The sequence below is a fragment of the Streptomonospora mangrovi genome, assembly GCF_027604915.1.
GTDB lineage: Bacteria > Actinomycetota > Actinomycetes > Streptosporangiales > Streptosporangiaceae > Streptomonospora > Streptomonospora mangrovi.
In genome coordinates this window covers 114987-224443 of sequence record NZ_JAJAQC010000008.1, presented here as the reverse complement: position 1 = coordinate 224443, position 109457 = coordinate 114987, and the positions used below count along the sequence as shown (strand labels likewise).

Here is a 109457-nt window from a genome sequence, read left to right as displayed (position 1 = left end):
GCCGCCCGCGCTTTCAGGCGGCCGCCGCCTGGGCCGCGCGGCGCCGGCGGCGCTCCCCCAGGAGCGTGGCGCCCAGCGCGGCCAGCGCCACGGCCGACCCCCCGGTCATGGCCACGGCCATGGCCGGCCCGTCGTTGCCCAGCACCCCCACCAGCGGGGCGATGAGCGCGCCCAGGCCGAACTGCGCGGCGCCCAGCAGCGCCGCCGCCGTGCCCGCCGCCTCGCCGTGGCGCGACAGCGCCAGCGCGGGCGCGTTGGGCAGCACGAACCCGACCGCCGCCAGCACGAACCACAGCGGGACGATGAACCCGGCCATGCCGCCGGCCCCGCTGTAGGCGAAGGCGGTGAGCACCGCGCCGAACGCGGTGGCCGCCACCAGCGCGTACAGCACGATCTGGCGGGCGGTGAAGCGGTTCAGCAGCACGACGTTGAACTGCGAGGCGCCGATGATGGCGACCGCGCCGACACCGAAGGCGATGCCGAACTCCTGCTGGTTGAGGCCGTACTGCTCCTGGAGCACGAACGCCGAGCCCGAGACGTAGGCGAACAGCGCCGACATGCCCAGCGCGGCCACCAGCGCCATCACCAGGAACTCCCGGTCGGTCAGCAGCGCGCCGTAGGTGCGCAGGACCGGACGGATCTCCCCGGCGCGCCGCCGCTCGGGCGGCAGGGTCTCGCGCAGCGCCAGCACCGCCACCAGGAGCAGCAGCACGCCCAGCGCGGCCAGCGCCGCGAAGACGCCGCGCCAGGACCCCACGAGCAGGACGGCGCTGCCCAGCGACGGCGCCAGGATCGGTGCGGCGCCCATGACCAGCATCAGCCGCGACAGCGCGGTGGCGGCCGAGCGGCCGGAGAACAGGTCGCGCACCACCGCCATGGCCACGACCATCGCGGCGGCGGCGCCCGCGCCCTGCACGATGCGCAGCGCGCCCAGCACCGCGACGTTGGGCGCGAGCATGATCAGCAGCGAGGACGCGATGTGCAGCACGGTCCCGGCGATCAGCGGGACGCGGCGGCCCAGGCTGTCCGACAGCGGACCGACCACGAGCTGGCCCAGGCCGAGCCCGAGCAGGGTGCCGGTGAGGGTGAGCTGCACCGCCGAGGAGGAGGCGCCGATGTCCTCGCCGATGGCGGGCAGCGCCGGAAGGTACAGGTCGATGGTCAGGGGGCCGAGGGCCACCAGCGCGCCGAGCACGAGGATGACGCGCAGCTTCTCCACGCCGGTCGGCTCAGCGGGAGAGGAGGTGGCGGGAGTGGAGGAGGTGGAGGGTGCTGGGGGTGTGGGTGGGGAACCGGTGGTGGACGCGTTGGTAACCGCCACTTCGCGGACCGGCCTTTCCGTGTGTGCAGCAAGGGTGCGTGGAACAGGAACCGCCGCCGCGTCCGGCGCAGGGGACGGGCGGGGACGACGGCGTGTTCAGCACGGCCGGGTGCGGATGTGTTCCCCGTTCGACGGTGTGACGCCGCCAACAGCAGCCCAGCGCGAAGTTCCCGCCCCGTAGGGTCAGCGACCGCAGGGCGGGACATCACCTGGTCACACAGCGGCAATCCGCAGGAAACCCGCGCCCCGCGCAGCGGGGACGCGGGTGGACGCCCGGACACTCAGCTCCGGCGGACGCGCACCACGCCCTCGCGGACCTCGCTCTCCAGCACCGGCTGCGCGGCGGTGGCCGGTCCCGACACCACCGCGCCGTCGGTCAGCCGGAAGGTGCTGCCGTGCCACGGGCACGTGATGCAGGCGGAACCGGTCCCGGCCTCGCCCTCGGCCGCCGACAGCTCGCCCTCCGACAGCGGGCCGCCCAGGTGGGCGCAGGTGTCGGCCAGGACGTGCACCCGCTCGCCGCTGCGCACCACCACCAGGCCGATGTCGCCGATGCGCGCGTGCACCGGGGTGTCCTCGGCGAAGTCGGCCGCCTGGCCGATCTCCTGCCAGTCCTCGGGCAGCCGGTCCACCACGTGGTCGGCGTGGGTGGCCCCGCCCGCCAGGTGGTAGGCGATGTGGCCGCCCAGCATGCCGCCCGCGCCCACCGCGCCCATCCCGAACACGGCCAGCGCCTTGCCCAGCCCGGTGCGCCCGCTCGCCCGCGCCAGCGCCGAGGCGGCGAACAGGGCCGCGCCCGCGCCGTTGGCGGCGGCGTGCACGACACCGGTGCGCTGGTGCCGCTCGTGCTGCTGGGACCAGTCCACCGCGCCGGCGACGGCCGCCGGCAGCGCCGCCGCCAGGCCCACCCCCACCAGCAGCCGCGCGGCGCGCTCGGTGCCGGGGAACAGGTCCAGGACGACCGCCGACGCCCAGGCGCCGATGGGCACCTGGACCAGGATCGGGTGGGCGGGGTGGCCCATCGGGACGCCGTGCAGCAGGTCGCGCAGCCGCCCGGGCGGGATGCGGTCCACGATGGGCTTGAGCCGGCCGACCAAGGGGTCCAGTTCCTCGGCGGCCTCGATGCGGTGCATGGTCGTGACGATTCCCATGCGGCGGTGGCTACCCGCGCTCGGGGCACCGAACCACCGCCGCGGCCCGCACGGCGCGCCGAACCGCCGCCGGCCTCCCACGGGACTCCGCATTCCCGCCGGCTCCCCCGCTTCCTCCCCGCTCCCCCGCGCCCGCCCGCACCCGTCCACCCGGGCGCCGCGCGGGCATGGACGCCGTCTTCGCGGGTAGCCCGGCCGGATGTCCGGCCACTCGACCCGAATCCGACCGAAGAGGAGGCTCGCATGGCTCAGCCGACGTTCATCGAGGTGCAGAAGGCGCTGTCGGGGGTGGGCTACCCGTCCTCGCGCGACGACCTCGTCCAGCACGCGCGGCAGAACAAGGCCGGCGACGAGGTCGTGGACGCGCTGCGCAACCTGCCCAAGCAGAACTACGGCGGCCCCGACGAGGTCAGCCGCGACATCGCCGACGTCAGCGGGGAGTCCTCCGGCTGACGCGCCCGCGCGCCGCCGCCCGCCGGCGGTGGCGCGCCGCGCGGCCGGGGCGACCGGCCGCGCCCGACCGACCCGCAGCACCTGACGAAGTGGAGGGAGCCGGCCGTGACCAACCCACCCGCCCAGCAGCAGCCCCATCCCGGTGAGACCGGGCCGATGGACCCCCAGCCCCGCGACGAGATGCGCGACTACGTCGGCCGCGGCCTGCTGGAGGGCAAGACCGCGCTCATCACCGGCGGCGACTCCGGTATCGGGCGCGCGGTGTCGGTGGCCTTCGCCAAGGAGGGCGCCGACGTCGCCGTGGGCTACCTCAGCGAGGACGCCGACGCCGAGCACACCGCCGAACTGGTCCGCCGCGAGGGCCGCCGCTGCGAACTCATCCGCGGCGACGTCGCCGACGAGGGCCACTGCACCGCCCTGGTCGAGCGCACCGTGCGCGAACTGGGCGAGATCGACGTGCTGGTGGCCCACGCCGCCACGCAGGCGCCGGTGGACGACTTCGCCGAGCTGACCACCGAGCAGCTGCGCCGCACCTACGACGTCAACGTATTCGGCGTCTTCTGGACGCTGCGCGCGGCCGCGCCGCACCTGGCCGCCGACGCGTCGGTCATCGTCACCGGCTCCATCAACGGCCTGCGCGGCAACAAGTCGCTGATCGACTACGCCACCAGCAAGGCGGCGGTGATGAACCTGGTGCACTCGCTGGCGCAGCACTACATGAAGGACGGCATCCGGGTGAACTGCGTGGCCCCCGGCCCGGTGTGGACGCCGCTGATCCCCGCGACGCTGGACGCCGACTCCGTCGAGGGCTTCGGCAAGCAGGCGCCGATGGGGCGCGCGGCCCAGCCCGACGAGATCGCCCCCTCCTACGTCTTCTTCGCCAGCAACAAGCTGTCGTCCTACTACACCGACGAGGTGCTGGCCCCCACCGGCGGGGAGATCCAGCCGGGCTGAGCGGCCGCGCACCGCCGACCGAGGACCGAGAACGGCAGGACAGGAGAGGGAACCGACATGGCACAGACCGACGCCCGGGGCACCGACCTCATCGACGTCATCATCGCCGACCACCGCGCGGTCGAGGCGGTGTTCACCGAACTGGAGCAGGGGGCGCCCGACCCCGAGCACCGCAAGCGGCTGGCCGACCACGTGATCACCGAGCTGGTGCGCCACTCGGTCGCCGAGGAGCAGCACATGTACCCGGCGGCGCGGCGGGTGCTGCCCGACGGCGAGGGGATCGTCGACCACGAACTGGAGGAGCACGCCGAGGCCGAGCAGGTCATGAAGGACCTGGCGGACTGCCCGGCGACCGACCCCCGGTTCGAGGAGCTGCTGGGCACGCTGATGTCCGACATCCGCCACCACATCAGCGACGAGGAGGAGGACCTGCTGCCCCGGCTGCGCCAGGCGTGCTCGCGGGAGGAGCTGGCGGAGCTGGGCGCCAAGGTGCTCAAGGCCAAGGAGTCCGCGCCCACCCGGCCGCACCCGCACGCGCCCGACACCCCGCCCGCCAACCGGATCCTGGACCCCGGCGCGGGCCTGATCGACCGCATGCGCGACGCGCTGGCGGGCCGCTCGCACTAGCGCGGCGGCGCGGCGCGGCCGCCACCGCGCCGGGACCCGATCAGGCGGGCACGCGAGCGGCGGCCCTCCCCCGCATCCGGGAAGGGCCGCCGCTCGCGTGCGTCAGGGACTCGGGCCTCGGCCTGGCACCTCGGCCTCGCCCCTCAGCCGCGCGCCTCCGGGCGGGGCATCTCGGCCTCCGGGCGCGGGCGCGGCACCTGGTTGAACCGCCGGCTGGCGGTGTCGTTGAGGCGGGTCAGCAGCCGCAGCACCGGGCCGGTGCGCTCGCGCGCCTGCTCGCCGGTCTCCAACTCCGTGCCCGCCGCCCCCGGCAGCACCGCCCCGGTGGCGCGCAGCGCCGTCTGGACGAGCCCGGGGGCGACCCCCTTGGCCGCCATCGCGACCCGCGCCGCCGGGGTCAGCACGATGTAGCGCCGCCCCTGGCGCATCCCGCGCACGATGGCGCGCGCCGCGCGCTCGGCGTCCATGGACAGCACCGGCAGTCCCGACAGCAGCGCGAACCAGGCGTACTCCGCACCCGGGCGGCTGATGAACTCCGCGCCCACGTGGGAGCCGGTGCGCATCAGGCCGGGAACCACGGTGGTGAAGCGCACGTCGCCGGGGGTCTCGGCGTCCATGCCCTCGGCCAGCGCGGCCTCGGCGAACTTGCCCACGGAGTAGGGCAGCAGGTGCGGCACGCTGACCTTGGCGCCGATCGAGGTGACGGTGACGACGTTGCCGGAGCGCTCGCGCAGCTCGGGCAGGAACGCGCGGGTCAGCCGGTAGGGCGCCCAGAACATCAGGTCCAGCGCCTCGGCGAGGTCCTCCTCGCTCAGCGCCGCGATCGGCCCCACCCGGATGACCCCCGCGTTGTTGACGAGGATGTCCAGCGGGCCGAACTCGCCGCTGACGCGCGCGGTCAGCGCCGCGATCTCGGCCTCCACGCGCAGGTCGCAGGCCAGCCCGTGGGCGTCGATCCCGCGTCCGCGCAGGTCGTCCACTGCGGTGTCCAGTTCGTCGCCGCTGCGGGCGCACACCAGCACCCGGCACCCGGCGGCGCCCAGTTCGCGCGCGATGAGCAGGCCCAGGCCGCGCGACCCGCCGGTGACCAGGGCGGTGCGCCCCGTGAGGTCGGCGGGACGGGGCAGCGCCCGCCACGCCGTCGCGGCCGCCGCCGCGGTTGCGGCCGCCGCGGCGGCCGTGGTCCAGCGCATGTGTCCTCCACTGTGTTCGTGCACGGGGCCGGCGCTTGTGTCCGCGCGCCGGGGCGCGGGGCGCCGGCAGGGCCGGCGGGACCGGCGGGGTGCGGCGGCCCCGCGCGGGGGCCGCGCGCCGCCCGCCGCGCTAGGCGGCCTGGGGCCGCAGCACCACCTTGACCGCGCCGTCCCGCTTGTGCTGGAACATGTCGTATGCCTCGGCGGCGCGGTCCAGCGGCAGCACGTGGGTGGTGAAGTCGTCCACCCCGAGCGGGTCGGAGTCGGGGTCGGTGAGCAGCGGCAGGATGTCGTCGGTCCAGCGCCGCACGTGCGCCTGGCCCATCCGGATCGTCACGCCCTTGTCGAAGAGGTCCATCATCGGCAGGGGGTCGGCCTGGCCGCCGTAGACGCCGCTGATGGACACCGTGCCGCAGCGGCGCACCACGTCGAAGGCCAGGTTCAGCGCCGAGAGCCGGTCCACCCCGGCGCGCTGCATCAGCCGCTCCGACACCGCGTCGGGCAGCAGCCGCGCCGCCGTCTGGGCGGCCTTGCCCACGGGCGCGCCGTGCGCCTCCAGCCCCACGGCGTCGATCACCGAGTGCGGGCCGCGCCCCTCGGTGCGGTCGCGGATCACCGCCGCCGGGTCGTCCTCGGCGTCGCCGTCGACCACGCTGACCCCGTAGCGCTCGGCCATGGCCAGCCGCTCGGGCACCCGGTCGACGCCGAACACCTGCCCGGCGCCCAGGTGCAGGGCGATGCGGGCGCACATCTGCCCGATGGGTCCGAGCCCGATCACCGCCACCGATCCGCCGGGCGGGATGTCGGCGTAGGCCACCGCCTGCCAGGCGGTGGGCAGCACGTCGGAGAGGAACAGGAACCGCGTGTCCGGCGGCCCCTCGGGCACCCGGATCGGGCCGAAGTGGGCCTGGGGCACACGCAGGTACTCCGCCTGCCCGCCGGGCACGTGCCCGTAGAGCTTGGTGTAGCCGAACAGGGCGGCGCCCTTGCCGTACTCGCGGACCTGGGTGGTCTCGCACTGGGCGTAGTAGCGGTCCCGGCACATGGCGCAGTGGCCGCAGGAGATGTTGAACGGCATCACCACGCGGTCGCCGGGGCCGATGCCGGTGACCTCGGGCCCCACCTCGCGCACCACGCCCATCGCCTCGTGGCCGAGGATGTCGCCGGGCTCCATGAACGTGCCCAGGGGCGAGTACAGGTGCAGGTCGGAGCCGCAGACGGCGGTCGAGGTCACCTCGACGATGGCGTCGGTCGGCTCGCGGATCGCGGGGTCGGGGACCTCGCTGGTCCGGACGTCCTCGACGCCCTGCCACGTCACCGCTCGCATGGGTCCTCCCCTCGTCGTCGGTGGGTGTCCACTGGCCCGGGGCGCGGCGCTGAAACCCGGCGGCGCGCCCGGCGCCGCGCACGCGGCCGGAACAAACGGGATGAACAGCGCTGTTGCCTCAAGGTGGGCCCGCGGCCGTCTCCGGCCCGGCCCGCACCGCCCGCGCGCCCCGGCGCGCGCCGCGCCGCTCCCGTCCGCCAACGAAAGGCCGCACGCCGTGTCCGTCCCCGTATCCCTGCTCGACCTGGCGCCCATCAACGAGGGCATGACCGCACGCGACAGCTTCGAGGCCAGCGCGGCCGTGGCCCGCAGCGCCGACGACCTGGGCTACCGGCGGATCTGGTACGCCGAGCACCACAACATGGCCACCATCGCGTCCTCGGCCACCAGCGTGCTGATCGCCCACATCGCCACCCTCACCCGCCGCATCCGCCTGGGCGCGGGCGGGGTGATGCTGCCCAACCACGCGCCGCTGACCATCGCCGAGCAGTTCGGCACCCTGGCCACGCTGCACCCCGACCGCATCGACCTGGGGCTGGGCCGCGCGCCCGGCAGCGACCAGAACACGATGCGGGCGCTGCGCCGCGACCCCGCCTCGGCCGACACCTTCCCCCAGGACGTGCTGGAACTCCAGGGCTACCTCACGGGCGAGTCCCGGATCCCCGGCGTGGACGCGATCCCGGGCAAGGGCACCAACGTGCCGCTGTACATCCTGGGGTCGTCCCTGTTCGGCGCCCGGCTCGCGGCGGCGCTGGGGCTGCCCTACTCCTTCGCGTCCCACTTCGCGCCGGCCGCGCTCCAGGACGCCGTGGCCCTCTACCGGCGGGAGTTCAGCCCCTCCGACCAGCTCGACGCGCCCTATGTGATCGCCGGCGTCAACGCCACCGCCGCCGACACCACCGAGCAGGCCAAGGAGCAGGCGCACCTCGCGCGGCGGCGCATGGCCGCCCAACTGCTGGCACGCGGGCGCACCCTCACCCCCGAGGAGGCCGACGCCGCCCTCGACTCCCCGGCGGGGCGGCAGGTCATGCAGATGGCGCAGTACTCGGCGGTGGGCGACCCCGGCGAGGTGCGCGCCTACCTCGACTGGTTCGCCGGGCACGCCGGCGCCGACGAGCTGATCGTCGCGCCGCAGGCGGGGACGTTGGAAGGCCGGCTGCGCACCGTGGAACTCGTGGCCCAGGCGATGGAGACGGCCGCCGCCTGACGCCCGCCCGGGTCCGGCGTTTTCGCAGGTCAGGCAAATGTGAACGTATGACTCGCGTTTGCCTTTTGCGGGTCGGACGGGTCAGAGTTGAGGCACTCCCGACCCGATCCGACCCCTGGCCTGAAGGGGTCCGCCGCCGCATGCGCGCGTCGGCGCCACCCCCGCGAGAGGACCCGCATGACCCACCCGGCCCCCGCCTCCCCCGATACCGAGGTCAGTACGTTGGGCGGCGCCCCCGTCACGGCGCCGCCGATCGTCATCCGCGGCGCGCGGGTGCACAACCTCAAGGACGTCTCCGTCGAGATCCCCAAGAACCGGATCGTCGTGTTCACCGGCGTCTCCGGCTCGGGCAAGTCCTCGCTGGTGTTCGGCACCGTGGCCCAGGAGGCCCAGCGCCAGCTCAACGACACCTACCCGGCGTTCGTGCGCGGGTTCCTGCCCAAGTACGAGAAGCCCGAGGCCGACCACGTCGACAACCTGTCGGCGGCGATCGTGGTCGACCAGAAGCCGGTGGGCGGCAACTCCCGCTCCACCGTGGGCACCGTCACCGACATCCACCCCCAACTGCGGGTGCTGTTCTCGCGCATGGGCGAGCCCTCGGCCGGGATGTCCTCGGCCTACTCCTTCAACACCCCCGCCGGGGCCTGCCCCGAGTGCCAGGGCCTGGGCCGCAAGGTGGGGCTGGACCCCGACACGTTCTTCGACCTGTCCCGCTCCCTCAACGACGGCGGGGTGCGGTTCCGGATGTTCGAGGGCGGCATTGCGGGCAGCATGTGGACGGCGGTGCTCGACGGCGACAAGCCCCTGGGGGAGTTCACCGAGGAGGAGTGGCGCACGCTGCTCCACGGTGGCCGCGACAAGACGCTGAAGGTCCCGGTCGAGACCGGCAGCGGCACCTACAACATGACCTACGAGGGGATCGCCGACCGCTTCGAGCGCCTCTACCTCAAGCGCGACATCTCCGGCATGAGCAAGCGCAGCCGCGAGGCGGTGCAGGCGGTGATCCGCGAGGGGCGGTGCCCGGCGTGCGACGGTGCCCGGCTGGCGCCGGCGGCGCTGGCCTCGCGCATCGACGGCCGCAACATCGCCGACTGGACCGCGATGGAGCTGGACGACCTCATCGGGGTGCTGGAGGAGATCGACCACCCCCAGGGCACTCCCATCGCGCGCTCGGCCGCCGCCGCGCTGCGCCGGCTCAGCGACATCGGCCTGGGCTACCTCAGCCTGGACCGCGAAACCACCACTCTGTCGGGCGGCGAGGCCCAGCGGCTGAAGATGGTGCGCTACCTGGGGTCGTCCCTGGTGGGCATGACCTACGTCTTCGACGAGCCCAGCACCGGCCTGCACCCCCACGACGTGGGCCGGCTCAACCGGCTGCTGAAGGCGCTGCGCGACCGGGGCAACACGGTGCTGGTGGTCGAGCACGACCGCGACGTCATCGGGATCGCCGACCACGTCGTGGACATGGGTCCGCTGGCGGGCTCCCACGGCGGGCAGGTGGTGTACTCCGGGCCGCCCGAGGGGCTGCGCACGAGTGACACCCTGACCGGGCGGTGCCTGCGGCGGGCCACCGGGCTCAAGGACGCGGTGCGCGAGCCGCGCGGCTGGCTGCGCGTGGACAACGCCCGGCGGCACAACCTCAAGGACGTGTCGGTGGCGGTGCCCACGGGCGTGCTGACGGTGTTCACGGGGGTGGCGGGCTCGGGCAAGAGCACCCTGGTCACCGACGTGTTCGCCGCCGCCCACCCCGAGGCGGTGCTGATCGGGCAGCAGGCCATCACCGCCTCCAGCCGCTCCACCCCGGCGTCGTTCCTGGGGATCATGGACCCGCTGCGCAAGAGCTTCGCCGACGCCAACCGGGTGGACCCGGGCATGTTCAGCTTCAACTCCAAGGGCGCCTGCGCCGCCTGCGGCGGGCGCGGCGAGATCACCGCCGAGATGTCGTTCATGGACCCGGTGACCATGGTCTGCGAGGCGTGCGAGGGGCGGCGCTACGACAACGCGGTGCTGGCCTACCGGCTGCGCGGGCACACCATCGCCGAGGTCATGGCGATGACCGCGGAGGAGGCCGCGGGGTTCCTCACGGAGCAGAAGATCGCGGCGCAGTTGCGCCACCTGGTCGAGGTGGGGCTGGGCTACCTGACGCTGGGCCAGGAGCTGAGCAGCCTGTCGGGGGGCGAGCGGCGGCGGCTGAAGCTGGCCACCCACCTGACCAAGCGCGGCGGCCTCTACATCATCGACGAGCCCACCAACGGCCTGCACATGGCCGACGTCGACACCCTGCTGGCCCTGCTGGACCGGCTGGTGGACGCGCGCAACACCGTGGTGGTGATCGAGCACGACCTGGACGTGGTCAAGCACGCCGACTGGGTGATCGACCTCGGCCCGCACGGCGGCAAGGACGGCGGCCGCATCATGTTCGAGGGCACCCCCCACGACCTGGTCGAGGACGAGCACTCCCTGACGGCCCGCCACCTGCGCGCCGACCTGGCGGCGGCGGAGTAGCACCGCCCGCCGGTCCGGGGTGGGGGCCGCACAGCGGCGCCCCCGCCCCGGACCGGCGACGCCCCGAGGCGGGCCGGGCAGCCCCCGCACGTCCTGCCGGCGATCCGGGGCGGGCGGCGCCTTCAGGCGAGCAGCGCGCCGGTGCAGCCGTGCGCCGTCCACAGGTGCTTGCCCGACCCCATCGATCGAATGTATGTTCGATCCAGTCGTTCGGGCGGCGGCAGCGGCCGCCGGCTGAACGCGCGGCCGCCGGGACCGCTCACGGCACGCCGGCCCCCCGGTGCGCACCCGGCGGCCGCGCCCCCAGCACAATGGTCGCCATGGCCACCACCCGACACCCCCGGCTGGAGATCGAGTACTGCACCCAGTGCCGCTGGCTGCTGCGCGCGGCCTGGACGGCGCAGGAACTGCTGACGACCTTCCGCACCGAACTCGGCGAGGTCGCGCTGATCCCGGGCACGGGCGGGGTCTTCGAGGTCCGCCTGGACCAGGAGCGGCTGTGGTCGCGCGCTGAGGACGGCGGGTTCCCCGACCTCGCCGCGCTCAAGCGCGCGGTCCGCGACCGCGTCGCACCCGACCGGTCGCTGGGCCACTCCGAGGGGCGCCGCGAGTAGCTCCCGCCCGGCGGGCGGCGGGGGCCGGGCGGCGCCGCGCGTCCGGCCACGGCCCGGCGCCCGGCCTGCGCGGCGGCGCCGGGGTGTGCTTGAATCAGCCCAGCGCACGCCTTGCACCGCGCCGCCGCGGGGAACACCGGTCACCGTTCCCGCCCGCCCGTTCGACCACCGCTTGTCAGCCCGACAGCCCGTCAGCTCGTCAGCCCACGGCCGGAGCCGCGATCACCCGGCGGCCGGCGCGCGGCCCGCTCTCGCCTACAGGGGCGCCATGGTCAGGAACACGGTCCGGCGGCTGTTCGCCGCGTTCGTCCTCATCGCGATCGGCTGGGCGGCGGCCATGCTCGTGATCGGCTCCGACGGGCTGCTCAGCGACCTCGCCCTGCGGCTGCTCCCGCTGGGCTGCGTGCGGGCGTTCGCCAGCTACCCCGCCCAGTACGACTGCCAGGACATCGGCTTCGTCGGCGTCTTCGCGTTCTGGGGGCTGGCGGCCTCGGCGCTGACCCTGCTGGTGTGCGCGGTGGCCACCTGGAACGGGCGGTCCGCCGATCCCCGGCGCGAGGCGGCCCGGCCCGACCCCGACGACTGACCCCGCGCCGCCGGGAAAACCGGTGGCCGCGCCGCGCCGGCGGGTGCAGGGTGGTGGCCGCACCTCCCTCCTCCCCCGCCAGGAGCCGCCGATGACGCACGCCACCGACGAGGCCGCCCGCATCGCCGAGCAGGGCACGATCCTGCGCTGCCAGGTGGGCTCGGGCCTGCACGGGATCACGGTCGGCGCGCAGCACGACCGCGACGAGATGGGCGTCTGCGTGGAGCCGCCGGAGTACGTGATCGGGCCGCGCTCCTTCGAGCAGTACGTCCACCGCACCCGCCCCGAGGGCGAGCGCTCGCGGCCCGGCGACCTCGACCTCACCGTGTACTCCCTGCGCAAGTGGCTGCGGCTGGCCCTGGAGGGCAACCCCACCGTGCTGCTGCCGCTGTTCGCGCCCGAGCACGAACTGGTCGCGGTCACCGGCCTGGGCCGCGAACTGCGCGCCTCGGCCGACCGCGTCGTGTCGCGCCGAGCCGGGCAGCGGGCCCTGGGCTACCTGACCGCCCAGCGCGACCAACTGCTGGGCCGGCGCGGCGGGCGCACCAACCGCCCCGAACTGGCGGAGGTCCACGGCTTCGACACCAAGTACGCCTACCACATGGTGCGGCTGGGCGTGCAGGGCGTGGAGCTGATGGAGACCGGCCGGGTGACGCTGCCGATGCCCGAGCCGTGGGGGTCGTGGCTGCGGGCCCTGCGCCGGGGCGCCCACACCCGCGACGAGGCCCTGGCGGTGACCGCCGACCTGGAGGAGCGCCTGCGCACGCTGGCGGCCACCGGCCCGCTGCCGCCCGAGCCCGACACCGCGTGGGCGGAGTCCTGGCTGGTGGACGCCTACCAGCGGACCTGGCGGGCGGCGGCGCCGGTGTGACCGCCGGGGCCGCCTGGGGCGGGCGGCCCCGGGCCGTCCCGGCCGGCCCCGGGCGGCCGCAGGTGGACGCGGTTGCCGCCATCGCCCGGGGGAGCTGCGGCCCCGCGCCGGGACGGTGTGTCGCGGCCCACTAGAGTCTCCCCATGCCCAGGACTGGAACACGTTTCACACGGTGGGTCGTCGGCGTTCTCTGCGTCGTGGCGGTCCTGGCCCTGCTCGCCGCCGGGGCCGGCCTGTGGTCGGTGCGGCGCGCCTTCCCCCAGACCGAGGGCGAACTGGCGCTGCCCGCGCTCACCGGCGAGGCCACCGTGTACCGCGACGGGCGCGGCGTGCCGCACGTCTACGCCGCCACCGCCGAGGACCTCTTCCGGGCGCAGGGGTTCGTGCACGCCCAGGACCGGTTCTGGCAGATGCACTTCAACCGCATGACCACCGCCGGGCGGCTGGCCGAGCTGTTCGGTCCCGACCAGGTGGGCACCGACGTCTACCTGCGCACCATGGGCTGGCGGCGCGTCGCCGCGCAGGAGTACGACCTGCTGGAGCCCGCCACCCGCGCCTACCTCGACGCCTACGCCGAGGGTGTCAACGCCTACCTGGGCCAGCGCGGCGGCGGCGAACTGGGGTTGGAGTTCACCGTGCTGGGCGTGCTCAGCCCCGACCACGAGGTCGAGCCCTGGACCGCCGTGGACAGCCTGGCCTGGCTCAAGGCCATGGCCTGGGACCTGCGCGGCAACATGGCCGAGGAGATCGAGCGGGCCGGCCTGGTGGCCGACGGCCTGACCCGCGAGCAGGTGGAGGAGTTGTACCCCGCCTATCCCGAGGAGGAGCACGCGCCGATCGTGCCCGGCGGGCAGGTGCGCGACGGCGCCTTCACCTTAGACCCCGAACCCGAGCCCGAGGCGGACCCGGGCGACGGGGGCGACACCGCGCTCCCGCCGGCCGGCGCCGCCCCGGCGCTGGCGGAGGTGGGCGCGGACCTCGCGGCCGTCCCGCCTCTGCTGGGTCCGCAGTCCTCCGGCCTGGGCTCCAACTCCTGGGTGGTCTCGGGCGAGCACACCGCCTCAGGTCTGCCGCTGCTGGCCAACGACCCCCACCTCGGGGCGCAGATGCCCTCGGTGTGGCACCAGACCGGGCTGCACTGCACCGAGGTGACCGACGCCTGCCCCTTCGACGTCACCGGGTTCGGCTTCGCCGGCCTGCCCGGCGTGGTCATCGGGCACAACGCCGACATCGCGTGGGGGTTCACCAACCTGGGACCCGACGTCGCCGACCTCTACCTGGAGCGGATCGAGGGCGACGCCGCCGTGGTGGACGGCGAGCGCGAGCCCCTGGAGACCCGCGAGGAGGTGGTGCGGGTGGCCGGCGGCACCGACGTCGCCTTCACCGTCCGCTCCACCCGCCACGGGCCGCTGCTGTCGGACGCGGCCAGCGCGCTGGACCTGCGCGAGATCGGCGAGGCCCCGCCGGTGGACGCCGAGGGCCGGCCCGCCGAGGAGGCCGCCGACGCGCCCGAGGGCGGCTACGGGGTGGCGCTGAGCTGGACCGCGCTGGAGCCGGGCACCACGGCCGACGCGATCTTCGCGATGAACGCCGCGACCGACCTCGCGTCCTTCCGCGAGGCCGCCCGGTCCTTCGCCGTGCCCGCGCAGAACCTGGTCTACGCCGACACCGAGGGCACCATCGCCTACCAGGCGCCGGGGCGCATCCCGGTGCGCGGCGCCGGGGACGGCCGCTGGCCCGCGCCCGGCTGGGACTCCGACCACGACTGGACGGGCTACCTCGACTTCGAGGAACTGCCCGCCGCGACCAACCCGCAGTCGGGGTTCATCGTCACCGCCAACCAGGCCGCAGTGGGGGCGGACTACCCCCACCTGCTCACCGCCGACTGGGACTACGGCTACCGCTCCGAGCGGATCCGCACCCTGCTCGCCGACGCCGTGGAGCGCGGCGGGCTCACGGTCGCCGACATGGGCGAGATCCAACTGGACAACGAGAACAGCGGCGCCCGCGCGATCGTCCCCTACCTGCTCGACGCACCGGCCGAGGGCACCGCCGCCAAGGGGCGGCGGCTGCTGGCCGACTGGGACTTCCAGCAGGACACCGACTCCGCCGCGGCGGCCTTCTACAACGCGGTGTGGCACCACCTGCTCGACCTCACCTTCGACGAGCTCGGCAGCGGCTACCCCATGGACGGCGGCTCGCGCGGCTGGCTGGTGGTGAGCCGGCTGCTGGCGGACCCGGACTCGCCGTGGTGGCAGGGCACGGTGGCCGACGGCCGCGACGCGGTGCTGGCGGAGGCGATGGAGCGCGCCGCCGAGGAGCTGACCCAGACGCTGGGCGACGACCCGAGCGCGTGGCGGTGGGGCGACCTGCACACCCTCACGGCCGGCCACCCGTCGCTGGGGTCCTCGGGCATCGCCCCGCTGGAGTGGGCGTTCAACGGCTCCACCGTGGAGGCGGGCGGCGGCACCAGCGTCGTCAACGCCACCGGCTGGGACACGCAGGAGGGCTACGAGGTCACGGCGGTCCCGTCGATGCGGATGACCGTGGACCTCGCCGACTTCGACCGCTCCCGCTGGATCGACCTCACCGGCCCGTCCGGTCACGCCTTCCACCCCCACCACCAGAACCAGACCCCGCTGTGGGCCGCCGGTAAGACCATCCCCATGCCCTTCACCCGCCCGGCGGTGGAGGAGGCGGCGGAGGATGTGCTGACCCTGCGCTGAGGCGGCGAGGGCACCGAAGCCAAGCGGGGGTCCGGGCTCGCGGCCACCGGTCAGCGGGGCGGATGGCCACGGCAGAGACGAGGGCACCAAAGCCGAGCGCGGCCCAGGACCCCCGACCACCGGCCCTCGGGTCAGTTGGTTGAGGTGGCGACGGGTCGGGGCGGCCGCGCTGCCCGCGCAGTGGGGCTCCATGACCTGGGAACTGCTTGGGATGGCTCGTTGGAGGGGTCGGGTGAATCGAATCCGCACCTCCACGCGGCTCGGCGCCGCACGCGAACCGATCCGCTCAATCCCGCGAGCACGCTTGGTCACCACCCCCCACTCCCCCCACTTCGCCCGTCCCACGCCCCCGCCGCCGCCGGATTCTCGTGACCTGGGACTCTCGCGCGCATGATCGTCAGGGGCTACCATGTCCGCCGATCTTCGGCCCCCCAAGCCCGATCGCACCCAGGCACACCCCTCCCCACCGACCGCCACTCTCCGCGACTACCGGATCACTGGATACGCGCCCATGAGCCCCAGCCACGGCCCCGACCAGCCGCCGCCCCCCACCGGCTGCCCCCTCCACGACAACGCCGTCCCCCTCCCCGACTTCGCCGCCGACGACGTCGACCCCGCCGACTACCTGGAAGGGCTGCGCGCCACCCACGGCGCCCTGGCGCCCGTGGACTTCGAGGACGGCGTGGCGGCCTGGCTCGTGCTCGACTACTCCGCGCTCGCCGAGGTCCTCAAGGACCCGCACCGCTTCCCCCGCGCCTCGAACCACTGGCGCGAGCAGACCGAGGGCCGCTTCGGTCCCGACAAGTCCTCCTACACCCTCTTCAGCGACCGGGGCGGCCTCAACGCCCTGTGCCTGGACGGCGAGGAGCACCGCCGCCGCCGGGCCGCCATCAAGTGGGCGCTGGACTCCCTCGGCGGCGCCCGCGTGCGCGTGGACGCCGCGCAGCTCGCCGACACCGCCGTCAACGGCTTCTGCACCGCCGGGCAGGCCGACATCGTCACCGACTTCGCCGCCGTCGTGCCCGCGCTCATGCTCAACCGGTGGTTCGGCATGACCCAGGACGAGTTCGGCTACCTGGTCGAGTGCATGGCCCGGCAGTGGGAGGTCGACGCCGACTCCACCGCGGCCCAGCAGCGGCTCGTCGAGCACGGCGCCCGCATCGCCGAGGCCAAGCGCGCCGCCCTCAAGGCCGGCGAGATCGGACCCGGCCACGACCTGGTGGCGGCCCTGGTGTCGGCGCCGCAGAACCTCTCCGACATGGAGATCGCCTTCGACCTCGAACTGCTAATCGCCGCCTCGGTCGACCCCGTCAAGAACCTCATCGCCAGCACCGTGCACCTGCTGCTGACCGACCGCGCCATCGCCACCGAGGTGGCCGGCGCGCGGGTGAGCGTGTCCGACGCGGTGGACCGGGTGCTGTGGACCGACCCGCCCATCGCCACCCTGCCCGGCCGCTTCCCCACCACCGACGTCGTCATCGAGGGCCGCTCCGTCCGCGCCGGAGAGGGGCTGGTCCCCTGCTACCTGGCGGCCAACCGCGACCCCAAGCTGGGCGCCCAGACCCTGGGCTCGGGCAACCAGTCCTACCTGTCCTTCGGCGCGGGCGCGCACGCCTGCCCCGCGCGCGGGCTGGGGATCGGCGCGGTCGCCGCCGCCGTCGAGACGCTGCGCCGCCGCCTGCCCGACCTGCGGCTGGCCGTCCCCGCCGCCGACATCCGCCCGCTGCCCACGGTCTACCGGCGCGGGCCCCGGAGCCTGCCCGTCGCCTTCACCCCCGCACCCGTCCAGGAGACCGCCACCGGAGGAGCCCCGTGGAACCCGTCGAACTCCCCGTCCGGCTCGACCCCCGCGCGGGCGACGTCCACGGGCAGGCCCGACTCCTCCGTGGAATCGGCCCCCTTGTCCCGGTTCGTCTCCCGGGTGATGTCGTTGTTTGGGCGGTGACCCGGCACGCCGAACTCCAGGAGATCCTCACCTCCCGCGACTTCTCCCGGTCCAGCCGGAACTGGCGGGCGCTGCGCGACGGCGAGGTGCCCGACGACTGGCCCATGATGAGCAACGTCCTGCTCCAGAACATGCTCACCGCAGACGGCGCCGACCACCGGCGCATGCGGTCGCTGGTCTCGCGCGCCTTCACCCCGCGCCGCGTCGCCGACCTGCGCCCGCGCGTGGACGCGATCGTGGCCGACCTGCTGGCCGGCCTGGACGCCGCCGGCGGGCGGGCCGACCTGCGCGCGGCGTTCGCGTTCCCGCTGCCCATGCGGGTGCTGGCCGAGCTGTTCGGGATCGCCGAGGAGGACCGCCCGCGCCTGGTCGGCCTGGTGCGCCGCGGTTTCGGCTCCAGTGTCATGACCCCCGAGGAGGGCGCCGGGTTCTACGAGGAGATCCACGAGGTGCTGGGCGCCCTCATCGAGGAGCGCCGCGCGGCCCCCGCCGACGACCTCGCCAGCGCGCTGATCGCCGCGCGCGACGGCGGCGACCGCCTCAGCGACACCGAACTGGTCGACATGCTGTTCCTGTTCCTGGCCGCCGGGTTCGAGACCACCGAGGGCGTGCTGGTCAACGCGGTGCGCGCGCTGCTTACCCACCCCATCTACCTGGAGTTCCTGGCCCACGGCGAGGTCACGTGGGAGGGGGTGGTCGAGGAGGTGCTGCGCTGGGACACCTCGTTGTTCACCCTGCCGTTCGCCTACGCGCTGCGCGACGTCGAGGTCGGCGGGTCCGCGCTGCGCGCCGGCGACGCGGTGCTGCTGTGCTACGGCGCGGCCGGGCGCGACGAGACCTGGCACGGCCCCGGCGCCGAGGAGTTCCGGCCCGAGCGCGAGCAGCGGCAGCACCTTGCGTTCGGCTGGGGGCCGCACCACTGCATGGGCGCGCCGCTGGCGCGGATGGAGGCGACGGTGGCCCTGCGGGAGCTGTTCACCGCGTTCCCCGACCTGCGTCTGGACGCCGACCCGGCCGACCTGCCGGCGGTGCCCTCGCTCATGGCCAACACCGCCGAGCGCCTGCCGGTGGTCTACACCACCCGCCCGGAGCGCGCCCGCCGCACCCGGGCCTCGCGCGAGCGCTGAGGGCGGGGGCGCCATAATCGGAGGCCGCACCCTGAAACGCGACACGAGGACGGCGCCGTGGCGGCATCGCTGGACGACCTCCACCGGGAACTGGTGGAGCTGACCCCGCTCGCGGGCGACCTCACCCCCGCCAACCTGGCGCTGCTCCAGGAGCGCCTGCCCCCGCTCACCGCGGCCCTGGGCGAGCACCTGGTCGCGCGGCGCGAGGGCGTCGCCCGGATGGCCGCGTTGGGGGCCAACCGCCTGCTGCCCGACGCCCTCTACCGGGACGGCGTCCGGGCGCTGCGTGCCAAGGACCACGGCCGCGCCGAGCACCTCCTGCTCCAGGCCACCGCCGAGCAGGTGGCGGCCGCCCTGCGGCTGATCGACTGGCGGGACGCGATGGAGCGGCCGGCGCTGGACAACGAGATCGCCGAGGCGGTGTCGCAGGGCTGGCAGTCGTGCTGGGAGCTGACCAAGGCGCAGCGCGGCAACGGCCGCTGGGAGGCGGCCGAGCAGGCGTTGGCGGCGGTGGCCGAGCGGGTCGCCACCGACGGCCGCTGGGAGGGCGTGCAACAGGACCTGAAGGCGGTGCGGGCAAAGCTCACCCAGGTGCGCCTCAGGGACGGCGGCCACCGGCTGCGCGCCGCGCTGCACTCCCTGCGGCGCGACGTCCGCCAGGCCGAACAGCCCGCGCCCACGATCACCGGGTACATCGCCGCCACCGGCGAGGCCCCCGGCCGCGTCCACACCCCCTTCTTCACCCACCGCAACTACGAGCGCCGCACCCGGGGGCGCTGACGGGCGCGGAGGCCGCGGTGATCGGCGCGGCACCTGCCGAAGGCCCCGCCCGAGTCGCGATCACTCCGCGGTGAACCTCGCGGGCTCATCCGTGGACAGGTGGTCCTGCACCACGATGGTCTTGGCCTCGGTCCCTTCGGGCACATCGAACGCCTCACTGCCGGGGTTGATCTGCTCCGGGAAGAACTGCGAATCGATGAGTTCGTGGCTGGAGTGCTCCCGGCCCTTCCCATCCACCAGTGTCACGTTGGTGGAGTCGAACGTGGCGGCTTGGTCCCCGATGTCCGTACATGACCGATCCTCCGATTATTACGAGGAGGTTGTACGTCTTCTTTCATCGTGCGCCCGGTGTTCCACACATGCGGGAAACCGCGCTTCTCCAAAGCGTAAAGAACCCACACGATCCACGGCGGAGTACTCAGGCCCCGCGTGCGGCCCGGGGACCGGGCAGGGACGGGGGCGGGGTTCGGCGGCCTGGGGAGAGGCCGGCGGCCACCGTGGTGCCTGCCTTGGCGACAGCCTTGAGGATACCGCGCGGAGGGGTGATCGGGCGGTGTCCGCCCAGGTAACCGCCTTCGTCCGGGTTGGCCGTGTCGGAGATTCGCGCGCGCTGGACCGCGTTCTTGAGGGCGTCGTGCGCCGACTCGAAGCGGTTCCGGTGGTCCCGCACGGCGTCGGCGACGGCCCGGCTGACGACATGCTCGCCCGAGGCGCGGTCGGCGTTGGCCCGCGCCCGCTCCAGAGCGGTCTCGACGTGGGCGCCCAACCCGTGCGGCAGCGCGTCCAGGGCCGCCCTCGCCGCGCGGGTGCGGGGGTCGCTCCGGGCGTCCTCCGCGGAGATCCGCTCGTTGACCTGGGCGAGCACCGTGTCGACAAGCGACCGGTACAGGACGAGCGCCCGCCGGCCCGCGCGGCGGATGGACCGTTCGCCTTCGACGGGTCCGGCGGCCTCCGACCGGTGCAAGGCCGCCTTGCCGAAGGTCCACGCCGTGTGGTGGTCGCCGGACTCCTTCAGGTGCTCGACCAGTTCCCGGGCCGCCTCAACGGTCTCGACGTGGCGCGGCCCGTGCGCCTGGGCCGTCATGGCGTGGATCTCGGTGCGCGCCGCCGTCATCTCGGTGTCCCAGCCGCCCGTGCCGGGGGTGGTCCGCAGGCGGGAGCCGACGAGGTCGTCGAAGGCGTCGGGGTTGTCCCGTTGGGCGGCCGGGACGGCGGACCGGACCTCCTTCAGCCCGGCGACCACGCCGTGGAGCACCCGCAGCCCGGAGGTGCGCGCCTCGGCGGCCTCGGTGTCCAGCCCGGCGTCGGTCAGGAACTGCTGGGCCGCCCGGTACTTGAGGGCGGCGCCGCCCAGGTGGCCGGCCTCCTCCAGCAGCGATCCGATACGCCGGGAGATGCGCCCGCGCTCCGCCAGGTGGTCGCGGCTCAGGGGGTCGTAGCGGGCCAGCCGCTCCGCCTCCACCGCCGCGGCGGCCAGCGGGTTGCGCTTGGCGACCTCGGCCGCGAGCGCGGCGAGGTCGGCGGGCACCAGGATGTCGTGGGTGCGCAGCCCCTTCTTGAGCCGGGTCTCGGTCCCGGCTTCGGGGCCGTGGGCCACCGACCGGCGTGAGCCGCTCCAGTGCCGGTGGGCCTCGGTGAGGATCGCGCGGGTGTCCAGCTCGGCGAAGGGCGGGCTCTTGCCGTCGCGGCGAGCGAATGCGTCCGTGTAGACCTGGGTGAACGCCTCCAGGTACGCCTGGGCGAACACCGCCAGGGAGCGGGCGTCGTGCGCCGCCTTGTCCGTGCCGTCGGCCATGGTGAGAGCCCTTCCGCTCGACCGGCCGCGCCCGGGCTCCGGCGCCGGTGCCGGTGGTGCCCGGCGATCTTACCGGCCCGCTCCGGCAGGCGCCACGGGCCGTGCCGCGGCGTCCGCCCGGGGTCGGGGGGCGGGGATCAGTAGCCGCCGGGGCGCCCCGGCGGCGGAGCCGCGCCCGCGCCGCGCACGGTGATCACCCGGGTGGCGACCGCCTTGTCGTGCAGCGCCTGCTGGTAGGGCTGGTCCCACAGCGGCCACAGCACGTCGATCAGCCAGCCCAGGCAGGTGACCGAGCCCAGGACGACGTGCACCAACTGGCGCCCGGCGGACAACCCCAGCGACGGCGGCTCGCCCGTCTTCATCGAGACGACCTTGATCCCGAACAGCCGCTTGCCCAGCGTGCGCCCGCTGCGGGCGTGGGGCAGCCAGAAGTAGCTGAACGCAAGGAAGGCGCCCACCGCGCCGCAGAAAAGCGTGGTGGGGATCCCGATCGCCGCCTCCTGCTCCTCGGGCAGGTTCTGGCCTTCGAGGATGTAGACGATCAGGCCCAGTCCGCCGTAGAAGCAGACCAAAAAGATCGGCAGCGCGATCAGGGTGTCGATGACGTAGGCGCCCACCCGCGCGATCCAGCTCGCCGGCGGCGGCCACACCGGGCCGGGCTCCGGCAGCGGCGGCGGCACCGGGCCCGGCGCGCCGTAGTCGCCGGGGAGGGGCGCCGCGTAGCCCCCCGGCGCCGGCGCGCCGTACGCCGGCGGCGCCGGGTACCCCGCGTGCGGCGCGGGGGCGGGGCCGGTGTAGGGCGGGCCGTAGGGCTGGGGGCTGTAGGGGTCGCTCATGGGGGCTGGTCCTCGGTGACGGGGGCGGGCTGCGGTCGGGGCCGGCGCGCGGGCCGCGGGACGGCGGGTCAATTCTGGCACAGCGCGTCCCAGTCGCGGCCCGTGCCGACCGGGCGACGGGGCCGCCCCGGTGCGGTGCGGGAAACGCGCGGGGGCGTTCGGACCCGCGAGAGTCCGAACGCCCCCGTGTGGCGCCTCGGTGCCGCCCTTTCCCCTCAGCCCGTCAGGCGTCGGGCCCGGGGTCGGGGTGGCGGGAGAGGTGGATGATCGCCGCGATCAGACCGCCCCAGACGATCACGATGGCGAGGACCATCATCACGATGGCTCCGACGGACATCAGCGCCCCCTCTCGGTTTCGCCGGCGGCGGCGGTCCCGGCCCCGGGGCCGTCCCCGTCTGCGTCGGCCGCCTCACTCGGCAGGTTCTTCCACGGGATCAGCGAGATCAGGATGCCCAGCACCAGGGCGGCGCCGGCCACGCCCCATCCCGCCGTGAGCAGGAACCACGTCGGGTAGTCCTCGTAGTTCTGCGCCAGCTCCGCGCGCAGGCTGTCGTACATCATGAAGCCGAGGACGACCGGCGTGATCACGCTCAGGGTGATGCGCCACCACCAGGTGAGCGCGACCACCGAGGTCTTGGCGGCGTGCGCCTCCAGCATGGGCAGGCGCCGCACCACCCAGGCCACGACGATGACCGACGCCAGGCCCGCCAGCACGATGCCGTACTGGTTGATGAAGTGGTCGGCGGCGTCGAGGAGGTAGATCCCCTGGTCGGTGGGGAACAGCGCGATCGACACGGCGGCGATCACCCCGCCCACCAGCAGCGCGGCGGGCACGCGGCGCATGCCCAAGCGGTCCTGGACCGCCGAGACCACGACCTGGACGATGCTGATCAGCGAGGTCAGGCCGGCGATCACCAGCGAGACGAAGAACAGCACGCCGAACAGCCCCGCGCCGAAGGGCAGGCTGGAGATGATCTGCGGGAAGGCGACGAACGCCAGGCCGATGCCGCTGGTGGCGACCTCGTCCACCGGGATCCCGCTGGCCACCGCCATGAAGCCGAGGGTGGCGAACACGCCGATGCCGGCCAGGATCTCAAAGGAGCTGTTGGCGAACCCGGCCACCATCGCCGACCCGGTGAGGTCGGAGCGGCGGCGCAGGTAGGACGCGTAGGTGATCATGATGCCGAACCCGATCGACAGCGAGAAGAAGATCTGGCCGTAGGCCGCGACCCACACGCTGCCGTCGGTGATGGCCGACCAGTCGGGCGCGAACAGCGCGTCCAGGCCCACCGCCGCGCCTTCGAGGAACAGCGCCTGCACCACCAGGATCGTGAACAGCACGGCAAGCAGCGGGATGAAGATGCGGTTGGCCCACTCGATGCCGCGCCGCACGCCCAGGACCATGACGATCAGGACGAGGACCCACACGCCCACCAGCGGCCACAGCACGCCGGGGACGTAGTTGGTGATGCCACCGGGGGCGGCGGCCACCTGGAGGAAGTCCTCGTAGAGGAACGCCTCGGGGTCATCGCCCCAGGTCTGCCTGAGGGAGAACCAGGCGTAGCACAGGCCCCACGCCACGATGGCCCCGTAGTACACCGCGATCACGAACGAGATGGCGACCTGCCACCAGCCCAGCGCCTCGGTGGGCCGCGACAGCCGGCGGAACGACGCCGGCGCCGAGCCGCGGAAGCGGTGCCCGATCGTGTATTCCATGATCAGCAGCGGGATGCCGGCGGTCAGCAGCGCCACGAGGTAGGGAACCAGGAACGCGCCGCCGCCGTTCTCATAGGCGATGTAGGGGAACCGCCAGATGTTGCCCAACCCCACAGCGGATCCGATCGCCGCGAGCAGGAAGCCCGTACGGGACCCCCACTGCTCGCGGTGCTCTTGTGCCATCTGAAGCTCCTGCCTTTCTGCGCCCGGAGACGGTCGGCAGCCGAAAACGGCCGATTAGCCGCGCCGCCACACGGATGCGGCGCGATCGGACACGTTAGCGGACTCTCCGCGCGCCGCGCGCCCCCACCTGCGGGGTTGCGGTGGTGCCCCGCCCCCTACCCCGCTCGGCGCGTTTGGCACAGACCGAAACGGGCGGGCGCGGCATCTCCGAAACCGTCGGTGAAACGGGAGCGGGGCGGTACCGAAACCCCCGCGAGAACGGAGGCCGGCGCGGTGTCGAGACCTACGCGACCGGGCGGCGGCACCACGTCCGGAACGTCGTCCGCGAGGCCGGCCGGCGCGAGCGGACACGGCGGGTACGCGCACCCGCCGCCCCGGGCGGGTCCTTCGCGGGTCCGGCCGGTATCCCCGGGCGCGGCTGAGGCGCCTGGCGCGAATCCGTCGGCATCTGGCAGTCCGGCCACTCCCCTGGTGGCGGGCCGCGCTCCTACGGTCGTGAGCGCACGGGGGCGCGAGCGCGCCCCGCCACCGCCGAAGGAGACCGGAACCCGCCATGCTGACCGTCGTCGCCCCGATCCTGATCGGGCTGGCCTACGCCGCCCTCAACTCCCTCATCGCCGAGCCGCACCGGCGGCGCTTCAACGCGGTGTTCGTCGCCGGCGCCGGGGCCGCCTACCTGAGCGGCGGGGGCTTCGGCCCCCTGGAGTTGGTCTTCACGGCCGTGGCGACCTACTGCGCCTACCGGGGCCTGGACTCCTGGGCGTGGATCGGGGTCGCCTGGCTGCTGCACACGGTGTGGGACGCGCTGCACCACCTCTACGGCAACCCGATCCTGCCGTTTGCGGAGCACTCCTCGCTGGGCTGCGCGATCTGCGACCCGGTCATCGCCCTGTGGTGCCTGGCCGGCGGCCCCTCGGTGGCCGACCTCGCCCGCTCGGCGGCGGCGCGGCTGCGCCGGGGCGGCACGGCGAACGCGGCCGGCGCAGATGGCACGGTCGACACTGTCGACGCGGATGACACGGCCGGCGCGGCGGCGCCGCAGGCCGGGGCCGCCCCCGGGACCGGGCGCCCCGCCGGCGCCGCCGGGTAGCCCGCCCCGCCCGGCGGTCTTCCACGGCCGCCCGCCTCAGCGCCCGGCCAGCGCCTGGACCACCGCCCGCTCCACGGGCGTGGGCTCGGCCGCGTCGAGGTCGAGTTCGCCGACGGGCAGCAGCGGCGGCTGGGCCAGGAACCGGGGCGCGCTGCCCCGGTGCGGCTGCGCGGCGTGCACCAGGAACGGGTGGCACAGGAAGACGTCGCCGGCCTCTCCGGTGGCGAGCGCCTCCGGCCGCCCCTCGCCGGCCGCGGCCGCCTCCCCGCACAGCTCGAACCACTCGCGGCCCTCCTCGCCGGCGTCGGCCAGCAGCGGGGGGACGTCGCGGTGGGAGCCGACCCGGATCCGGGTGGGCGCGTCGTCGGGGCCGGTGTCGGAGAAGAGGAACAGCATCAGCAGCGCCCGCCCGCGCGAGCGCAGGTTGACGCGGTACTCCCCCTGGGCGCCGCTGAACGAGGCGTCCAGGTGCCAGCCGTCGTCGCCGGGCGGCTCCTCGCTGGGGAAGCGCACCGGGAACGTGCCCAGCCCCAGCGGCGCGCGCCAGCGCCCCGCGCCCGCCAACCGGTCGTAGGCGGCGTGCAGCGCGGGCGTGTTCGCGGCCGCCACGAACGGGGCGCTGTGGTAGCCGCCCAGCCGCACCACGGGCCGGGTCCAGGTGGCGGGGTCGTCGGGGTCGCACCCGAGGTCGGCCCACAGCTCGGCCCGGCCGCGTTCGGCCAGGTCGCGGGGGAAGGCCCCGCGCACCGCGACGAACCCGTCCTCGACAAACGACGCGATCTCGCGCTCGGTCAGCACTGACCCTCCTCCTGGGGCGCCCGGCCCCCGCTCCACGGCCGTCGGACGCCGCCCACCCTCGCCAACCCCCGCAGCGGCCGCAACGGGTTTTCGCGGCAGAGGGGCGACCGGCGTGCCGCCGGCGCGGGAGGCAGGAGAGCGGGGCGCGGAAAACCGGAAACACCCCTTGCGGATCTTCTCTGCAAATAAGTAAGGTTGCTTCCCATTACCAAGGGTGACGAAGCACCAGCAGATCCGTCATCGTGCACACCGGGTCCGCGCCTCCAGCGGTTCGCCCCACCTGGCGCCGCCTCGGCTCGGGCCGGGTCCGCACCCGTCCAGCAGGGTGCCGGCTGTCCCGTGTCACCCCCGCTGCGGCCCCCGACCGCATGCGGGGCAACCGGCGCCCGGAACGGTCCTCATGAGCACAGCGACCCCCGCGACCCCCCGCCCCCTCCCCCGCCGCCGGCGGCGCGGACTGCGCGCCACCGCCCTGGCCTGCGCGGCGGTCACCGCCGCCGCCGGCCTGGTGGCCCTCGGCGCCCCCGCCGGAGCGGCCGCCGCCCCCGCCGCCCAGCCGGCGGCGTTCGACGCCGACTCCGCCGCCCTGGTGTGGGCCGACGAGTTCAACGCCCCCGCCGGCACCGCCCCCGACCCCGCCAAGTGGACCGTGGAGGTCAACGGCGACGGCGGCGGCAACCAGGAACTCCAGTACTACGCCGACTCCCGCGACAACCTCGCCCACGACGGCGCCGGCAACATGGTGATCACCGCCCGGCAGGGCAACCCCGCCGGGTACCAGTGCCACTACGGCCCCTGCCAGTACACCTCGGGCCGGATGAACACCTCCGGGAAGTTCACCCACGCCTACGGCCGGTTCGAGGCCCGCATCAAGATCCCCACCGGTCAGGGCATCTGGCCGGCGTTCTGGATGCTGGGCGACGACCTCGGCCAGGTCGGCTGGCCCAACAGCGGCGAAATCGACATCATGGAGAACGTCGGCCACGAGCCCGCCACGGTCCACGGGTCCCTGCACGGCCCCGGCTACTCCGGCGGCGGCGCGGTGACCGGCTCCTACCACCACCCCCAGGGCTGGGCGTTCACCGACACCTTCCACACCTTCGCCGTGGAGTGGCGCCCCGACGCCATCACCTGGTTCGTCGACGGGGTGGCCTACCAGACGTTCACCCCCGCCGACACCCGCGGCAACCCGTGGGTGTACGACCACCCGTTCTTCCTGATCCTCAACGTGGCCGTGGGCGGCCAGTGGCCCGGCGCGCCCGACGCGAGCACGCGGTTCCCCCAGGAGATGAAGATCGACTACGTGCGGGTCTACGACCTCGCCTGAGGCGCGCGCGGCCCGCCCCCCCCCCACCCCGCGGGGGCGGGGCGCGCGGCGGGCGGCCCCCCCCCGGGGGGGGGGGGGCGGGGGCCCCCCCCCCCCCGGGGGGGGGGGGGGGGCCCCCCGCGGCGGTAGGTCCTTATCTTCACCATCCGGTTAGGGTGTATCGTCTGGCGCGTGAGCACCCAGCCCCGGCGCACCAAGGCCGAGCAGTCGGCGGCCACCCGGCGGCGCCTGCTCGACGCCGCGTTCGAGGAGTTCCACCGGCACGGCCTCGCGGGCGGGCGGGTCGACCGCATCGCCGAGCGGGCCGGCGCCAACAAGCGGCTGATCTACATCTACTTCGGCGACAAGGACGGCCTCTTCGACGCCGTGGTGGCGCGCGACCTGGCGGCGCTGCTCGACGCCGTCCCCCTCACCCCCCACGACCTGCCCGGCTACGCCGCCGCGCTGTTCGACCACCTGCACGAGCGGCCCGCGCTGCTGCGGCTGCTGGCCTGGCGCAACCTGGAGCGCACCGCCGCCGGCCCGGCCGAGGAGGAGTCCTACGCCCGGGCGGTGGCCCGGATCGCCGCGGCCGCCGGAGACGACGGTGCCGGCGGCGCCTTCGCACCGGCCGACGTGCTCGCCTTCGTGCTGGCCCTGCTCCAGGCCTGGACCTCGGCCTCCCCCGCCCTGCGCCGCCTGGCCGGCACCGACGGCGACCCGGCCGTGCGCGAGCGGCGCCGCCGCGCGCTCCGCGAGGCGGTCGCCCGGCTCACCGCGCCCGGCTGACCCCAGGCGCGGTTCGCCCGTGGTCCGCCAGGAGGCGCCCGGGGTGCTCCCGCGCGACCGCGCGGCCAGGGCGGACACGGCGGCGCCCCCGGACCTCGGCCCGGGGGCGCCGCCCGCCTTCAGCCGGCCTGAGCCGGCGCCGGATCAGGCCCGGGGCGCGGGCGGCGGCCCCGCCGCCTCCTGCTCGGGCTCCTCTTCGGCGGCCGTCCGCCCGACGTCGCGGCGGACCGTCTTGGCCACCAGCGGCAGCGCCAGGGCCAGCGCCATCAGCACCCACAGCACCACGGTCAGCGGGCTGGAGACCAGGATCATCGGGTCCCCCTGCGACAGCGCCAGCGCCCGCCGCAGCTCCTGCTCCAGCAGCGGCCCCAGGATCAGCCCGACCACCGCCGGGGCGATCGGCACGTCGGCGGCGTGCATGAGCAGCGCCAGCAGGCCCAGCGCGTAGAGGATCAGCAGGTCGGCGGTGGTGCCGCCCGAGGCGAAGGTGCCCAGGGTGGCGAACACCAGCACCGCGGCGTAGATGGCGTAGGCCGGGATGGTCAGCAGCCGCGCCCACATCCGCACCAGCGGCAGGTTGAGCACCAGCAGCATCACGTTGCCGATGTAGAGGCTGGCGATCAGCGTCCACAGCAGCGGCCCCGACTCGCTGAACAGTTGCGGCCCCGGCTGGAGCCCGTAGGACTGGAACGCCGTGAGGATGACCGCGGCCGTGGCCGAGGTCGGCAGGCCGATGGTCAGCAGCGGCACCAGCACCCCGGCCGCCGCCGCGTTGTTGGCGGCCTCGGGGCCGGCCACGCCCTCGATCGCGCCGTGCCCGAACTCCTCGCGCCGCTTGGACAGCCGCTTCTCCACGCTGTAGCTGAGGAACGTGGGGACCTCGGCGCCGCCGGCGGGCAGGCTGCCGATCGGGAAGCCCAGGGCCGACCCGCGCAGCCACGCCGGCCAGGAGCGCCGCCAGTCCGAGCGCGACAGCACCGCGCGGTCGCGCACGGGCTCCACGGTCTCGCCGCCGGTGCCGTGCATGAGGCGGCTGAAGGTCTCGCCCAGCGCGAACAGCGCCACGACCACCACGACGACGTCGATGCCGTCCAGCAGCGAGGGCAGGCCGAAGGCCAGGCGGGCGTCGCCGCTCTGCTGGTCGATCCCCACCAGGCCGATGGTCACGCCGATGAGCAGGCTGGCCGCGCCGCGCAGGATGCTGCGGCCCAGCAGCGCGCTGACGGTGACGAACGCCAGCGCCATCAGCGCGACGTACTCGGGCGGGCCGAACCCGACCGCGAAGTCGGCGACCACGGGCGCCAGGAAGGTCAGCCCGACCGTGCCGATGGTGCCGGCCACGAAGCTGCCGATGGCCGCCGCCGCAAGCGCCGCCGCGCCGCGCCCGGCGCGGGCCATCTTGTTGCCCTCCAGCGCCGAGACCATCGACGCGCTCTCGCCGGGGGTGTTGAGCAGGATGGAGGTGGTGGAGCCGCCGTACATGCCGCCGTAGTAGATGCCGGCGAACATGATCAGCGACGCGGCGGGGTCCAGCCGGAAGGTGAGCGGCAGCAGCAGGGCCACCGTCAGCGCCGGGCCGATGCCCGGCAGGACGCCCACGGCCGTGCCGATGGTGACGCCCAGCAGCGCCCACAGCAGGTTGACCGGCGACAGCGCCGCGCCGAACCCGTCGATCAGGGCGGAGATCTCGGTCATTCAGAACCCCCAGGGGCCGCCGGGCAGGGACAGCCCGATCAGCACGTCGAAGAGCAGGAACAGCACGCCGGCCAGGGTCCAGCCGTAGGCGGCCGTGCGCCAGGGGTGCGGTGCGCCCAGCAGCAGGGCGGCGGCGGTGAACAGCAGCGCCGAGGACAGGGTGAACCCGGCGTAGGGCAGGACCACCGCGAAGACGACGAGCGCGCCCACCAGCGCGGCCAGCCGCAGGAACCGGCCCTTGAGTTCGGCGGCGGGCGCGCCGGCCGGCGCGGTGCGCAGCGCCGCCAGGGCGCGCACGGCCAGGGCGGCGCCCACGCCGATGAGCAGCACGCCCACGACCATGGGGAACCCGCCGGGGCCGACGAGGGCGGCGCCCACGCCGTCGCCCAGGCTCGCGGCGTCGGCGAGGACGACGACACCGAAGACGGCCATGAGCGCGCCGAGGGCGGCGGTGGCCTGGTGGCCGCGCCGGTCGGAGCCGCCGTCGAAGGGCGGCGGCGCGGGCGCGGCGGGCGGGCGGCCCGGCGCGCCGGCCGGCGGGGCGGCTGAGGGCTGGGCGGCGGGGTCCTGGGCGGCGCGCTCCCCGGCGGCGGGGTGCTGGGCGGCGCGGGGGTCGGGGGTGTCGGCGGTGGCGCTCATGTCAACCCGATCTGCTCAAGCACCTCTGCGGTGCGGTCGCGCTCCGACTCGATGAAGCTCTCGAACTCCGGCCCGGCCAAGGCGGCGTCCTCCCAGCCGCGCCGCTTGAGGGCGTCGCGCCAGGCGGGCGACTCGGCCATGGTCATCAGCAGCTCCTCCAGGCGGCGCTCCTCCTCTTCGGTGATGCCGGCGGGGGCGACCACGCCGCGCCAGTTGGACAGCTCGACGTCCACCCCCTCCTCCATGAGGGTGGGGACGTCGGGCAGGGCGGGCAGCCGCTCGGTGCTGGAGACCGCGATGGGGCGCAGCCGGCCGGCCTCGATCTGCGGCAGGATCTCGGAGACACCGGAGATGGCGGCGGTGGCGCGGCCGGAGAGGACGGTGGCCAGGGCCTCGCCGCCGCCGGCGTGGGCGATGTAGTTGACCTCGGCGGGGTCGGCGCCGATGTCCTGGGCGATGAGCCCGGCCAGGATCTGCTCGACGCCGCCGGCCGAGCCGCCCGCGACGGAGACCGCGCCGAGGTCCTCGCGCATGAGGTCGACCAGGTCGCCGGTGTCGCGCACGGGTGAGTCGTTGGGCACGACGATGATCTCGTAGTCGGTGGTGAGGCGGGCCAGCGGCGTGACGTCGTCCATGGTGACCGCCGATCCGCTGGTCTCGATCGCGCCGACCATGATGAGGCCGGTGACCATCAGCTCGGTGGGTTCGGCGGGGAGCTGGGCGTACTGGTTGAGGCCGATGGTGCCGCCGGCGCCGCCGACGTTGTAGACCTCGACGCGGCCGACCTGGTCGCGCAGCGCGGACTGCATCTCCCGGGCGGTCTGGTCCCAACCGCCGCCGGGGTCGGCGGGGGCCAGCAGGCGGAACTGCTCGCCCTGGGCGAAGCCGTGGGACTCCTCGTCGTCGGCGCCGGCCACGGCGGCCCCGGCCAGGAGCACGGTGACCACCGCGGCGGCGACGAAGGGGCCGGTGCGCAGGGCGGCCCTGCGCCAGGGCGGCCCCTCGGCGTCGGCGGAGGGGGGCTTGGGGTCTGTCATCGCGCGCCTCCTCGTCCACCCGTTACCGCTGGTGGACTTGTCGTGCTGTGGTGTGTTTGTCTGTATACAGTGAAATACAGCGGTGTTCAACACCACAGCGGGGGGTGTCCATGGTCACCGAGCCGCCCGCCGCTCGACAACCCGGCCCCCTCCAAGGCGCACCGGGCGGGGCGCGCGGGTGCGGGCGTACACGCGCGCGGGGACCCGCCCGAGGGCGGGTCCCCGCTTGCCGCCGGCCGCCGCGCCACGGCGGCGGCGCGCTCAGCGGGCGCCGGGGCCGGCGCCGGCCGAGACGATCCCCGGCAGCGAATCGCAGTCGTCCAGCGTGTAGGAGTAGGGCGGGTCGGCGACCGACCCGGCGGTCTCCAGCGGCCCGGAGTCGACCAGGACGTTGTCGCGGGCCTCCAGGCGGCCGGGGTCGGAGTCGCCGTAGCCCACGTGGGTGGGGTGCTCGACGTTCTTGAAGTAGTTGCACTCCACCAGCACGCCGGCGTCCATGGTGGAGGCGACACCGTAGGCCGAGACGTCGCGGTAGTAGTTGTTGTAGACGTGCACCGGGTCGCCGAAGCGCACGCGCGGGTGGCGCTGGTCGGAGCCGTCGAAGAAGTTGTGGTGGTAGGTCACCCGCAGGTGGCCCTGGTCGGCGGTGTGGTCGTCGTCGTGGCCGAGCAGCATCGACTTGCTGTGGTCGTAAATGTGGTTCCACGACACGGTGACGAAGTCGGACTCCCGCTTGACGTCGATCGCGCCGTCGTAGCCGTTGGTGAAGCTGTTGTGGTCGATCCAGACGTTGGTGGAGCCCCGCTGGACGTTGACGGCGTCGTCGTCCCATTCGGAGAACGCGATGTTCTGGATGATGACGTTGTGGGCCTCGGAGATGTTGAGCCCGCCGCCGGTGATCTCGGCGTCGGAGCCCAGACCCACCACGGTCTTGTCGCTGGTGACGTCGTTCATGCCCGACAGTTCGATGCTGCCGGCGACCTGGATGGTCAGCGGCTCGTCGCTCTCCATGGCCTCGACCAGGGCGTCGGCGTCGCTGACGGTGACGGTGGCGCCGCCTGCTCCGCCGGTGGTGCCGCCGTTCATGCTCGCCCAGCCCTCGGGCGAGCCCACGGCGTGGGCGGCGGCGGGGGACGCGACGGCGCCGGCGGCCAGCGTGGCGGCGCCCAGCGCCAGCGCCGCGCCGACCGCGAACCCGCGGCGGGCGCCCGGCGCGGTGCGTCCGCGCACAACGGAATTCGACATGGCGAAATGACCTCCTCGATATTCCGCCGCCGCGGTGCGGGCCGCCCAACCGGCCCGCCGGGGGACCGCGGCGGCGGATACCGGACCTGCGTGACGGCACCTTCACGCAGGTCCGAGGCAGCGGCGCGAAAACCGCCCCAGGGACCGGGGGCGGCCGGAGCGGGAAATGATCTCCTTCTTTCCGCTGCCTAGGAAAGCGCTTTCAATTGTTTGGAGATTATGTGGGCGCAAACGCGCTGTCAATACGCCATCACACACCGGCCGACCGGCCGGGCACGGCGCACGCGGGGGCGGACCGCGAGGGGGCGACCGAGCGGCGCCCCGTCGCGCGTCCGCGCCCACGGGCTCAGTCGGCCCGCCGCGCGCCGGCCGCCGCGGCTTCCGCCCGAGGGAACCACCGGTCCAGGTGGGCGCGCAGTGCGGCGGTGTCGCCCAGCGCGCCCACCACCGCGATATAGCCGTCGGGCCGCACCAGGGCGTAGCCCCCGGCGGTGAGCCCGAACCGGCGGTGTGCCTCCAGTGAGGGGTCGCGCCGGGCGCCGGGCAGGCCGTCGGTCTCCTCGGGCGCGGCCACCGCGACCTCCACGCCCGCGCGGGCCCCGGCCAGCGCGGTCAACTCCGCTGCCGCGGCGCGCACCCCGGCGTCGGCGGCGCCCGGGTACCCGGTGAACACCAGCAGCCGCGCCCCCGCGCCCACGGCGGGGCCGAACACCCCGGTGTAGGGCGCCCGCTCCCCGGGGCCGGGGCCGCCCGAGGGCGCCGCGCCGGCGTTGAGCGCCGAGTCGGGGTAGGCCACGTCCAGTTGCGCGACCGCCCGGACCAGCCGCCGCCGCACGGCCCCGCGCCCCAGCACGCGCGGCACGACCGCGCGGCGCACCATCGTGGTGACGGTGCCGTGCAGCAGGGTGAGCCGGGTGAAGCGAGTGGTGCCGGAGACCAGGCGGCGGGCCACGGCGCCGCGCTCCTGGCCGTAGGTGTCGAGCAGGTCGCGCGGTGCGCCGCCGCGGATGTGAGCGGCCAGCTTCCAGGCGAGGTTGACGGCGTCCTGGATGCCGGTGTTCATGCCCTGGGCGCCCACCGGGGAGTGGATGTGGGCGGCGTCGCCGGTGAGGAAGACCCGGCCGGCGGAGTGGCGGGCGCTCAGCCGCTGGTTGACGCGGAACCGAGCCGACCAGCCGAAGTCGGTGACGCGCGCGCCGGGCACGCCCAGCCGGTCGAGCTGGGCCTGCATCTCGGCGCGGGTCACCTCGCCGCCGGGGGCGGCGCCGGGCGGGTAGGCGATGACCATGCGGTAGCGGCCGTCGCGCAGCGGGAAGAAGGCGGCCAGCCGGCCCCGGTCGAGGAAGGCGAAGCCGTCGCCGGACCCCAGCCGCCAGTCGAGCCCGACGTCGGCGGTGGCGAAGTTCTCCTCCAGCGCGGTGCCCTCGAAGGGGGTGCCGAGCAGGCGGCGCACGGTGCTGTGGGCGCCGTCGGAGCCCGCGAGCCAGCCGGCGCGGACCGTCTCCGTGCCGCCGTCGGCGCGGCGCAGCACCGCCTCGACGTGCGCGCCGGTGTCGGCGAACTTCGTCAGCTCCACGCCGTGCTCGACCGTGACGCCCTCCTCGGCCAGGCGGTCGGCCAGGATCCGCTCCACCGCGCTCTGCGGCAGCATCAGCAGGTAGGGGTAGCCGCTGTCGATGAGGGAGAGGTCGACGTCGGCCACGGGCCGGCGCTCGCTGTAGACGTGCATGGCGGTCATCGGCAGTCCCTCGGCGACCATGCGGGGCACCACCCCGAGGTCCTCAAGAACCTCCAGGGTGCGGGCCTGCACACCCAGGGCCTTGGGCACCGGCGAGAGCGTCGGCGACTTCTCGACGACCCGCACGCGCACGCCGCGCCGGGCCAGTCCGGCGGCCAGGGCCAGGCCCGTGCCGCCGGCGCCGACGACGAGGACGTCGGTGTCGCAGTGCTCGCTCATGGGGAGTCCTTTCGTCGGGTCAGGCGGAGGGGCGGACGGCGGCGAGGAAGAGGTCGACGTGGGTCGGGATGTCCAGGCGGCCCAGGAGCCGGCTCTCGTCGGGGTCGGCCAGCAGGTGGTTCATGAGCAGGTGGATGAGCAGCGGCCCCATGAACAGGCGCGCGGCTGCGGCGGGGTCGGCCTCGGGCAGCGCGATGAGCCCGGCGCGCTCGGCGGCGCCCAGCAGGTCGGCGACCCGGGTGAGCGCGCGCACGGGCACTGCGGCCCGGAACAGCTCCCCGACCTCGGGCACGCGGTGGCGCTCGGCGATGACCATGCGTGCGAGGGCCAGGTAGTCGGGCCGGGTGAGCTGGGCCAGCAGCCGCTCGGCGAAGGCCGCCAGCAGCCCGCGCAACTCCTCCTCGGTCGCCGGCGCCGTGAACTCGCCCGCCGGCGCGGCGGCCGCGAGGGACCGCGCGATGTAGGACTCCAGCACGTCGCCGAGCAGTTCCTCCTTGCCCCGGTACCGGGAGTACAGCGTCTCCTTGGACACCCCGGCCTTCCTGGCCACCTCGGCGGTGGAGGTCCCCGCGTACCCGCGCTCCAGGAACAGCTCGATCGCCGCCGCCCGGATCTGCTCCCGCTTGGAATCGGTACCGGCCTCGCTCATGTCCCTCCTTCCCCAACCGTACCGAACGGTTCGGTACGGTACTGGCGAGTGTAGCCCTCGCGCCGGGAGGCGGCAAGGGCGGCGCGGCGGCCGGGACGGAAGCGGGAGGAGGCGGGGCGGGGCTCCGGGATCAGAAGGGGGCGACGGAGGCCGCCGGAGGCGCGGCGGTGGGCGGGGCGGGCGGGCCCGGGCGGCTCACCGGACCTCGACCACCTCGGCCTCCACGGGCAGCGGGTCCACCTGGACGAGGCTCGCCAGCGCCCGCGCCTCGTCGCCGGTGAACCGCCCCGACAGGACGGTGGCCGCGTCGGTGAGGCCGACGCCGCAGGCGGTCTCGGGCCCCACCTCCGGCGCGGAGACGACCTCCTCGTCCACCACGATGGCGACGCGGCGCCGGGCGTCGCCCGCCGGCCGGCACGCGGCCTCACCGGTCAGCCGGGCCCACGCCTCGCGGCCGCCGTCGGTGAAGGTGACGTTCACGGTCCACTGGCCGCTGCGCTCGTCCAGCGCGGCCTCGGCGGCGGCGACCTCGGCGTTGCCCAGCCGGGCCGGACCGAGGTGCAGGTCCTGGCCGGTGTCCGGCTCGGGCAGGGACAGCTCCGCGTCGGCGGGGTCGCCGGCCTGCGCCCCGGTCCCCACCACCGGCCGGAACGCCAGCACCCCGCGCCGCCCGAGCAGGTCCGCGGCGGCCTCGGAGTCGGCGCCCCGGGGCAACTCCACGGCGACCACACCTGGGTCGGCGGTCACGACCGGATCGCCCTCCCCCATCTCGCGCACGCGCTCCGCCAGGATCTCGGCCACCTCGGCGATCTCGTCCCGCGACGCCCCCGAGTCCACCCGCACGACCACGGTCTCCCCGCCCCCGGCCCGCCCGGGCCACAGCAGCCACACGGCCGCCCCGGCGGCGACCAGCACCAGCACCAGGGCCGGGACCGCGATCAGCAGCACCAGCCCCACACGGCTCCGCCTCGGGGTTGGAGCGGGAGCGGGAGGAGGAAAGGAGGAGGGCGCGGATGTCGGATCGAAGGGCTGCACGGGGGGCTCCCTTTCGGCGGCGGCCGGGCAGACCAAGTATCGCAGCGGGGTCCGGCCGCGCACCATTGCGTTCCGGCCCCACCAGCCGACGATCGCCGCAGACGCGAGGCGAGAGTCCGCACCGATACGGCCACCGCCCCGCCGGCCCCATGGAGTTGTCACCTCTCGGACAATTGCCCGTCGGCCCGGGCTGCCTGACGATTGCCTCAACCGCCGGTTCCAGGCGCGGAGGAGCCATGGCCTGGGTTCACGAAGGCGAACAAGCGGTCCGCCGCCTCCACGACCTCTCCCTCACCCTGGACGACCTCGCCCACGCCCTGGCGGCCGGGGACCGCGAGTCCCGCCGCTACCTGACCAAGCACGACCCGCCGAACATGCCGGGGCTCGCCCGATGGGCCGGAACGGTGCGGGGGTTGCGCGACCGCCTGGCACCTGCGGGGTGGGGGATCGACAACCCCGGGAACCTACCCGTGACCCTTTCTCCGGACCGTACCGTCGGCATTGTGGCGGTGACCGGCGACGAGCACACCGGTGTTCGGAGCTTCTCCTCTCCCAGCACCCGCCGACCACGAGGGATCGTGACTCTCAAGGCCATCGAACGGAACCGTGACCGCTACGAATCCCAACTTCCGCTCTTTTTCGCGGATGAGGTGATCGAAGGACCCGTCGCGGACGTGGCACACGGGGTCGGGGCCGGGACCCTGTGGATCCTCCTGTACAGGGAGGACGGGTACAAGATCTGGTCGGAACTGTCCCTGCCCTTGACAGTGCGCAAGGACGGCACGGTAAACCGCTGGCACGAGCGGATCCTGCTACCCGCCTACAGTCAGCCCGCACCAGGCGGCTAGAGCGGCAACCCGGCCGCAATCGGCGTGCGGGCCGTTGGCCGGCGGATCGGCTGGCGCCGGACGCGCTCAGCGGCCACTGGCGCGGGTGCCCGCGCAGGTGGGAGTGGGTAGGGCGGGCGGGGCTCGAACCCGCGACCCACGGATTATGAGTCCGCTGCTCTGACCAGCTGAGCTACCGCCCCGCCAGGGGGGCGGGACCCGGGGTCCCGCCGGTGGCCGCCCGGCCTGCGTGGGGCCGGGGACCTCGACATCCTAGCAGCACGGGGCATTGCGGACCTCGCGCCCGTCCGGGGGCGGGCGGACCGGTGGATCGGCCGGCGGGCGGAGGGCGCTCACGGGCGGGCGGCGTGGGACAGGAGATCGACCACCTGCGGGGCGGCGGTGGTCAGCGTGTAGGCGGGGTCCTCCAGGGATTCGGCGACCACCGCGTCGATGGCGCCGTTGATTACGAGGGCGAAGGTGCGCGGGTCGATGTCCGCGCGGTACTCCCCCGCCTCCTGCGCGCGGGACACGAGGTCGGCGAGAGGGCGCCAGCGCGCCTCCGACGTCGGGGCATCGGTGACGCCGATCCGCTCGCCCTGGCGCAGCGCCTCGGAGATGACGCGGCCGTGGCCCGGGTGCTCGGCCAGGTGGCCGATCATCGCCGTCACGTACGCCTCCACCGCCGCGCCGGGGCCGGGGGCGGCCTCCACCGCCGCCGCCACGCGGCCGACCAGGGCGTCCAGGACCGCGCGGTAGGCGGCCTCCACAACCGCGTTCTTGGTGGAGAAGTGGTAGAGCACCGCCGCCTTGGAGATCTCGGCGGCCTCGGCGATGCGGGCCAGGGAGGTGGCGGCGTGGCCGTGTTCGGCGATGAGCGCGACGGTCACCTCGATCAACTGCTCGCGGCGGGCGCGCTCGGTGATGGTGGGCCGCCGGGACTCGGCGGCGGGGCGGCGGGGCAGCTCGACTCCTCTTGCTGTGCTGACTCTGTGCTCTGCTCTGTGCTCTGCTGACTCTGTGCGCTGCTTGCCCCGCGGGCGGGGGCGCGGCCCGCGCGGGCGGGGACGGCGGTGACGCGCGGTCCCAGCGGGTCATGCCACCCGCGCGGCCCGCGCCCGGACGCTCGTCACTCGACCTCGTCCAGGAACGCGGCGACGTCCGCCGCGATCTCCTCGGGGTACTCGCCGTTGATGGCGTGGGAGGCATCAGGGTAGACCTTCACGCGGTCCTCCGGCAGCGCCCGGCGGGCGGTGGCCTCGGCCGTGGCGGGGTCGTGCATCACCGACTCCCCCGCGATGAGCACCATCACCGGCGGGCGCAGCCCGGCCAGCCGCTCTTCGGGGATCCGGCCCGGCTGGGGCAGCCGCAGCGCGTAGGTGCGCATGCCCGCCTCGATCAGCACGCCCACCGCTGAGTCGTCGGCCGGCGCGCCCCCGGCCGTGTAGGAGTTGAAGCTCTCCCGCCAACTCCGGGGCAGCCACGGGACCGCGGCCGGCACCGACCGCGCCACCGTCTCCAGCGGCATGCCGTCCAGCACGTACACCGGGTCGACCAGGGCCACGCCGCCGATCCCGGCGGGCTCGCGCATGGCGAGGTTCACCGCCGTCCACCCGCCGATGGACAGCCCCAGCAGGTGCACGCGCTCCTCCGGCAGGGCGCGCACGGCCTGGTGCAGCCAGCGCGCCTGGTCGGCGTCGCCGGTGATGGGCCGGTCCTGCACGCTCATGCCGGGTTCGCCCAGCAGGTCCATGGTGTAGACGTCGCGGTGGCGCAGGAGGGACGGCAGGTTGTCGGCCCACACCGGCGAGGCGGCGGCGCGGCCCGGCAGGAGCAGCAGCGGGTCGCCCTCGGCGGGGCCGTCGAAGTGGTAGGCGCGGACGATCCCGTAGTCGGTACGCAGGTCGTGCACGGTGTCGGGCTCGGGCAGCTCGGCCATGGCCGCGCGGTAGGCCGCCGCGAACTCGGTCTTGGCCGGCCCCGAGGTGAAGTGGCCGACCGGGGCGGGCTGGCGTACCACGAGGGCGGCGACCAGCACCGCGATCACGGCGAGGGCGGTGACGGCGACCGTGCGGGTCCGGGGGCGCCGCCGGCGCGGGCCGCGCCCGGGGGCCGGTGCCGCCCCAACGTTCGTGGCCTCCCGAGCACCCCGGCTGTTCCGGTTGTTCCGGTCGCTCCCGCTACCTCCGTTGTCCCGGCCGGCGCGGGCGTCGTGCTCGGGCGCATCCACCCGGTCGTCTGGACGGTGCGGGTTGCTGTCGGCCATGGCCCCTCCAACGGGTCGTCCCCCGAACGCGGCGGCCGCCCGGCCGATGGTCTCCGGCGAGTCGACTTACCGCTTGGTCAATAAACTAACCGAGTGGTAAGTCGGGGTCAAGCGGCGGCGCGCCGGCGGTCGATCGGCAAGGCGGCGAGGGTCGGCGACCGCCCGCGCGCCGAGGACGCCACCGCCGCGCGGGACCCCCCGCCGCGCGGGCATTCCGGCGGGTCCGCCGCGCCCGGCCGAGGCGGCGGGACTAGGGTTGGGGGTCGCGGCGCCGTTCACCTGCGCCTGCGGGGGCGCGCCGGCCTCGGGGTGGCCCGGGACGGGCGCGGGGCGGGGCGATAGCATCGCGGGTCGCACAATCGTCACCAGGAGAAGAAGGTCAATGGCCCAAGTACCTGTCAACGTCACCGTCACCGGCGCGGCCGGGCAGATCGGCTACGCGCTGCTGTTCCGCATCGCCTCGGGTCAGCTACTTGGCCCCGACACCCCCGTCAAGCTGCGGCTGCTGGAGATCCCCCAGGCTGTGAAGGCCGCCGAGGGCACCGCCATGGAGCTGGACGACTGCGCGTTCCCGCTGCTCAAGGGAATCGACATCTTCGACGACGCGCGCCAGGCGTTCGACGGGGTCAACATCGCGCTGCTGGTGGGCGCCCGCCCCCGCACCAAGGGCATGGAGCGCGGCGACCTGCTGGAGGCCAACGGCGGCATCTTCAAGCCGCAGGGCGAGGCCATCAACGCCGGCGCCGCCGACGACGTCCGCGTGCTCGTCGTGGGCAACCCCGCCAACACCAACGCCCTCATCGCCCAGGCGCACGCCCCCGACGTGCCCGCCGAGCGCTTCACGGCCATGACGCGCCTGGACCACAACCGCGCCCTCACCCAGCTCGCCAAGAAGCTCGGCGTCGAGGTCACCGAGATCAAGAAGATGACGATCTGGGGCAACCACTCGGCCACCCAGTACCCCGACATCTTCCACGCCGAGGTCAACGGCACCACCGGCGCCAAGGCCGTCAACGACGAGGCGTGGGTGCGCGACGAGTTCATCCCCACCGTCGCCAAGCGCGGCGCCGCCATCATCGAGGCGCGCGGCGCGTCCTCGGCCGCCTCGGCCGCCAACGCCGCCATCGACCACGTCCACGACTGGGTCAACGGCACCCCCGAGGGCGACTGGACCTCGGCGGCCATCCCCTCCGACGGCTCCTACGGCGTGCCCGAGGGCCTCATCTCCTCCTTCCCGGTGGTCTCGCGCGGCGGGCGCTGGGAGATCGTGCCGGACCTGGAGATCGACGCCTTCTCGCGCGAGCGCATCGACGCCTCGGTCCAGGAGCTGACCGAGGAGCGCGAGGCCGTCCGCAAGCTGGGCCTGATCTAGCGGCCGTCCACGGCCGTCCGACGACCGCTCGGCGGCCGGTCGGCGACCGCCCCGGCGGTCCGCGCCCGCACCGGCGCGGCCCGCCCGGGTTCCGGGCGCCGACCGGGTCCGTCCCGCACCGGACCCGGTCGGCGCCCCCGGCCGGGTCCGGAGCCGGAGTCCCTCACCCCCTCCGCCGTGTATCGGCGGGCCGAGGTCCGCGGCCTGCGGGCCGGGGCTGTGGACAAGTGGCCCGGGGAGTTGCGGGGAGCAGGCAGTATGGAATGCGTGAGTCTCATTGATCGTCTTCCCGCCCACCCCGAACCCGACTCCCTGTACGAGGCGTTCGCCTCGTGGGCCGAGGACCGCGGGCTCACGCTCTACCCCCACCAGGAGGAAGCCCTCATCGAGGTCGTCTCGGGGTCCAACGTCATCCTGAGCACCCCCACCGGCTCGGGCAAGAGCCTGGTGGCCGCCGGAGCGCTGTTCGCCGCCCTGGGCCGCGACGAGTGCGCGTTCTACACCGCGCCCATCAAGGCGCTGGTGTCGGAGAAGTTCTTCGAGCTGTGCGCCGTCTTCGGCCACGACAACGTCGGCATGATGACCGGCGACGCCAGCGTCAACGCCGACGCCCCCATCGTCTGCTGCACCGCCGAGGTCCTGGCCAACATCGCGCTGCGCGACGGCGCCGAGGCCGACATCGGCACCGTCGTCATGGACGAGTTCCACTTCTACGGCGACCCCGACCGCGGCTGGGCCTGGCAGGTGCCGCTGCTCGAACTCCCCCAGGTGCAGTTCCTGCTGATGTCGGCCACCCTGGGCGACGTCACCCGCTTCGAGGACGACCTCACCCGCCGCACCGGCCGCGCCACCACCGTGGTCTCCTCGGCCGAGCGCCCCGTGCCGCTGTACTACTCCTACCGCACCACCCCCCTGCACGAGACCCTTGAGGAGCTGCTGGAGACCCGCGAGGCGCCGGTCTACATCGTGCACTTCACCCAGGCGCAGGCGGTCGAGCGCGCGCAGTCGCTGACCAGCATCAACATGTGCTCCCGCGCCGAGAAGGACGCCATCGCCGCCGAGATCGGCCGGTTCCGCTTCACCACCCGCTTCGGCCGCAACCTCTCGCGCTACGTCCGCCACGGCATCGGCGTCCACCACGCGGGCATGCTGCCCAAGTACCGCCGCCTGGTCGAACGCCTGGCGCAGCGCGGCCTGCTCAAGGTCATCTGCGGCACCGACACCCTGGGCGTGGGGGTCAACGTCCCCATCCGCACGGTGCTGTTCACCGCCCTCAGCAAGTACGACGGCTCCCGGGTGCGGCGGCTGGGCGCGCGCGAGTTCCACCAGATCGCCGGGCGGGCCGGGCGGGCCGGGTTCGACACCGTCGGCAACGTGGTCGCGCAGGCGCCCGAGCACGTCATCGAGAACGAGAAAGCGCTGGCCAAGGCTGGCGACGACCCCAAGAAGCGGCGCAAGGTGGTGCGCAAGAAGGCGCCCGAGGGGTTCGTGAGCTGGGACCAGAGCACCTTCGAGAAGCTGATCGCGGCCGAGCCCGAGCCGCTCAAGTCGCGGTTCCGGGTCAGCAACGCCATGCTGCTGAGCGTCATCGCCCGCCCCGGCGACTGCTTCGCGGGCATGCGCCACCTGCTCACCGACAACCACGACGACCGCCCCACCCAGCGCCGCCACATCCGCGAGGCCATCGCCATCTACCGGTCGCTGATCGACGGCGGCATCGTGGAGCGGCTGGCCGAACCCGACTCCAACGGCCGCATCGCCCGGCTGACCGTCGACCTCCAGCCCGACTTCGCGCTGAACCAGCCGCTGTCCACCTTCGCCCTGGCGGCCCTGGAACTCCTCGACCCCGCCTCGCCCACCTACGCGCTGGACGTCCTCACGGTGGTGGAGTCCACGCTGGACGACCCCCGCCAGATCCTCGCCGCCCAGCTCAACAAGGCGCGGGGCGAGGCCGTGGCCCAGATGAAGGCCGACGGCATCGAGTACGACGAGCGCATGGAGCGGCTGGAGGAGGTCGACTACCCCAAGCCGCTGGAGGACCTGCTCGACCACGCCTACGAGGTCTACCGGCGCGGCCACCCGTGGGTCGGCGACCACCCGCTGCGGCCCAAGTCGGTGGCGCGCGACCTCTACGAGCGCGCCATGACGTTCTCCGACTACGTCGGCTTCTACGAGCTGGCGCGCTCCGAGGGGCTGGTGCTGCGCTACCTGGCGAGCGCCTACAAGGCGGTCAGCCAGACCGTGCCCGAGGACGCCAAGACCGAGGAGCTGCGCGACCTCATCGAATGGCTGGGCGAACTCGTCCGGCAGGTCGACTCCAGCCTGCTCGACGAGTGGGAGGAGCTGACCAACCCCAGTGCCGCCCGCGCCGGCGAGGGCGAGGCCGCCGAGGTCGAGGAGCGCGTCAAGCCGGTCACCGCCAATCACCGGGCCTTCCGGGTGCTGGTGCGCAACGCCATGTTCCGCCGGGTCGAGCTGGCGGCGCTGGGCCGCTACTCCGACCTGGGCGCGCTGGACGCCGAGGACGGCTGGGACGCCGAGGCGTGGGAGGAGGCCATGGACGCCTACTTCGCCGAGCACGACGACCTCGGCATCGGCCCCGACGCCCGTGGCCCCGCCATGCTCCAGATCTCCGAGAACCCCGAGGTGTGGGAGGTCCGCCAGGTCTTCGACGACCCGGCGGGCCACCGCGACTGGGGCATCACCGCCGAGGTCGACCTCGCGGCCTCCGACGAGGCGGGGCACGCGGTGGTGCGGGTGGTGGACGTCAACCGGCTGTAGCGCCGGGGGCCGGTGGTGGCCGGGGTTCCCGGGGCCGCTGAGGTACCGGGGCGGCTGAGGCGGTGTGCGGCTGAAGGTCAGCGCAGCAGGTGCTCGTTGACCTCGCGCGCGCGCAGGGCGAGGTCGGGCACCTCCACCACGGTGCGCCCGGCGAGGCGCAGCTCCTCGGCGCCCTCGCCGGTCACGAAGATCTCCGGCTCGCGCCAGGCGAACACCACGCGGGCGATGGGCGTGTCCAGGATGAGCCGCGTGCAGGAGCGCACCCGCGACGCGCGGCGGGTGCAGGGCTCCAGGGAGCTGTAGACGGTGGCGCCGACGAGCCGGGGGTCCTCGGGGTCGACGGCGCGCAGCGCCGCCTCCTCGGCGTGGTCGTGGGGGTGGTCGCGGCGGGAGTAGCCGTCGGTGACGACCGCCCCTCGGGCGTCCACCACGATCGCGCCGACCGAGAACGCCGTCTGCGAGGGCGGGCACTTCCACGACAGCGCGATGGCGCGCTCCAGCCACTCGCGGTCGGCGGCGGTGGCGTCGGGGCCGGTCCCCGGGACCGGGGCCGCCGCGGAGGGCGACGGGTTCACCGGTCGCTCCCGGCAGGCGAGGGGGACGCCGACTCGGGCGTGAGCGGCGCCTGTGGAAGGTAGCGCAGCACGGCCATGTCGCCCAGGGCCCGCGCCTCGGCGAGCCGCATGGGGCGGCGGGGGTGGTTGGCGAAGTCGCCCGCTCCCACGAAGCGCGGTGCGCCGGGGTCGCCCACGAAGAACGGGGCGATGGCCACGCGGACCTCGTCGGCCAGTCCGGCGGTGAGGAACCGGGTGTGCACGCCGGTGCCGCCCTCCACCAGGAGGCGGCCGACGCCGCGTTCGGCGAGGTCGGCGAGGATGCCAGCGAGGTCGCAGTCCGGCCCGGCGTCCACCACGGTGACGTCCGCCGCGGCCGCCGTCCCGGCGTCGGCGTCGGCGGGGGTGGGAGCGGTGGTCGACGCGGGGGCGGGCGTGGCGAACCGGCGGGCGGTCGCGGGATGGGCGGCGCTGGCCACGTACACCAGCTTGGCCGCGTCGCCGGTGGTGAAGACGCGTGCGGCCGGGTCCACGCTGCCGCGCTCGCTGAGGACGACCTTGACGATGTCGCCGGTCTTGCCCAGCGCCGACCGCCGCTCACGCCGCCGCGCCGACCGCACGAGCAGCCGGGGGTTGTCGCTGCGTATGGTCCCCGCGCCGACGAGGATCGCGTCGCACTCCGCGCGAAGCGCGTCGATCTCGTCGAAGTCGGCTTCCGAGGACAACCGCAGCCGCTCCGGGCTGGTGTCGTCGATGTACCCGTCGAGCGACATCGCCCAGCTCAGAATCGTGTACGGCAACGGTCGATCCGGCATGCCGCCAGCCTAGCGGCCACCCACGGCCCCGGCCCCGGGCGCGGTCGGGCGAGGGCGTTCTGCACCCGCCTATCCGCGTCCCCGCGGCCCTCGCCGCCCCGTCGCCATGCCGACCCTCCGCCTCCGCCGCGATGACCGCACGCCCCCGCCCCGAGCCCCGGTCCCAGTCCCCAAAAAAACCGGCGACCCGCCTTCGGCGGGCCGCCGCGATTCCGTATGCGCAAGCGAGATCCAGAGCGGAAGTCCAGAACAGACCTGAAGCGGATTTGTTTCCGTTCTTAGAACGGATACCGCTTGATCTCGCTCTGCATGGTCACCCACTGCGTCTCGGTGAACGCCTCCAGGTTGGCGCGGGTACCGCCGAAGCGGGCGCCCGTGCCCGACGCGCCCACGCCGCCGAAGGGGGCCACGGACTCGTCGTCCACCGTCTGGTCGTTGATGTGCACGATGCCGCTGGGGATCCGGTCGGCCAACTCCATGCCCCGCATGGGGTTGCCGGTGAGGATGCCCAGGGACAGCCCGTAGTCGCTGGCCGCCGCGATCTCCGCCGCCTCGTCCAGGGTCGAGAACCGGATGACCGGCGCCACCGGCCCGAACACCTCCTCGGAGTAGGCGGGGGTGTCGCGGGTGACCTTGTCCAGCACCGTGGGCCGGTAGAACTGCGCGTCGTAGGTGCCCCCGGCGCGCAGCTCCGCACCCGCCTCCACGCTGCGCGTGACCAGGTCGTGGATGCGGTCGCGCTGGCCGATGTCGATGATCGGCCCCAGCGCCGTGCCCTCCTGCTCGGGGTCGCCCACCGTCAGCGCCTCGGCCTTGGCCGCCAGCCGCTCCACGTAGGCGTCGGCCAGCGACTCGTGCACGATGTGCCGGCCGGTGGTCATGCAGATCTGCCCCTGGTGCAGGAACGACCCCCACGCGCCCACCGACGCCGCGCGGTCGACGTCGGCGTCCTCCAGCACGATCAGCGGGGAGTTGCCGCCCAGCTCCAGGTGCGCCCGCTTGAGGTGGCGGCCGGCGGCCTCGCCGACCTTGCGGCCCGCCGCCGTGGAGCCGGTGAAGGACACGACCCGCACGTGCCGGTCGGCCACCAGCGCCTCCCCCGCCTCGGCACCGCCGGGCAGCATCTGGAGCAGCCCCTCGGGCAGGCCGGCCTCGCGGAAGACCTCCGCGATCACCGCGCCGCCCGAGACCGCCGTGCGGGGGTCGGGCTTGAGCAGCACCGCGTTGCCCAGGGCCAGCGCGGGCGCCACCGAGCGCATGCCCAGGATCAGCGGGAAGTTGAACGGCGAGATCACGCCGACGACACCCACCGGCACCCGCCGGGCCAGGCTCAGCCGGGGCTGGGCGCTGCGCAGCACCTCGCCGGTGGGCTGGGAGGCGAGCGCGGCGCACTCGTAGGCCTCGGTCACGGCCAGGTGGACCTCGAAGCCCGCCTTGCCGCGCGCCGAGCCGGCCTCGCGCATCAGCCAGTCGGCGATCTCGTCGGCCTCCTCCTCGAACTTCGCGCCCGCCCGGCGCAGCACGGCGGCCCGCTCCTCGAACGAGGCCCGGGCCCAGTCCCGCTGGGCCTCGGCGGCGTTCTCGGCGGCCTCGGCGACGTCGGCGGCGTTGGCCACGCCGATCCGGCCCAGCTCCGAGCCGGTGGTGGGCGAGACGACGGGGGCGTCGCCGCCCTTGGCGGGGCGCCACCCGCCGGTGAAGACGTTGCCGCGCCACTCGCGGTCGTTGAGAAGGGTCATGTGCTGCTCCCGGGCGGTTGGGCGGGGCGCGCGGCGCGCGCCCCGGGTCAGTCGGCGGTGGCCGCGGCCTGCGGCCGGGCGGCGTTGCGGATCTCGGCGTAGATGTGGGAGCGAAGCTCGGCGAACCGGTGCTCGGCGCGGGTGCCGATCTGGTCGCGCTCCTCGGGCAGGTCCACGGTGACGTCGTCCTGGATGACCGTGGGCGAGGACGACATCACCAGCACCCGCTGGCCCAGGTAGACCGCCTCGTCGATGTCGTGGGTGACGAACAGGACGGTCATGTTGAACCGCTTCCACAGCACCCGGATGAGGTCTTCCAGGTCGGCGCGGGTCTGGGCGTCCACGGCCGCGAACGGCTCGTCCATCAGCAGCACGCGCGGCTCGTAGGCGATGGCCCGCGCGATGGCCACGCGCTGCTGCATGCCGCCGGAGAGCTGCCAGGGGTAGGCGCCGGCGAACTTGGTGAGGCCCACCGCCTCCAGCGCCTCGTCGGACAGCTCGCGGCGGCGGGCCGGCGCCAGCCGCTTCTCCTTCAGCGGCAGCTCGACGTTGTCGCGCACGCTCAGCCACGGGAACAGGCTGCGGCCGTACTCCTGGAACACCACCGCCATGTCCGGCGGCGGCCCGGCCACGCGCGTGCCGGCCAGCGTGACGGTGCCCGAGGTGGGCTGCATGAGCCCGGCGACGCACTTGAGCAGGGTCGTTTTGCCGCAGCCGGAGGGGCCGACCAGGCAGGCCAGCTCGCCGTCGCCGAGCGTGAAGGTGAGGTCGCGCAGGGCCTCGACGGAGCCGTGCTGGCCTGGGTAGATCTTCTTCAGTCCGGAGACGTCGAGCATGGGTGCCTTCTCGTGCGGAGCGGTGGATCGGGTCGGGGAGGGCGCCGGGGACGCGGCCATGGCGCTCACTCCCCCTTCGCCGCGGCGCGCACGCCGTGGTACCAGTTCAGGACGCGCCGCTCGACCAGGCCGAACAGCAGCGCCAGCAGGAACCCGAGCAGGCCCAGGAGCACGATGCCGCTCCACATCTCGGGGATGGCGAAGCCGCGCTGGAACTGGATGATGCTGTAGCCCAGGCCGCTGGAGCTGGCGAACATCTCGCTGATGACCATGAGGATGATCGCGATGGACAGCCCCTGGCGCAGGCCCGCCATGATCTGCGGGCTGGCCGAGCGCAGCACCAGCGTGGTCAGCCAGCGCCGGCCGCGGATGCCGTAGCAGCGGCAGGTGTCGATGAGCACGGGTTCGACGGCGCGCACGCCCTCGATGGTGTTGAGCAGGATCGGCCAGATCGCGCCGGAGACGATGACGGCGAGCTTCATCGAGGTGCTGACGCCCACGAGCAGCATCAGCAGCGGCACCAGCACGGGCGGCGGGATGGCCCGGAAGAACTCCAGGACCGGCTCGACCACCGCGCGCAGGCGCGGGGACAGGCCGAGCACGATCCCCAGGCCGACCCCCAGCACGCCGGCCAGGGCGAAGCCGCCCAGCAGCCGCGCCACGCTGGGCAGGACGTCCTCGAAGAAGCGCTCGGAGAACCACAGCTCGGCGAACGTGGCCGCGATCTCGCCGGGCGTGGGCAGGTAGTACAGCCCCGAGGTGATGCTGGCGATCCACCACACCGCGATGAGCACGGCGGGCAGCAGCACCACTTCGAGGACGCGCAGGCCGGCGCGCAGGACGCCGCCGCCCGCCGTGGCCCGCGCGGGGCGGGTGCTCTGGGCGCTCACGCGATCTCCTCTCCGCGGACCGAGACGTGCCAGCGCAGCGCGCGCCGCTCCAGGGCGCGCAGGCCGACGTTGACGGCGACGCCGAGGGCGCCGGTGGCGATGATCAGCGCGTAGACCAGGGCGGTGGCGCCGCTGGCCTGGGCGACGGCGATCTGCTCGCCGAGGCCGGGGGTGCCGATGATGAGCTGGCCGGTGACGGCGAGGATCAGCGCGACCGAGGCGCCCAGCCGCAGCCCGGTCAGCAGGTAGGGCAGCGCCGAGGGCCAGGCGACGTAGCGCAGCCGCGCGAAGCGGCCCAGCCCGTAGGAGCGGGCGGTCTGCTCGGCCACGGGGTCGATGTCGCCCACCCCGTAGAGGACCTGGATGTAGATCTGCCAGAAGGCGGCGTAGATGACCAGCATCAGCGTGGAGGCCAGGTCGGTGCCGTACAGCAGGATGGCCAGCGGGATGAGCGCCACCGAGGGGATGGGCCGCAGGAACTCCACCGTGGAGGAGGTGAACCGGCGCAGCGCCGGCACGGCGCCCACGACGAACCCCAGCACGACGGCGGCGGCGAACGCGATGGCCAGGCCCAGGCCCCAGGCGACGAGGGTGTCCCAGACCGCGATCCAGAACTCGGGCAGCAGCACCCGTTCGCCCAGGGTCAGCAGGACCTCGGAGGCGGGCGGCAGGAACCGGCCGGGGATGATGCCCAGGCGGGGCACGGCCTCCCACAGCAGCAGGAAGCCCGCCACGCCCGCGGCGCCCAGCAGGAGGCGGTTGGGGGCCCGCTTGGGGGCGCGGGGCCCGCCCCCCGCCGCGGGGGCGGCGGAGGGGCGGGCCGGATCGGCGATGTCGGTGCTCATCGGTACAGTTCGTCCAGGTCGGGCTTGTCCTCCAGGACACCGTCGTGCACCATCAGGTCGGCCACGGCCTGGGTCGACTCCCGGTTGAGGTCGGTCGGCCAGGTCGGCAGCACGATCTCCTGGGCCACCGACTCCTCGATCTCGGTGTACTCGCCGAGGATCCGGCGCACCTCGTCGGGGTTGTCGTTGGCGTAGGTCAGGGACTCCTCCATGGCGGCGGTGAAGTTCTCCACCAGCTCGGGGTCCTCCTGGATCACCTGCTCGGTGGTGAAGTAGTAGGCCACCGACAGCGACTCGTGGGCGTCCACGAAGTTGGAGGCGATCTCGGTGGCGCCGCCGGCCTTGGCCGCCGTCAGGAACGGCTCGACCACCCAGGCGGCGTCCACGTCGCCCCGCTCCAGGGCCGCGGGCATCTCCGGGAACGGCAGCTCCACGAACTCGATGGTGTCGGAGTCGCCACCGGCCTGGCGCACCGTGTTGCGCACGGTGGTGTCGCCGATGTTCTCCAGGTTGTTCACCGCGATGGTGGCGTCCTCGAGGTCCCGGGGCTCGGCGATGTCGCTGCCCTCGGGCACCACGACCCCGCCGAAGTCGTTGCCCTCCTCGCCGGTGCTGGTGACGCCGTTGGCGACGATCCGCACCGGGAGGTCCTGCTCCTGGGCGACCAGCAGCGAGGTGGTGTTGCCGAAGGCGAAGTCGAACTCGCCGCTGACCACGCTGGGCACGGCCTGGGCGCCGCCGGTGGTGTTCTCGATCGTCAACTCGATGCCGTGCTTTTCGAAGATGCCCTGGTCGACGCCGAGGTGCAGCGGAGCGACGTCGACGATGGGGATGGCGCCGACGGTGATGCTTTGCGGGCCGTCTCCGTCACCACCGCCTTCACCGCCGCCCCCGCCGCAGGCGGAGGTGGCGAGCAGTGTGACCGTCGCGGCCACGGGGAGGATCATCCGGCGCATGGTGGGTCTCCAGTGGGTGAGTGGGGGTGAGGGGGTAGTGGGAATAGCGGGTCGGGGAGGCCCCGCGGGGTGAGCGGGGATGCGGGTCAACCCCACACCTCGGCCGCGGTCTCGACGATCAGCCGCAGCTTGGCGAACTGCTCGTCGTGGCTGAGCCGGTTGCCCTCCAGCGTGCTGGAGAAACCGCACTGCGGCGCGAGGCAGAGCTGTTCCAGGGGGACGTACCGGCTCGCCTCGTCGATGCGGCGCTTGAGGTCGTCCTTGCTTTCCAGGGCACCACGCTTGGTGGTGACCAGGCCCAGGACGACCTGCTTGCCGGGCGGGACGAAGCGCAGTGGTGCGAACCCGCCGGAGCGGGCGTCGTCGAACTCCAGGAAGAACCCGTCGACGCCGAGGGTGCCGAAGAGTTCCTCGGCGACGAAATCGTAGCCGCCTTCGGCCACCCAGGACGAGCGGAAGTTGCCGCGGCACAGGTGGGTGGTGACCCGCATGCCCTCGGGCCGCCCGGCCAGTGCCGCGTTGATCTGGGAGATGTAGCGTTTGTGCAGGTCGGTGCTGTTCTCGCCGCGTTCCTGGAGCATCGCGCGCTGGCGCGGGTCGTTGAGGTAGGCCAGGCTGGTGTCGTCCAGTTGCAGGTAGGCGCAGCCCAGCTCGCCCAGGCGCCGGATCTGCTCGGCGTAGGCCGCCGACAGGTCGCTCCAGAACTCCGCCGGGTCGGGGTAGACCGAGCGGTCGATCGCGGCCTGTCCGCCCCGGTAGTGGACCATGCTGGGCGAGGGGATGGTCAGCTTGGGCGTGGCCGTGGCGACCGTGTCGCGCAGGAAGGAGAACGCGTCGGCGAAGATCGTGTGCTCCAGCCCGATCCGGCCGGTGACCTGGAGCGCGGCGGGGGTGAAGCTGATGTCGCCCCGCTCGTTGTGGAACGTGACCTGGATCTCGTCCTGGGCGCGGGAGATTCCGCCGAGTTGGTAGATGAAGTCCATGTGCCAGGAGGCGCGGCGGAACTCCCCGTCGGTGGCCGAGCGCAGGCCGATCTCCTCCTGGGCGCGGACCGCCTCGACCACGGCGGCGTCCTCGGCGGCGCGCAGTTCGGCCGCGTCGATCAGTCCTCGGGCGTGGCGGTCGCGGGCCTCCCGCAGGGCGGCTGGGCGCAGGAGGCTGCCGACGTGGTCGGCGCGGAACGGCGGGGTCGGCCGCCCGAGCGCGGGCTGGGTCATGGTCTCCCGGTTTTCCCTTCGTCCTGTCCTGCCGCGCGCACCGGCTCGGGGGCGTCCGGCCGCCGCGGACCGGCGGCGGGCGGGGCCGTGCCGGGGACGCGGACGGCGAGCGCGCAGTCCAGTGCCGCTCGGCGCCGTCCCGTGCCGTCCGGTGCCGCCGGGGCGGGCCGGCGGCGACGGCGCCCGGTCCGTCGTGGGCGCGCACGCGAGGGGCGCACCTGCCGCGAACCTGTGTACGAAGTACGAACGAGCGTTCTTTGAGCGAACCTAGGTGACTGCGATCACCGACGTCAACCCCCCGCCCCCGGTTATGTCCCCCGGTCCTGGTAGGGATGGACACCTCCGCAGCCCTGTGCGGTATGAGAACATCGCCCCGAGGACCGGCGGCGGAGGGCCCACCCCCGCCGCCCCGCGCGGCGCCCCCGCCGCGCAGGCGCGCACCGCGCCGCGTCCGCCACCCGCGCACCGCATGTGGGGAGACCATGAGCACGGACCCGACCGCTGTCCAGCCCAAGCCCGAGCACTTCGTGCAGTCGCTGGAGCGCGGCCTCGCCGTCATCCGGGCGTTCACCGCCCAGCAGCCGTCGATGACGCTCAGCGACGTCGCCCGCGTGACGGGCCTGACCCGGGCCGCGGCCCGCCGGTTCCTGCTCACCCTGACCGACATGGGCTACGTGCGCACCGACGGCCGGATGTTCGCGCTGACGCCCAGGGTGCTGGAACTGGGTTACGCCTACCTGTCCTCGGCCGGACTTCCCGAGGTCGCCCAGCCGCACCTGGAGCGGCTGGCGGCCGAACTGCGGGAGTCGTCGTCGGTGTCGGTGCTCGACGGCGACGACGTCGTCTACGTGGCCCGCGTGCCCACCTCGCGCATCATGCACGTGGCCATCAGCGTGGGCACCCGCTTCCCCGCCTACGCCACCTCGATGGGCCGGGTGCTGCTGGCCGGCCTGCCCGAGCCCGAGATCGACGCCTACCTGCGCCGGGTCGAGATGCGCCGGCTCACCGCCTTCACGCTGACCACCCCGGCGCGGCTGCGGGCCGAACTGGAGCGGGTGGCCGCCCAGGGCTGGGCGCTGGTGGACCAGGAACTGGAGGAGGGGCTGCGCTCGGTGGCGGCGCCCGTGCGCGACCGCGAGGGCCGGGTGGTGGCCTCGGTCAACGTCTCGGCGCACGCCAGCCGGTCCACGGTGGAGGACATCCGGCGCGACCTGCTGCCGCCGCTGCTGGCCACGGCCGCGCGCATCGAGGCCGACCTCGACATCGCGCGGCGGGCCTCGGGCCAGGGCTGAGCCGCCCCGGCGGCCCCCGCGCCCGCTTCGGGACCCTTGACCCTCGGGACGACTGTCGGCAATGATGTGCGAACTAAGAACACGCATTCGCCATCCGAACAGATTTGGACCGCTCATGATCGTGCCGCTGGACGAGGGGGTCCGCGAACTCGTCCACGACGGGGACACGGTCGCGCTGGAGGGTTTCACCCACCTGATCCCCGTGGCCGCCGGCCACGAGATCATCCGGCAGGGCCGGCGCGACCTCACCCTCGTCCGGATGACCCCCGACGTGGTCTACGACCAGGTGATCGGCGCCGGCTGCGCCGCCCGCCTGGTGTTCTCCTGGGGCGGCAACCCCGGCGTGGGCTCGCTGCACCGCTTCCGCGACGCCATCCAGAACGGCTGGCCGCGCCCCCTGGAGATCGAGGAGCACAGCCACGCCGGCATGGCCAACCGCTACGTCGCGGGGGCCTCGGGCGTGCCGTTCGCGGTGCTGCGCGGCTACGCCGGCACCGACCTGGTCGACCAGACCCCCACCATCAAGACCGTGGAGTGCCCCTTCACCGGTGAGCGGCTGGCTGCCGTGCCCGCGCTCAACCCCGACGTCACCGTGATCCACGCCCAGCGCGCCGACCGCGCCGGCAACGTGCAGTTGTGGGGCATCACCGGCATCCAGAAGGAGGCCGTGCTGGCCGCGCGCCGCAGCCTGGTCACCGTCGAGGAGGTCGTGGACCGCCTGGAGCCGGTGCCCGGCCAGGTGCTGCTGCCCTCCCGCGTGGTCACCGCCGTCTCCGTGGTGCCCGGCGGCGCCCGCCCCTCCTACGCCCACGGCTACTACGCCCGCGACAACGCCGCCTACCAGGCGTGGGACGCCGTCAGCCGCGACCGCGACGCGTTCGCCCGGTGGCTGGCCGACGAGATCGGCGCGCCGGCGCCGCTGCCCGGAAAGGCAGGATGACATGACGACCGGCTACACCTCCGACGAGATCATGACGGTCGCCGCCGCCCGCTGCCTGACCTCCCAGACGGCGTGCTTCGTGGGCATCGGCCTGCCCAGCACCGCCGCCAACCTGGCCGTGCGCACCCACGCCCCCGGCCTGTGGATGATCTACGAGTCCGGCACCCTGGGCACCCGGCCCGACACCCTGCCGCTGTCCATCGGCGATGGCGTGCTCGCCGAGACCGCCGACACCGTGGTGTCGGTGCCCGAGGTCTTCAACTACTGGCTCCAGCCCGGCCGCATCGACGTCGGGTTCCTCGGCGCCGCCCAGATCGACCGCTACGCCAACATCAACACCACCGTCATCGGCGACTACACCGACCCCAAGGTGCGGCTGCCCGGCGCCGGCGGCGCCCCCGAGATCGCCGCCTCCTGCCGCGAGGTCGTGGTGATCGTGCGGCAGAGCCGGCGCGCGTTCGTGGAGCGGGTCGACTTCGTGACCTCGGTGGGCCACGGCGCGGGCCCCGGCGACCGCGAGCGGCTGGGCCTGCGCGGCGCCGGCCCCACCCGCGTCATCACCGACCTGGGCGTCCTGGAGCCCGACCCCGCCACCCGCGAGCTGACCCTGGTCCAGGTGCACCCCGGGGTGAGCGCCGAGGACGCGCGCGCCGCCACCGGCTGGGACCTGGCCGTGGCCCCCGATCTGGCCACCACCCCCGAGCCCACCCCTGAGGAGCTGAAGGTGCTGCGCTCGCTCACCGGAGCCGACGGGGTGTAGAAACGGCAGCGGCGCCGGCCGCGCCCGCCCGCCCCGGCCGCCACCCACGGCGCCGCCCGCGCCCGCGCCGGCGGCTCCCCCACCGCACAGAGAAGGCAGTGGACATGACCGACGTATACGTCCTGGACGCGGTGCGCACGCCCTTCGGCAAGTACGGGGGCGCGCTGTCCGGAGTCCGCCCCGACGACCTCGCCGCCCACGCCGTGCGCGGGCTGGTGGACCGCTCCCCCGGCCTGGACCCCGCCGCGATCGACGACGTCTACTTCGGCGACGCCAACGGCGCCGGCGAGGACAACCGCGACGTCGCCCGCATGGCCGCGCTGCTGGCCGGGCTGCCCACCTCGGTGCCCGGCGCCACCCTCAACCGGCTGTGCGGCTCGGGCCTGGAGGCGGTCATCGCCGCCAACCGCGCCGTGGCCGTGGGCGACGCCTCCCTGGTGGTGGCCGGCGGCGTGGAGTCGATGAGCCGCGCCCCCTGGGTGCTCCAGAAACCGGCCAAGGGCTTCCCCGCCAGCCACGAGACCCTGCACTCCACCACCCTGGGCTGGCGCATGGTCAACCCCGCCATGCCGGCGGAGTGGACGGTGTCGCTGGGCGAGGCCACCGAGCAGCTCGCCGAGCTGCACGGCGTGGGCCGCGCCGAGCAGGACGCCTTCGCGCTCCAGTCCCACGTCAACGCCGCCGCGGCCTGGGAGAAGGGCGTCTTCGACGCCGAGGTCGTGCCCGTGCCGGGCGTGGAACTGGAGCGCGACGAGAGCATCCGCGCGACCTCCCTGGACAAGCTCGCCGGCCTCAAGCCGGCCTTCCGCCCCGACGGCACGGTCACCGCCGGCAACGCCTCGCCGCTCAACGACGGCGCGGCGGCCCTGCTCATCGGCGACGAGGCGGCGGCCCAGGCCGCCGGCCGCGCCCCGCTGGCGCGCATCGTCAGCCGCGGGGTGGCCGCCGTGGAGCCGCACCGCTTCGGCATCGGCCCGGTCCAGGCCGCAGAGACGGCGCTGCGCCGCGCCGGGATCGGCTGGGCGGACCTGGCGGTGGTCGAGCTGAACGAGGCGTTCGCCGCCCAGTCGCTGGCCTGCCTGCGGCTGTGGCCCGAGCTGGACCCCGCGATCGTCAACCCCAACGGCGGCGCGATCGCCATCGGACACCCCCTGGGCGCCTCCGGCGCGCGCATCCTCGGCTCCCTGGCCCACGAGCTGCACCGGCGCGGCGGCGGCTGGGGCCTGGCCGCGATCTGCATCGGCGTCGGCCAGGGCCTGGCCGTCGTGCTGCACGCCTGACCCCCACCACCCCCGCAGACCGGGAGGAGGCACCGCCCCCATGAGCACCGACCCCACCACCCGCCCGGCGCCGCCCGCCTACGCGCGCGACGCCGAGGTGCACCCGCCGCTGGACTACCCCGGCTACCGCAGCACCGCGCTGCGCCACCCCAAGCGCGGCCTGCGGCTGCTGCCGCACCTGCTGACCGAGGTCACCGGCCCGCTGCTGGGCGAGGACCGCATCAGCGAGAACGACAGCGACCTCACCCGCCAGCACGACGGCGAGCCCCAGGGCCAGCGCATCATCGTGCACGGCCAGGTGCGCGACGGCGACGGCCGCCCCGTGCCCCACACCCTGGTGGAGATTTGGCAGGCCAACGCCGGCGGGCGCTACCGCCACACCGGCGACAACTGGCCCTGCCCGCTGGACCCCAACTTCTCCGGCGTGGGCCGCACCCTCACCGACGACCAGGGCCGCTACCGGTTCACCACGATCCGGCCCGGCGCCTACCCCTGGCGCAACCACGACAACGCCTGGCGGCCAGCCCACATCCACTTCTCCCTGTTCGGGCGGGCCTTCACCCAGCGGCTGGTCACCCAGATGTACTTCCCGGGCGACCCGCTGTTCTTCCAGGACCCCATGTGGAACTCCATCCCCGACGAGAAGGCGCGCGAGCGGCTGGTGGCGCGGTTCGACTACGCCAACACCGCGCCGGAGTGGGCGCTGGCCTACGAGTGGGACATCGTGCTGCGCGGCCGCGAGGCCACCGTGTTCGAGGACGAGGTGGACGAGGACTGATGGCCCGCTACGCGACCACCCCCTCCCAGACCGTCGGCCCCTACCTGCACATCGGGCTGCCCTGGCCCGACGGCCCCTTCGCCGTCGCCGAGGGCACGCCCGAGGGGGTCTGGATCCGCGGCGTCCTCTACGACGGCGCTGGCGCGCCCGTGCCCGACGGGCTCATCGAGACCTGGCAGGCCGACCCCGAGGGCCGGTTCGACCACCCCGACGACCCGCGCGGCGCGGTGGCCCGGCCCGGGTTCCGCGCGTTCGGGCGCTGCCCCACCGACGCCAACGGCGAGTACGGGATCTTCACCCTCAAGCCCGGCCCGGTGCCCGGCCCCGGCGGCACGCTCCAGGCGCCCCACATCGACGTGTCGGTGTTCGCGCGCGGCATGCTCCACCGCACGGTCACCCGCGTCTACTTCCCCGAGGAGGCCGCGGCCAACGCCGCCGACCCGGTGCTGTCGAGCGTGCCCGAGCCCGAGCGCGCCACGCTGGTGGCCCGACCCGCCGAGGACGGCTACCGCTTCGACATCCGCCTCCAGGGAGAGGATGAGACGGTCTTCTTCGATGTGTGAGGTCCACCGAGCTGCTGGGGAGGCGTCGTGACCGGTGCGCAGGCGGCGGTCGGCCTGTTCGGCGGCGTCTTCGCCGCCGGGCCGGCCGCCGAGGAGACCGGCGACCGGGCGTGGCTGCGCGCGCTGCTGGACGCCGAGGCGGCGCTGGCGCGCGCCCACGCCCGCATCGGGCTGGTGGCGCCCGAGCACGCCGAGGCGATCACGGCCGCCTGCGACCCCGACCGGTTCGACGCCGCCGCGCTGGGGGCCGCCGCCACCGGCGCGGGCAACCCGGTGGTGCCGCTGGTGGCCGAGCTGACCCGCGCGGTCGGCGGCGAGGCCGCTCGCCACATCCACCAAGGCGCCACCAGCCAGGACATCATGGACACCGCCGCGATGCTGGTGGCGCGCCGCGCGGGCGCGGCCATCTCCGCCGACGCCGCCGCGGCGGCGGAGTCGCTGGCGGGACTGGCCGCCGCCCACCGCGACACGGTGATGGCCGGGCGCACGCTCCTCCAGCAGGCGCTGCCCACCACCTTCGGACTGGTGGCCGCCACCTGGCTGACCGGGCTGGAGGAGTCCGTCGCGGCCCTGGAGCACGTGCTGGCCCACCGCGCCGCCGCCCAGCTCGGCGGCGCGGCCGGCACCCTGGCGTCGCTGCGCGGCGACGGGCTCGCGGTGGTGGCGGCGTTCGCCGCCGAGACCGGGCTGGCCGAACCGGACCTGCCCTGGCACACCGAGCGCGGCCGGATCGCCGAGCTGGCCGGCGCCCTGGCGCGGGTGTGCGGTGCGGTGGCCAAGCCGGCTGGCGACATCGCGCTGCTGGCCCAGACCGAGGTCGGCGAGGTGGTCGAGGCCGGCGGTCCGGGCACCGGCGGGTCCTCCACCCTGCCGCACAAGCGCAACCCGATCGCGGCCGTGCAGGCGGCGGCGTGCGCCCGGCGCGCACCCGGCCTGGCCGCGACCCTGCTGGGCGCCCAGGACCAGCAGCACCAGCGGGCCGCCGGCGCCTGGCACGCCGAGTGGCCTGCGCTGAGCGACCTGCTGCGCACCACCGGCTCGGCCGTGGCGTGGCTGCGCACCAGCCTGGAACGGCTGGAGGTCCGCCCCGAGGCGATGCGCGCCAACCTCGCCGCCTCGGGCGGGTTCCCGCTGGCCGAGCGGGTCACCACCGACCTCGCCGGGGAGCTGGGCCGCGGCCAGGCGCACGCCCTGGTCGCCGACGCCTGCGCCGAGGCCGCGCGCGCGGGCCGCCCGCTGGAGGAGGTGCTGGCCGAGCGCCTGGCGGGCCGCCGCGACCGCGCGCGCATCGCCGCGCTGCTGGACCCGGCCGGCTACCTGGGCTCGGCCGCGCCGCTGATCGACCGCGCCCTGGCCGCCCACCGGCGGCGCGCCGCCGAGCGGGCCGCGCGCCCGCCGGCCGCAACGACGCCGAGGAGGGACGAAGCACGGTGAACGCCGAGACCGTCGAGGTGCACCACGTGGCCGAGGGGCCGCCCGACGCGCCGCTGGTGGTGCTGTCGGGTTCGCTGGGCAGCACGCTGGCGATGTGGGAGCCCCAGGTCGCCGCGCTGGCCGCCCGCTACCGGGTGGTGCGCTACGACACGCGCGGCCACGGCGCCTCCCCGGTGCCGCCCGGCCCCTACCGGCTGGCCGACCTGGGCGGCGACGTCCTGCGGCTGCTGGACCGCCTCGGCACCGAGCGCGCCCACTTCGCCGGGGTGTCGTTGGGCGGCATGACCGGTATGTGGCTGGCCGCGCACGCCCCCGAGCGGATCGACCGGCTGGCGCTGGTGTGCACGTCGGCGCGGATGCGCCCGCAGGACTGGGCGGCGCGCGCCGCCACCGTGCGCGCCTCGGGCACCGCCGCGATCGCCGAGGCGGTCGTGGACCGCTGGCTGACCCCCGGTTACGCCGAGCGCGAGCCGCGGACGGTGCGGTGGATGCGCGAGATGGTCGCGGCCACCCCCGCCGAGGGCTACGCCGGCTGCTGCGCCGCCATCGAGCACATGGACCTGCGCGGCGACCTGCCGCGCGTGACCGCGCCGACCCTGGTGGTCGGCGGCTCGGCCGACCCCGCCATGCCGCCCGAGCACGCCCGCACGATCGCGGCGGGGATCCCCGGCGCGCGCCTGCGCGCGCTGCCCGGCGCGCACCTGGCGAGCTGGGAGTGCGCGGCGGCGCTCAACGACCTGCTGCTCGCCCACTTCGGCGGCACCGCCCTGCCCGGCGGCGCCGAGGCGGGCACCGAGACCGAGGAGGCACCATGACCGTGGGCGACGACACCGCCCGCCGCGCCGAGGGCATGGCCGTGCGCCGGGAGGTGCTGGGCGACGCCCACGTCGACCGCGCCGAGGCGGCCACGACCCCGTTCACCGCGCCGTTCCAGGACCTGATCACCCGCTACGCCTGGGGCGAGGTCTGGACCCGGCCCGGCCTGGACCGGCGGACCCGTAGCTGCATGGTGCTGACCGCGCTCACGGCCAAGGGCCACTGGGACGAGCTGGCCATGCACGTGCGCGCGGCGCTGCGCAACGGCCTGACCGCCGAGGAGATCGCCGAGGTGTTCCTCCAGGCGGCGATCTACTGCGGGGTGCCCGCCGCCAACAAGGCGTTCGGGATCGCCCAGCGCGTGCTGGCCGAGTCCGGCGCCGCGCCCGCGACCGGTCCGGCACCCGGGGACGGCCCCGCCCGCTGAGCCGGGGACCGCGTCCCGGCCCCGCCCCGCTCCCCCGCCCGCGCCATCCGCTCCACCCGCTCGACCCCCTCTGACTCACTGACCACCCACCTCTGCAAGGGAGGCAAGCGGCGCCCCCCGGCCGCCCCGCGCGGCCGGCGCCCGGTGCCGCGGACCCGGTTATGCGCACCCCCGTCGGCATTGTCGGAGCCGGCCCCGCCGGCCTGTTCCTCTCCCACCTGCTGCACCTGCACGGGATCGAGTCGGTCGTGCTGGAGCGGCGCGACCGCGCCTACTGCGAGAAGCGCCAGCGCGCCGGCGTGGTGGAGCACGGCGTGGCCGAGGCGCTGCGCGCCACCGGCCTGGGCGAGCGGATGGACCGCGAGGGGTTCGTGCACGAGGGCATCGAGCTGCGCTTCGACGGGCGCGGCCACCGCGTCGACTTCCCCGCGCTCACCGGGGGGCGCAGCGTGCTGATCTGGGCGCAGACCGAGATCGTCAAGGACCTCATCGCGCGCCGCCTGGCCGACGGCGGGCAGATCCTGTTCGAGGCCGAGGCCACCGCCATCGAGGACGCGGTGTCCGAACGGCCCCGGATCCGGTTCACGCGCGGCGGCGCCGAGGAGGTGCTGGAGTGCGACTACGTGGTGGCCTGCGACGGCTTCCACGGCATCGGCCGCGCCAGCCTGCCCGCCGAGGTGGTGCGCACCTTCGAGAAGGTCTACCCCTTCGCCTGGCTGGGGATCCTCGCCGACGTCGCGCCCTCCTGCGACGAGCTGATCTACGCCCACAGCGACCGGGGCTTCGCGCTGCACAGCATGCGCTCGGAGACGGTCAGCCGGCTCTACCTCCAGGTGCCCGCCGGCACCGACCCGAAGCAGTGGTCCGACGACCGGATCTGGTCGGAGCTGGCCGCCCGGTTCGCGCTGCGCGACGGCGGCTGGAGCCTGGCTGAAGGACCCATCACCGACGTGGGCATCACGCCGATGCGCAGCTTCGTCACCGAGCCGATGCGCCACGGGCGGCTGTTCCTGGCCGGCGACGCCGCCCACATCGTGCCGCCCACCGGCGCCAAGGGCCTCAACCTGGCGATGCGCGACGTGCTGCTGCTGGCCGAGGGGCTGCGCGCGTGGTTCGCCAAGGGCGACGCCGCCGGGCTGGACGCCTACTCGGCGACCGCGCTGCGGCGGGTGTGGCGGGCCGAGCACTTCTCCTACTGGATGACGACGCTGCTGCACCTGGACCCGGAGGGCTCGGAGTTCGACCGCCGGCTCCAGATCTCCCACCTGGAGCACATCGCCGCCTGCGAGCCGGCCGCCGCCGCGCTCGCGGAGAACTACACGGGGCTGCCGTCGGTGTGAAGCGGCGGGTGCGCGCCCGGCGGGAGGCGGCGGTCCGGTGCCCGCCCCGGCCGCCGGACCGCCGGACGGCCCCGCCGGGCGGCCGCGCCCCCGGGCCGGTGCGTGGGGCGCCGGCCCGGCGCGTTGCGACACCGCCACCCCGACTGATCACCGAGTCAGTCATGTTGCGATAACCCGTGGCAGGGCGCATGCACCGTTGCGATTTTCGCCAGCGCCCTGGTACGGTCGCCACTCGTGAGCGCGACGAACGCGGCGGGCGGCGCCCCCGATCCCCTTGAGGGCCTGCGGCAGCGGGTCCGCGAGCTGATCGTGCGCTCGGGGCGCTCCCAGCGGGAGTTCGCCGACCTCATCGGGCTGGAGCCCTCCAAGCTGTCGAAGTCGCTGAAGGGCACGCGGCGGCTGTCGGCCGAGGAGCTGATCCGCGTCGCCGAGGTCGCCGGGGTCACCGTCAACTGGCTGCTGCACGGCAGCGACGACGCGGCCACCGTCGTGGCCGTGCCCCCCAAGGTCCGCGCACCGGCCCCGCCCGCCGAGCGGGGCGCCGAACGCGCCGCCGGCGCCGAGCGCCGCCGCCAGATCATCGAGGCCGCGCACCGCCTCATCGCGGTGCACGGCTACCACAGCGTGCGCACGGTGGACATCGCGCGCGCCTGCGGCACCTCCAGCGCCACCATCCACTACCACTTCCCGGCCCTGCGCGACCTGCTCGACGAGGCGCTGCGCTCGGCCGCCAAGCAGGCGTTCGACCGGCAGGTCGCGGTGCTGCACACCGTGCCCTGCGCCCGGACCCGGCTGCACCGGCTGATCGAGCTGCAACTGCCCTACCCCGGGCTGCTGCGCCGAGAGTGGTCGATCTGGCTTCAGGTGTGGACGGAGTCCGCGCTCAACCCGCAACTGCGCGAGCTGCACGCCGCCCACTACCAGCGCTGGCACGACACCATCGCCCGCACCCTGCGCGAGGGGATCGAGGCGGGCCAGTTCCGCGAGTTCGACGCGGAGGCCATGGCGACGCGGCTGACCGCGCTCATCGACGGCCTCGGCATCCAGGTCATGACCGGGCGGCCCGGCCGCACGGTGGAGGCCATGCGCGACGCCCTGCGCGAGTTCGTCGCCACCGCCATCGAAGGAGGCTCCCAGCCGTGAACGAGACCATGAACACCGACGTCATCCTGACCGCCGCGCTGACCGGCGCGGGCGACACCGTCCGCAAGAGCGAGCACGTGCCGGTGACCCCGCGCCAGATCGCGGAGTCGGCGGTGGCCGCCGCCGAGGCCGGCGCCAGCGCGGTGCACATCCACGTCCGCGACCCCGAGACCGGCGCGCCCTCCCGCGACAACGCCCTCTACCGCGAGGTGGTGGAGCGCATCAAGGAGACCGGCGTCGACATCGTCATCAACCTGACCGCCGGCATGGGCGGCGACCTGGTGATCGGCCAGGACGACCCGCTGGCGTTCGGCGAGGGCACCGACCTGGTCAACGGGCTGGACCGGCTGCCGCACGTGGAGGAGCTGCTGCCCGACATCTGCACGCTGGACTGCGGCAGCCTCAACTTCGGCGACGGCAGCCTGGTCTACGTCTCCACGCCCGACATGCTGCGCGCCGGCGCCAAGCGCATCCAGGAGCTGGGCGTGCGCCCGGAGCTGGAGATCTTCGACACCGGGCAGCTCTGGTTCGCCAAGCAGATGTACGCCGAGGGGCTGATCGACGACCCCGCGCTGTTCCAGTTGTGCACCGGCATCCCCTACGGCGCCCCGGCCGACCCCGGCGTGCTCCAGTCGATGGTGCGGCTGCTGCCCGAGGGCGCGCAGTGGGCGAGCTTCGCCATCGGGCGCATGCAGATGCCGTGGGTGGCGCAGTCGATCCTGCTCGGCGGGCATGCCCGCGTGGGGCTGGAGGACAACCTGTACCTGAGCCGGGGGGTGAAGGCCACCAACGCCCAGCTCGTGGAGAAGGCGGTGGGGATCATCGAGTCGCTGGGCGCCCGCGTGGCCACGCCCGAGGAGACCCGCGCCAAGCTCAAGCTGCGCAGCGCCGCCCGCTGAACCGCGCCGCGCGACCGCACGCCGCCGACCCGCACCTGACACGCACTGGCATGCACTGGCACGCAGCCGACACCCGGAGGGGGACCACCGTGACACCACCCGACCAGCAGCCCGCCCGTAGCCGACCGCAGGGCGCGCCGGGCGCACCGGCGGTCCCGGAGGCCGTGGAGGCTCCGGGCGCCTCGGAGTCCTCGGGCGCCCCGGCGGCCGCCGACCGCCCGGCCGGCGTCGTCGCCCCCGAGCGGGTGCGCACCGTCGCCTGCGTGGGCGCGGGCGTGATCGGCGGCGGCTGGGTGGCGCACTTCCTGGCGCGCGGCTACCGGGTGACCGCCTGGGACCCGGCGCCCGACGCGGAGCGGCGGCTGCGCGACCTGGTCGACTCCGCGTGGCCGGCGCTGACGCGGCTGGGCCTGGCCGAGGGGGCGTCGACGGCCGACCTGACGGTGGCGCCCACCCTGGCCGAGGCGGTCGCCGGCGCCGACTTCGTGCAGGAGAGCGCGCCGGAGCGGCTGGAGCTGAAGGTCGACCTGCTCGCCGAGATCGACGCGGCGGCGCCCGCGCACGTGGTCGTCGGGTCCTCCACCTCGGGCTACTCCATGTCGGAGATGCAGGTGCGGGCGGCGCGACCGGGCCGGCTCGTGGTGGGCCACCCGTTCAACCCGCCCTACCTGGTGCCGCTGGTGGAGGTCGTCGGCGGCGCGGCCACGGACGCGTGGGCGGTGGAGTGGGCGTCGGAGTTCTACCGGGCGGCGGGCAAGTCGGTCATCACCATGGACCGGGAGCTGCCGGGGTTCATCGGCAACCGCATCCAGGAGGCGGCCTGGCGGGAGGCGCTGCACATGGTCGCCAACGGCGAGGCCACGGCCGAGCAGATCGACCTGGCCATGACGGCGGGGCCGGGGCTGCGGTGGGCGTTCTTCGGCCCGTGCCTGACCTTCCACCTGGCCGGGGGCGAGGGCGGGATGGCGCACATGCTCGACCACTTCGGCCCGTCGCTGAAGTCGCCGTGGACGCGCCTGGAATCCCCCGAGCTGACACCGGAGCTGCGCGACGCGATGGTGCGGGAGACCGACGAGGTCGCCGCCGGGCGCAGCAACGCCGAGCTGATCGCCCAGCGCGACCGCCGCCTGATCGCGGTCATGCGCGCCCTGGCGGAGGTGGAGGCCGAGGAGGCGGCGGAAGCGGCGGAGGCGCGGGAGGCGGAGGGCCGGTCAGCGGAGGCGCGGGCGGTCGGCGGGGACCGGGAAGACCGGGCGGCCGCGCAGGTGCGGGCGTGACGGCCGCCGACACCGGGCCCGTGGTGCTCCGCCAGCCGGTCCGCCCGGAGTGGATCGACTACAACGGCCACCTCAGCGAGGCGTACTACGTGCTGGTGTTCGGCTTCGCCACCGACGCCCTGATGGAGCGGGTGGGGCTGGACGCCGCCTACCGCGAGGCGACCGGCCGGTCGCTGTACACGGTGGAGGCCCACGTCCGCTACCTGCGCGAGGTCCCCGCCGACACCGAGGTGGAGGTGCGCACCCGGATCCTGTCGGTGGGCGCCAAGAAGGTGCGCTTCTGCCACGAGATGCTCCTGGACGGCGACCTGCGCGCCACCGAGGAGCTGATGGCCCTCCACGTCGACCAGGAGGCGGGCGCGGCCACCCCGTTCCCACCCGAGGTCGCCGACCACCTCACCCGCCTGGTCGAACCCGCCCCCGACTACGCGGGCCGCGCGATCGGCTGACCGCCGGGCAGCGGGGAAGCGGGAAGCGGGGAACCGGTGGCCGTGCCGCCTGAGGCACCCATCCCCATGGGCCGGCCTCCGGCCCAGGCACACGGCATGGCCACCGGTACTCACGTCGGAGGGCTGAGGTGGCGGCAAAGGCGGCAACGGCAGCGGGGTGCCGGCCCTTCCGTCGCCGCCCCCGCCGCGACGGCCGCTGACCGCTCGGGAAAACACCCACGGCACGGCGCGCGCACGCACCTCGGTTCCCATCAGCACCGGCGGCCGGATGCGGACACTCCGGCGCTCTCTCGTTGACGTGCGTCGACATGCCCGTGCCTCCGTAAACGATCACGGAGCGAGGCGAACAGGTAACCCTCGCGAGGCGACAGGCATAGACTCCGAGGTTACCGACGACCTGCCTGCTTCAACCCCCCGAAGAGGACAGCGACGCCATGCCTGCTCCCGACTCCTCCTACCTGCAAAGAGCCGGCGCGTTCATGAAGAACGCCAGCCGGCGGTACGCCCCCCGCGAACCCACCATCGACACCACCAAGGCCAGTATCGCGCGGGTGTACTCCTACTACCTGGGCGGCAAGGACCACTTCCCGGTCGACCGCGAGATGGCCAACTACGCCGAGGACGTCGTCCCCGGCGTCACCGAGCTGGCGCTGGGCAACCGGGCCTTCGTCCAGCGCGCCACCCGCTACCTGGCGGCCGAGCGCGGCCTGCGCCAGTTCCTGGACATCGGCTCGGGCCTGCCCACCGACGGCAACGTCCACGAGATCGCGCACGAGTCCACCCGCGAAGCCCGCGTGGTCTACATCGACAAGGACCCGATCGTGCAGGCGCACGCCCGCGCGCTGCTCGCCGACAACGCCACCACCACGGTCCTCGCCGAGGACCTCCTCCAGCCCGAGACGATCCTCGCGGAGGCCGAGCGCAGCGGCCTGATCGACCTGACCAAGCCGGTCGCCCTGATGCTCGGCGGGATCCTGCACCACATCGAGGACCACGACGACCCCGCCGGGCTCACCCGGCGCCTGTGCGCGGCGCTGTGTCCGGGGTCGTACCTGGTTATCAGCCACTTCTGCCGCCCCGACGAAGCGGATTTCCCCGAGGACGCCGACCACGCCCGCCGCCTGGAGGTGGCGTTCATGGCCAAGCTGAAGGCGGGCCGCTGGCGCTCCACCGAGCAGGTCCGCGCCTACTTCGGCGACTGGTCGCTGGTGGAGCCCGGTCTGGTCCCGCTCAACAACTGGCGGCCCCTGCCGCCCAGCGCCAAGGTCCCCGGCTCCTACCTCATGCCCGCCCGCAACATGCGCCTGATCATCGGGGGAGTCGCCGTCAAGGAGCCGTAGCCCCAGCGGTCGTCCCGTGCGCGGCGGAGCCCCGGCCGGTCCGGGCGGGCGCCATCGCGATGCGTCGCCACAGCCGTGCGGCCATCCCGATGCCGCCTCCCGAATCCCGTCCCCGCCCCCTCTTTCGCCCTCCCAGCCCCCGGCTTTCCCCGGCCACTCCCCGCCACGCCCGCCCTTCCGGGCTCAGCCGCGCACGGCTTCCACCAACCGGTCCAGGAACGGCACCTGGCCTTTGACCAGCTTCAGACGCGCCGCCGCCAGCCCGAACCACTCCGCCCGGTCGACCTCGGGGAACTCCTCGGTCCGGCCCGAGCGCGGCGGCCACTCCAGGGTGAAGGTGTTGCTGGAGATCCTGGCGGCGTCGAAGTCCGCCGCCAGCGCGAAACAGGTGACCACCTTGCCCGACTGCCGCACCTGCCCCAGGTCCACCACCCGGCCCTCGGGCGCGGGCCGGCCCATCTCCTCGGCGAACTCCCGGTAGGCCGCCGCCAGGGGCTCCTCGCCCTCGGCGTACTCCCCCTTGGGCACCGACCACGCCCGCTCGTCCTTCTTCGCCCAGAACGGCCCGCCCATGTGGGCGAGCAGGACCTCCAGGCCGTCCTCGCCGCCCTCGCGGTGGAGCAGCAGCCCGGCGCTCAGCCTCGTCATGGCGCCAGCATGCCATCCGGCACCGACGCTCCGCCGAGGATTCGCCGATGGTCCGGCAGGGGACCGCCGCCGGTAAACCAACGGCCCCCCGATCCGCCGCCGGTCCGCCAACGGACGTCTCCTCCTCCCCCGATCCGTTACCGGACCCCCGCCGACGGGGCGGCGCCACCAGGGCTCATACCGGACCTGGGGGTTAGCGGCCACTTCCGTATTGGACAGGCATGACCGGCTCTGGTGTGCTGAGCCGCGTCGACGCTTCACCCGAGGGCGCCATCGGGCCTGTCCCACCCCTGTTCACGTGAAAGCAGGTACCGCCATGTCCGCCGGGCCGACCCACACCTCCCTCACCGCCAACTCCACCTCCGCCACCGCCGAAGCGGCCGACCGCTCCGGCCCCTCCCGCCGCTCCCTGCTGCTCGCCGCCGCCCTGCTGCCCGTGGCGGCGGGGGCGGCGGCGGGCGCGGCGGCCGGTCCGGCCGCCGCCTCGGCCACCGCGCCGGGCGGCCGGGCACCGCACGCCTCCGGCGACGCCCAGCGCCACTACGACCGCGCGGCCCGGATCGCCGGCGACGACCCGGTGCTGCTGGCCCTGATCAAGGCGCTGTCGCCGGACGCCGTGTTCCCGCCCGGCCAGGCGCCCGAGCCGATCCGGGTCTTCGACAACGTCGCGATGGTCAACACCAAGATGGTCTCGGCCACGGCGATCACCACGTCGGCGGGCGTCGTGCTCCTCGACGCGCTCAGCACACCGGAGGAGGCCGAGCAGGTCCTCCTGCCGGGGCTGCGCGCGGTGGACATCGACCCGGCGCGCATCACCCACGTGGTCGTCACCCAGGCCCACTACGACCACTTCGGCGGCGCCCAGTACCTGGCCGACCACTACGGCGCCCGGGTGATGATGTCCCCGGCCGACTGGGACTTCGTCGCCGCCGACGCCCCGCCCAACGCGCCGGTGCGCGACCTGGAGATCCACGACGGCCAGCGGCTGACCGTGGGAGACACCACGATCACCCTCCACCACACCCCCGGCCACACGCCGGGGACCGTCTCGCCGGTGTTCCCGGCGCTGTGGAAGGGCACCCGCCACCCGGCGATGCTGTGGGGCGGCACCAACCCGCCCGCCGCGACCGAGGACAAGCGGATCTACCTGTCCTCGGTCCGCACCTTCGCCGAGCGCATGCGCGCGGCGGGCGTGGTGGCCGAACTCAACAACCACCCCGGCGCCGACTACGGCGTGGCCCGCATGGAGCAGCTCCGCGCGGGAGCGGCGGAAAACCCGTTCCTCATCGGCCGCGCCCGCGCCCAGCGCTTCATGGACGTCATGGACTCCATGATCCGCGGCCGCATCGCCACCGACGAGGAATCCCCCACCCCCGCAGCCGCACCCGCCTCCACCACCCGGTCGTGCTGCTGACCGGCCCCCACACCCGCGGCGACGGCTCCCCCGAAAAGGACGGGGCCGCCGCCGCGCGCGTCGAACAGGAGGCGCTGGGGTGGGAAAGTCAATCCGCCGCTTCCTCGGTGAGTTGTTCGGCGGAGACCTGGCCGCGCAGCATCTCCACCGCTCGGGCGGGGGTGATCGCGCGGGCGCGCAGCGCCGCCACCACGGCTGAGGCGTAGCGCGGCGGGACCAGCACCGACGACAGGTCCGGCTGCGGCTTCCACCCCACCGCGTCCCGGAACTCCACGTCCGTGGGCGTGCGGGCGCGCAGCCGCCGCACCTCGTCGGGCGGGGCGGAGGCCGCGCGCTTGTACTGGGTGACGGCCAGGCTCCAGGACACCCGGTAGGTGGCCGAGACGCGGACGAGTGCGAGGCGGCGCGCCTGTTCGCCGCTCTCCCCGGCGACGGCGCCCACCGCGCTGCTCGGCAGCAGGAACTCCGCGGCGAACGCCTCCACGGTCTTCTCGCGCTCCTCGCGGGACGCGTGGACGCCCAGGTCGCTGGAGAACTCGTCGCCCAGGACCATGTGCCCCAACTCGTGTGCGGCGGTGCTGCGCCGACGCCCCGGCGCCTGGTCCGTGCCGACCACGGCAACGGCGATGTCGCCGTCGACCAGCGAGGCGCCGTCGGAGGCGAGGGCCAGGACCGCGACGAACTGGCCGGCACGCTCGGAGGCGTCGGCGACGGAGTCGATCGGCTCGGTGCCCAAGCCCAGCTCGTGCCGCACCCACAGCGCCGCCCGGCCGCCGTCCTCGGGGCCGCTCACCTTCTCCCGGTACCGCAGAAGCGGGCGCGGCAGGAGGAAGCCGTCCTGCACGAGCTGGCGCACGTCCCGCAGCCACTCGGAGAGCAGGACCTCGGTGGTGTAGGCGCTGCGCGCGGCATCGCTGTCGCCGACGTCCTCACTGTCGGCGATGGACGCCCGCCGGGAGACCACCTCCGGCAGCGGATTCAGCAGGTGGGAGACCGGTACGCCCAGGGCGCGCGCGATCCGCGTCAGCTCCACCGCGTCGATGCGGCGGTCACCGCTCTCCAGCTTGGAGACCATGCTGCGCTCCAGACCCACCGTGTCGGCGAGAGCCTGCTGAGACAGCCCAGCGGCGGCCCTGCTCGCGCGCACGCGCTCCCCGATCCGCGACCAACTCAGGTCCTCCATATGTGCGATGATCGCACAATCGAGGCGGGAATACCGGAAGTTCGAAGTGAGAGTATTCGCCGACCGGCGGTCCTGTGGCGTTGCGGCGGCCGGGGGCCGCGCTGGTGACTCGCCTGCGTGGCCGGACATGCGCGTGAGCCGGGCGGCCACCGGCCCGGCCGCTATCGCAGGTGACGCCGTACCTCGGCGGCGAACTGGGGGACTCCGCTGCGTTCCAGCAATGCCAGTACGCCCGCGACCGTGGTGGGTTCCCGCCGGTATGAAGCGGCTTGGCCTTCCAAGACCCCCAGAGTCAACCCCGGGTAGAGGTCGAGTTGGTCCAGCAGGAAATCGTCCGGGCTGACCGCGAGGATGTCATAGGGTTTCAGCGCCGTATCGGGGAAATCCTTGAGATTGAAGGTAACGACGACTTCCGCGTTGGCGCGCACCGCCGCAGCGAGGACGTGGCGGTCCTTGCGGTCGTTCTCCATGCCGTCGATAAGTGCCTCGTAACCGGTCACGAGTGCGTCCGGAAAAGCGCCCGCCATCTGCCTGATCCGGCGATCGACGGGTCCGGTCGGCAGCCCGCGCCCGACCAGGTTCCTGCGAAGTTCCGCCAGGACGTGTTCGGACCAGAGGGGACGGTAGGTTTCCGCCTCGGCAAGCCGCAAAAGAGTGTCGGACAGGTATGCCGGATAGAGGACACACGTGTCAAGAAATGCAGGGTAAGCCACGGAGGGACGCTTTCACCGGGTTTCGCGGGGGAGGGATGTGGCGTCGTAGAGTCCGGATTCCTCGCCTTCGGCCGCCATGTCGTCGAGTGTCTGGCGGCGTTCGCGGCGAGTGCGCTCGCGGTAGTCCAGGACGTCGCGGAGCATGACTCTGCGGTGCCGGCCGCGCATGGTGAAAGGGATTTCTCCCTCGGTCAGCAACCGCACCAGGGTAGGCCGGGAAATGTTGAGCAGGTCGGCGGCTTCCTGCGTGGTCAGCATGGTGTTGTGCGGGGCGATCGACACCGCCATGCCTTGGGACAGGGCGGCCACGGCATCGCAGAGGACACCGTACAGCTCGTCAGGGACCTCGACCTCAGAACCGTCCGGGCCCACCAGTCGGGCCCGCCCCTGGCAGGCGGATCCTCCCAGCTCACGAGCCAGCCTGGTGAGAGCCGTTCGGTCCTCAGGCGGCAGGACCGTGCGTTCGTACAGTGTGCTGGCCATGCCACCATGGTAGCAACATTCGAAAAAAACGAAAATGGCGTCCGGTGTGTCCGTGCTTCTTTGCGGCTGCCCCCGGCATCTCGCCGGGACCTGGCTGCCGTGGTGATCGGCCCAGACATGGGAATACAACAAAGCCCCGGCATTGCCGGGGCTTGTGGTGTGCGGTGTGCTCCCGCGACTGGACTCGAACCAGTAACCTGCCGGTTAACAGCCGGCTGCTCTGCCAATTGAGCTACGCGGGATGGTTGCTCGGCGCCTCGGGGTCGGGGGTTCCGTCGCCCCCGTGGCGACAGGAAATAGACTAGCGCATGCCCGGACGTGCTCGTGACAGGTTTTTCCGCTGGCACGGGGTAACGTCGCTGACGGCAGCACCGTCGACCGGAGAGGGACCTATGCGTTACCGGATCACGTTCGTCGCCGGACTCGCCGTGGGGTACGTCCTCGGGGCCAAGGCCGGAAAGGCCCGTTACGAGCAGATCGTGCGCCTCGCGCGCAGTGTGGTCGACAGTCCCGCGGTGCAGGAGACCGCCGGAGTGGTGGGAGCCCAGGTCGCGGGGGCGGGCAAGGCCGCCTACCACCGGATCAGCGACCGGCTGCCGGTCACGTCGCTGAAGGACTTCCTGGCCCGGCCCACCGAGGAGGAGGCCGACGAACTCGACCCCACCGTGGTCGAGGGCATGCCCACCAGCGGGTCGAGCGACAACCGGCTCAACGGGGCGGGGCCCGACTCCCCCGGGAAGGACCGCTGACCCCGATGCGCCTACCCGGCCGCGCCGCGCTGCCCGCCGACGTCCGCGCCCGGATGCGGCTGGCACGCGGCGAGCGCGTGCTCGCCCACACCGGCGCGGCCGAAGGCGCCCTGGTGGCCACCGACCGCGCCCTGCACCTGCCCGACGGCCGCGCCGTGCCCTGGGAGCACGTCGACCGCGCGCGGTGGACCGAGGACGCCTTCACGTTCGTTGAGGAGGGCCGGGGCGAGCACCGGTTCGCCGTCGCCGAGCCCGGGCGGCTCGCCGAAGTCGTCTACGAGCGGGTGACCGCGACCATCCTCGTCAGCCGGCACGTGCCGCTGGTCTCCGGCGCCGGCTCCGGCACGGACCCCGGCGCAGACACCGCCGCCGCCCCGGGGGCCGCCGGGCGCGGCTTCCGGCTGGTGGCGCGGCGGCCGCCGGGCGGCTCCGAGGTCACCTGGCAGGTGCACATGGACGAGGGAGTCGACCCCAAGGACCCGCACGTGGCGGCGCGGGTGGCGCCGGCCCTGGCGGCGCTGCGGGAGCAGATGGGCGTGTAGGGGCGGCGGGCCGGCGGCGCACGTCAGCGCTCCTGAGCGCGTACCTGCAACAGGGACCTCGACCGTCCCTCGCGACGGCGTCCCCTCCCCTGGCCAGCGGGGAGGGCGCCCGGCGGCGCCCTCCCCCTGGCCGGGCTTCCTCCCCCGTCAGCCCTCGCGGTCGCGGCGGGCGATGCCCTCCGCCAGTGCCTCGGCCAGGTGGACGGCCGGGCGGTCCGTCTCCTGGTCGATCTGGGTGCGGCAGCTAAAGCCGTCGGCCAGCACCAGCGTCTCCGGCGGTGCCTCCCGCACGGCCGGGAGGAGGACGCGCTCCCCCACCGCCTTGGACACCTCGTAGTGCTCGGCCTCGAACCCGAAGTTGCCGGCCAGCCCGCAGCAGCCCGAGTCCAGCACCTCGCCGTCGATCCCGGCGCGCGCCATCAGCGCCCGGTCGGCGTCGAAGCCGATCACGGCGTGCTGGTGGCAGTGCACCTGGCTGATGGCGGCGGCGTCCAGGCGCGGCGGCTCCCAGTCGGGGGCGAACTCGTTGAGGAACTCGGCCAGGGTGTACACCGACTTCGCCACGCGCTGGCTCGGCGCCCCCGGCAGGAGTTCCACCAGGTCCGAGCGCAGCGCCGCCGTGCAACTGGGCTCCAGCCCCACGATGGGCGTCCCGGCCGCCACGTGCGGGGCCAGCGCGCGCAGCGAGCGGCGCATCACCGCCTTGGCGACGTTGAGCTGGCCGGTCGACACCCACGTCAGCCCGCAGCACACCTGGCCCTGCGGCAGCACGACGCGGAACCCGGCGTCCTCCAGCACCCGCACGGCCGCCGCCGGCACGCGCGGGTTGAGGTAGTTGCCGAAGGTGTCGGGCCACAGCACCACCTGGCCGCGCTCGGCGCCCGCCGCGGGCCGCGCGCCCCGGGCCGCCCCGGCGGCCCGCGCCGCGCCGCCGCCCGCCGCCGCGCGCCGCTCCCTGCGGCGGAACCAGCGGGTGAACGTCGTGCGGGCGAACTCCGGGATGGAGCGCTGCGGCGCGATCCCCCCGACCCGCTTGACCAGGTCGCCCAGCCCCCGCGCCGCGCCCACCCGGTTGACCTCGGCCGGGGCCAGCGCCGCGAACCGCGCCCACAGCGGCAGCCACCCCATCGAGTAGTGCGACGCCGGCCGCACCCGCCGCCGGTAGTGGTGGTGCAGGAACTCCGCCTTGTAGGCCGCCATGTCGACGTTGACCGGGCAGTCGCTGCGGCAGCCCTTGCACGACAGGCACAGGTCGAGGCTGTCGCGCACCTCCTCGGAGTCCCACCCGTCGGTGATGACCTCGCCGTTGACCATCTCGAACAGCATCCGGGCGCGCCCGCGCGTGGAGTGGCGCTCCTCCTTGGTCACCATGTAGCTCGGGCACATCACGCCCGACCCCTCGTGGCGGCGGCACTTGCCCACGCCCACGCACCGGCGCATCGCCCGCGCGAAGTCGCCCTGGTCCTCGGGGTAGGCCAGCACGGTCAGCGGCCCCCGCGTCACCGTCGCCACGCGCAGGTCGGCGTCCAGCGGCCGGGGGTCGACGATGTTGCCCGGATTCATCAGGTTGCGCGGGTCGAAGACGGCCTTGAACTCGCCGAACGCGCGCATCAGCCGCTCGCCGTACATCCGGGGCAGCAGCTCCGAGCGCGCCTGGCCGTCGCCGTGCTCGCCGGACACCGACCCCCCGTGCGCGGCCACCAGGTCGGCGGCCTCCTCCATGAACGCGCGGAAGCGGCGCCGCCCCTGCTCGCCGGCCAGGTCGAAGTCCACGCGCACGTGCAGGCAGCCCTCGCCGAAGTGCCCGTAGACCACGCCCCGGTACCCGTGGTCGGCCATGAGGCGGTCGTAGGCCCGCAGGTAGGAGCCGAGGTTCTCCGGCGGCACCGCCGCGTCCTCCCAGCCCGGCCACGCCTCGGTGCCGTCGGGCGCCCGGGTGGCCAGGCCCGAGCCCTCCTCGCGGATGCGCCACAGCGCCCGCATGTGGGCGGGGTCGGCGACCACCGCCGAGTCCACCGGCCGGGCCGCGCCGGTGAGCCCGCGCAGCATGGCCCGGCCCTTCTCGGCGGCCTCGTCAACGGAGGCGCCGCCGACCTCCACCATCAGCCAGGCGCCGCCCTCGGGCAGCGGGGTGCGGGCGCCCGGGCGGCGCACGCTGGCCAGCAGGTGCTCGTTGAGGCCCTCGACGGTGAGCGGCCCGTGCCCCAGCAGCTCGGGGACGGCGTCGGCGGCGGCCGGGGCGTCGGGGTAGCCCAGGACCACCAGGATCCGCGCGGCCGGCGCCTCGACGAGCTTGACCGTGGCGCCGAGCACGGTCACGCACGTGCCCTCGGTGCCGGTGAGGGCGCGGGCGAGGTGGCCGCCGTTCTCCGGCAGCAGGCGGTCCAGGGAGTAGCCGGAGACGCGGCGCCGCAGGCGGGGCATTCCGGTCCGCAGGTCGCCCATGTAGGTGTCGACCAGATCGCGCAGGGCCGCGTAGACCTGCCCCTCGCGCGTGGGTTGGGCCGCCAGCCGGAGCAGGTCGTCGCGGCCGGTCGCGCCGACCGTCATGCGCGTGCCGTCGTGCAGCAGCACGTCCAGCGACTCCACGTTGTCGGCAGTGGTGCCCCAGGCCACCGAGTGGGAGCCGCAGGAGTTGTTGCCGATCATGCCGCCCAGCGTGCACCTGCTGTGGGTGGAGGGGTCGGGGCCGAACGTCAGCCCGTGCGGCGCGGCGGCCGCGCGCAGGTGGTCCAGCACCACCCCGGGCTGCACGCGGGCGGTGCGGGTGCGCGGGTCGACCTCCTCTATCGCGGTGAGGTACCGGGAGGTGTCCACGACCAGGCCGGGGCCGATGGAGTTCCCGGCGATGCTGGTGCCGCCGCCGCGCGTGGTCAGCGGCACGCCGTAGGCGGAGCAGGCCGCGACGGCGGCGACGACGTCGTCCACGGTGCGCGGCCGCACCACGCCCAGGGGGACGTGCCGGTAGTTGGAGGCGTCGGCGGTGTAGAGGGCCCGCGTACCCGCGTCGAAGGCCACCGTCCCCGATACGTCGCGGCGCAGCGCGCGCTCGAAGCCGTCGAGGTCGGTGTCGTCGTGCGGAGTCGCTGGGGAGATCATGTCGGGCATGTCACCAGCGTGGCGCGCCGCGCCTGGAGTGACAACAGATGCGTACCGCCGATTCGCGGCGGGAAGCGTGGAGAGGGCGGGGGTGCGGCGGACGGTGGGGCGGGCGGGGGCGCGCCGCCGTTGCCTACCTGACAGCGGATGGCAGCCACTCCGCGCAGACTGGTGGCATGGCGACGACTCCCGACTCCACCACCTCCACCGGCGTGCCCGCCCAGGCGGCCGCCCGTGCGACCGGCCCCGCCCGCACCACCGACGACCTCCGCCCCGCCGCCGACCGCGCGGCCACCTGGGGCGAGTTCTCCCGGGCGGATCCCGACTTCGCGGAGGTGGTGGGCGCGGCGTTCCGCGCGGCCAAGCACCACGTGCTGGCGACCCTCCGCAAGGACGGCGCGCCCCGGGTCAGCGGCACCGAGGTGGACTTCCGCGGCGACGAGATGCTGTTCGGCTCCATGCCCGGCGCGCGCAAGGCGCGCGACCTGCAACGCGATCCGCGCTTCGCGCTGCACGCCATGCCCGGCGACACCTCGATGGAGCCGGGCGATGTGAAGGTGTCGGGGCTGGCCCTGGAGGTGCGCGACACGGCGGAGCTGGCCCGCGTCCTCGCCGCGGACGAGGAGGTCGGCGAAGGCGTCCACGTCTTCCGCCTGCTCCTCACCGATGCCGTGCTGACGACCGTGGAGGGCGAGGAACTGGTCGTCCGCACCTGGCGCCCCTCGACGGGCCTGCGCGAAATCCGCCGCGCGGGCTGAGCCCCGGCCCGGCACCCCGCCGCCGCCCCGTCGCCCCGGCCAGATCCACGCCGAGCCGCTGACCGCCGAGCCCGGGCACCCGCCGCCCTTGCTCTCCCGAGCGCGTGGGCTACGGGACAGCGGACGGGGACCGCCGCTCGGCGGGCCGGGCTGCCGGGGCGGCGAGGAGGCGGACGGCGGCGTAGGCCGTCCAGACCACCACGGGGAACACCCACAGCCTTTCCATGCCGCCCAGGCCCAGGCCGAGGCCGGCCTCGACGGAGTACAGCAGGCTCGCCGTCACCCCTACCGCGCCCGCCACCAGGGCCGACAGGCGCAGGGCGCGCAGCGGGCCGCCCGAGGCGCCCGCCGCCAGGGCGATCAGGCCGCCGTTGCCGACCGCCAGCAGCAGCGCGCCCACGGCGTGCTCGGCCGAGTGGACGTCCGAAGGCGCGAGACCGATCACGACCCAGCCGACGGCCTGGACCAGCAGCAGCGCACCGCCCAGCCACGCCGTGAGCCGCCCCCGGCGCGGCCACAGCGACGTCACCAGCGCCACGCCCGCCATCAGCAGCACCCCCTCCAGCACGAACGACACGTTCATGAGGTCGTGCAGGGGCGAGCAGACATAGCGCAGTTGGGGTGCGTCGCCGCCCGTGCCGCAGGAGACCGCGCCCAAATCGCTGACGTTGTGGCGCGCCCAACTGTAGGGCTCGGGCCAGGCGGACTGCACCACCAGATGGGCCGTGAGCAACTGCACCGCGCCCAGGATCCACAGCACCGCCCCGGCTCGGGTGCGGCGCGGCGCGCGGTCGACGCGGGTCGGCTTCGCGGACGGAGCCGCCACGGGGGGTCCGGCTGCCGCCGCCCCCGATACGCCTTCGGTCTGTGCCGACGGCTCCCTCGCGGGTGCTGCCTCGGGCTGGATGCCGGGCTTCGTCTCGGGCTGGGTCGCTGCCTCTGTCGGTCGCCGTGTCATGGGTGGGAGACTGCTCCTCAGGCCGTTGGCGTCAGTGTCCGGGCACCGGGTCGCTGGGGGCCGACCGGTGCCGACCCGCTGCACTACCCGCCCAGACGCGGCCCAAAAGCGCACCCCCGGACCCTCACCCGAGGTCTCTCACCCGAGCGCGCTCACCCCAGGTGCTCGTCCATCGCCCGCACCAGCTCCGCCTCGGGGTCCATGTCGAGGTTCCACAGCATCAGCCCGCCCAGCTCGTAGTGCCGCACGTAGTCCGCCTTCTGCGCGACCACCTGGGGCGTGTCGTAGGACCACCACTCGTCCCCGCTCACCAGCCACTGGCTGGCGCTCTCCGCGTCGTGGAACCGCCGCCCCGACCGCCGTTCCAGCTCGGCGTAGGAGGCCGCGCCCTCGCCGTAGTCGCCCTCGGCCGGTGCGGGCGCCGGGGCGAAGCGGCCGAACGACGCGTCCTCGCCCGTCTCCACCCCCTCCCAGCCCCGCCCGAACCCGGGGAAGCCCACCACCAGCTTCTCGGCGGGCAGGCCGTGGTCCAGGTAGGCGCGCACCACGCTGTGGACGCTCTCCTCCTCGGGCGCGCCCTCGGGGGCGTAGAGCTGGGAGTGGTGCCCGGTGGTGTCGCTCCACGGCCCGGTGAGGTCGTAGCCCTGCACCGTCGCGAAGTCCACCGGCCCGAACACCTCCGGCTCGTAGCTCTCCCGCATCCGCTCCGCGTCGCCCGCCACGGACACCGACAGCGTGTACTCGCGCCCCGTCTCCTCCGCGAGCGCGTCCAACTGCCGCCGGAACTCCGCCACCAGCAGCGTGAAGTTGCGCCGGTCGGCGGGGTGCTCGGTGTTGTCGGGGTGCCCGCCCCCGCCCGGCCACTCCCAGTCCAGGTCCACGCCGTCGAACACCCCGGCCGCCGCGCCTTCGCCGCCCTGCGGCTCGCCGTCGACCACCGGCAGGTCGCCCCGCAGCCACAGGTTGACGCACGAGCGCACCAGCTCGCGCCGCGACTCCTCGGTGCGCGCCGCCGTGGAGAAGTGCGTGGAGGTGTTCCAGCCGCCCAGCGAAATGCTGGCGCCCAACCGGGGGTGGCTCTCGCGCAGCTTGCGCAACTGGTTGAGGCCGCCGGCCAGCGGCTGCTCGTAGGTGTCGGCCCGCCCGTCGACGCTGTCCTCGGCGGAGTAGCGCCGCTGGTAGACCTCCCACGCGCGGCTGTCCGCGACGGGGATGTGGCAGCGGCCCTCGGGCGAGATCTCGCCGAAGGCCCACATCAGCCGGGTGAGGCGGTCGGCCGCGCCGCTGTCGGCGACGTCCTTGATGCGGTAGCCCCGGTTGGCGGTGTTCCAGTCGGCGAAGTAGGCGATGCGGTGCACGGACTCCCCCCGTACGGCGTCGACGGCCACCAGGGCGCCGGCCACGAGCGCGAGCGCCCCCGCGCCGGCCGCGCAGCCCAGCAGCAGCCGGCGCCACCGGCCCGGCGGCCGGAGGGTCCGCGCGTGGCGCCGCCGCGAAGGAGTCACACGGGCCAACGTAACCGGGCTCGGCGCGCGGGTGGCCGGTGCGACCACATCAGGCCGACCCCGCCCCCGCCGGAACTCGCGGCCCGCCGCGGGCGTTGTCCTGGGCTGCGCCGCCCGGTCCGCCCCGGCCGCGCCCCCGCGTCCGCCGTGGCACCGCCGCGCGGGCACCGCCCGAGGCCGCTGCCCTCCCGGCTCCCGGTCCTCCGCACTACTCCAGGTAGTCGCGCAGGGTCTGGGCGCGCGAGGGGTGGCGCAGCTTGGCCAGGGTCTTGGACTCGATCTGGCGGATGCGCTCGCGGGTGACCCCGAACTCCCGCCCGACCTCCTCCAGGGTGTGGGGGTGGCCGTCGCGCAGGCCGAACCGCAACTGGATGATGCGCTGCTCGCGCTCGCTGAGCGCGCCCAGCAGCGCCACCAACTGGTCCTGGAGCATGGTGAACGCCGCCGCGTCGATCGGCGCCACGGCGTCGGAGTCCTCGATGAAGTCCCCGAAGTCGGAGTCCTCGTCGCCGATGGGCGCCTGGAGCGACACCGGCTCCTGGGCGATCCGCTGGATCTCCTGCACCCGGTCGTCGGCGAAGCCCAGCTCGCGCGAGATCTCGGCGGGGGTGGGCTCGCGGCCCAGCTCCTGGTGGAGCTGGCGCTGCACCCGCATCAGCCGGTTGATGGTCTCGACCATGTGCACCGGGATCCGGATGGTGCGCGCCTGGTCGGCGATGGCGCGGGTGATGGCCTGGCGGATCCACCAGGTGGCGTAGGTGGAGAACTTGAAGCCCTTGGTGTAGTCGAACTTCTCGACCGCGCGGATCAGCCCGAGGTTGCCCTCCTGCACGAGGTCGAGCAGCAGCAGGCCCCGCCCCAGGTAGCGCTTGGCGATGGACACCACCAGCCGCAGGTTGGCCTCGATCAGCCGGTGCTTGGCGCGTTCGCCCTCGGCCACGAGGAGTTCGAGGTCGGCGGCGCTGGGGTGGCCGCGCGGTGCGGGCACACCGGCAACTCCGGCCCCTCCTCCCCCGCCCGCCCGGCGCAGCTTCTCGGCCGCGAACAGCCCGACCTCGATGGCCTTGGCGAGGTCGACCTCCTCCTCGGCGGTGAGCAGGGGCACCCGGCCGATCTCGCGGAGGTAGATGCGCACCAGGTCGCCGGCGGGCGCGCGGCGCTCGGGGTCGGCGGTGGGGGCGGGGTCGTCGGAGGCGGGGTCGATGACGTCGACCCCCTGCTGGGCCAGGCCCCGCACCACCTGGTCCAGGAACTCGGGCGGGGCGTCGAGGCGGTCCAGGGCGGCGGCGACGTCGGCGACGGTCACCATCTCCCCGGAGCCCGCGTCCGCGACCAATCGCGCCACCTGTGCGATCGGTGGCATTTCACCGGGCAGCACCGAAAGAGCCACCCCTACAGTGTGCCTGATCCCCTCGCGAAATAGTGAGAACTATTTTTGTCACCCCGGTGCTACGGCGCCCCCGCTGCGCGCTCGCGCATCAGCCGTCTCTGCTGCTCAACGGTCATGAGTTCGGCGAAAACCGCCTGGTACTCATCGGCTTGGGCGGCGGGGTCGAGCCTGGCGAGCCGGGATTTCAGGTTTGCGACTTGGCGATTGATGGAATGAACCTTGATCGTGCCCAGAATTTCCCGGGCGTAATGCTCGTCAAGTTCTCCATAGACCTCGATCGGCTCCACCGCCAGCCGGGTCACGAACGCCCGCTGGGGGTCGTTGGGCGCGGCGTCGCGCAGCCGGGTGGCCCACTGGTGGGGCTCGGCCACCGCACGCACCCCGCCCAGGCCCGTGATCAGCTCGTGCACGGCGCGGTGCTGGGGCACGGTGAAGGACTCGGAGTCGAGGTCGTCGAACTCCGCGGCCAGGCCGGGGTACTGCACCGCGATCTTCAGCGCCTGGCGTTCGCGCTGGAGCGAGGGGTCGCGCAGGTCGTAGGGCGCGGCGTCGGCCGCGCCGGGCGGCGCCGGGGGCGCGGGCCGGCGGGCCGGGCCGCCCGAGCGGTGGCGGGCCACGTGCTGGGCCACGCGGCGCTGCACGAACGCCTCGTCCATGATGCCCAGCCAGTGGTCGAGGTTGACGCCGTAGAGCTTGCGCACGCCTTCGTTGCGGATGCTGGCGACGATCTCGGCGGCGGCGTCGAGCCCGGCCATGCGGCCCTCGGCGGTGTCGAGGTCGTACTGCTGGATGACCGTGCGGATCATGAACTCGTACAGCGGTTTGCGGTTGGCCACGAGGTCGCGCACGGCGGCGTCGCCGCCGCGCTGGCGGAGGTCGCAGGGGTCCAGGCCGTCGGGCTGCACGGCGACGAAGGTCTCGGAGGCGAACCCGTGCTCCTCGGCGAAGGCGCGCACCGCCGCCTTCTGCCCGGCGGCGTCGCCGTCGAAGGTGAACACGACCTCGCCGCCCTGGTTGGAGCGGCCCAGCAGCATGCGGCGCAGGATCTTCAGGTGCTCCTCGCCGAAGGAGGTGCCGCAGGTGGCCACCGCCGTGGTGACGCCCGCCAGGTGGCAGGCCATGACGTCGGTGTAGCCCTCGACGATGACGGCGCGGCGCTCGCGGGAGATGTCGCGCTTGGCGAGGTCGAGGCCGTAGAGCAGGTGGCCCTTCTTGAAGATCGGGGTCTCGGGGGTGTTGAGGTACTTGGGGCCGTCGTCGGTGGCGGGGTCGAGCTTGCGGGCGCCGAAGCCCACGACGTCGCCGGTGACCTCGCGCACCGGCCACACCAGGCGGTTGCGGAAGCGGTCGTAGGCGCCGCGCCGGCCCTGGCTGGCCAGCCCGGCGGTGATCAGCTCGTGGTCGGTGAACCCCTTGCCGCGCAGGTGGGTGGTCAGCGCCTCCCAGCCGCCGGGGGCGTAGCCCACCCCGAAGTGCTCGGCGTCGGCCCGGCCGAACCCGCGTTCGGCGAGGAAGCGGCGGCCCTCCTGGGCGGCGGGGGTGAGCAGTTGCTCGGCGTAGAAGCGCTGGGCCTCGCGGTGGGCCTCGATGAGCCGCTGGCGCTGGCCCTGGTCGTGGCGGGCGGTGGAGCGGCCGCCCTGCTCGTAGCGCAACTGGATGCCGGCCTGCTGGGCGAGGGACTCCACCGCGTCGACGAAGCTGAGGTGCTCGATCTCCTGGATGAAGCGGATGACGTCGCCGCCCTCGCCGCAGCCGAAGCAGTAGTACAGCCCCCGGGCGGGGGTGACGTTGAAGGACGGCGACTTCTCGTCGTGGAAGGGGCACAAACCCTTCAGCGAGCCGCCGCCGGCGCTGCGGAGCTGAAGGTACTCCCCCACCACGTCGGCGATGGGTGAGCGTTCGCGCACGAGCGCGACGTCTTCGTCTCTGATCCTGCCTGCCACGGTTCCTCAGCCTAGTTCTCCGCCTGAGCGCTCGGCCACGGCAGTGCCTCGGCTGTGGAAAAGAGGGGCGGGCGGCTCCTCCTGCACAGGAGCCGCCCGCCCCCGCCTCACCGGCCGCGCCCGGGCGCGGCCGCCGGCTCCTCGGGCCGCTCGGGCGGCTCGGGCGGCTCGGCCTGCGCCGCCGGGGGGCCGTCGGGCCGGCCGCGGGAGGAGCGCAGGAACGCCGGCACGCCGCCGCCCCGCCCGAACCCCAGCCTCCTCTTGTTGTAGATGTCGAAGGCCACGGCCGCCAGCAGCACCAGGCCCTTGATGGCCTGCTGCCAGTCCACGCCCAGCCCGATGATGGACATGCCGTTGTTCATCACGCCCATGACCAGCGCGCCCACGATGGCGCCCATGACCGTGCCCACCCCGCCCGAGGCCGAGGCGCCGCCGATGAACGCGGCCGCGATGGCGTCCAGCTCGAACATCTCGCCGGCGCCGGGCGTGGCGGCGTTGAGCCGCCCGGTGAACACCAGCCCGGCCAGGGCCGAGAGCACGCCCATGTTGACGAACACCCAGAACGTGGTGCGCTGGGTCTTGACCCCCGACAGCCGGGCCGCCTTCTCGCTGCCGCCCACCGCGTAGACGCGCCGTCCGATGGTGGTGGACTTCATCAGGAACGAGTAGCCCACGATCAGCACGAGCAGCAGCAGGCCCACCACCGGGATGCCGTTGTAGTCGGCCAGGGCGTAGGCGAACAGCATGACCACGACCACGGTGGCCGCCGACTGCGCCGCGGTGAGCCCGGCCGCCGGCGCGGGCAGCCCGTGGCGCAGGCTGCGGGCGCGCACCCGCCACTGGATCCACACCAGCGCCGCCGCCCCGGCCGCGCCCAGCGCCAGGGTCAGCAGGTGCGGCCCGTCGGGGGTGACGTCGGGCACGAACCCGCTGGCCCACATCCGCAGGGAGTCGGGCAGCGGACCCACCGAGCGCCCGCCCAGCACGATGAGGGTGGCGCCGCGGAAGATCAGCATGCCGGCCAGGGTGACGATGAACGCCGGTATGTGCACGTAGGCGATCCAGAACCCCTGCCAGGCGCCGATGAGCCCGCCCATGGCCAGGGCCAGCGGTATCACCACGTAGACGGGCAGCCCCACGTCGGTGAGCAGCACCGCCGCCACCGCGCCGGTGAACGCCACCACCGACCCCACCGACAGGTCGATGTTGCCGGTGACGATCACCAGCATCATGCCGATCGCCAGGATCAGCACGTAGGAGTTCTGCATGATGACGTTGGTGATGTTGAGCGGGCGCAGCAGCAGCCCGCCGGTGAGGATCTGGAACAGCACCACGATGACCGCCAGCGCGATCACCATGCCGTACTGCCGCGCGTTGCCGCGCAGCAGCTCGCGGATTGCCTCCATGGGTGGTCACGCCCCCGTCTGGGTCATCAGCTTCATCAGGGACTCCTGGTCGGCCTCGGGTCCGGGGAGCTGGCCGGTGATGCGCCCGGCGCACATGGCGTAGATCCGGTCGCACATGCCCAGCAGCTCGGGCAGCTCCGAGGAGATGAGCAGCACGCTCGCGCCCTCGGCCGCCAGGCGCCGCACGATCAGGTAGATCTCGTACTTGGCGCCGACGTCGATGCCGCGCGTGGGCTCGTCCAGGATGAGTAGCTCGGGCTCGGCGAACATCCACTTGCCCAGCACGACCTTCTGCTGGTTGCCGCCGCTCAGCTCGCCCGTGGGCTGGAGCACGCCGCTGCTCTTGACGCGCATGCTGCGGCTCATCTCGGCCGCGGCCACCGCCTCGCGGGCCGGGTCGATGACGGTCGCCCGGCTGACGCGGCCCAGCGCGGCCAGGGTGAGGTTGCGGCGGATGTCGTCGTCGAGGATGAGCCCCAGCTCCTTGCGGTCCTCGGGCACATAGGCGATGCCGCCGGCGATGGCGTCGCCGACGTCGCGCACCCGCAGCGGGCGGCCGTCCTTGTAGACGGTCCCCGACACGTAGCGGCCGTAGGAGCGGCCGAACACGCTCATCGCGAGTTCGGTGCGCCCGGCGCCCATCAGCCCCGCCAGGCCCACGATCTCGCCCCGGCGGATCTCCAGCGCGGCGTTGTCGACCACGCGGCGGCCCGCCTGGGTGGGGTGGTCCACGGTCCAGTCGGCGACGGCGAACCGCACCGGGCCGATCTCGGCGGTGCGCGGCGGATAGCGGTGGTCGAGGTCGCGGCCGACCATCGCGCGGATGACGCGGTCCTCCTCCACCCCGCCCCCGGCGGTGTCCATGGTCTCCACCGTGCGCCCGTCGCGCAGCACCGTGATGGTGTCGGCGACCCGGGTGACCTCGCCGAGCTTGTGCGAGATCAGGATGGAGGTGATGCCTTGCGCCTTCAGCTCCAGCAGCAGGGCCAGCAGGTTGTCGCTCTCGGTCTCGGTGAGCGCCGAGGTCGGCTCGTCCAGGATGAGCAGCCGCACCCGCTTGGACAGCGCCTTGGCGATCTCCACGAGCTGGCGCCGGCCCACGCTGAGCGCGGCGACCGGCGCGGTGGGGTCCTCCTCCAGGCCGACCCGGCGCAGCAGGTCGCGGGCCGCCGCGGCGGTCCGGCCCCAGTCGATCAGGCCGAACCCCCGCGTGCGCTCGTTGCCCAGGAAGATGTTCTCGGCGACGGACAGCTCCGGCACCAGCGCCAGCTCCTGGTGGATGATCGCGATCCCGGCGCGCTCGCTGTCGCGGATGCCGGAGAACGCGCGCACGTGCCCGTCCACGAGGATGTCACCGGTGTAGGAGCCGCGCGGGTAGACCCCGCTGAGCACCTTCATCAGCGTGGACTTGCCGGCGCCGTTCTCGCCCATCAGGGCGTGGATCTCGCCGCGCCGGACCCGCAGGTCCACCGCGTCCAGCGCCTTGACGCCGGGGAACTCCTTGGAGATGCCGCGCATGTGCAGGATCAGGTCGTCCATGGCGGTCTCCTTCGGCACAGCCACCACCGCACTCGCCTCACTCCAGCTCCGCGGCCTCGTAGTAGCCGCTGTCGATCAGCTCCTCCTGGTAGTTGTCGGCGTCCACCGACACCGGCTCGATGAGGTAGGCGGGCACGACCTTGACGCCGTTGTCGTAGCTCTCGGTGTCGTTGACCTCGGGCTCCTCGCCCTGGACCACGGCGTCGGTCATGGCCACGGCCACCTCGGCGAGTTCGCGGGTGTCCTTGAAGACGGTCTGGGTCTGCTCGCCGGCGATGATCGACTTGACCGAGGCGACCTCGGCGTCCTGGCCGGTGATCACGGGCAGCGGCCGCTCCTCGGTGCCGTAGCCCACGGCCTTCAGCGAGGAGATGACGCCGATGCTGATTCCGTCGTAGGGGGAGAGCACGGCGTCGACCTCCTCGTCGGAGTAGTGGGAGCTGAGCAGGTTGTCCATGCGGGACTGGGCGGCGGAGCCGCTCCAGCGCATGGTGGCGATCTGGTCCATCTCGGTCTGGCCGCTGCGGACCTCCAGCACGCCCTCGTCGATGTAGGGCTGGAGCACCGACATCGCGCCGTCGTAGAAGAAGTAGGCGTTGTTGTCGTCGGGCGAGCCGCCGAACAGCTCGATGCTGAAGGGGCCCTCCTCGTTCTCCAGGTCCAGGGCCTGCTCGATGTACTCGGCCTGGAGCACGCCCACCTGGAAGTTGTCGAAGGTGGCGTAGTAGTCGACGTGCTCGCTGCCGTTGATGAGGCGGTCGTAGGCGATGACGGGGATGTCGCTGTCGGCGGCCATCTGGAGGGTGTCGGTCAGCGCCTCGCCGTCGATGGCGGCGATGACCAGGGCGTCCACCCCGCGGGTGATCATGTTCTCGATCTGGGAGACCTGGTCCTCGACCACGTCCTCGGCGTACTGGAGGTCGGTGCCGTAGCCGGCCTCCTCGAACAGCCGGACCATGTTCTGGCCGTCGGCGACCCAGCGGTCGGAGGACTTGGTGGGCATGGCGATGCCGATGGTGCCGTTCTCGCCCTCGGGCTGGGCGGCGTCGCCGACGCCGCCGCACGCGGTCAGCAGCAGGGCCATGACCAGGGACAGGGCCGCCGCGAGGGCGGCGGGGGTGCGCTTCATCGTGTCACCTTCGTTCTCGGGATGGGGGGTGGGTGAAAACAGGTGATGGGGGGAGGGTGCGCGCGGGTCAGGCCCGGGGGACCTCCAGGCTGAGGACGGTCCAGGAGACCGGCGGCAGCACCACGCTCAGCCGGCCCTCGGCCAGGGTCACGTCCTTGTTGTCGGCGGGGACCACGCGGTCGGGCCGCTCGGCGGTGTTGACCGCGTAGACGTCGCGGTCGTGCAGGGTGCGGCAGGAGACGACGCGCTCGGCGGCCAGGCCGCGCAGGTCGACCTCCAAGGTCACGGGCTCGGCCACGTCCCGGTTGACGACGAAGACGGCGGCCCGCCCGTGCTCGGGGTCGTGGGTGGCCACGGCGTCCACGACCGGCACCGGCCCGTAGCGGGCGGTCTCGCGCAGCGGGCTCTGCGGCTCCACGCGCAGCACGGTCCCGGCGGCGGTGGCGGCGGTCAGGGCGAAGGGGTGGAACGTGGTCTGGCGCCAGGCCGGGCCGCCGGGCTCGGTCATGATGGGCGCGATGACGTTGACGAGCTGGGCCAGGCTGGCGGCGGTCACCCGGTCGCTGTGCCGCAGCAGGGAGATCAGCAGGCCGCCCACCACCACCGCGTCGGCGAGGTGGTAGCGGTCCTCGATGACGCGCGGCGCCGTGGGCCAGTCGGTGCGGGGCTCGGCGGCCTGGTGGCGGCTGAGGTACCACACGTTCCACTCGTCGAAGGAGAGGTTGATGCGCTTGGTGGCGCCCAGGCGGGCGCGCACCGCGTCGGCGGTGGCCACGACCGACTCGATGAAGTGGTCCATGTCGGTGGCCGAGGCCAGGAAGCCGGCGAGGTCGCCGTCGTGCTCCTCGTAGTAGGCGTGCAGGGAGATGTAGTCGACCAGGTCATAGGTCTGCTCCAGCACCTCGGCCTCCCAGGCGCCGAAGGTGGGCATGGACGACCCGGAGCTGCCGCAGGCCACCAGTTCGAGGCCGGGGTCGCTCATGCGCATGGCGCGGGCGACCTCGGCGGCCAGCCGCCCGTACTCGCGGGCGGTCTTGTGCCCGATCTGCCAGGGGCCGTCCATCTCGTTGCCCAGGCACCACATGCGGATGGCGTGGGGCTCGGGGTGGCCGTTGGCGGCGCGCCGGTCCGACAGCGCGGTGCCGCCGGGGTGGTTGGCGTACTCCAGCAGGTCCAGGGCCTCCTGGAGGCCGCGGGTGCCCAGGTTGACCGCCATCATCGGCTCGATGCCCATGCGGCGGGTCCAGGTGACGAACTCGTCCAGGCCGAACTGGTTGGTCTCGGTGCTGTGCCAGGCCAGGTCGCGGCGCACCGGCCGCCGGTCCTTGGGGCCGACCCCGTCCTCCCAGCGGTAGCCGGAGACGAAGTTGCCGCCGGGGTAGCGCACGGTGGTCACGCCCAGTTCGCGGACGAGGTCGGCGACGTCGGTGCGGAACCCGTCGGCGTCGGCGGCGGGGTGGCCGGGCTCGTAGATGCCGGTGTAGACGCAGCGGCCCATGTGCTCCACGAACGAGCCGAAGGTGCGGCGGTGGACGGGTGCGACGCGGAAGGCGGGGTCGAGGGTCATCGACGCGGTCAGCATGGGCGGTGCTCCCCCTGGGGTCGGTGGCGGCGCGGTGGCCGGTGGTGCGGGTGCCGGGTGCGGTCGGTGGCGGTGCGGGCGGTGGTGGTGCAGGCGGTGGCGATCGGGTCGGTGGCGGTCGGTCGCGGTGGTGCGGCCGGTGGGGTGCGCCCGGCGCGGGCGCCGGGCGCACCCGGTCTGGGGCCGGTCAGCCCATCGGCGCGGGCCAGCCGCCGGACCAGCCGATCTGGTCGATCTCCAGGCGGAAGTCGCCGGGCGTGCCGTAGGGGCCGTAGGAGTGGTAGGCCATCCGGCTCAGCGACAGCGACTGGCCGCCGGCGGCCACGGAGTCGCCGCGGGCGGCGCGGATGACGGTGCCGCCGCCCTGGAGCATGGGCCGGCCGGCGCGGTCGACGTAGGGCCCGGTGACGCTGGTGGAGCGCCCCACGGCGATGCGGTAGGTGCTGTCCAGGCCGGCGCAGCACCGGCCCAGCGACACGAACAGGTAGAAGTAGCCGGCGCGGTGGACGATGTAGGGCGCCTCCACGGCGTTGCCGTCGGGGTGCCCGGCGGCCAGCCGCAGCGGCGCGCCCTGCCCGGCGGCGGGCTTGCCGCTGGGCCACTCCAGGCGCACCATGCGGATGCCGCTCCAGAACGACCCGAACGCCATCCACGGGGTGCCCGAGGCGTCCTCGACGATCCCCGGGTCGATGGCGTTGAAGTCGCTTGAGGTGGTGCTCTCGTAGACCTTGCCGCGGTCGACCCACCGGTAGTCGGGGTCGGCCGGGTCCAGCGTGGTGTTGGTGGCCAGCCCGATCACCGACCGGTTGGAGCCGAACGTGGAGGCGGAGTAGTAGAGGTAGTAGGTGCCGTCGTTCTCGTAGACCTCGGGCGCCCACAGGTTGGTCACGCCGGGCACCTCGCGGGCCAGCCAGGCGGGCTTGGTGGTCCAGACGTGGCCGGCCGGGCGCCAGTCGGTGCCGTTGGCCGAGCGGTGGACGGTGATGTTGCCGTCGGCCACGGCGGCGTCGCCGGTGCCGAAGACGAACCAGTCGCGGCCGCCGCCCCCGGTCACCAGCGCGGGGTCGTGCACGGCGACGTTGGTGGGCGCGGCGGCGGGCGCGGTGTCGGCGGCGGCCGGGGCGGCCGTCAGCACCAGCAGGGCCGCGGCGGCGAGCGCGGCCGCCCGCGCGCGCAATCCGGCGCGCGGCTGAGCCGGCGGGGTCGGCGGGGTCGGCGGCGGTGGGGGCGCGGCGGCGCGCCCGGGGGTCGCAGCGGTGGTGGACATGTGGGGGACTCCTCTGGTCGTGAACGGGGGCACGGTCGAGGTCGGAGGGTTACTTGAGCCCGGCGTCGGTGACGCCGCGCACCACGTGGCGCTGGAAGAGCAGGAAGACGGCGACGAGCGGGAGCGCGCCGAGCACGGCGGCGGCCATCTCCTGGGCGTACTGGATGCCGTAGGAGCCCTGGACGGTGCCCAGGCCCACCGGCACGGTCATCAGGGCGGGGTCGGCGGTGGCCACGAAGGGCCACAGGAAGTTGTTCCACGCCTGGACGAAGGTGAAGATCCCGACGGCGGCCAGCACCGGGCCCGACATCGGCACCACCACGCTCCACAGCACCCGCAGGTGCCCGGCACCGTCGAGGCGGGCGGCCTCCTCGTAGTCGCGCGGGATGGCGTCGAAGAACCGCTTGAGGATGAACACCATCACCGGCGCCACCACCTGCGGCAGGGCCACGCCCCAGTAGGTGTCGACCATGCCCAGCACGCTCATCTGGTCGAACAGCGGCACGATCAGCGCCTGGGGCGGCACCAGGATGCCCGCGACGAACAGCGCGAACAGCCAGGCGCGCCCGGGGAACTCGGTCTTGGAGAAGGCGTAGGCGGCCAGCACGCACACCACCAGCGTCAACGCGGTGACCAGCACCGACACCACCACGCTGTTGAGCAGCCAGCGCTGGAGGTCGCCGCGTTCGATCACCGCCTGGTAGGCGGCGAAGGTGGGTTCCAGCGGCAGCCAGCGCAGCGGCACGGCGGTGGTCTCGGCCTCGGGCTTGAGCGAGGTCAGCACCGCCCACACCAGCGGCATCAGCCACACCACCGCCAGGAACACCCCCAGCACGGCGGCGAGCACGCCTCCGGGCGTGGGCCGGGGCAGGCGCCGGGGCCGGGCGGCGGCGGGCGGGGGGCCGGTGGGCGCGGTGCGCGGTGGGCGGGGGGTGCGGGTCGCGGCGCTCATGCCGTCTCCCCCTTTCGCGAGAACAGGCGGAACTGGACGAGCGAGACCGCGACGATCACGGCGAACAGCAGGTAGGAGATGGCGGAGGCGTAGCCGACCCGCAGGCCGGTGAACCCGGCCTCGAAGATGTAGCCGATGGCGGGCCGGGCGGCGTAGCCGGGTCCGCCCGAGCCGTTGGTCATGATGTACGCCTGGTCGAACAGCTTCAGCGACGCCACGATCTGGAGCAGCACGATGAGCCCGGTGGTGCGGCGCAGCAGCGGCAGGGTGATCCGGGTGAACCGCTGCCAGGGCCCGGCGCCGTCGAGGGCCGCCGCCTCGTAGACGTAGGAGGGGATGCCCTGGAGTGCGGCCAGGTAGAGCAGGAAGTTGAAGCCCACCGTCCACCACACGGTGGTGATGGCGATCGCGGCGAGCACGGTGTTCTGGTCGGTCAGCCAGGCGACCTCGGCCAGGCCGGCGGCGGTGAGCAGGCCGTTGACCATGCCGAACCCGGGCTGGTACATCCACTCCCAGATCAGCGCGACCACGGCCACCGGAAGCAGGAACGGCGCGAAGTAGGACAGCCGCAGGAACCACCCGAGCCCGGCGGCGGCGCGGTTGGTCAGCAGCGCCATGGCCAGGGCGATCGCCACCAGCGGCGGGGTGCTGATGGCGGTGAACACCAGGGTGGTCCAGAGCGACTGCCAGACTGCGGAGTCGCCCAGCATCTCCCGCCAGTTGGCGAGGCCGACGAAGTCCGCGCCGGGGCTGGCCAGGCTGCGGTCGGTGAAGCTCGTCCACAGCCCGGCCAGCATGGGCCACACCAAGAAGACGGCGAACAGGGCGGCGAAGGGCAGGACGAACCAGAGCCCGGCCAGGGAGGCGCGGCGCCGCCCCGGGCGGGCGGGGCGCGCGGGCCGGGGCGCGGGCGCGGCGGCCGGCGCTCCGGCGGCGCGGCCGGTCGCGGTGGACGGGGACATCTCACGCTCCGAGGGGGTCGGCGGGGCGGGCACGGTCACACCGGCTCAGGGGTGTCGAGGAGCTTGCGCGCGGCGGCCTTGAACAGCTCCAGGGCGGTCTCGGGGGTGACCGAGCCGTTGTGCACGCCGCTCATGACCGCGTTGGCCTCGTTCTGGAGGGGGGCGGCGGAGCCGCTGAACCACGCCTCGGGGTCGAACTGCACGTCGGCGGCGGCGTGCCGGTACTCCGACTGCGGTTCCAGGGCGGCGTAGTCGTCGCCGCGGGTCACCGGCAGGTAGGCGGGGGTGTGGCCGCCGCCGGCCCACGTGATGCTGTGCTTGAGCATCCAGGCGGCGTACTCCACGGCGGCGGCCACGGCGGCGTCGTCGGGCGCGCGGCGGTGCGGCAGCACGAAGCAGTGGGAGTCGCCCTGGCCCAGTTCCGCGCCGTAGACGTCGGGGAAGGGCCGCATGCCGAAGTCCATGCCGGCATCGGCGAAGGTGGCGATCTCCCAGTTGCCGGCCCACATCAGGCCGCAGATGCCGTTCTGGAAGTTGGCGGGGGTGCCGGGGGCGTCCGACGCCTTGGGCGCCAGGCCCTCGGCGGAGACGCGGCGCAAAAAGTCCAGGCTGCGCAGCGCCTTGTCGTCGTCCATGACCAGGTCGCCGTCGAAGGTCATCTCGCCGCCGAGCTGGCGGTACAGCGACCAGAACTGCCGCCAGGGCTGGGTGGTGTCCATGGCGATCCCGTACTGGCCGGTGACCTCCCTGACCGCCGCCAGCACGTCGAAGAACGCGTCCTCGCCGCTGGTGGGGGTGAGCGTGCCGTCGGCCTGGAGCACGCCCGCCCGCTCGCAGACCTCGCGGTTGTAGTAGGTGACGACCAGGTGGGTGTCCAGCGGGATGGCGTACAGCTCGCCGTCGACGGTGCACTTGTCCCACACGTTGGCCAGCACGGTGTCGCGGGTGATGCCGTGCTCGGCGAGCAGGTCGGTGGGCACCGGGTCGATGAGGGTGCCCGCGCCCATGCCGCGGATGCGCGAGACGTGCAGGGTGGCGATGTCGAAGGCGCGCCCTCCGGCGGCGCCCATGGCGAACTTGGTGTAGAAGGGGTTGCCCCACAGGAAGGTGGCGGGCTCGAAGTCGATGTCGGGGTGCTCGCGCCGGTAGTCCTCGTGCATCTGGACCATGCGGGCGCCGTCGCCGCCGGTGAACAGGTTCCACTGGCGCAGGCGCCGGCGCCCGCTGAGGACCGTGTCGGCCGGGCCGCAGCCGGCCAGGCCCAGGCCCAGGGCCGCGAGCCCGCCGGCGAGGAACGCGCGGCGGCCCGGTGCGGGGGGCGCGGTGGGGTGGGTGGTGCGCATGGCGACTCCTTCGCGTTGCGCTGCGCTGGGCGGCCTCCCCCGAGGGCCGCGGGCGGTGCGCCGGGCGCCGGTGGCGCGGGGCGCGCGGCCGGGCGACGGGGGCGCCCGGCCCGTGGTCGGTGTGGCGCGCCGGTGCGGCGCGCGCGGTGGTGTCGGCGGTCGGTCGCGGTGGGCGGTGGGGATGGGGATGTGGGGATAAGAGGTGCGGCGGGCGGCCGGTCCTGGGGCCGGGGACCGGCCGCCCCCGCGTCAGGGGGCCGTCAGACCCGCACGTACTCGATTCCGGCCAGCTCGCAGAAGACCGCCCAGTCGGCGGCCGTGCGGCCCAGGTTCATGACCATGTGGTGGGTGCCGCCCGCCCGCAGCCAGGCGTCCATGCAGCCGCGGATCCCGGAGTCGGGGCGGAACTGGCCGTAGGGCATCTCCAGCGCGGGCAGCTCCTGGGAGTCCAGGACCTCGCCCTCGGCCACCACCAGCCGGAACCGCTCGCCGCCCAGCGCGACCAGCGAGGCCAGGGTGGCGGGGCCGGGCTGGATGCGGAACAGCAGCGTGGGCGGGTCGTCCAGGCCGCCGATGCCCAGCGGGCGCTTGATCAGCCGGACCGGCTCGTCGGCGCGGGCGACCTTCCAGTTGCCCTCCCCCATGTGGCTCATGAGGATGGAGTCGGTCGGGAAGTCCATGGCGTACATCTCGGTGAAGTGGCCGTCGCCGGCGAGCCGGTGCCCGGCGTAGACGATCGAGGCGGCCAGCGCGTCGCCCTCGCCGGCGAACCCGTAGCCCTTGGCCATGAGGCTGGAGGCCGCGGCCATCGGCAGCCGGGCGAACCGGCCGTCCTCGCCGATGGCGTCGAAGTGGGTGGAGTAGGCGCCGCAGTCGCGCTCGGTGAGCAGGTGCTCGATGGCCAACTGCATGCGGGCGTGGTCCTCGCGCTCCTCCTTGGACAGCCGCTCGTCCACGGCGAACCGGGCGTCCTCCTCGGCCATCAGCTCGGCCACGGCCGACTCCGGCAGCTCCCCCATGGCCCGGTGCAGCGCGCCCGGCGCGATGACCTCGACCTCGGGGCCGAGCTTGCGCGCCCAGGCGGTCTCGTCGAAGCGGGCGTCGCCCATGCCGTTCATGGCGTAGCCGAAGATCCCCACCCGCAGCCGCTTCCAGGCGGTGACGGCGCGGGCGGCGCGCGCCCAGCGGCCCACGCGCTCGCGGAACGCCTCGCTCGGCCACTCCTCGGTGACCACGGTGAAGGCGCGCCCGGCGCGGACCATGGCGTTGGCGGTGTCCTGCGCGCCGTGGATGCCCTGGTTGTAGGTCATGTCGGCCATGTCCCACTCGGGGGTGACCACCGGGTCGGGCTGGATGTTGGCCAGGCACAGCGGCAGCCGCGCCTCGTGCAGCACCCGGGTGACGCGCAGCGAGGGGCCGTAGGTCAGCATCACCACCAGGACGCCGTCGAGGTCGTCGTTCTCGAAGGCGCGCATGGCCCGCTCGGCGTCGGCGCGGCCCCGCACCGGGTCGGCGACCACGCAGTCGGCGACCTCGGCGAGGCTCTCGGCGACGGCGCGCGCGTACCCGGCCTGGCGGTCGGTGATGCCCGGGATCATGTCGTCGTAGAGGGGCTGCATGATGCCGAGGATCCCGATGCTGGGGAGGCGTTCGCTCACGAGTCGGCTCCTTCTTCCTGGCGCGGGCCGCGCTGGCCGTAGACGTTCTGGTAGCGGTCGTAGAGGGCGTCGATGTGGTGCTGGGGCAGGCGGTCCACGGGGCCGTGCTCGCGCGCCAGGTGCACGGTGCGCGCGACGTCCTCGCACATCACCGCGGCCTTGACGGCGGCCTTGGCGTCCCTGCCGATGGTGAAGACGCCGTGGCCGCGCATGAGCACCGCCGGGGAGCGGTGGCCGGCCAGGGTCGCGGCGATGCCCTTGCCGATGTCGTCGCCGCCGATGAGGGCGAAGGGGCCCACCGGGATGTCGGCGCCGAACTCGTCGGCCATCGCGGTGATGGCGCAGGGGATCGGCTCGCCCCGGGCGGCCCAGGCGGTGGCGTAGGTGCTGTGGGTGTGCACGACCGCGCCGACCTCGGGCATGGCGCGGTAGACGTAGGCGTGGGCGTCGGTGTCGCTGGAGGGGGCGTGCGCCCCCTCCACCGGGGTGCCGTGCAGGTCGCACACCACCATCGACTCGGGGGTGAGGTCGTCGTAGGTGACGCCGCTGGGCTTGATCACCATGAGGTCGGCGCCGGGCACCCGGGCCGAGATGTTCCCGCTGGTCCAGGTGACCAGGTTCCAGCGGATGAGTTCGGCGTGCAGCGCGCAGACCTCGCGGCGCAGGCGGGCCACGGTGTCGGCGTGGTGAGCAGGGATGGCGGTCATGGCGTCCTTCACCGGGTCAGGCTCTCGTTGCGGATGGCGCGCAGGCGGTGCAGCGCGTCGCTGCCGCCGCGGCCGAAGTGGTCGTGCAGGTCGGTGTAGACCTCGAACAGGGCGTCGTAGGCGGCGGCGCGCGCGGGGTCGGGCAGCACGGCGTCGCGGGTGGCGCCGCCCATGGCCGCCGAGGCGGTGCGGATGTCGGGGTAGGCGCCGGCGGCGACGGCGGCGTGGATGGCCGAGCCCAGCGCGGGCGCCTGGTCGGAGTCGGTGACGTGCAGGGGGCGGTTGAGCACGTCGGCGTAGATCTGGAGCACGAACGCGTTGCGCTTGAGGCCGCCGGCCACCGTGAACTCGGTGACGGGCACCCCCGAGGCGGCGAAGGCGTCGAGGATGGTGCGGGTGCCGAAGGCGGTGGACTCCACCAGCGCGCGGTACACCTCCTCGGGGCGGGTGGCCAGGGTGAGGCCGGCGACGACCCCCGAGAGGTGGTGGTCGACCAGGACGGAGCGGTTGCCGCTGTGCCAATCCAGGGCGACGAGCCCGTGGCCGCCGACGGGCTGGCCTGCGGCCTTGCGCGAGAGCAGGTCGTGCACGGAGATCCCCAGGTCGTCGGCCTCGCGCTGGTAGGCGGCGGGCACCAAGCCCTCGGCAAGCCAGCCGAAGATGTCGCCGACCCCGCTCTGGCCGGCCTCGTAGCCCCACAGGCCGGGCACGATGCCGTCGAGGACCGCTCCGCACATGCCGGGGACCTCGGCGAAGGTCTCGGCGTTCATGACGTGGCAGGTGCTGGTGCCCATCACGGCGAGCATGCGGCCGGGCTCCACGGTCTGGGCGGCGGCCGCGGTGACGTGGGCGTCGACGTTGCCCACGGCCACGGTGACGCCCTCGGGCAGGCCCGTGCGGGCGGCGGCGCGGGCGGAGAGCCGGCCGGCGGGCGCCCCGAGCTGGGACAGCGGGTGGGCGATCTTGTCCTCGGCGAACCCGGCGAAGCGGGGGTCCAGGGCCGCGAGGTAGTCGCGGCCGGGCCAGGCGCCGTCCTGGTGGATGCCCTTGTAGCCGGCGGTGCAGACGTTGCGGGTCTCGCGGCCGCACAGCTCCCACACGATCCAGTCGGCGGCCTCGATCCACCGGTCGGCGCGGGCGTAGACCTCAGGGTCCTCGCGCAGGACCTGGAGGCCCTTGGCGAACTCCCACTCGGCGGAGATGCGGCCCCCGTAGCGGGCCAGCCAGGACTCCCCGCGCTCGCGGGCGAGGGCGTTGATGTCGTCGGCCTCGCGCTGGGCGGCGTGGTGCTTCCACAGCTTGGGGTAGGCGTGGGGGCGGTCGGCGAACTCGGGCAGCTCGCACAGCGGGGTGCCGTCGGCGGTGGTGGGCAGGACGGTGCAGGCGGTGAAGTCGGTGCCGATCCCGATGACGCGCTCGGGGGCGACCCCGGCGGCGGCCAGCGCCTTGGGCACGGCGTTGCCGAGCACGGCGCGGTAGTCCTCGGGGATCTGGAGGGCGGTGTCGGGGGGCAGGACGACGCTGGAGGCCCCGGGCAAGGCTGTGGAGACCACGCCGTGCTCGAAGGTGTGCACCGCGCTGGCGAGTTCGGCGCCGTCGCTCACCCGGACGACGACGGCGCGGCCCGAGAGGGTGCCGAAGTCGACGCCGATGACGACGTCCGAGGAATTGTTAGCGCTCACATTCTGAGTCACGGAAGGCTCCACGGGGGGCGAGGGGCGGGCGGGGGCCGGGCGGGTACGCGGGTCGGCGGGTACGGGTGTCGGCGCGGGCGGCGGATCGGGAGGCGGAGGGCCGATGGGTGGTCGCGGGACCGAGCGGGGCGGCGGTCAGGCAGGAGCGCGGACGGAGGGTCGCGGCGGACAGGGCGTCGAAGGGCGGAGCTTCGGAGGGAGTCGCGGCGGGCGGGGGTCGTCTCGGTCGGCGAGTCGAGGGTGCGGGGTGGACGGCGTTGGCGGTGGCGGCCGGGGACTCGGTCGGGCTCAATCAGGGGCGGTCAGGCGCGGGCGGGTGCGGTGCTGGTGCGGGTGACCAGCCGGGCGGGCACGACCCGCCGCGCGGGGGGCGCGGCGGCGCCGTCGCCGGACTCCTCCAGCAGGTCGATGAGCAGCCCGATGCCGCGTCGGCCCACCTCAGTGAAGTCCTGGGCCACGGTGGTCAGCGGCGGGGTGAAGAACGCGGACTCGGGGATGTCGTCGAAGCCGACGACGCTGACGTCCTCGGGCACGCGCACTCCGGCCTCGGCCAGCGCGCGCAGGGTGCCCAGGGCCATCTGGTCGTTGGCGACGAAGACGGCGGTGATGGCGGGGTCGGCGGCCAGGCGCACGCCGATGTCGTAGCCGGACCGGGGCCGCCAGTCGCCGAAGTGCGGCTCGGGGATCTCGGCCCCGGCCTCCTCCAGCGCGCGGCGCCATCCCTCGATGCGGCCCTCGGCCTCCAGCCAGTCGCGCGGGCCACCGATGTGGTGGACCGTGCGGTGGCCGAGGTCGAGCAGGTGCCGGGTCGCGAGGTAGCCGCCGCCGACCTGGTCCACGCAGACCATCGGCACGTCGGGCGCCTCGCCCCCCTCCACGGCCACGACCGGCCGACCGGCGGGCTGGTCGGCCAGGCCCTCGACCACGGCCCGCTTGGGCGCGATGACGACGTAGCCCTCGACCGACTGCTGGGCGAGGTAGTCCATCGCCTCGCGCACGGCCGCCGGGGTGACCGTCTGGAGGGTGACGACGCTGAGGAAGTACCCGTCGGCGCGGGCGGCGTGCTCGATGCCCGCGAGCGTCTGGGCGGGGCCGTAGTGGGTGGTGTCGAAGGCGACGACACCGATGACACCGGTGCGCCGGGTGACCAGCGCCCGCGCCGAGGAGTTGCGGCGGTAGCCCAGTTCCTCGATGGCGGCCTGGACCCGCGCCTGCGTCTCGGCGCGCACGTTGGGGTGCCCGTTGAGCACCCGGGACACGGTCTGGTGGGAGACACCGGCCAACCGCGCGACGTCCGCCATCACCGGACTGCGCCCAGCGGGTACCGGCATGCTCCGCACCGTCCTTGAGGGGTCGCGGGCGCCCGAAGACGCCCGGAGGAGTGTGACGCCGAAGGGGCTGCCACGTGACGTGGGCAACATTGTTAGCGCTAACATTCCCCGCCGTCAAGGGGTGAAGCCCGCGCGACCCCCGGGGGCGGGGAGGGAGTGCCTATCGGGCGGGATGACGTTTCCAATGGATGAGTGGGCATCCGGGAAAGGATTCGGCTCCCTCAGCCGGTGCTCTCGTCCGATCGCGGGCGTGGTGGCGGGGGTGGAAACGGCCGGGGCCGCCAGCCCCCGCTCCCTCAGCCGGCCGGCCGGTCAGCGGGTCAGCCGGTCAGCCGGGCCGCCTGCATGGCGCTGAGCCGCCGGACGTACAGGGCGGTGACGATCGCCGCTGGCAGGACCAGCACCTGCAAGGCCATGTTCCCCCAGAACCAGGGGTCGGGGCCGTAGTACGGCAGGAACTCCGTCCACGGCCACCAGAACAGGGGCCATCCCGCGAAGGTGATGAGCCACATCACCCACCAGGCGTGCAGTATCCCCGCCGGAGCCATCGCGCCGCCGTGGCCGGGCGGGCTGGAGGCGTGCCAGACGTCGTTGGCGATCTGCTTGGGCAGGTACAGGTTGGCCGCGGGGATGAACCAGCCGTACACCGCCATGGCGGGGCTGTAGCGCAGCCGCCCGGGCGCGATCCGCTCGGCGACGCCGCGCGCCCGGGCGAACCAGGCCAGCCAGCAGGCGATCACGCCCGCACCGCTCAGCGCGTGCACGGTCAGCAGACTCAGGTAGCCGTCGCCAAGGTCGTAGTAGCCATCGTTTGGATCCAGCCCTAGGACGTGGTCCAGGAGGAGGAGCTGTGCGACGACGGTGACCGCCGAGCACAGTGTGAACAGCGTGAGCGCGACGTAGACGGCGATCTGGTATCCGGAGGCCGGGTACAGCGGGGGCCGGCCGCGCGCCAGGCGGCGCTCGTTGGCCAGCAGGGGCGGGTGCGTCCCGTGCGGCGGCGCGGCCGGGTGCGGCCCCTGAGGAGGCGCGGGCGCCGGGCGGCCGCCGTCGCCCCTGCCATCGCTGCCGGCGTCGGCGTCGCCACCACCGCCGCCGCCCGGATGGCGCTCCCCGGCCGGGGCCTGGACGGCGGTCAGCGCCAGGGTCCGGCGCTGGGCGATCACCTCGGTGAGCGTCTCGGGCAGCCACCGGGCGTCTGCGGGGGCGTCCCCGGCGGCGGTGAGGGCGGTGAGGTGGTCCAGGATCCGCGCCAGGTCCGGCCGGGCGGCGGGGTCCTTGGCGAGGCAGGCCGCCACCAGGCCGGACAGGGCGTCGGGCACGCCCGAGAGGTCGGGGTCGGCGTGGACCACCCGGTAGGCAACGGCGTGGGCGGGGCCGTGGCCGAACGGACTGCGCCCCGTGGCGGCGAAGGCGAGCACGCAGCCCAGGGAGAACACGTCCGACCCGGTGCCCACCGCTTCGGCGCGGGCCTGCTCGGGGGACATGAACGCGGCGGTGCCCAGTACGGCCGCGCTGTGGGTGTGGCTGGTGGCGTCCAGGGCGCGGGCGATACCGAAGTCGATCAGCCGGGGGCCGTCCTCGGCCAGGATCACGTTGCCGGGCTTGAGGTCGCGGTGGACCAGGCCGCAGTCGTGCACGGCGGCCAGCCCCTCGGCCAGCCCCGCCCCCAGGACCGCGACCGACGCCACGGGCAGCGGGCCGTGGTCGGTGACGGCCTGGTGCAGGGACGGGCCGGGGATGTAGGCGGTGGCCAGCCAGGGCGGGGTGCCGTGGGGGTCGGCGTCGACCACCGGGGCGGTGTAGAACCCGCCGACCTTGCGGGCGGCGTCGATCTCGGCGGCGAAGCGGTGCCGGAAGTGGGCGTCGTCGGCCAGTTCGGGGCGCACGACCTTGATGGCGACCAACCGTCCACCGGGAGAGCGACCCAGGTAGACCTGCCCCATGCCGCCGCCGCCCAGGCGGGCGTGCAGCCGGTAGGGGCCGATGCGGGTGGGATCGCCCGTGTGGAGGGAGTGGGGCATGGCACCGTTTCCGTCAGGGGGGTGGGGGTCGGCGTCATGATCCCAGAGACCGGACCAAAGGCGCGACTGCGCCGATCCCCCACGAGGGCGGCGGGGAGGCAGCCGGGCCGCCGGCGGCGAGCGCGGGGTGGCCGGCACGGGCGGCTCAGCCCACCGGCCCCACGCCCCGCGGCCGTGGCCGGGGCACCGAGGCGGCCGCACACCGGCGCCCAGCCCCGCTCCCGGTGCCCCTCAGCTCGGCGCTCTCACCTCACCGGGCTCGGTGGTTCGGGCGCGTGGCGATGATGACCGTGGCGGCGTACTCCTCCGAGGTGGCGGCCTCCGCTTCCAGGCCGTCGGCGCGGACGATCGCGAGCGCCCGGTCCACCTGGCGGTCGCTCGCCTCCACGAACAACCGGCCGCCCGGCGCCAGCCAGGCCGGTGCCTGTGCCGACACGCGGCGCAGGACCGCCAGGCCGTCCGCGCCGCCGTCCAGGGCGACGCGGGCCTCGTGCTCGCGCGCCTCGGTCGGGAGCACGGCGATGTCTCCGGTCGGCACGTAGGGCACGTTGGCCAGCAGGACGTCCACCCGGCCCCGCAGGGACGCGGGCAGGGCGGCGTAGAGGTCGCCCTGGTGGATCCGCCCGCCGACCGGCTCGACGTTGCGGCGGGCGCACCGCACGGCGGCGGGGTCGACGTCGGCGGCGTGCAGTTCAGTGCCGGGCCGCGCGGCGGCCAGCGCGGCGCCCAGCGCGCCCGAGCCGCAGCACAGGTCCACCACCACCGGTCGGTCGCCCGAGGCGGCCACCGCGCGCTCGACCAGGAACTCGGTCCTGCGGCGCGGCACGAATACCCCGGGGTCGACCAGGATCCGCAGGCCGTGGAACCCCGCCCACCCCACCACGTGCTCCAGCGGCAGCCCGGAGGCGCGCCGCTCGACCAGGGCGCGCAGGTCGCGGGGTGTGCGGACGGCGGCGGCGATCAGCCGCGCCTCGTCCTCGGCGAACACGCATCCGGCGGCGCGCAGGCGCTCGGCGGCAGCGGACACGTCGGCGCCCGTGACGGCGGACTCAACGCCGGTGCCGGAGGAGGGGGAACCGGAAGGCGAGGAAGACGAAGAAGCGGAAGAGGAAGAAGAAGTCGGCATGACGCGGTGGAACCTTCCAGGTGAGACCGGAGGCACTCCCCCGGCGGCCCCCGGCGTCAGCGCTGCCGAGCGGGCCGCACGGCATCGAGGCGGGAGCGCCCTGTCCGTGCAGCGGGAATCGGGCTCACCTCCTCGTATCGGGCGCGCCGTGCGCGCCGCCGTCATCGTGGCGGCCCAGCCTAGCAGTCCGCCCACCGGCGGCCGGGGGACCACCTGCCCAGCGCCCGTCAGCACCGGCCGGTCCGCCTCCAGGGGCGTGATCCGCGGATACGCGCCCTGCCGCGCGCCGCGCCGGGGAGGGACTCCGCACCCGCGCCGCGCTCTGGACCGCCGACGGTCGACGATCGACAGGAAACCCACCCGACTCCCTCCCCGGTCCAGCGGGAACGGTGCCGATCCCTGTCCGGCGCCCCCACCCGCCCCTCCGCTCCCCCGCAGTCCAGGGCTCGGCGTCCACCCCCGGTGAACTAGGGTGAACCGCGACGTGAAAGGACGGTGTCCCCCGTGCTGCCTTTGCCGCCCACCGACGGTGATCTCGTGCTGCGGCCCCCGCGTTCCACCGTGTGGAGGGTGCTCACCAGCGCCGCCGTGATCACGGTGGTCGCCGCCGTGGTCGCGTGGAACAGGGCGGGCTGGGCGGTGGCGCTGGGCGGCGGTCTGCTGCTGCTGGGGCTGGCCGCGGTGCTGGCCGTGCACATGTTCAGGAGCAGCATCGTGCTGACCCCGCACGAGATCGTGGTGACGGGGCTGGGCCGCCCCCGGCGCCGCCCCCGCGCGCAGGCGGCGCACGTGCTGCGCGCGACGCTCGTCGCACCCCGGGGAGGGCCGTACCACAACCTGTTCGTGCTCGACGCCTACGGCCGGCTGCTCATCCGGCTGCACGGCACGCACTACACCTACACCGACCTCGACCGGCTGGTCCGCGCGATGGGGCTGCCGGTGGGCGGACCCGACCGGCCCGTCACCGCCGGAGTGTTCGCCCGGATGTACCCGGGCATCCTGCCGTGGGCCGAGCGGCACCCCTGGGCGGTGGCGTTCACCGCCGGCGGCGCCGTGGTCCTGCTCATCCTCGCCGCCTTCATCAGTGTGACGGTGCTGTGGTGACCCCTCCCCCGCCCTCCGGCCGCCTCAGCCGGCGAGCCGGTCGTGCCAGGCGCGTGCCGCCGTGTCGCTCAGCGAGGCCACCTGGTCGATGACGACCCGCAGCGCCGCGGCGTCGTCGTCGGCCTGCTCGTAGGCGGTGCGGAACGCCGGCTCCAGCGTGGCCGGGGCGCCCAGGCGCACGGCGGCCACCAGTTCGGCGATCAGTTCGCGCTCGCGCGCCTGGTAGGCCACGGCTTCGGAGCGCGCCATCACGTAGTGCGCGGTGAGGGCCTTGAGCAGCGCGCACTCCAGCAGGGTGCGGCGCGGCACGACCAGGTCGGCGGCGTAGCGGGTGATGGGCTCGGCGCCGTGGTCGGCGCGGGTCGCCCGCTCGGCCGAGCGGCAGAACCGGCCGATCAGCTCGCTGGTGAGGTTCTTCAACGCGGCGAGCGAGGCGAGGTCGCCGGTGAAGTCGGCCGGCCAGAACGGCTCGGCCACGAACTCGGCGAACACCTCCTCCAGTTCGGCGGTTCCGGCGTCGCAGTACATCTCGGCGGCGATGGCGCAGACCTGCGCGCGCTCGGCGCGGCTGCGCAGCGCGGGCAGCCGGATCATGCCGGCGTAGAGGGCGTCCTCCAGGTCGTGCACGGAGTAGGCGACGTCGTCGGACCAGTCCATGACCTGGGCCTCGAAGCAGACCGGCGGCACGGCCCCGCCGCCGTCCCCGCCGCCGGGCGCGCCGGCGCGGATCCAGGTGAAGACCGGCAGGTCGTCGGGGTAGCAGTTGAACTTCGCCGTGGCCCCGCCGCCTCCGCCGCGCGGCCAGGGGTACTTGAGGGTGGCGTCAAGGGTGGCCCGGGTGAGGTTGAGCCCGGCGCTGCGCCCGGGCGGCGGCCCGCCGCCCTCGCGGTCCCCGGGGCCGGGGGCGCCGGCGATGACCTTGCCCTCCAGCCGGGTGAGCAGGCGCAGGCTCTGGGCGTTGCCCTCGAAGCCGCCGCAGGCGGCGGCAGCGGCGTCCAGCGCGCGCTCCCCGTTGTGCCCGAACGGCGGATGCCCGAGGTCGTGCGCCAGGCACGCCGCCTCGACCAGGTCGGGGTCGCACCCCAGGGCGGCGCCGAGTTCCCGCCCGATCTGGGCGCACTCCAGGGAGTGGGTCAGCCGGGTGCGCGGGAAGTCGCTCGCGCCGGGCTGTACCACCTGGGTCTTGGCCGCCAGCCGCCGCAGCGCGAAGCTGTGCAGCACCCGGGCGCGGTCGCGCTCGAACGGCCCCCGCGCCCGGTTCTTGGGCGGCTCGCCGGCCCACCGCCGGCGATCCGCCTCGCCGTAGCCGGGCGGCGGGGTCTCCTCGGGGGCGCGCACTGGAATGTCCATCGCCACCGACTCTAGGCAACCCCGGGTGCGCGGGCCGCGTTTTCCGCAGTGACGTCGGCGACCGCGCGGGCCGGCGGCCTCAGGCGGCGTCGACCTCGATGTCGCTGCTGTCGCCGAAGATCCAGTAGTACCAGAGCGACGCGGTCTCGCGGGTGATGTACCAGACCTGGGTCCGGCGCTCCAGCACGGCCGGCCCCGACCGCGCGGGCGACGTGGCGGCCTCGATGCCGAAGTCCTCGGCCATCACGCGCGAGCGCAGGCTGTGCCAGGGGTCGCTGACGATCACGGCGCTGGACCAGCCCTGCTCGGCGTAGACCCGGGCCACCGCGCGCATGCTCTGGAGGGTGTCGTTGCCCTCGTCGACCGCCACCACGTTCTCGGCCGGTACGCCCTGGGCCACGAGCCAGTCGCGGCCCGAGCCCGCCTCGGTGAAGTTGTCGCCGGGCTGGTTGCCGCCCACGGTGACGATCATGGGCGCCACGCCCTCGCGGTAGAGGGTCTCGGCGTGGGCCAGGCGGGCCTCGAAGATGGGCGAGGGGCGGCCGTTGTACTGGCTGGCGCCCAGGACCACGATCGCGTCGGAGGCCGGGCGCTCGTCGGCGCGGGCGGTGTACCAGACCCAGCCCCAGGTGGCCGGCGGGGTCGCGATGGCCACCAGCAGGAGCAGGACGATGATGCGGCCGATGCGCAGCCGCCGCCGGGGCGGCCGGGCCGGGCGCGCCGGGCCGCGTCCGCGCGGGGGCGGCGGGTCGTCGGGCGGAGCGGCGGTGCGCGGGCGCTCCAGGGTGCGGGTGGTGTCGGCGCCGGAGTCGGCGGCCGGGCGCTCGGACCGGCCGCGCCCGCCGGCGGACCCGCCGTGCCGGTCGCCGCCGCCGTCCTCGCGGCCGGCGCCGTACTCCCCGGCGCCGTCCTCCCCGGCGTAGGGGGCGTCGCCGCCGTAGCTCTCGCGGCGGGCGTCGTCCGCGCGGTCGTCGTCCTCCCCCGCGTAGGCGTCGTAGCCGCCGTAGCTCTCGCGGCGGGGGAACGCGCGGCCGTCGCGGGCGGCGGGGTCGTCGGCGCCGAGCACGGGACCCGGCACGCCGCCCGGTGCGCCGGCGGCGCCCTCGGCCCCGGCGCCGGGGGCGGCGGCGCCGGCCGGTTCGGGCAGTTCGTGGTCGGCCCTGGTCAGGGGCTGGGTGCGCGCCTCGGCGCCGCCCACGGGTGTGGCCCCCACCCCGCGGATGTCCAGGGCGGGCTCAGCGTGGTCGCGGCGGACGAAGACGCGGGTGCCCTCGGTATCGGCGTCGGTGTCGACGCCGAGTGACCGGTCCCGCTGCGGTCCGCCCCCGTGGTCGCCCCCCGGTGTCCGCACCTTCACCCCCGCTTCCGATGAATGGACTTGCCCGACGATAGCCGACACCGGTACCGGTGACGGCGGTGTTCGCGGACGTTCGCGGCCGTTTCCGCGGCGCGCCCGCCCCCCGGGCGTGCGGCCGCGGGCACGGGCGCCGCGGCGGTCCCCCGCGCCCTGGTTCCGCACATATTACGGAACGGTCACGGGTGCGCGGTGCGAACGCGGGCGTGCCGCGCGTCACCCGCCGCCGGCCCGGTGCCCGGCCGGGGCTCCCCGCCGGCCCTCCCCCGACTCCCGCCCCCGGCTCCCTCCCCGGCCCCCAACTCTTCGACCCCCGGCACCCTCCCCCGGTTCCGCCCCCGGCGCCCCGACCCCCGGCACGCCGCCGCCCGGCGGCCCGCCGCCGAAGCGGGTCCGCCGGGCGGCCGGGTCGCCGGGCGCGGCTCAGCCGCGCGCGGCCGCGCGGCCCGCCTCCAGGCGGGCGACGGGTACGCGGAACGGCGAGCACGACACGTAGTCCAGCCCCACCCGGTGGAAGAAGTGCACCGACGCCGGGTCGCCCCCGTGCTCGCCGCACACCCCCAGCTTGATGCCGGGCCGGGCGGCGCGCCCCTCGGCCGTGGCGATCTCCACCAGGCGCCCCACGCCCTCCACGTCCAGCGACTCGAACGGCGACACCCCGAACACGCCCTTCTCCAGGTAGGCGGAGAAGAACGACGCCTCCACGTCGTCGCGCGAGAACCCCCACACCGTCTGGGTGAGGTCGTTGGTGCCGAACGAGAAGAACTCCGCGTTGTGCGCGATCTGCCCGGCCGTCAGCGCGGCGCGCGGCAGCTCGATCATCGTGCCGACCGGGAAGTCCAGCTCGACCCCGTACTCCGCGCCGACCTCCCGCAGCACCCGCAGCGACTCCTCGCGGATGATCTCCAGCTCCTGCACCGTGCCCACCAGCGGAATCATGATCTCCGGGCGCGGCCGGCCGCCCTCGCGCAGCCGCTCGGCCGCCGCCTGGGCGATCGCGCGCACCTGCATGGTGAACAGGCCGGGCACCACCAGCCCCAGCCGCACCCCGCGCAGGCCCAGCATGGGGTTCTGCTCGTGCAGCTTGTGCACGGCCTGCAACAGCCGCAGGTCGTTCTCGTGGCGCTCGCCGCGCGCCTCGGCCACCGCCACCCGCACCGACAGCTCGGTGATGTCGGGCAGGAACTCGTGCAGCGGCGGGTCGAGCAGCCGCACGGTCACCGGCAGGCCGTCCATGGCCGCCAGGATCTCGGTGAAGTCGGCGCGCTGCATCGGCAGCAGCGCGTCCAGCGCCTCCTGCTGCTCGGCCTCGGTGTCGGCGAGGATCAGCCGCTCCACGAGCTGGCGGCGGTCGCCCAGGAACATGTGCTCGGTGCGGCACAGCCCCACGCCCTCGGCGCCCATGCGGCGGGCGCGCGCGGCGTCCTCGGCGTTGTCGGCGTTGGCGCGCACCCGCAGCCGCCGGGCGGCGTCGGCGTAGTGCATGATGCGGTCGACCGCGCGGACCAGCTCGTCGGCCTGGTCGGAGGCGGGGTCGATCTCGCCCTCGAAGTAGCGCACGACGGGCGAGGCCACCACCGGCACCTCGCCGAGGTAGACCCGGCCGCTGGTGCCGTCGATGGAGATGACGTCGCCCTCCTCGACCACCTCGCCGCCCGGCGCCACCAGCCGGCGGTTCTTGGTGTCGATGTCCAGCTCCTCGGCGCCGCACACGCACGTCTTGCCCATGCCGCGCGCCACGACGGCGGCGTGGGAGGTCTTGCCGCCCCGGCTGGTGAGGATGCCCTCGGCGGCGATCATCCCCTCCAGGTCGTCGGGGTTGGTCTCGCGCCGGCACAGGATGACCTTCTCGCCGCTGCGCGACCACTTGATGGCGGTGTAGGAGTCGAAGACGGCCTTGCCCACGGCGGCGCCGGGCGAGGCGTTCATGCCCGACCCCAGCACGTGGCCCTGGGCGTCGTCGGCGAAGCGGGGGAACATCAACTGGGCGAGCTGGTCGCCGGTGACCCGGCCGATGGCCTCCTCCAGGGTGATCATGCCCTGGTCGATGAGCTGGTCGGCGATGCGGAACGCCGCCGCGGCGGTGCGCTTGCCCACGCGGGTCTGGAGCATCCACAGCTTGCCGCGCTCGATGGTGAACTCGATGTCGCAGAGGTCGCGGTAGTGGTTCTCCAGCTTCTCCATGATGGCCAGCAGTTGGTCGTAGCCGGCCTTGTCGATGCGCTCCAGGTCGGCCAGCGGCACGGTGTTGCGGATGCCGGCGACCACGTCCTCGCCCTGGGCGTTCTGGAGGTAGTCGCCGTAGACGCCCTGGCGGCCCGAGGCGGGGTCGCGGGTGAAGGCCACGCCGGTGCCGGAGTCCATGCCGAGGTTGCCGAACACCATGGCGCAGACGTTGACGGCCGTGCCCAGGTCGACGGGGATGCGCTCCTGGCGGCGGTAGAGGACGGCGCGCGGGGCGTTCCAGGAGCGGAAGACGGCCTTGATCGCCAGGTCCATCTGCTCGCGGGGGTCGGCGGGGAACTCGCGGCCGGTGTGCTCGGCGACGATCCCCTTGAAGACCTCCACGAGCTTGCGGTGGTCGGCGGCGTCGAGGTCGAGGTCGCTGGTGACCCCCTTCTGCCGCTTGGCCTCGTCGAAGGCGTCCTCGAACAGCTCGCCGTCGATGTCCAGCACGGTCTTGCCGAACATCTGCACGAGCCGGCGGTAGGAGTCCCAGGCGAAGCGGTCGTCGCCGGACTGCGCGGCCAGCCCGAGCACCGACTCGTCGTTGAGGCCGATGTTGAGGACGGTCTCCATCATGCCGGGCATGGAGTACTTGGCGCCGGAGCGCACGCTGACCAGCAGGGGGTCGTCGGGCTGGCCCAGGCGCTTGCCCATGGCCGCCTCCAGGGCGCGCAGCTTCTCCTCGATCTCGGCGTCGAGCCCGTCGGGCATGGCGCCGTTGGCGAGGAAGTGCCGGCACGCCTCGGTGGTGATGGTGAAGCCGGGGGGCACCGGCAGCCCGAGGTTGGTCATCTCGGCGAGGTTGGCCCCCTTCCCGCCGAGCAGGTCCTTGAGGTCCTTGTTGCCCTCGGAGAACTCGTAAACGTACTTGGGCACGGGTGGCTCCCTGCTGTCGAAGGACCTGGACGGCCGCTCCTCCTGGAATGCGCGCGACTTTATCCTTCGGACGCCGTCAAACCTCCCACCCCACCCTACTACCGGAGTTTTCGCAGGTAGAAGCATCAGGAAAGGTCTACACCAATGGTCCACCGTGCGCGCGCCGGCCACCCGGTTCCCCGACCGGCCGCGCGGGCGCCCCGCCGCACGCCCGAGCAGGTGGAGACGGGTGTGGCGGATGTGGCGAACGCGCCCACGGCGGCGCCCCGGCGCACTGGCCCAATCCGCAAGCGCGAAGGGCCGGGCGCCGCCTGGGGGCCGGCCCCGCCGCGCGGTGAACAGCGGGCGGCGGGTGGACCACGCCCGGCCGCCGAGCCCCGCCGCACTGGCATGATCGGCCTATGCCCGACTTCCGCGCGATGCTGAACGACACCTCCCGCCAGTCCCGCCAGGAGCGGATCGTCACGACGCTGGTCGAGGCGTTCTCCGAACTCATGGAGGCCGACCCCGACGCCTTCCGCACCAAGTTCCGCAAGATGGCGGCCGACCCCTTCGCCTTCTACCGGGGCAGCGCCTGCCTGTTCTACGCCGACGTGGCCGGCATCGAGGACCCCTGGGCCGACGACCGGACCTCGCGGGTGTGGATCCAGGGCGACCTGCACGCCGAGAACTTCGGCACCTACATGGACGCCCAGGGCATGCTCATCTTCGACGTCAACGACTTCGACGAGGCCTACCTGGGCCACTTCACCTGGGACGTCAGCCGGTTCGTGGCCAGCGTCGCCCTGCTGGGCCGGCGCAAGGCGCTGTCCGACGACGACATCGACCGCCTGGTGGGGGTCTACGTGCGCGCCTACATCGACCAGGTGCGCCGGTTCGCCGAGCACAGCGGCGACGAGGCGTTCTCGCTGCGCCTGGGCACCACCGAGGGCGCCGTCCACCAGGTGCTGCTGCGCGGCCGGCTGCACACCCGCGTGGCGCTGCTGGACTCCATGACCCGCGTGGAGCACTACGAGCGCCGGTTCCGCGACGAGACCGGCGTGCGGCGGCTGGAGGACGCGGAGTACGAGGCGGTGTGCGCGGCGTTCGACGCCTACCGCGCCACCATCCCCGACGACAAGCGCTACCGCTCCATCGCCTACCGGGTCAAGGACGTGGTGGGCAAGGCGGGGTTCGGCATCGGCAGCGCCGGCCTGCCCGCCTACAACGTGCTCATCGAGGGCTACAGCGAGGCCCTGGACAACGACGTCATCCTGTCGATGAAGCAGGGCAACGTGGCCGCGCCCTCCCGCGTGGTGGACGACGCCGACATCAAGGACTACTTCCTGCACCACGGCCACCGCACCGCCGTGTCCCAACGCGCCCTCCAGGCGCACTCCGACCCCCTGCTGGGCCACACCGAACTGGACGGGACCGGGTACGTGGTCTCCGAACTGTCGCCCTACTCCGCCGACCTGGACTGGAGCGACCTCACCGAGCCCGAGGAGATCGCCCCGGTGCTGGCCTACCTGGGCCGCGCCACGGCCAAGGCCCACTGCGTGTCCGACCGCGACTCCGACCAGTCCCTGGTGCCCTTCCAGACCGAGGAGGCGATCATCAACGTCCTCGACGGCCACGAGGAGGAGTTCGTCTCGTGGAACACCGCCTTCGCCCGCGACTACGCCGAGCAGGCGCGCCAGGACCAGTCGCTGTTCGTGGACGCGTTCCGCAACAACGCCATCCCCATGGTGCGCTCCACCGCCCGCGCGCCGCGCGGCTGACCCGCCAGCCCGGTGCCCCCGGTCTGTGCTCATGGCCTGTGCCCAGAGCCACAGGCGTACGCGCGAGTAACCTACGGTTGCGTAGGTTAGTGTGGCCGTGGGCGCACCGCCCGCCGCGCCGACCGCCGAGCCGTCCGCGCCCGGTGCGCCGTACGGCCGGCGGGCGCACGGGCGCCCGCGCCGAGCCGACCAGCGCTGAAGGAAGAAGGTGCACGGCAGGTGTGCGCACAGCAGTCCGATCCCGGCCGAGGGCAGCCGGAGCGCACGGGCGCCGCCCCGCCGGTCCGCGACCAGCAGGGCGCGCGCGGCATGGCCGCCGACCTGATGGAGGTCGTCAAGCCCCGGCTGCGCGGCTGGCTGCACCTGGGCACGGCCCCACTGGCCCTGGCCGCGGGGATCGTCCTGGTCAGCCTCTCGCCGACCACCCCCGCCCTGGCGGCCAGCGCGGTCTACGCCGTCACCGCGGTCCTGCTGTTCGCGACCTCGGCGGTCTACCACGTGGGCCGCTGGTCGGCGGCGGGCATGGCGGTGCTGCGGCGCATGGACCACGCCAACATCTATCTCATCATCGCGGGCACCTACACCCCGTTCGTGCTGCTGGTCCTGGAGGGCACGCTGCGCACGGCGATGCTCACCCTGATCTGGACCGGCGCCGGGGCGGGGGTGCTGTTCAAGATCTTCTGGGTGAA

At 74.3% G+C, this 109457-nt stretch carries 93 protein-coding genes, 2 tRNA genes and 1 pseudogene (1 of these 96 only partly in view); 40 read left to right on the top strand and 56 right to left on the bottom strand.

Annotation, left to right across the window (positions count from 1 at the left end; translation table 11 throughout):
* Positions 1-13: 13 nt before the first annotated feature.
* Both LG943_RS07235 and LG943_RS07230 read right to left on the bottom strand, forming a co-directional pair.
* Positions 14-1219, bottom strand: a complete 1206-nt coding sequence (locus LG943_RS07235) for a Bcr/CflA family efflux MFS transporter (RefSeq protein ID WP_270071405.1) — start codon at positions 1217-1219, stop codon at positions 14-16.
* 383 nt (positions 1220-1602) lie between these two features.
* Complete coding sequence (locus LG943_RS07230; RefSeq protein WP_270071404.1) at positions 1603-2472, bottom strand: Rieske 2Fe-2S domain-containing protein; 870 nt, start codon at positions 2470-2472, stop codon at positions 1603-1605.
* 243 nt (positions 2473-2715) lie between these two features.
* Between LG943_RS07230 and LG943_RS07225 the strand changes: the two genes are divergently transcribed.
* The 3 genes from LG943_RS07225 to LG943_RS07215 all read left to right on the top strand — a co-directional run bounded on the left by LG943_RS07225 (position 2716) and on the right by LG943_RS07215 (position 4506).
* Entirely contained in the window at positions 2716-2925 is a 210-nt protein-coding gene (locus LG943_RS07225; RefSeq protein WP_270071403.1) for a DUF2795 domain-containing protein, read from the top strand.
* A 156-nt stretch (positions 2926-3081) separates the two neighbouring features.
* Positions 3082-3879: an SDR family oxidoreductase gene (locus LG943_RS07220; protein ID WP_270071419.1), complete on the top strand. Its 798-nt coding sequence runs from the start codon at positions 3082-3084 to the stop codon at positions 3877-3879.
* A 57-nt stretch (positions 3880-3936) separates the two neighbouring features.
* Positions 3937-4506: a hemerythrin domain-containing protein gene (locus LG943_RS07215; protein ID WP_270071402.1), complete on the top strand. Its 570-nt coding sequence runs from the start codon at positions 3937-3939 to the stop codon at positions 4504-4506.
* Positions 4507-4649: 143 nt separating this feature from the next.
* On the opposite strand, the gene LG943_RS07210 is transcribed toward LG943_RS07215, so the two are convergent.
* Both LG943_RS07210 and LG943_RS07205 read right to left on the bottom strand, forming a co-directional pair.
* A complete protein-coding gene (locus tag LG943_RS07210; protein ID WP_270071401.1) occupies positions 4650-5699 on the bottom strand; it encodes an SDR family NAD(P)-dependent oxidoreductase in 1050 nt (349 codons plus the stop codon).
* A 130-nt stretch (positions 5700-5829) separates the two neighbouring features.
* Positions 5830-7026 (bottom strand): zinc-dependent alcohol dehydrogenase, encoded by a 1197-nt coding sequence (locus LG943_RS07205; RefSeq protein WP_270071400.1) that lies wholly within the window; start codon positions 7024-7026, stop codon positions 5830-5832.
* A 217-nt stretch (positions 7027-7243) separates the two neighbouring features.
* Between LG943_RS07205 and LG943_RS07200 the strand changes: the two genes are divergently transcribed.
* From LG943_RS07200 to LG943_RS07160, 9 genes are all read left to right on the top strand, one after another.
* Entirely contained in the window at positions 7244-8233 is a 990-nt protein-coding gene (locus LG943_RS07200; protein ID WP_270071399.1) for an LLM class flavin-dependent oxidoreductase, read from the top strand.
* Positions 8234-8410: 177 nt separating this feature from the next.
* Positions 8411-10738 carry an excinuclease ABC subunit UvrA gene (locus LG943_RS07195; protein WP_270071398.1) on the top strand — a complete coding sequence of 776 codons (2328 nt, stop codon included), beginning with the start codon at positions 8411-8413 and terminating at the stop codon, positions 10736-10738.
* A gap of 320 nt (positions 10739-11058) precedes the next feature.
* Entirely contained in the window at positions 11059-11352 is a 294-nt protein-coding gene (locus LG943_RS07190) for a SelT/SelW/SelH family protein (RefSeq protein WP_270071397.1), read from the top strand.
* A 268-nt stretch (positions 11353-11620) separates the two neighbouring features.
* Positions 11621-11938, top strand: a complete 318-nt coding sequence (locus tag LG943_RS07185) for a hypothetical protein (protein ID WP_270071396.1) — start codon at positions 11621-11623, stop codon at positions 11936-11938.
* 91 nt (positions 11939-12029) lie between these two features.
* The gene (locus LG943_RS07180) at positions 12030-12809 is read left to right on the top strand and encodes a nucleotidyltransferase domain-containing protein (protein ID WP_270071395.1); all 780 of its coding nucleotides are present in this window, start codon (positions 12030-12032) and stop codon (positions 12807-12809) included.
* 143 nt (positions 12810-12952) lie between these two features.
* Positions 12953-15535, top strand: coding sequence for a penicillin acylase family protein (locus LG943_RS07175; RefSeq protein WP_270071394.1), 2583 nt, complete (start codon positions 12953-12955; stop codon positions 15533-15535).
* A 511-nt stretch (positions 15536-16046) separates the two neighbouring features.
* Complete coding sequence (locus tag LG943_RS07170) at positions 16047-17480, top strand: cytochrome P450 family protein (protein ID WP_270071393.1); 1434 nt, start codon at positions 16047-16049, stop codon at positions 17478-17480.
* Entirely contained in the window at positions 17477-18607 is a 1131-nt protein-coding gene (locus tag LG943_RS07165) for a cytochrome P450 family protein (protein WP_270071392.1), read from the top strand. The genes LG943_RS07170 and LG943_RS07165 overlap by 4 nt, the downstream gene beginning before the upstream one ends.
* Positions 18608-18664: 57 nt before the next feature.
* Positions 18665-19387 carry a hypothetical protein gene (locus LG943_RS07160; protein WP_270071391.1) on the top strand — a complete coding sequence of 241 codons (723 nt, stop codon included), beginning with the start codon at positions 18665-18667 and terminating at the stop codon, positions 19385-19387.
* A gap of 60 nt (positions 19388-19447) precedes the next feature.
* On the opposite strand, the gene LG943_RS07155 is transcribed toward LG943_RS07160, so the two are convergent.
* The 5 genes from LG943_RS07155 to LG943_RS07135 all read right to left on the bottom strand — a co-directional run bounded on the left by LG943_RS07155 (position 19448) and on the right by LG943_RS07135 (position 23917).
* A complete protein-coding gene (locus tag LG943_RS07155; protein ID WP_270071390.1) occupies positions 19448-19633 on the bottom strand; it encodes a DUF4352 domain-containing protein in 186 nt (61 codons plus the stop codon).
* A gap of 172 nt (positions 19634-19805) precedes the next feature.
* Positions 19806-21182, bottom strand: a complete 1377-nt coding sequence (locus LG943_RS07150) for a hypothetical protein (RefSeq protein WP_270071389.1) — start codon at positions 21180-21182, stop codon at positions 19806-19808.
* 137 nt (positions 21183-21319) lie between these two features.
* Positions 21320-22018: an RDD family protein gene (locus tag LG943_RS07145; RefSeq protein ID WP_270071388.1), complete on the bottom strand. Its 699-nt coding sequence runs from the start codon at positions 22016-22018 to the stop codon at positions 21320-21322.
* A 223-nt stretch (positions 22019-22241) separates the two neighbouring features.
* The gene (locus LG943_RS07140) at positions 22242-22355 is read right to left on the bottom strand and encodes a methionine/alanine import family NSS transporter small subunit (RefSeq protein WP_270071387.1); all 114 of its coding nucleotides are present in this window, start codon (positions 22353-22355) and stop codon (positions 22242-22244) included.
* Positions 22355-23917 carry a sodium-dependent transporter gene (locus LG943_RS07135; protein WP_270071386.1) on the bottom strand — a complete coding sequence of 521 codons (1563 nt, stop codon included), beginning with the start codon at positions 23915-23917 and terminating at the stop codon, positions 22355-22357. The genes LG943_RS07140 and LG943_RS07135 overlap by 1 nt, the downstream gene beginning before the upstream one ends.
* A gap of 553 nt (positions 23918-24470) precedes the next feature.
* On the opposite strand from LG943_RS07135, the gene LG943_RS07130 reads away from it, so the two are divergent.
* Positions 24471-25007, top strand: a complete 537-nt coding sequence (locus LG943_RS07130) for a DUF6010 family protein (RefSeq protein WP_270071385.1) — start codon at positions 24471-24473, stop codon at positions 25005-25007.
* 36 nt (positions 25008-25043) lie between these two features.
* On the opposite strand, the gene LG943_RS07125 is transcribed toward LG943_RS07130, so the two are convergent.
* Positions 25044-25805, bottom strand: a complete 762-nt coding sequence (locus tag LG943_RS07125) for a phytanoyl-CoA dioxygenase family protein (protein ID WP_270071384.1) — start codon at positions 25803-25805, stop codon at positions 25044-25046.
* Between the two features lie 400 nt (positions 25806-26205).
* Here LG943_RS07125 and LG943_RS07120 point away from each other — a divergent pair, with 400 nt between their 5' ends.
* A complete protein-coding gene (locus LG943_RS07120) occupies positions 26206-27132 on the top strand; it encodes a glycoside hydrolase family 16 protein (RefSeq protein ID WP_270071383.1) in 927 nt (308 codons plus the stop codon).
* Between the two features lie 171 nt (positions 27133-27303).
* Positions 27304-27900, top strand: coding sequence for a TetR/AcrR family transcriptional regulator (locus tag LG943_RS07115; RefSeq protein ID WP_270071382.1), 597 nt, complete (start codon positions 27304-27306; stop codon positions 27898-27900).
* A gap of 144 nt (positions 27901-28044) precedes the next feature.
* Here LG943_RS07115 and LG943_RS07110 read toward each other — a convergent pair whose 3' ends face one another.
* The 7 genes from LG943_RS07110 to LG943_RS07080 form a co-directional block, all read right to left on the bottom strand.
* Entirely contained in the window at positions 28045-29595 is a 1551-nt protein-coding gene (locus LG943_RS07110; protein WP_270071381.1) for a tripartite tricarboxylate transporter permease, read from the bottom strand.
* The gene (locus LG943_RS07105) at positions 29596-30234 is read right to left on the bottom strand and encodes a tripartite tricarboxylate transporter TctB family protein (protein ID WP_270071380.1); all 639 of its coding nucleotides are present in this window, start codon (positions 30232-30234) and stop codon (positions 29596-29598) included.
* Complete coding sequence (locus tag LG943_RS07100) at positions 30231-31271, bottom strand: Bug family tripartite tricarboxylate transporter substrate binding protein (protein WP_270071379.1); 1041 nt, start codon at positions 31269-31271, stop codon at positions 30231-30233. Before LG943_RS07100 ends, LG943_RS07105 begins: the two co-directional genes overlap by 4 nt.
* Before the next feature lie 261 nt (positions 31272-31532).
* Complete coding sequence (locus LG943_RS07095; protein ID WP_270071378.1) at positions 31533-32516, bottom strand: pectate lyase family protein; 984 nt, start codon at positions 32514-32516, stop codon at positions 31533-31535.
* Between the two features lie 346 nt (positions 32517-32862).
* A complete protein-coding gene (locus LG943_RS07090) occupies positions 32863-34473 on the bottom strand; it encodes an FAD-dependent monooxygenase (protein ID WP_270071377.1) in 1611 nt (536 codons plus the stop codon).
* A 19-nt stretch (positions 34474-34492) separates the two neighbouring features.
* Positions 34493-35122 carry a TetR/AcrR family transcriptional regulator gene (locus tag LG943_RS07085; RefSeq protein WP_270071376.1) on the bottom strand — a complete coding sequence of 210 codons (630 nt, stop codon included), beginning with the start codon at positions 35120-35122 and terminating at the stop codon, positions 34493-34495.
* Between the two features lie 195 nt (positions 35123-35317).
* The gene (locus tag LG943_RS07080) at positions 35318-36079 is read right to left on the bottom strand and encodes a SecDF P1 head subdomain-containing protein (protein WP_270071375.1); all 762 of its coding nucleotides are present in this window, start codon (positions 36077-36079) and stop codon (positions 35318-35320) included.
* Between the two features lie 314 nt (positions 36080-36393).
* Between LG943_RS07080 and LG943_RS07075 the strand changes: the two genes are divergently transcribed.
* Entirely contained in the window at positions 36394-37005 is a 612-nt protein-coding gene (locus LG943_RS07075) for an alpha/beta hydrolase family protein (RefSeq protein WP_270071374.1), read from the top strand.
* A gap of 108 nt (positions 37006-37113) precedes the next feature.
* Here the strand turns inward: LG943_RS07075 and LG943_RS07070 are convergent.
* The 3 genes from LG943_RS07070 to LG943_RS07060 form a co-directional block, all read right to left on the bottom strand.
* Positions 37114-37187 (bottom strand) — tRNA-Ile (locus LG943_RS07070).
* Positions 37188-37337: 150 nt separating this feature from the next.
* The gene (locus LG943_RS07065) at positions 37338-37874 is read right to left on the bottom strand and encodes a TetR/AcrR family transcriptional regulator (RefSeq protein ID WP_270071418.1); all 537 of its coding nucleotides are present in this window, start codon (positions 37872-37874) and stop codon (positions 37338-37340) included.
* Between the two features lie 239 nt (positions 37875-38113).
* Positions 38114-39031 (bottom strand): alpha/beta fold hydrolase, encoded by a 918-nt coding sequence (locus LG943_RS07060; protein ID WP_270071373.1) that lies wholly within the window; start codon positions 39029-39031, stop codon positions 38114-38116.
* A gap of 601 nt (positions 39032-39632) precedes the next feature.
* Between LG943_RS07060 and LG943_RS07055 the strand changes: the two genes are divergently transcribed.
* Together LG943_RS07055 and LG943_RS07050 are read left to right on the top strand one after the other, a co-directional pair.
* The gene (locus tag LG943_RS07055; protein WP_270071372.1) at positions 39633-40622 is read left to right on the top strand and encodes a malate dehydrogenase; all 990 of its coding nucleotides are present in this window, start codon (positions 39633-39635) and stop codon (positions 40620-40622) included.
* A 258-nt stretch (positions 40623-40880) separates the two neighbouring features.
* Complete coding sequence (locus tag LG943_RS07050; RefSeq protein WP_270071371.1) at positions 40881-43403, top strand: DEAD/DEAH box helicase; 2523 nt, start codon at positions 40881-40883, stop codon at positions 43401-43403.
* Between the two features lie 77 nt (positions 43404-43480).
* Here LG943_RS07050 and LG943_RS07045 read toward each other — a convergent pair whose 3' ends face one another.
* The 8 genes from LG943_RS07045 to LG943_RS07010 all read right to left on the bottom strand — a co-directional run bounded on the left by LG943_RS07045 (position 43481) and on the right by LG943_RS07010 (position 51255).
* Positions 43481-43978 (bottom strand): cytidine/deoxycytidylate deaminase family protein, encoded by a 498-nt coding sequence (locus LG943_RS07045; RefSeq protein WP_270071370.1) that lies wholly within the window; start codon positions 43976-43978, stop codon positions 43481-43483.
* Positions 43975-44772 (bottom strand): RibD family protein, encoded by a 798-nt coding sequence (locus LG943_RS07040; RefSeq protein ID WP_270071369.1) that lies wholly within the window; start codon positions 44770-44772, stop codon positions 43975-43977. The genes LG943_RS07045 and LG943_RS07040 overlap by 4 nt, the downstream gene beginning before the upstream one ends.
* Before the next feature lie 278 nt (positions 44773-45050).
* Complete coding sequence (locus LG943_RS07035; protein WP_270071368.1) at positions 45051-46511, bottom strand: benzaldehyde dehydrogenase; 1461 nt, start codon at positions 46509-46511, stop codon at positions 45051-45053.
* Positions 46512-46558: 47 nt separating this feature from the next.
* The gene (locus LG943_RS07030; RefSeq protein WP_270071367.1) at positions 46559-47347 is read right to left on the bottom strand and encodes an ABC transporter ATP-binding protein; all 789 of its coding nucleotides are present in this window, start codon (positions 47345-47347) and stop codon (positions 46559-46561) included.
* A 65-nt stretch (positions 47348-47412) separates the two neighbouring features.
* On the bottom strand, positions 47413-48237 hold the full coding sequence (locus LG943_RS07025; protein WP_408648558.1) for an ABC transporter permease: 825 nt from the start codon (positions 48235-48237) through the stop codon (positions 47413-47415).
* The gene (locus LG943_RS07020; protein WP_270071366.1) at positions 48234-49082 is read right to left on the bottom strand and encodes an ABC transporter permease; all 849 of its coding nucleotides are present in this window, start codon (positions 49080-49082) and stop codon (positions 48234-48236) included. The genes LG943_RS07025 and LG943_RS07020 overlap by 4 nt, the downstream gene beginning before the upstream one ends.
* Positions 49079-50029, bottom strand: coding sequence for an ABC transporter substrate-binding protein (locus LG943_RS07015; RefSeq protein WP_333486331.1), 951 nt, complete (start codon positions 50027-50029; stop codon positions 49079-49081). The genes LG943_RS07020 and LG943_RS07015 overlap by 4 nt, the downstream gene beginning before the upstream one ends.
* Before the next feature lie 95 nt (positions 50030-50124).
* The gene (locus LG943_RS07010) at positions 50125-51255 is read right to left on the bottom strand and encodes a 5-methyltetrahydropteroyltriglutamate--homocysteine S-methyltransferase (RefSeq protein ID WP_270071364.1); all 1131 of its coding nucleotides are present in this window, start codon (positions 51253-51255) and stop codon (positions 50125-50127) included.
* A gap of 482 nt (positions 51256-51737) precedes the next feature.
* Here LG943_RS07010 and LG943_RS07005 point away from each other — a divergent pair, with 482 nt between their 5' ends.
* From LG943_RS07005 to LG943_RS06935, 15 genes are all read left to right on the top strand, one after another.
* A complete protein-coding gene (locus LG943_RS07005; RefSeq protein WP_270071363.1) occupies positions 51738-52547 on the top strand; it encodes an IclR family transcriptional regulator in 810 nt (269 codons plus the stop codon).
* Between the two features lie 115 nt (positions 52548-52662).
* Complete coding sequence (locus tag LG943_RS07000) at positions 52663-53487, top strand: CoA transferase subunit A (protein WP_270071362.1); 825 nt, start codon at positions 52663-52665, stop codon at positions 53485-53487.
* Position 53488: 1 nt separating this feature from the next.
* Positions 53489-54247, top strand: coding sequence for a CoA-transferase subunit beta (locus LG943_RS06995; RefSeq protein ID WP_270071361.1), 759 nt, complete (start codon positions 53489-53491; stop codon positions 54245-54247).
* 104 nt (positions 54248-54351) lie between these two features.
* Positions 54352-55527: a thiolase family protein gene (locus LG943_RS06990; protein WP_270071360.1), complete on the top strand. Its 1176-nt coding sequence runs from the start codon at positions 54352-54354 to the stop codon at positions 55525-55527.
* A gap of 40 nt (positions 55528-55567) precedes the next feature.
* Complete coding sequence (gene pcaH / locus LG943_RS06985; protein ID WP_270071359.1) at positions 55568-56305, top strand: protocatechuate 3,4-dioxygenase subunit beta; 738 nt, start codon at positions 55568-55570, stop codon at positions 56303-56305.
* Positions 56305-56868 carry a protocatechuate 3,4-dioxygenase subunit alpha gene (gene pcaG, locus LG943_RS06980; RefSeq protein ID WP_270071358.1) on the top strand — a complete coding sequence of 188 codons (564 nt, stop codon included), beginning with the start codon at positions 56305-56307 and terminating at the stop codon, positions 56866-56868. Before pcaH ends, pcaG begins: the two co-directional genes overlap by 1 nt.
* A gap of 27 nt (positions 56869-56895) precedes the next feature.
* Positions 56896-58302, top strand: coding sequence for a 3-carboxy-cis,cis-muconate cycloisomerase (gene pcaB / locus LG943_RS06975; protein WP_408648557.1), 1407 nt, complete (start codon positions 56896-56898; stop codon positions 58300-58302).
* Positions 58299-59117 (top strand): 3-oxoadipate enol-lactonase, encoded by an 819-nt coding sequence (gene pcaD / locus LG943_RS06970; protein ID WP_270071357.1) that lies wholly within the window; start codon positions 58299-58301, stop codon positions 59115-59117. The genes pcaB and pcaD overlap by 4 nt, the downstream gene beginning before the upstream one ends.
* The gene (gene pcaC, locus LG943_RS06965; protein WP_270071356.1) at positions 59114-59545 is read left to right on the top strand and encodes a 4-carboxymuconolactone decarboxylase; all 432 of its coding nucleotides are present in this window, start codon (positions 59114-59116) and stop codon (positions 59543-59545) included. The genes pcaD and pcaC overlap by 4 nt, the downstream gene beginning before the upstream one ends.
* Before the next feature lie 161 nt (positions 59546-59706).
* The gene (locus LG943_RS06960; RefSeq protein WP_270071355.1) at positions 59707-60885 is read left to right on the top strand and encodes a 4-hydroxybenzoate 3-monooxygenase; all 1179 of its coding nucleotides are present in this window, start codon (positions 59707-59709) and stop codon (positions 60883-60885) included.
* A gap of 234 nt (positions 60886-61119) precedes the next feature.
* Entirely contained in the window at positions 61120-62028 is a 909-nt protein-coding gene (locus LG943_RS06955; protein ID WP_270071354.1) for a TetR/AcrR family transcriptional regulator, read from the top strand.
* The gene (locus LG943_RS06950) at positions 62025-62927 is read left to right on the top strand and encodes a BKACE family enzyme (protein WP_270071353.1); all 903 of its coding nucleotides are present in this window, start codon (positions 62025-62027) and stop codon (positions 62925-62927) included. The genes LG943_RS06955 and LG943_RS06950 overlap by 4 nt, the downstream gene beginning before the upstream one ends.
* Positions 62928-63172: 245 nt before the next feature.
* Positions 63173-64204 (top strand): 3-hydroxyacyl-CoA dehydrogenase NAD-binding domain-containing protein, encoded by a 1032-nt coding sequence (locus tag LG943_RS06945; protein ID WP_270071415.1) that lies wholly within the window; start codon positions 63173-63175, stop codon positions 64202-64204.
* A complete protein-coding gene (locus tag LG943_RS06940) occupies positions 64201-64653 on the top strand; it encodes a thioesterase family protein (RefSeq protein ID WP_270071352.1) in 453 nt (150 codons plus the stop codon). The genes LG943_RS06945 and LG943_RS06940 overlap by 4 nt, the downstream gene beginning before the upstream one ends.
* A 434-nt stretch (positions 64654-65087) precedes the next feature.
* A complete protein-coding gene (locus LG943_RS06935; protein ID WP_270071351.1) occupies positions 65088-65993 on the top strand; it encodes an SAM-dependent methyltransferase in 906 nt (301 codons plus the stop codon).
* 183 nt (positions 65994-66176) lie between these two features.
* On the opposite strand, the gene LG943_RS06930 is transcribed toward LG943_RS06935, so the two are convergent.
* Positions 66177-66641, bottom strand: a complete 465-nt coding sequence (locus LG943_RS06930; RefSeq protein ID WP_270071350.1) for an NUDIX domain-containing protein — start codon at positions 66639-66641, stop codon at positions 66177-66179.
* Between the two features lie 316 nt (positions 66642-66957).
* Here LG943_RS06930 and LG943_RS06925 point away from each other — a divergent pair, with 316 nt between their 5' ends.
* Positions 66958-68055 carry an MBL fold metallo-hydrolase gene (locus LG943_RS06925; RefSeq protein WP_270071349.1) on the top strand — a complete coding sequence of 366 codons (1098 nt, stop codon included), beginning with the start codon at positions 66958-66960 and terminating at the stop codon, positions 68053-68055.
* A gap of 88 nt (positions 68056-68143) precedes the next feature.
* Here LG943_RS06925 and LG943_RS06920 read toward each other — a convergent pair whose 3' ends face one another.
* The 4 genes from LG943_RS06920 to LG943_RS06905 all read right to left on the bottom strand — a co-directional run bounded on the left by LG943_RS06920 (position 68144) and on the right by LG943_RS06905 (position 70676).
* Positions 68144-69238, bottom strand: a complete 1095-nt coding sequence (locus LG943_RS06920) for a helix-turn-helix domain-containing protein (RefSeq protein WP_270071348.1) — start codon at positions 69236-69238, stop codon at positions 68144-68146.
* Between the two features lie 161 nt (positions 69239-69399).
* Positions 69400-69951: a PIN domain-containing protein gene (locus LG943_RS06915; RefSeq protein ID WP_270071347.1), complete on the bottom strand. Its 552-nt coding sequence runs from the start codon at positions 69949-69951 to the stop codon at positions 69400-69402.
* A gap of 12 nt (positions 69952-69963) precedes the next feature.
* On the bottom strand, positions 69964-70434 hold the full coding sequence (locus tag LG943_RS06910; RefSeq protein WP_270071346.1) for a helix-turn-helix domain-containing protein: 471 nt from the start codon (positions 70432-70434) through the stop codon (positions 69964-69966).
* Positions 70435-70603: 169 nt separating this feature from the next.
* Positions 70604-70676, bottom strand: a tRNA-Asn gene (locus tag LG943_RS06905).
* A 150-nt stretch (positions 70677-70826) separates the two neighbouring features.
* Between LG943_RS06905 and LG943_RS06900 the strand changes: the two genes are divergently transcribed.
* Together LG943_RS06900 and LG943_RS06895 are read left to right on the top strand one after the other, a co-directional pair.
* Positions 70827-71183: a hypothetical protein gene (locus LG943_RS06900; RefSeq protein WP_270071345.1), complete on the top strand. Its 357-nt coding sequence runs from the start codon at positions 70827-70829 to the stop codon at positions 71181-71183.
* A gap of 5 nt (positions 71184-71188) precedes the next feature.
* Complete coding sequence (locus tag LG943_RS06895) at positions 71189-71725, top strand: hypothetical protein (RefSeq protein ID WP_270071344.1); 537 nt, start codon at positions 71189-71191, stop codon at positions 71723-71725.
* 147 nt (positions 71726-71872) lie between these two features.
* On the opposite strand, the gene LG943_RS06890 is transcribed toward LG943_RS06895, so the two are convergent.
* Positions 71873-74833, bottom strand: a complete 2961-nt coding sequence (locus LG943_RS06890; protein ID WP_408648556.1) for an FAD-binding and (Fe-S)-binding domain-containing protein — start codon at positions 74831-74833, stop codon at positions 71873-71875.
* Between the two features lie 167 nt (positions 74834-75000).
* On the opposite strand from LG943_RS06890, the gene LG943_RS06885 reads away from it, so the two are divergent.
* Positions 75001-75582: a pyridoxamine 5'-phosphate oxidase family protein gene (locus LG943_RS06885; protein ID WP_270071343.1), complete on the top strand. Its 582-nt coding sequence runs from the start codon at positions 75001-75003 to the stop codon at positions 75580-75582.
* Between the two features lie 109 nt (positions 75583-75691).
* Here the strand turns inward: LG943_RS06885 and LG943_RS06880 are convergent, their stop codons facing one another.
* The 19 genes and pseudogenes from LG943_RS06880 to LG943_RS06795 form a co-directional block, all read right to left on the bottom strand.
* Entirely contained in the window at positions 75692-76408 is a 717-nt protein-coding gene (locus tag LG943_RS06880; protein WP_270071342.1) for a DUF998 domain-containing protein, read from the bottom strand.
* 284 nt (positions 76409-76692) lie between these two features.
* Positions 76693-78045 (bottom strand): glycoside hydrolase family 18 protein, encoded by a 1353-nt coding sequence (locus LG943_RS06875; RefSeq protein ID WP_408648555.1) that lies wholly within the window; start codon positions 78043-78045, stop codon positions 76693-76695.
* Between the two features lie 208 nt (positions 78046-78253).
* Positions 78254-79408, bottom strand: a complete 1155-nt coding sequence (gene rpoD, locus LG943_RS06870) for an RNA polymerase sigma factor RpoD (protein ID WP_270071341.1) — start codon at positions 79406-79408, stop codon at positions 78254-78256.
* Positions 79409-79494: 86 nt separating this feature from the next.
* Entirely contained in the window at positions 79495-81378 is a 1884-nt protein-coding gene (dnaG, locus tag LG943_RS06865) for a DNA primase (protein WP_270071340.1), read from the bottom strand.
* 107 nt (positions 81379-81485) lie between these two features.
* The gene (gene mmsB, locus LG943_RS06860) at positions 81486-82784 is read right to left on the bottom strand and encodes a multiple monosaccharide ABC transporter permease (protein ID WP_270071339.1); all 1299 of its coding nucleotides are present in this window, start codon (positions 82782-82784) and stop codon (positions 81486-81488) included.
* A gap of 6 nt (positions 82785-82790) precedes the next feature.
* Complete coding sequence (locus LG943_RS06855; protein ID WP_408648561.1) at positions 82791-83837, bottom strand: ATP-binding cassette domain-containing protein; 1047 nt, start codon at positions 83835-83837, stop codon at positions 82791-82793.
* 27 nt (positions 83838-83864) lie between these two features.
* Positions 83865-84257, bottom strand: a pseudogene (locus LG943_RS27745) (ATP-binding cassette domain-containing protein); the annotation flags it as partial.
* Positions 84258-84360: 103 nt separating this feature from the next.
* A complete protein-coding gene (gene chvE, locus LG943_RS06850) occupies positions 84361-85452 on the bottom strand; it encodes a multiple monosaccharide ABC transporter substrate-binding protein (protein WP_270071337.1) in 1092 nt (363 codons plus the stop codon).
* Between the two features lie 67 nt (positions 85453-85519).
* On the bottom strand, positions 85520-87034 hold the full coding sequence (arfA, locus tag LG943_RS06845; RefSeq protein ID WP_270071336.1) for an arabinosylfuranosidase ArfA: 1515 nt from the start codon (positions 87032-87034) through the stop codon (positions 85520-85522).
* 187 nt (positions 87035-87221) lie between these two features.
* A complete protein-coding gene (locus LG943_RS06840; protein ID WP_270071335.1) occupies positions 87222-88301 on the bottom strand; it encodes an arabinan endo-1,5-alpha-L-arabinosidase in 1080 nt (359 codons plus the stop codon).
* 49 nt (positions 88302-88350) lie between these two features.
* A complete protein-coding gene (locus LG943_RS06835; protein WP_408648554.1) occupies positions 88351-89253 on the bottom strand; it encodes a carbohydrate ABC transporter permease in 903 nt (300 codons plus the stop codon).
* The gene (locus LG943_RS06830) at positions 89250-90215 is read right to left on the bottom strand and encodes a carbohydrate ABC transporter permease (RefSeq protein ID WP_270071334.1); all 966 of its coding nucleotides are present in this window, start codon (positions 90213-90215) and stop codon (positions 89250-89252) included. The genes LG943_RS06835 and LG943_RS06830 overlap by 4 nt, the downstream gene beginning before the upstream one ends.
* 35 nt (positions 90216-90250) lie before the next feature.
* Positions 90251-91558, bottom strand: coding sequence for an ABC transporter substrate-binding protein (locus tag LG943_RS06825; RefSeq protein WP_270071333.1), 1308 nt, complete (start codon positions 91556-91558; stop codon positions 90251-90253).
* Positions 91559-91818: 260 nt separating this feature from the next.
* Entirely contained in the window at positions 91819-93177 is a 1359-nt protein-coding gene (locus LG943_RS06820) for an L-fucose/L-arabinose isomerase family protein (protein WP_270071411.1), read from the bottom strand.
* 35 nt (positions 93178-93212) lie between these two features.
* Positions 93213-93923 carry an L-ribulose-5-phosphate 4-epimerase gene (locus tag LG943_RS06815; RefSeq protein ID WP_270071332.1) on the bottom strand — a complete coding sequence of 237 codons (711 nt, stop codon included), beginning with the start codon at positions 93921-93923 and terminating at the stop codon, positions 93213-93215.
* A gap of 8 nt (positions 93924-93931) precedes the next feature.
* Positions 93932-95605: a ribulokinase gene (araB, locus tag LG943_RS06810; protein ID WP_270071331.1), complete on the bottom strand. Its 1674-nt coding sequence runs from the start codon at positions 95603-95605 to the stop codon at positions 93932-93934.
* Between the two features lie 314 nt (positions 95606-95919).
* Positions 95920-96948: a LacI family DNA-binding transcriptional regulator gene (locus LG943_RS06805; RefSeq protein WP_270071330.1), complete on the bottom strand. Its 1029-nt coding sequence runs from the start codon at positions 96946-96948 to the stop codon at positions 95920-95922.
* Positions 96949-97268: 320 nt separating this feature from the next.
* Positions 97269-98972, bottom strand: a complete 1704-nt coding sequence (locus tag LG943_RS06800) for a protein kinase domain-containing protein (RefSeq protein ID WP_270071329.1) — start codon at positions 98970-98972, stop codon at positions 97269-97271.
* Between the two features lie 250 nt (positions 98973-99222).
* Positions 99223-99999 (bottom strand): putative protein N(5)-glutamine methyltransferase, encoded by a 777-nt coding sequence (locus LG943_RS06795; RefSeq protein WP_270071328.1) that lies wholly within the window; start codon positions 99997-99999, stop codon positions 99223-99225.
* A 603-nt stretch (positions 100000-100602) separates the two neighbouring features.
* On the opposite strand from LG943_RS06795, the gene LG943_RS06790 reads away from it, so the two are divergent.
* On the top strand, positions 100603-101202 hold the full coding sequence (locus LG943_RS06790; RefSeq protein ID WP_270071327.1) for a hypothetical protein: 600 nt from the start codon (positions 100603-100605) through the stop codon (positions 101200-101202).
* A 24-nt stretch (positions 101203-101226) separates the two neighbouring features.
* Here LG943_RS06790 and LG943_RS06785 read toward each other — a convergent pair whose 3' ends face one another.
* The 3 genes from LG943_RS06785 to ppdK all read right to left on the bottom strand — a co-directional run bounded on the left by LG943_RS06785 (position 101227) and on the right by ppdK (position 107008).
* Positions 101227-102552 (bottom strand): deoxyguanosinetriphosphate triphosphohydrolase, encoded by a 1326-nt coding sequence (locus LG943_RS06785; protein WP_270071326.1) that lies wholly within the window; start codon positions 102550-102552, stop codon positions 101227-101229.
* Between the two features lie 79 nt (positions 102553-102631).
* Positions 102632-103903 (bottom strand): YdcF family protein, encoded by a 1272-nt coding sequence (locus LG943_RS06780; RefSeq protein WP_333486330.1) that lies wholly within the window; start codon positions 103901-103903, stop codon positions 102632-102634.
* Between the two features lie 426 nt (positions 103904-104329).
* The gene (gene ppdK, locus LG943_RS06775; RefSeq protein ID WP_270071325.1) at positions 104330-107008 is read right to left on the bottom strand and encodes a pyruvate, phosphate dikinase; all 2679 of its coding nucleotides are present in this window, start codon (positions 107006-107008) and stop codon (positions 104330-104332) included.
* 401 nt (positions 107009-107409) lie between these two features.
* Between ppdK and LG943_RS06770 the strand changes: the two genes are divergently transcribed.
* Both LG943_RS06770 and trhA read left to right on the top strand, forming a co-directional pair.
* On the top strand, positions 107410-108768 hold the full coding sequence (locus tag LG943_RS06770) for a DUF2252 domain-containing protein (protein WP_270071324.1): 1359 nt from the start codon (positions 107410-107412) through the stop codon (positions 108766-108768).
* Between the two features lie 309 nt (positions 108769-109077).
* Positions 109078-109457: the 5' portion of a PAQR family membrane homeostasis protein TrhA gene (gene trhA, locus LG943_RS06765; protein WP_270071409.1), read on the top strand. Its footprint extends 277 nt past the window's final position; only the first 380 of its 657 coding nucleotides appear in the window; it begins with the start codon at positions 109078-109080; its stop codon lies off the right edge, out of view.

Bases quoted from the DNA above. Each gene is read 5' to 3' on its own strand.
- rpoD (WP_270071341.1), bottom strand. From the start codon at position 79,408: ATGCCACCGATCGCACAGGTGGCGCGATTGGTCGCGGACGCGGGCTCC.
- LG943_RS06825 (WP_270071333.1), bottom strand. From the start codon at position 91,558: ATGCGCACCACCCACCCCACCGCGCCCCCCGCACCGGGCCGCCGCGCG.
- LG943_RS07090 (WP_270071377.1), bottom strand. From the start codon at position 34,473: ATGAGCGAGCACTGCGACACCGACGTCCTCGTCGTCGGCGCCGGCGGC.
- LG943_RS06815 (WP_270071332.1), bottom strand. From the start codon at position 93,923: ATGACCGCCATCCCTGCTCACCACGCCGACACCGTGGCCCGCCTGCGC.
- LG943_RS07175 (WP_270071394.1), top strand. From the start codon at position 12,953: ATGCCCAGGACTGGAACACGTTTCACACGGTGGGTCGTCGGCGTTCTC.
- pcaG (WP_270071358.1), top strand. From the start codon at position 56,305: ATGGCCCGCTACGCGACCACCCCCTCCCAGACCGTCGGCCCCTACCTG.
- LG943_RS06960 (WP_270071355.1), top strand. From the start codon at position 59,707: ATGCGCACCCCCGTCGGCATTGTCGGAGCCGGCCCCGCCGGCCTGTTC.
- LG943_RS06910 (WP_270071346.1), bottom strand. From the start codon at position 70,434: ATGGCCAGCACACTGTACGAACGCACGGTCCTGCCGCCTGAGGACCGA.
- LG943_RS07005 (WP_270071363.1), top strand. From the start codon at position 51,738: ATGAGCACGGACCCGACCGCTGTCCAGCCCAAGCCCGAGCACTTCGTG.
- LG943_RS06885 (WP_270071343.1), top strand. From the start codon at position 75,001: ATGGCGACGACTCCCGACTCCACCACCTCCACCGGCGTGCCCGCCCAG.
- LG943_RS06900 (WP_270071345.1), top strand. From the start codon at position 70,827: ATGCGTTACCGGATCACGTTCGTCGCCGGACTCGCCGTGGGGTACGTC.
- LG943_RS06925 (WP_270071349.1), top strand. From the start codon at position 66,958: ATGTCCGCCGGGCCGACCCACACCTCCCTCACCGCCAACTCCACCTCC.
- LG943_RS06770 (WP_270071324.1), top strand. From the start codon at position 107,410: ATGCCCGACTTCCGCGCGATGCTGAACGACACCTCCCGCCAGTCCCGC.
- LG943_RS07055 (WP_270071372.1), top strand. From the start codon at position 39,633: ATGGCCCAAGTACCTGTCAACGTCACCGTCACCGGCGCGGCCGGGCAG.
- LG943_RS07205 (WP_270071400.1), bottom strand. From the start codon at position 7,026: ATGCGAGCGGTGACGTGGCAGGGCGTCGAGGACGTCCGGACCAGCGAG.
- LG943_RS07035 (WP_270071368.1), bottom strand. From the start codon at position 46,511: ATGACCCTTCTCAACGACCGCGAGTGGCGCGGCAACGTCTTCACCGGC.
- LG943_RS07230 (WP_270071404.1), bottom strand. From the start codon at position 2,472: ATGGGAATCGTCACGACCATGCACCGCATCGAGGCCGCCGAGGAACTG.
- LG943_RS06835 (WP_408648554.1), bottom strand. From the start codon at position 89,253: ATGAGCGCCGCGACCCGCACCCCCCGCCCACCGCGCACCGCGCCCACC.
- LG943_RS06830 (WP_270071334.1), bottom strand. From the start codon at position 90,215: ATGTCCCCGTCCACCGCGACCGGCCGCGCCGCCGGAGCGCCGGCCGCC.
- LG943_RS06995 (WP_270071361.1), top strand. From the start codon at position 53,489: ATGACGACCGGCTACACCTCCGACGAGATCATGACGGTCGCCGCCGCC.
- LG943_RS06800 (WP_270071329.1), bottom strand. From the start codon at position 98,972: ATGCCCCACTCCCTCCACACGGGCGATCCCACCCGCATCGGCCCCTAC.
- LG943_RS07225 (WP_270071403.1), top strand. From the start codon at position 2,716: ATGGCTCAGCCGACGTTCATCGAGGTGCAGAAGGCGCTGTCGGGGGTG.
- LG943_RS07030 (WP_270071367.1), bottom strand. From the start codon at position 47,347: ATGCTCGACGTCTCCGGACTGAAGAAGATCTACCCAGGCCAGCACGGC.
- LG943_RS06785 (WP_270071326.1), bottom strand. From the start codon at position 102,552: ATGGACATTCCAGTGCGCGCCCCCGAGGAGACCCCGCCGCCCGGCTAC.
- LG943_RS07085 (WP_270071376.1), bottom strand. From the start codon at position 35,122: ATGAGCGAGGCCGGTACCGATTCCAAGCGGGAGCAGATCCGGGCGGCG.
- LG943_RS06820 (WP_270071411.1), bottom strand. From the start codon at position 93,177: ATGCAGCCCCTCTACGACGACATGATCCCGGGCATCACCGACCGCCAG.
- LG943_RS06840 (WP_270071335.1), bottom strand. From the start codon at position 88,301: ATGTCCACCACCGCTGCGACCCCCGGGCGCGCCGCCGCGCCCCCACCG.
- LG943_RS06805 (WP_270071330.1), bottom strand. From the start codon at position 96,948: ATGCCGGTACCCGCTGGGCGCAGTCCGGTGATGGCGGACGTCGCGCGG.
- LG943_RS07195 (WP_270071398.1), top strand. From the start codon at position 8,411: ATGACCCACCCGGCCCCCGCCTCCCCCGATACCGAGGTCAGTACGTTG.
- LG943_RS07145 (WP_270071388.1), bottom strand. From the start codon at position 22,018: ATGAGCGACCCCTACAGCCCCCAGCCCTACGGCCCGCCCTACACCGGC.
- LG943_RS07000 (WP_270071362.1), top strand. From the start codon at position 52,663: ATGATCGTGCCGCTGGACGAGGGGGTCCGCGAACTCGTCCACGACGGG.
- LG943_RS07180 (WP_270071395.1), top strand. From the start codon at position 12,030: ATGACGCACGCCACCGACGAGGCCGCCCGCATCGCCGAGCAGGGCACG.
- LG943_RS07140 (WP_270071387.1), bottom strand. From the start codon at position 22,355: ATGTCCGTCGGAGCCATCGTGATGATGGTCCTCGCCATCGTGATCGTC.
- LG943_RS07020 (WP_270071366.1), bottom strand. From the start codon at position 49,082: ATGAGCACCGACATCGCCGATCCGGCCCGCCCCTCCGCCGCCCCCGCG.
- LG943_RS07135 (WP_270071386.1), bottom strand. From the start codon at position 23,917: ATGGCACAAGAGCACCGCGAGCAGTGGGGGTCCCGTACGGGCTTCCTG.
- LG943_RS07105 (WP_270071380.1), bottom strand. From the start codon at position 30,234: ATGAGCGCCACCGCCGACACCCCCGACCCCCGCGCCGCCCAGCACCCC.
- LG943_RS07185 (WP_270071396.1), top strand. From the start codon at position 11,621: ATGGTCAGGAACACGGTCCGGCGGCTGTTCGCCGCGTTCGTCCTCATC.
- pcaC (WP_270071356.1), top strand. From the start codon at position 59,114: ATGACCGTGGGCGACGACACCGCCCGCCGCGCCGAGGGCATGGCCGTG.
- LG943_RS06930 (WP_270071350.1), bottom strand. From the start codon at position 66,641: ATGACGAGGCTGAGCGCCGGGCTGCTGCTCCACCGCGAGGGCGGCGAG.
- LG943_RS07215 (WP_270071402.1), top strand. From the start codon at position 3,937: ATGGCACAGACCGACGCCCGGGGCACCGACCTCATCGACGTCATCATC.
- mmsB (WP_270071339.1), bottom strand. From the start codon at position 82,784: ATGGAGGCAATCCGCGAGCTGCTGCGCGGCAACGCGCGGCAGTACGGC.
- chvE (WP_270071337.1), bottom strand. From the start codon at position 85,452: ATGAAGCGCACCCCCGCCGCCCTCGCGGCGGCCCTGTCCCTGGTCATG.
- LG943_RS07150 (WP_270071389.1), bottom strand. From the start codon at position 21,182: ATGGCCGACGGCACGGACAAGGCGGCGCACGACGCCCGCTCCCTGGCG.
- LG943_RS07170 (WP_270071393.1), top strand. From the start codon at position 16,047: ATGAGCCCCAGCCACGGCCCCGACCAGCCGCCGCCCCCCACCGGCTGC.
- LG943_RS06895 (WP_270071344.1), top strand. From the start codon at position 71,189: ATGCGCCTACCCGGCCGCGCCGCGCTGCCCGCCGACGTCCGCGCCCGG.
- LG943_RS06890 (WP_408648556.1), bottom strand. From the start codon at position 74,833: ATGCCCGACATGATCTCCCCAGCGACTCCGCACGACGACACCGACCTC.
- LG943_RS07100 (WP_270071379.1), bottom strand. From the start codon at position 31,271: ATGACAGACCCCAAGCCCCCCTCCGCCGACGCCGAGGGGCCGCCCTGG.
- LG943_RS06935 (WP_270071351.1), top strand. From the start codon at position 65,088: ATGCCTGCTCCCGACTCCTCCTACCTGCAAAGAGCCGGCGCGTTCATG.
- LG943_RS07120 (WP_270071383.1), top strand. From the start codon at position 26,206: ATGAGCACAGCGACCCCCGCGACCCCCCGCCCCCTCCCCCGCCGCCGG.
- LG943_RS07220 (WP_270071419.1), top strand. From the start codon at position 3,082: ATGGACCCCCAGCCCCGCGACGAGATGCGCGACTACGTCGGCCGCGGC.
- LG943_RS07190 (WP_270071397.1), top strand. From the start codon at position 11,059: ATGGCCACCACCCGACACCCCCGGCTGGAGATCGAGTACTGCACCCAG.
- LG943_RS07010 (WP_270071364.1), bottom strand. From the start codon at position 51,255: ATGACCCAGCCCGCGCTCGGGCGGCCGACCCCGCCGTTCCGCGCCGAC.
- LG943_RS07040 (WP_270071369.1), bottom strand. From the start codon at position 44,772: ATGCCGGATCGACCGTTGCCGTACACGATTCTGAGCTGGGCGATGTCG.
- LG943_RS07095 (WP_270071378.1), bottom strand. From the start codon at position 32,516: ATGTCGAATTCCGTTGTGCGCGGACGCACCGCGCCGGGCGCCCGCCGC.
- LG943_RS07110 (WP_270071381.1), bottom strand. From the start codon at position 29,595: ATGACCGAGATCTCCGCCCTGATCGACGGGTTCGGCGCGGCGCTGTCG.
- pcaH (WP_270071359.1), top strand. From the start codon at position 55,568: ATGAGCACCGACCCCACCACCCGCCCGGCGCCGCCCGCCTACGCGCGC.
- arfA (WP_270071336.1), bottom strand. From the start codon at position 87,034: ATGCTGACCGCGTCGATGACCCTCGACCCCGCCTTCCGCGTCGCACCC.
- LG943_RS07050 (WP_270071371.1), top strand. From the start codon at position 40,881: ATGGAATGCGTGAGTCTCATTGATCGTCTTCCCGCCCACCCCGAACCC.
- LG943_RS07130 (WP_270071385.1), top strand. From the start codon at position 24,471: ATGCTGACCGTCGTCGCCCCGATCCTGATCGGGCTGGCCTACGCCGCC.
- LG943_RS07075 (WP_270071374.1), top strand. From the start codon at position 36,394: ATGGCCTGGGTTCACGAAGGCGAACAAGCGGTCCGCCGCCTCCACGAC.
- LG943_RS07210 (WP_270071401.1), bottom strand. From the start codon at position 5,699: ATGCGCTGGACCACGGCCGCCGCGGCGGCCGCAACCGCGGCGGCGGCC.
- LG943_RS06920 (WP_270071348.1), bottom strand. From the start codon at position 69,238: ATGGAGGACCTGAGTTGGTCGCGGATCGGGGAGCGCGTGCGCGCGAGC.
- LG943_RS06990 (WP_270071360.1), top strand. From the start codon at position 54,352: ATGACCGACGTATACGTCCTGGACGCGGTGCGCACGCCCTTCGGCAAG.
- LG943_RS07015 (WP_333486331.1), bottom strand. From the start codon at position 50,029: ATGATCCTCCCCGTGGCCGCGACGGTCACACTGCTCGCCACCTCCGCC.